Source organism: Prosthecodimorpha hirschii (assembly GCF_001305515.1).
Taxonomy (GTDB): Bacteria; Pseudomonadota; Alphaproteobacteria; order Rhizobiales; family Ancalomicrobiaceae; genus Prosthecodimorpha; species Prosthecodimorpha hirschii.
Genome location: NZ_LJYW01000001.1, coordinates 3,669,635 through 3,782,181, shown reverse-complemented (window position 1 = coordinate 3,782,181; position 112,547 = coordinate 3,669,635). Strand labels below are relative to the sequence as shown.

Annotated in this window: 113 protein-coding genes and 1 riboswitch (2 of these 114 running past the window's edge); of the genes, 67 read left to right on the top strand and 46 right to left on the bottom strand. The window is 69.1% G+C overall.

Features of this window, described 5'->3' with window-relative positions:
• From ABB55_RS16600 to ABB55_RS16590, 3 genes are all read left to right on the top strand, one after another.
• Window positions 1–140: the 3' end of a thiamine pyrophosphate-binding protein gene (locus ABB55_RS16600; RefSeq protein ID WP_083463686.1), read on the top strand. 1,618 nt of this gene lie to the left of the window's left edge; 140 of the gene's 1,758 nt are visible here — the last part of the coding sequence; the start codon falls outside the window, past its left edge; the stop codon is at window positions 138–140.
• Window positions 141–403: 263 nt separating this feature from the next.
• A complete protein-coding gene (gene frc / locus ABB55_RS16595; protein WP_054359797.1) occupies window positions 404–1,681 on the top strand; it encodes a formyl-CoA transferase in 1,278 nt (425 codons plus the stop codon).
• A gap of 312 nt (window positions 1,682–1,993) precedes the next feature.
• A complete protein-coding gene (locus ABB55_RS16590; protein WP_054359796.1) occupies window positions 1,994–2,797 on the top strand; it encodes a DUF2189 domain-containing protein in 804 nt (267 codons plus the stop codon).
• 71 nt (window positions 2,798–2,868) lie between these two features.
• On the opposite strand, the gene ABB55_RS16585 is transcribed toward ABB55_RS16590, so the two are convergent.
• The 6 genes from ABB55_RS16585 to gspD form a co-directional block, all read right to left on the bottom strand.
• Window positions 2,869–3,330 carry a hypothetical protein gene (locus tag ABB55_RS16585; protein WP_054359795.1) on the bottom strand — a complete coding sequence of 154 codons (462 nt, stop codon included), beginning with the start codon at window positions 3,328–3,330 and terminating at the stop codon, window positions 2,869–2,871.
• Complete coding sequence (gene gspM / locus ABB55_RS16580) at window positions 3,327–3,902, bottom strand: type II secretion system protein GspM (RefSeq protein ID WP_054359794.1); 576 nt, start codon at window positions 3,900–3,902, stop codon at window positions 3,327–3,329. Before gspM ends, ABB55_RS16585 begins: the two co-directional genes overlap by 4 nt.
• On the bottom strand, window positions 3,899–4,954 hold the full coding sequence (locus tag ABB55_RS16575; protein ID WP_054359793.1) for a PilN domain-containing protein: 1,056 nt from the start codon (window positions 4,952–4,954) through the stop codon (window positions 3,899–3,901). Before ABB55_RS16575 ends, gspM begins: the two co-directional genes overlap by 4 nt.
• A 94-nt stretch (window positions 4,955–5,048) precedes the next feature.
• Entirely contained in the window at window positions 5,049–5,966 is a 918-nt protein-coding gene (locus ABB55_RS16570; protein ID WP_152982076.1) for a type II secretion system minor pseudopilin, read from the bottom strand.
• Window positions 5,963–6,700: a prepilin peptidase gene (locus ABB55_RS16565; RefSeq protein WP_083463685.1), complete on the bottom strand. Its 738-nt coding sequence runs from the start codon at window positions 6,698–6,700 to the stop codon at window positions 5,963–5,965. The genes ABB55_RS16570 and ABB55_RS16565 overlap by 4 nt, the downstream gene beginning before the upstream one ends.
• A gap of 32 nt (window positions 6,701–6,732) precedes the next feature.
• Complete coding sequence (gene gspD, locus ABB55_RS16560; protein ID WP_054359790.1) at window positions 6,733–8,952, bottom strand: type II secretion system secretin GspD; 2,220 nt, start codon at window positions 8,950–8,952, stop codon at window positions 6,733–6,735.
• Between the two features lie 474 nt (window positions 8,953–9,426).
• Here gspD and ABB55_RS16555 point away from each other — a divergent pair, with 474 nt between their 5' ends.
• From ABB55_RS16555 to ABB55_RS29840, 22 genes are all read left to right on the top strand, one after another.
• Window positions 9,427–11,097, top strand: coding sequence for a GspE/PulE family protein (locus ABB55_RS16555; RefSeq protein ID WP_054359789.1), 1,671 nt, complete (start codon window positions 9,427–9,429; stop codon window positions 11,095–11,097).
• A gap of 17 nt (window positions 11,098–11,114) precedes the next feature.
• Window positions 11,115–12,311 carry a type II secretion system F family protein gene (locus ABB55_RS16550; protein WP_054359788.1) on the top strand — a complete coding sequence of 399 codons (1,197 nt, stop codon included), beginning with the start codon at window positions 11,115–11,117 and terminating at the stop codon, window positions 12,309–12,311.
• A gap of 3 nt (window positions 12,312–12,314) precedes the next feature.
• Window positions 12,315–12,830, top strand: a complete 516-nt coding sequence (gene gspG, locus ABB55_RS16545) for a type II secretion system major pseudopilin GspG (protein ID WP_083463682.1) — start codon at window positions 12,315–12,317, stop codon at window positions 12,828–12,830.
• Entirely contained in the window at window positions 12,799–13,302 is a 504-nt protein-coding gene (locus ABB55_RS16540) for a GspH/FimT family pseudopilin (protein ID WP_152982075.1), read from the top strand. Before gspG ends, ABB55_RS16540 begins: the two co-directional genes overlap by 32 nt.
• Entirely contained in the window at window positions 13,292–13,870 is a 579-nt protein-coding gene (locus tag ABB55_RS16535; RefSeq protein ID WP_054359786.1) for a type II secretion system protein, read from the top strand. The genes ABB55_RS16540 and ABB55_RS16535 overlap by 11 nt, the downstream gene beginning before the upstream one ends.
• 133 nt (window positions 13,871–14,003) lie before the next feature.
• The gene (locus ABB55_RS16530; protein WP_152982074.1) at window positions 14,004–14,729 is read left to right on the top strand and encodes a hypothetical protein; all 726 of its coding nucleotides are present in this window, start codon (window positions 14,004–14,006) and stop codon (window positions 14,727–14,729) included.
• Window positions 14,730–14,843: 114 nt separating this feature from the next.
• Window positions 14,844–15,758, top strand: a complete 915-nt coding sequence (locus ABB55_RS16525; protein ID WP_054359784.1) for a ribokinase — start codon at window positions 14,844–14,846, stop codon at window positions 15,756–15,758.
• Window positions 15,759–15,830: 72 nt separating this feature from the next.
• Window positions 15,831–16,763 carry a 2-dehydro-3-deoxygalactonokinase gene (locus tag ABB55_RS16520; RefSeq protein ID WP_054359783.1) on the top strand — a complete coding sequence of 311 codons (933 nt, stop codon included), beginning with the start codon at window positions 15,831–15,833 and terminating at the stop codon, window positions 16,761–16,763.
• The gene (locus ABB55_RS16515; RefSeq protein ID WP_054359782.1) at window positions 16,760–17,392 is read left to right on the top strand and encodes a 2-dehydro-3-deoxy-6-phosphogalactonate aldolase; all 633 of its coding nucleotides are present in this window, start codon (window positions 16,760–16,762) and stop codon (window positions 17,390–17,392) included. Before ABB55_RS16520 ends, ABB55_RS16515 begins: the two co-directional genes overlap by 4 nt.
• 38 nt (window positions 17,393–17,430) lie before the next feature.
• Window positions 17,431–18,234, top strand: coding sequence for a FadR/GntR family transcriptional regulator (locus tag ABB55_RS16510; protein ID WP_083464138.1), 804 nt, complete (start codon window positions 17,431–17,433; stop codon window positions 18,232–18,234).
• On the top strand, window positions 18,231–18,992 hold the full coding sequence (locus ABB55_RS16505; RefSeq protein ID WP_054359781.1) for an SDR family NAD(P)-dependent oxidoreductase: 762 nt from the start codon (window positions 18,231–18,233) through the stop codon (window positions 18,990–18,992). Before ABB55_RS16510 ends, ABB55_RS16505 begins: the two co-directional genes overlap by 4 nt.
• Before the next feature lie 444 nt (window positions 18,993–19,436).
• Window positions 19,437–20,369 (top strand): OmpA family protein, encoded by a 933-nt coding sequence (locus tag ABB55_RS16500; protein WP_054359780.1) that lies wholly within the window; start codon window positions 19,437–19,439, stop codon window positions 20,367–20,369.
• Between the two features lie 74 nt (window positions 20,370–20,443).
• Window positions 20,444–22,138, top strand: coding sequence for a caspase family protein (locus tag ABB55_RS16495; RefSeq protein ID WP_054359779.1), 1,695 nt, complete (start codon window positions 20,444–20,446; stop codon window positions 22,136–22,138).
• Window positions 22,139–22,405: 267 nt separating this feature from the next.
• Window positions 22,406–22,915: a hypothetical protein gene (locus tag ABB55_RS16490; RefSeq protein WP_054359778.1), complete on the top strand. Its 510-nt coding sequence runs from the start codon at window positions 22,406–22,408 to the stop codon at window positions 22,913–22,915.
• A gap of 263 nt (window positions 22,916–23,178) precedes the next feature.
• The gene (locus ABB55_RS16485) at window positions 23,179–23,448 is read left to right on the top strand and encodes a hypothetical protein (protein ID WP_140941958.1); all 270 of its coding nucleotides are present in this window, start codon (window positions 23,179–23,181) and stop codon (window positions 23,446–23,448) included.
• A gap of 328 nt (window positions 23,449–23,776) precedes the next feature.
• The gene (locus ABB55_RS16480; RefSeq protein ID WP_054362113.1) at window positions 23,777–24,850 is read left to right on the top strand and encodes an ABC transporter ATP-binding protein; all 1,074 of its coding nucleotides are present in this window, start codon (window positions 23,777–23,779) and stop codon (window positions 24,848–24,850) included.
• Between the two features lie 12 nt (window positions 24,851–24,862).
• A complete protein-coding gene (locus ABB55_RS16475; RefSeq protein WP_054359776.1) occupies window positions 24,863–26,149 on the top strand; it encodes an ABC transporter substrate-binding protein in 1,287 nt (428 codons plus the stop codon).
• Between the two features lie 178 nt (window positions 26,150–26,327).
• On the top strand, window positions 26,328–27,221 hold the full coding sequence (locus tag ABB55_RS16470) for a carbohydrate ABC transporter permease (protein ID WP_054359775.1): 894 nt from the start codon (window positions 26,328–26,330) through the stop codon (window positions 27,219–27,221).
• 17 nt (window positions 27,222–27,238) lie between these two features.
• Window positions 27,239–28,054, top strand: a complete 816-nt coding sequence (locus tag ABB55_RS16465; protein WP_054359774.1) for a carbohydrate ABC transporter permease — start codon at window positions 27,239–27,241, stop codon at window positions 28,052–28,054.
• Window positions 28,055–28,152: 98 nt separating this feature from the next.
• Entirely contained in the window at window positions 28,153–29,085 is a 933-nt protein-coding gene (locus ABB55_RS16460) for an IS1595 family transposase (protein ID WP_054359773.1), read from the top strand.
• Window position 29,086: 1 nt separating this feature from the next.
• Window positions 29,087–29,896 carry a hypothetical protein gene (locus tag ABB55_RS29845; RefSeq protein ID WP_152982072.1) on the top strand — a complete coding sequence of 270 codons (810 nt, stop codon included), beginning with the start codon at window positions 29,087–29,089 and terminating at the stop codon, window positions 29,894–29,896.
• A gap of 565 nt (window positions 29,897–30,461) precedes the next feature.
• Entirely contained in the window at window positions 30,462–30,641 is a 180-nt protein-coding gene (locus ABB55_RS29840; RefSeq protein WP_152982071.1) for a hypothetical protein, read from the top strand.
• A 19-nt stretch (window positions 30,642–30,660) separates the two neighbouring features.
• Here ABB55_RS29840 and ABB55_RS16450 read toward each other — a convergent pair whose 3' ends face one another.
• Together ABB55_RS16450 and ABB55_RS16445 are read right to left on the bottom strand one after the other, a co-directional pair.
• Window positions 30,661–30,888 (bottom strand): hypothetical protein, encoded by a 228-nt coding sequence (locus tag ABB55_RS16450; protein WP_054359771.1) that lies wholly within the window; start codon window positions 30,886–30,888, stop codon window positions 30,661–30,663.
• A gap of 92 nt (window positions 30,889–30,980) precedes the next feature.
• Entirely contained in the window at window positions 30,981–31,985 is a 1,005-nt protein-coding gene (locus tag ABB55_RS16445) for an adenosine kinase (protein WP_054359770.1), read from the bottom strand.
• 305 nt (window positions 31,986–32,290) lie between these two features.
• On the opposite strand from ABB55_RS16445, the gene ABB55_RS16440 reads away from it, so the two are divergent.
• Window positions 32,291–33,007: a sulfate transporter family protein gene (locus ABB55_RS16440; protein ID WP_054359769.1), complete on the top strand. Its 717-nt coding sequence runs from the start codon at window positions 32,291–32,293 to the stop codon at window positions 33,005–33,007.
• Between the two features lie 22 nt (window positions 33,008–33,029).
• Here ABB55_RS16440 and nth read toward each other — a convergent pair whose 3' ends face one another.
• The gene (nth, locus tag ABB55_RS16435) at window positions 33,030–33,923 is read right to left on the bottom strand and encodes an endonuclease III (protein WP_244472056.1); all 894 of its coding nucleotides are present in this window, start codon (window positions 33,921–33,923) and stop codon (window positions 33,030–33,032) included.
• 58 nt (window positions 33,924–33,981) lie between these two features.
• Between nth and ABB55_RS16430 the strand changes: the two genes are divergently transcribed.
• Window positions 33,982–34,509, top strand: coding sequence for a DUF2244 domain-containing protein (locus ABB55_RS16430; RefSeq protein WP_054359768.1), 528 nt, complete (start codon window positions 33,982–33,984; stop codon window positions 34,507–34,509).
• A 100-nt stretch (window positions 34,510–34,609) separates the two neighbouring features.
• Window positions 34,610–35,518, top strand: coding sequence for a methylated-DNA--[protein]-cysteine S-methyltransferase (locus ABB55_RS16425; RefSeq protein ID WP_054359767.1), 909 nt, complete (start codon window positions 34,610–34,612; stop codon window positions 35,516–35,518).
• Window positions 35,519–35,634: 116 nt separating this feature from the next.
• Here ABB55_RS16425 and htpG read toward each other — a convergent pair whose 3' ends face one another.
• On the bottom strand, window positions 35,635–37,578 hold the full coding sequence (gene htpG / locus ABB55_RS16420) for a molecular chaperone HtpG (protein WP_054359766.1): 1,944 nt from the start codon (window positions 37,576–37,578) through the stop codon (window positions 35,635–35,637).
• A gap of 486 nt (window positions 37,579–38,064) precedes the next feature.
• On the opposite strand from htpG, the gene ABB55_RS16415 reads away from it, so the two are divergent.
• Complete coding sequence (locus ABB55_RS16415; protein WP_054359765.1) at window positions 38,065–38,262, top strand: hypothetical protein; 198 nt, start codon at window positions 38,065–38,067, stop codon at window positions 38,260–38,262.
• A gap of 90 nt (window positions 38,263–38,352) precedes the next feature.
• Here ABB55_RS16415 and ABB55_RS16410 read toward each other — a convergent pair whose 3' ends face one another.
• From ABB55_RS16410 to ABB55_RS29835, 12 genes are all read right to left on the bottom strand, one after another.
• The gene (locus tag ABB55_RS16410; RefSeq protein WP_054359764.1) at window positions 38,353–39,267 is read right to left on the bottom strand and encodes a flagellin; all 915 of its coding nucleotides are present in this window, start codon (window positions 39,265–39,267) and stop codon (window positions 38,353–38,355) included.
• A gap of 12 nt (window positions 39,268–39,279) precedes the next feature.
• Window positions 39,280–41,013 carry a flagellar hook-associated protein FlgK gene (flgK, locus tag ABB55_RS16405; RefSeq protein ID WP_054359763.1) on the bottom strand — a complete coding sequence of 578 codons (1,734 nt, stop codon included), beginning with the start codon at window positions 41,011–41,013 and terminating at the stop codon, window positions 39,280–39,282.
• 75 nt (window positions 41,014–41,088) lie between these two features.
• Window positions 41,089–41,553, bottom strand: coding sequence for a hypothetical protein (locus ABB55_RS16400; RefSeq protein WP_054359762.1), 465 nt, complete (start codon window positions 41,551–41,553; stop codon window positions 41,089–41,091).
• A gap of 29 nt (window positions 41,554–41,582) precedes the next feature.
• Window positions 41,583–41,870, bottom strand: a complete 288-nt coding sequence (locus tag ABB55_RS16395) for a hypothetical protein (protein WP_054359761.1) — start codon at window positions 41,868–41,870, stop codon at window positions 41,583–41,585.
• 2 nt (window positions 41,871–41,872) lie between these two features.
• Window positions 41,873–43,147, bottom strand: a complete 1,275-nt coding sequence (gene flgE, locus ABB55_RS16390) for a flagellar hook protein FlgE (RefSeq protein WP_054359760.1) — start codon at window positions 43,145–43,147, stop codon at window positions 41,873–41,875.
• Between the two features lie 11 nt (window positions 43,148–43,158).
• On the bottom strand, window positions 43,159–43,467 hold the full coding sequence (locus ABB55_RS16385; RefSeq protein WP_054359759.1) for a flagellar hook capping FlgD N-terminal domain-containing protein: 309 nt from the start codon (window positions 43,465–43,467) through the stop codon (window positions 43,159–43,161).
• Window positions 43,468–43,848: 381 nt separating this feature from the next.
• Window positions 43,849–44,094: a hypothetical protein gene (locus ABB55_RS16380; RefSeq protein ID WP_054359758.1), complete on the bottom strand. Its 246-nt coding sequence runs from the start codon at window positions 44,092–44,094 to the stop codon at window positions 43,849–43,851.
• 160 nt (window positions 44,095–44,254) lie between these two features.
• Window positions 44,255–44,638, bottom strand: coding sequence for a flagellar export chaperone FliS (locus tag ABB55_RS16375; RefSeq protein WP_054359757.1), 384 nt, complete (start codon window positions 44,636–44,638; stop codon window positions 44,255–44,257).
• A 35-nt stretch (window positions 44,639–44,673) separates the two neighbouring features.
• Window positions 44,674–46,380 (bottom strand): flagellar filament capping protein FliD, encoded by a 1,707-nt coding sequence (gene fliD / locus ABB55_RS16370; RefSeq protein WP_054359756.1) that lies wholly within the window; start codon window positions 46,378–46,380, stop codon window positions 44,674–44,676.
• Window positions 46,381–46,446: 66 nt separating this feature from the next.
• Window positions 46,447–47,280 (bottom strand): flagellin, encoded by an 834-nt coding sequence (locus ABB55_RS16365; protein WP_054359755.1) that lies wholly within the window; start codon window positions 47,278–47,280, stop codon window positions 46,447–46,449.
• A 137-nt stretch (window positions 47,281–47,417) separates the two neighbouring features.
• Window positions 47,418–47,987 carry an RNA polymerase sigma factor gene (locus tag ABB55_RS16360; protein ID WP_054359754.1) on the bottom strand — a complete coding sequence of 190 codons (570 nt, stop codon included), beginning with the start codon at window positions 47,985–47,987 and terminating at the stop codon, window positions 47,418–47,420.
• Between the two features lie 103 nt (window positions 47,988–48,090).
• A complete protein-coding gene (locus ABB55_RS29835) occupies window positions 48,091–48,447 on the bottom strand; it encodes a hypothetical protein (protein ID WP_152982070.1) in 357 nt (118 codons plus the stop codon).
• Window positions 48,448–48,829: 382 nt separating this feature from the next.
• Here ABB55_RS29835 and ABB55_RS16355 point away from each other — a divergent pair, with 382 nt between their 5' ends.
• From ABB55_RS16355 to ABB55_RS16325, 8 genes are all read left to right on the top strand, one after another.
• Entirely contained in the window at window positions 48,830–49,981 is a 1,152-nt protein-coding gene (locus ABB55_RS16355; RefSeq protein ID WP_054359753.1) for an iron-containing alcohol dehydrogenase, read from the top strand.
• Window positions 49,978–50,430, top strand: coding sequence for an acyl-CoA thioesterase (locus ABB55_RS16350; RefSeq protein ID WP_054359752.1), 453 nt, complete (start codon window positions 49,978–49,980; stop codon window positions 50,428–50,430). The genes ABB55_RS16355 and ABB55_RS16350 overlap by 4 nt, the downstream gene beginning before the upstream one ends.
• Window positions 50,431–50,799: 369 nt before the next feature.
• Window positions 50,800–50,886: a K(+)-transporting ATPase subunit F gene (gene kdpF / locus ABB55_RS31290; protein ID WP_083463677.1), complete on the top strand. Its 87-nt coding sequence runs from the start codon at window positions 50,800–50,802 to the stop codon at window positions 50,884–50,886.
• 65 nt (window positions 50,887–50,951) lie between these two features.
• Window positions 50,952–52,661, top strand: coding sequence for a potassium-transporting ATPase subunit KdpA (gene kdpA, locus ABB55_RS16345; RefSeq protein WP_054359751.1), 1,710 nt, complete (start codon window positions 50,952–50,954; stop codon window positions 52,659–52,661).
• A gap of 10 nt (window positions 52,662–52,671) precedes the next feature.
• Window positions 52,672–54,723 carry a potassium-transporting ATPase subunit KdpB gene (gene kdpB, locus ABB55_RS16340; RefSeq protein ID WP_054359750.1) on the top strand — a complete coding sequence of 684 codons (2,052 nt, stop codon included), beginning with the start codon at window positions 52,672–52,674 and terminating at the stop codon, window positions 54,721–54,723.
• A gap of 92 nt (window positions 54,724–54,815) precedes the next feature.
• Window positions 54,816–55,382: a potassium-transporting ATPase subunit KdpC gene (kdpC, locus tag ABB55_RS16335; RefSeq protein WP_054362111.1), complete on the top strand. Its 567-nt coding sequence runs from the start codon at window positions 54,816–54,818 to the stop codon at window positions 55,380–55,382.
• Window positions 55,383–55,396: 14 nt separating this feature from the next.
• Window positions 55,397–58,108 carry a sensor histidine kinase gene (locus tag ABB55_RS16330; RefSeq protein WP_054359749.1) on the top strand — a complete coding sequence of 904 codons (2,712 nt, stop codon included), beginning with the start codon at window positions 55,397–55,399 and terminating at the stop codon, window positions 58,106–58,108.
• Window positions 58,105–58,791: a response regulator gene (locus tag ABB55_RS16325; RefSeq protein WP_054359748.1), complete on the top strand. Its 687-nt coding sequence runs from the start codon at window positions 58,105–58,107 to the stop codon at window positions 58,789–58,791. Before ABB55_RS16330 ends, ABB55_RS16325 begins: the two co-directional genes overlap by 4 nt.
• A gap of 54 nt (window positions 58,792–58,845) precedes the next feature.
• Here ABB55_RS16325 and ABB55_RS16320 read toward each other — a convergent pair whose 3' ends face one another.
• Complete coding sequence (locus tag ABB55_RS16320; RefSeq protein ID WP_200912114.1) at window positions 58,846–59,304, bottom strand: Lrp/AsnC family transcriptional regulator; 459 nt, start codon at window positions 59,302–59,304, stop codon at window positions 58,846–58,848.
• A gap of 173 nt (window positions 59,305–59,477) precedes the next feature.
• Between ABB55_RS16320 and ABB55_RS16315 the strand changes: the two genes are divergently transcribed.
• The 10 genes from ABB55_RS16315 to ABB55_RS16270 all read left to right on the top strand — a co-directional run bounded on the left by ABB55_RS16315 (window position 59,478) and on the right by ABB55_RS16270 (window position 68,510).
• A complete protein-coding gene (locus ABB55_RS16315; protein WP_083463676.1) occupies window positions 59,478–60,200 on the top strand; it encodes an aspartate/glutamate racemase family protein in 723 nt (240 codons plus the stop codon).
• A 56-nt stretch (window positions 60,201–60,256) separates the two neighbouring features.
• Window positions 60,257–61,558 carry an NAD(P)/FAD-dependent oxidoreductase gene (locus ABB55_RS16310; protein ID WP_054359747.1) on the top strand — a complete coding sequence of 434 codons (1,302 nt, stop codon included), beginning with the start codon at window positions 60,257–60,259 and terminating at the stop codon, window positions 61,556–61,558.
• 62 nt (window positions 61,559–61,620) lie between these two features.
• On the top strand, window positions 61,621–62,127 hold the full coding sequence (locus ABB55_RS16305) for an L-2-amino-thiazoline-4-carboxylic acid hydrolase (protein WP_244472055.1): 507 nt from the start codon (window positions 61,621–61,623) through the stop codon (window positions 62,125–62,127).
• Window positions 62,128–62,197: 70 nt separating this feature from the next.
• Window positions 62,198–63,316, top strand: coding sequence for an ABC transporter substrate-binding protein (locus ABB55_RS16300; RefSeq protein ID WP_054359745.1), 1,119 nt, complete (start codon window positions 62,198–62,200; stop codon window positions 63,314–63,316).
• Window positions 63,317–63,422: 106 nt separating this feature from the next.
• Window positions 63,423–64,337 (top strand): branched-chain amino acid ABC transporter permease, encoded by a 915-nt coding sequence (locus ABB55_RS16295; protein ID WP_054359744.1) that lies wholly within the window; start codon window positions 63,423–63,425, stop codon window positions 64,335–64,337.
• Window positions 64,330–65,337, top strand: a complete 1,008-nt coding sequence (locus tag ABB55_RS16290) for a branched-chain amino acid ABC transporter permease (protein ID WP_054359743.1) — start codon at window positions 64,330–64,332, stop codon at window positions 65,335–65,337. The genes ABB55_RS16295 and ABB55_RS16290 overlap by 8 nt, the downstream gene beginning before the upstream one ends.
• A complete protein-coding gene (locus tag ABB55_RS16285) occupies window positions 65,334–66,086 on the top strand; it encodes an ABC transporter ATP-binding protein (protein ID WP_054359742.1) in 753 nt (250 codons plus the stop codon). Before ABB55_RS16290 ends, ABB55_RS16285 begins: the two co-directional genes overlap by 4 nt.
• Window positions 66,087–66,088: 2 nt before the next feature.
• On the top strand, window positions 66,089–66,787 hold the full coding sequence (locus ABB55_RS16280; RefSeq protein WP_420848249.1) for an ABC transporter ATP-binding protein: 699 nt from the start codon (window positions 66,089–66,091) through the stop codon (window positions 66,785–66,787).
• A gap of 58 nt (window positions 66,788–66,845) precedes the next feature.
• Entirely contained in the window at window positions 66,846–67,310 is a 465-nt protein-coding gene (locus ABB55_RS16275; protein ID WP_054359740.1) for an L-2-amino-thiazoline-4-carboxylic acid hydrolase, read from the top strand.
• A gap of 24 nt (window positions 67,311–67,334) precedes the next feature.
• A complete protein-coding gene (locus ABB55_RS16270) occupies window positions 67,335–68,510 on the top strand; it encodes a M20 aminoacylase family protein (protein ID WP_054359739.1) in 1,176 nt (391 codons plus the stop codon).
• A gap of 70 nt (window positions 68,511–68,580) precedes the next feature.
• On the opposite strand, the gene ABB55_RS16265 is transcribed toward ABB55_RS16270, so the two are convergent.
• A complete protein-coding gene (locus tag ABB55_RS16265) occupies window positions 68,581–69,144 on the bottom strand; it encodes a DUF4256 domain-containing protein (RefSeq protein ID WP_054359738.1) in 564 nt (187 codons plus the stop codon).
• 184 nt (window positions 69,145–69,328) lie between these two features.
• Window positions 69,329–69,523, top strand: a riboswitch (cobalamin riboswitch).
• A 59-nt stretch (window positions 69,524–69,582) separates the two neighbouring features.
• Here ABB55_RS16265 and ABB55_RS16260 point away from each other — a divergent pair.
• Window positions 69,583–70,260: an energy-coupling factor ABC transporter permease gene (locus tag ABB55_RS16260; protein ID WP_054359737.1), complete on the top strand. Its 678-nt coding sequence runs from the start codon at window positions 69,583–69,585 to the stop codon at window positions 70,258–70,260.
• A 192-nt stretch (window positions 70,261–70,452) separates the two neighbouring features.
• Here ABB55_RS16260 and ABB55_RS16255 read toward each other — a convergent pair whose 3' ends face one another.
• From ABB55_RS16255 to ABB55_RS16205, 11 genes are all read right to left on the bottom strand, one after another.
• On the bottom strand, window positions 70,453–70,959 hold the full coding sequence (locus ABB55_RS16255) for a hypothetical protein (RefSeq protein ID WP_054359736.1): 507 nt from the start codon (window positions 70,957–70,959) through the stop codon (window positions 70,453–70,455).
• A gap of 424 nt (window positions 70,960–71,383) precedes the next feature.
• Window positions 71,384–72,706: an amidase gene (locus ABB55_RS16250; protein WP_200912033.1), complete on the bottom strand. Its 1,323-nt coding sequence runs from the start codon at window positions 72,704–72,706 to the stop codon at window positions 71,384–71,386.
• Between the two features lie 29 nt (window positions 72,707–72,735).
• Complete coding sequence (locus ABB55_RS16245; RefSeq protein WP_054359734.1) at window positions 72,736–72,933, bottom strand: hypothetical protein; 198 nt, start codon at window positions 72,931–72,933, stop codon at window positions 72,736–72,738.
• A gap of 76 nt (window positions 72,934–73,009) precedes the next feature.
• Entirely contained in the window at window positions 73,010–74,437 is a 1,428-nt protein-coding gene (locus tag ABB55_RS16240) for an amidase (protein ID WP_054359733.1), read from the bottom strand.
• The gene (locus tag ABB55_RS16235; RefSeq protein WP_054359732.1) at window positions 74,434–75,855 is read right to left on the bottom strand and encodes an amidase; all 1,422 of its coding nucleotides are present in this window, start codon (window positions 75,853–75,855) and stop codon (window positions 74,434–74,436) included. The genes ABB55_RS16240 and ABB55_RS16235 overlap by 4 nt, the downstream gene beginning before the upstream one ends.
• Complete coding sequence (locus tag ABB55_RS16230) at window positions 75,852–76,946, bottom strand: AbrB family transcriptional regulator (RefSeq protein WP_054359731.1); 1,095 nt, start codon at window positions 76,944–76,946, stop codon at window positions 75,852–75,854. Before ABB55_RS16230 ends, ABB55_RS16235 begins: the two co-directional genes overlap by 4 nt.
• Window positions 76,947–76,958: 12 nt before the next feature.
• Complete coding sequence (locus ABB55_RS16225; protein ID WP_083463674.1) at window positions 76,959–78,023, bottom strand: ABC transporter ATP-binding protein; 1,065 nt, start codon at window positions 78,021–78,023, stop codon at window positions 76,959–76,961.
• Between the two features lie 10 nt (window positions 78,024–78,033).
• Window positions 78,034–79,113 (bottom strand): ABC transporter ATP-binding protein, encoded by a 1,080-nt coding sequence (locus ABB55_RS16220; protein ID WP_054359730.1) that lies wholly within the window; start codon window positions 79,111–79,113, stop codon window positions 78,034–78,036.
• A 10-nt stretch (window positions 79,114–79,123) separates the two neighbouring features.
• The gene (locus ABB55_RS16215; protein ID WP_054362107.1) at window positions 79,124–80,032 is read right to left on the bottom strand and encodes an ABC transporter permease; all 909 of its coding nucleotides are present in this window, start codon (window positions 80,030–80,032) and stop codon (window positions 79,124–79,126) included.
• A 21-nt stretch (window positions 80,033–80,053) separates the two neighbouring features.
• On the bottom strand, window positions 80,054–81,007 hold the full coding sequence (locus tag ABB55_RS16210; protein WP_054359729.1) for an ABC transporter permease: 954 nt from the start codon (window positions 81,005–81,007) through the stop codon (window positions 80,054–80,056).
• A gap of 67 nt (window positions 81,008–81,074) precedes the next feature.
• The gene (locus tag ABB55_RS16205; RefSeq protein WP_054359728.1) at window positions 81,075–82,691 is read right to left on the bottom strand and encodes an ABC transporter substrate-binding protein; all 1,617 of its coding nucleotides are present in this window, start codon (window positions 82,689–82,691) and stop codon (window positions 81,075–81,077) included.
• A 572-nt stretch (window positions 82,692–83,263) separates the two neighbouring features.
• Between ABB55_RS16205 and ABB55_RS16200 the strand changes: the two genes are divergently transcribed.
• The 5 genes from ABB55_RS16200 to ABB55_RS16180 all read left to right on the top strand — a co-directional run bounded on the left by ABB55_RS16200 (window position 83,264) and on the right by ABB55_RS16180 (window position 86,649).
• Window positions 83,264–83,473, top strand: coding sequence for a hypothetical protein (locus ABB55_RS16200; RefSeq protein WP_054359727.1), 210 nt, complete (start codon window positions 83,264–83,266; stop codon window positions 83,471–83,473).
• An 11-nt stretch (window positions 83,474–83,484) separates the two neighbouring features.
• Window positions 83,485–83,715 carry an amidase family protein gene (locus tag ABB55_RS16195; protein WP_054359726.1) on the top strand — a complete coding sequence of 77 codons (231 nt, stop codon included), beginning with the start codon at window positions 83,485–83,487 and terminating at the stop codon, window positions 83,713–83,715.
• A 3-nt stretch (window positions 83,716–83,718) separates the two neighbouring features.
• On the top strand, window positions 83,719–84,891 hold the full coding sequence (locus ABB55_RS16190) for an amidase family protein (RefSeq protein WP_083463673.1): 1,173 nt from the start codon (window positions 83,719–83,721) through the stop codon (window positions 84,889–84,891).
• A gap of 121 nt (window positions 84,892–85,012) precedes the next feature.
• A complete protein-coding gene (locus ABB55_RS16185; protein ID WP_152982069.1) occupies window positions 85,013–85,210 on the top strand; it encodes a hypothetical protein in 198 nt (65 codons plus the stop codon).
• A 5-nt stretch (window positions 85,211–85,215) separates the two neighbouring features.
• Complete coding sequence (locus ABB55_RS16180) at window positions 85,216–86,649, top strand: amidase (protein ID WP_054362106.1); 1,434 nt, start codon at window positions 85,216–85,218, stop codon at window positions 86,647–86,649.
• A 93-nt stretch (window positions 86,650–86,742) separates the two neighbouring features.
• Here the strand turns inward: ABB55_RS16180 and ABB55_RS16175 are convergent, their stop codons facing one another.
• The 5 genes from ABB55_RS16175 to ABB55_RS16155 all read right to left on the bottom strand — a co-directional run bounded on the left by ABB55_RS16175 (window position 86,743) and on the right by ABB55_RS16155 (window position 91,443).
• On the bottom strand, window positions 86,743–87,522 hold the full coding sequence (locus ABB55_RS16175; protein WP_054359723.1) for an SDR family NAD(P)-dependent oxidoreductase: 780 nt from the start codon (window positions 87,520–87,522) through the stop codon (window positions 86,743–86,745).
• A gap of 3 nt (window positions 87,523–87,525) precedes the next feature.
• A complete protein-coding gene (locus ABB55_RS16170) occupies window positions 87,526–88,473 on the bottom strand; it encodes an acetamidase/formamidase family protein (RefSeq protein WP_054359722.1) in 948 nt (315 codons plus the stop codon).
• Between the two features lie 31 nt (window positions 88,474–88,504).
• On the bottom strand, window positions 88,505–89,671 hold the full coding sequence (locus tag ABB55_RS16165) for a DMT family transporter (RefSeq protein ID WP_276326423.1): 1,167 nt from the start codon (window positions 89,669–89,671) through the stop codon (window positions 88,505–88,507).
• Between the two features lie 145 nt (window positions 89,672–89,816).
• The gene (locus tag ABB55_RS16160) at window positions 89,817–91,235 is read right to left on the bottom strand and encodes an Asp-tRNA(Asn)/Glu-tRNA(Gln) amidotransferase GatCAB subunit A (RefSeq protein ID WP_054359720.1); all 1,419 of its coding nucleotides are present in this window, start codon (window positions 91,233–91,235) and stop codon (window positions 89,817–89,819) included.
• Window position 91,236: 1 nt separating this feature from the next.
• A complete protein-coding gene (locus tag ABB55_RS16155; protein ID WP_054359719.1) occupies window positions 91,237–91,443 on the bottom strand; it encodes a hypothetical protein in 207 nt (68 codons plus the stop codon).
• A gap of 565 nt (window positions 91,444–92,008) precedes the next feature.
• Between ABB55_RS16155 and ABB55_RS16150 the strand changes: the two genes are divergently transcribed.
• The 9 genes from ABB55_RS16150 to ABB55_RS16110 all read left to right on the top strand — a co-directional run bounded on the left by ABB55_RS16150 (window position 92,009) and on the right by ABB55_RS16110 (window position 101,882).
• Window positions 92,009–93,610 (top strand): ABC transporter substrate-binding protein, encoded by a 1,602-nt coding sequence (locus ABB55_RS16150; RefSeq protein ID WP_054359718.1) that lies wholly within the window; start codon window positions 92,009–92,011, stop codon window positions 93,608–93,610.
• Window positions 93,611–93,706: 96 nt separating this feature from the next.
• Window positions 93,707–94,663 (top strand): ABC transporter permease, encoded by a 957-nt coding sequence (locus ABB55_RS16145; protein WP_054359717.1) that lies wholly within the window; start codon window positions 93,707–93,709, stop codon window positions 94,661–94,663.
• 13 nt (window positions 94,664–94,676) lie between these two features.
• On the top strand, window positions 94,677–95,579 hold the full coding sequence (locus tag ABB55_RS16140; RefSeq protein WP_054359716.1) for an ABC transporter permease: 903 nt from the start codon (window positions 94,677–94,679) through the stop codon (window positions 95,577–95,579).
• Between the two features lie 14 nt (window positions 95,580–95,593).
• Window positions 95,594–96,760 (top strand): ABC transporter ATP-binding protein, encoded by a 1,167-nt coding sequence (locus ABB55_RS16135; protein ID WP_083464135.1) that lies wholly within the window; start codon window positions 95,594–95,596, stop codon window positions 96,758–96,760.
• Window positions 96,761–96,775: 15 nt separating this feature from the next.
• Entirely contained in the window at window positions 96,776–97,864 is a 1,089-nt protein-coding gene (locus ABB55_RS16130) for an ABC transporter ATP-binding protein (RefSeq protein ID WP_083463671.1), read from the top strand.
• Between the two features lie 17 nt (window positions 97,865–97,881).
• Window positions 97,882–98,589, top strand: coding sequence for an isochorismatase family protein (locus ABB55_RS16125; protein WP_054359715.1), 708 nt, complete (start codon window positions 97,882–97,884; stop codon window positions 98,587–98,589).
• A 194-nt stretch (window positions 98,590–98,783) separates the two neighbouring features.
• On the top strand, window positions 98,784–99,785 hold the full coding sequence (locus ABB55_RS16120; protein ID WP_054359714.1) for an asparaginase: 1,002 nt from the start codon (window positions 98,784–98,786) through the stop codon (window positions 99,783–99,785).
• A gap of 12 nt (window positions 99,786–99,797) precedes the next feature.
• A complete protein-coding gene (locus tag ABB55_RS16115) occupies window positions 99,798–100,715 on the top strand; it encodes a DMT family transporter (RefSeq protein WP_054359713.1) in 918 nt (305 codons plus the stop codon).
• Window positions 100,716–100,730: 15 nt separating this feature from the next.
• Window positions 100,731–101,882 (top strand): AbrB family transcriptional regulator, encoded by a 1,152-nt coding sequence (locus tag ABB55_RS16110; protein ID WP_054359712.1) that lies wholly within the window; start codon window positions 100,731–100,733, stop codon window positions 101,880–101,882.
• Between the two features lie 73 nt (window positions 101,883–101,955).
• Here the strand turns inward: ABB55_RS16110 and ABB55_RS16105 are convergent, their stop codons facing one another.
• Entirely contained in the window at window positions 101,956–102,951 is a 996-nt protein-coding gene (locus tag ABB55_RS16105; RefSeq protein ID WP_160321253.1) for a DMT family transporter, read from the bottom strand.
• 291 nt (window positions 102,952–103,242) lie between these two features.
• Here ABB55_RS16105 and ABB55_RS16100 point away from each other — a divergent pair, with 291 nt between their 5' ends.
• Window positions 103,243–103,992 carry an FCD domain-containing protein gene (locus ABB55_RS16100; RefSeq protein ID WP_083463668.1) on the top strand — a complete coding sequence of 250 codons (750 nt, stop codon included), beginning with the start codon at window positions 103,243–103,245 and terminating at the stop codon, window positions 103,990–103,992.
• 289 nt (window positions 103,993–104,281) lie between these two features.
• On the opposite strand, the gene ABB55_RS16095 is transcribed toward ABB55_RS16100, so the two are convergent.
• Together ABB55_RS16095 and ABB55_RS16090 are read right to left on the bottom strand one after the other, a co-directional pair.
• Window positions 104,282–104,995, bottom strand: coding sequence for an isochorismatase family protein (locus tag ABB55_RS16095; protein ID WP_054359709.1), 714 nt, complete (start codon window positions 104,993–104,995; stop codon window positions 104,282–104,284).
• 38 nt (window positions 104,996–105,033) lie between these two features.
• Entirely contained in the window at window positions 105,034–105,906 is an 873-nt protein-coding gene (locus ABB55_RS16090) for a DMT family transporter (protein WP_054359708.1), read from the bottom strand.
• Between the two features lie 649 nt (window positions 105,907–106,555).
• Between ABB55_RS16090 and ABB55_RS16085 the strand changes: the two genes are divergently transcribed.
• The 4 genes from ABB55_RS16085 to ABB55_RS16070 all read left to right on the top strand — a co-directional run bounded on the left by ABB55_RS16085 (window position 106,556) and on the right by ABB55_RS16070 (window position 110,578).
• On the top strand, window positions 106,556–107,500 hold the full coding sequence (locus ABB55_RS16085; RefSeq protein ID WP_054359707.1) for an ABC transporter permease: 945 nt from the start codon (window positions 106,556–106,558) through the stop codon (window positions 107,498–107,500).
• A 14-nt stretch (window positions 107,501–107,514) separates the two neighbouring features.
• Window positions 107,515–108,411, top strand: coding sequence for an ABC transporter permease (locus ABB55_RS16080; RefSeq protein WP_054359706.1), 897 nt, complete (start codon window positions 107,515–107,517; stop codon window positions 108,409–108,411).
• Between the two features lie 11 nt (window positions 108,412–108,422).
• Window positions 108,423–109,520 carry an ABC transporter ATP-binding protein gene (locus tag ABB55_RS16075; protein ID WP_054359705.1) on the top strand — a complete coding sequence of 366 codons (1,098 nt, stop codon included), beginning with the start codon at window positions 108,423–108,425 and terminating at the stop codon, window positions 109,518–109,520.
• A gap of 89 nt (window positions 109,521–109,609) precedes the next feature.
• Complete coding sequence (locus ABB55_RS16070) at window positions 109,610–110,578, top strand: ABC transporter ATP-binding protein (protein WP_054362104.1); 969 nt, start codon at window positions 109,610–109,612, stop codon at window positions 110,576–110,578.
• 158 nt (window positions 110,579–110,736) lie between these two features.
• Here the strand turns inward: ABB55_RS16070 and ABB55_RS16065 are convergent, their stop codons facing one another.
• From ABB55_RS16065 to ABB55_RS16055, 3 genes are all read right to left on the bottom strand, one after another.
• Complete coding sequence (locus tag ABB55_RS16065; protein WP_054359704.1) at window positions 110,737–112,140, bottom strand: amidase; 1,404 nt, start codon at window positions 112,138–112,140, stop codon at window positions 110,737–110,739.
• Between the two features lie 3 nt (window positions 112,141–112,143).
• Window positions 112,144–112,332, bottom strand: coding sequence for a hypothetical protein (locus tag ABB55_RS16060; protein WP_054359703.1), 189 nt, complete (start codon window positions 112,330–112,332; stop codon window positions 112,144–112,146).
• Window positions 112,333–112,436: 104 nt separating this feature from the next.
• On the bottom strand, window positions 112,437–112,547 hold the 3' end of the coding sequence (locus ABB55_RS16055; protein ID WP_054359702.1) for an Asp-tRNA(Asn)/Glu-tRNA(Gln) amidotransferase GatCAB subunit A. 1,308 nt of this gene lie beyond the right edge of the window; the window shows 111 of its 1,419 coding nt (coding positions 1,309–1,419); its start codon lies off the right edge, out of view — the gene reads right to left on this strand; its stop codon occupies window positions 112,437–112,439.

Below are 112,547 nucleotides of genomic sequence, written 5' to 3'. Positions count from 1 at the left end.
GCGAGGCCTCCGAGATCCAGCCGGCGCTGCGCCGCGCCCGTGAGGCGATCGCCCGCACCGGCCGCTCGGCCGTGGTCAACATCTGGGTCGACCCGAACGAATACGCGCCGGGCACCAAGAACCAGACCATGTACAAGTGAGGCAACGGCCGGGTCGCCCGCAACGGCGCGACCCGGCCGACGTCCCGGTTCCGGCGCCGGCGCGTCCGTCGGCACGGGTTCGGCCGCGCCCGCCAGCCCCGCCCCGGCCGCCCCGGCCGCCCCGGCCGCCTGAGACAATCGGGCGCCCGTCTTCGTCCCTGGCCGTCCCGACATGGGTGGTATACCTTATGTCAGATGAGGCGGCCGCAACGAGGCCGAAGAGCCTCGACCCTACCGACACCGACTCGAACCGGGAGGTTCCCATGGTCAAAGCCCTGGAAGGCGTCAAGATTCTGGATTTCACCCACGTGCAGTCGGGTCCGACCTGCACGCAGCTGCTGGCCTGGTTCGGCGCCGATGTGATCAAGGTCGAACGGCCCGGCTCCGGCGACATCACCCGCGGCCAGCTGATCGACGTGCCCGGTGCGGACAGCCTCTATTTCACGATGCTGAACCACAACAAGCGCTCGATCACGCTCGACACCAAGAACCCGCAGGGCAAGCGCGTCCTGGAGGAGATGGTCAAGACCTGCGACGTGATGGTCGAGAACTTCGCCCCCGGCGTGCTCGACCGCATGGGCTTCACCTGGGAGCGCATCCAGGAGCTCAACCCGCGCATGATCGTGGCCTCGATCAAGGGCTTCGGCCCGGGTCCCTACGAGGATTGCAAGGTCTACGAGAATGTCGCCCAGTGCACCGGCGGCTCGGCCTCGACGACCGGCTTCCGCGACGGCCTGCCGCTGGTCACCGGCGCCCAGATCGGCGACAGCGGCACCGGCCTGCATCTCGCCCTCGGCATCGTGACGGCGCTCTACCAGCGCACCCATACCGGCCGCGGCCAGAAGGTCACCTGCGCGATGCAGGACGGCGTGCTCAACCTGTGCCGCGTCAAGCTGCGCGACCAGCAGCGCCTCGACCACGGCCCGCTCGAGGAATACAGCCAGTTCGGCGAGGGCATCCCGTTCGGCGATGCGGTGCCGCGCGCCGGCAACGACTCCGGCGGCGGCCAGCCGGGCCGCATCCTCAAGTGCAAGGGCTGGGAGACCGACCCGAACGCCTACATCTACTTCATCACCCAGGCCCCGGTCTGGGAGGCGATCTGCGACGTAATCGGCGAACCCGGCTGGAAGACCGACCCGCTCTTCGCCAAGCCGAAGGCCCGCCTGCCGCGGCTCAACCAGATCTTCGAGCGCATCGAGCATTGGACCATGTCCAAGACCAAGTTCGAGGCCATGGAGATCCTGAACCAGTACGACATCCCCTGCGGCCCGATCCTGTCGATGAAGGAACTGGCCGAGGACGAGTCGCTGCGCGCCACCGGCACCATCGTCGAGGTCGATCATCCGGTGCGCGGCAAGTATCTGTCGGTCGGCAACCCGATCAAGCTGTCGGACAGCCCGACCGAGGTCGTGCGCTCGCCGCTGCTCGGCGAGCACACCGAGGAGGTCCTGACGCAGGTGCTGAAGTTCGACCCCAAGGCGATCGACGAGATCAAGGCCTCCGGCGCGCTCGGCGACACCGGCCGCCTCGCCGCCGAATGATGCCCGAGACCTGACGGGACCCCGGTACCGCACCCCCTCCCAGGCCGGTGCCGGATCCCCGACCATCCCTCCCAGCGGAGGCAAACTCGACCGGGGCGAAAGCCCCGGTTCTTTTTTGCGCGCGCCAGGGGCGAAAGCCCCGGTTCCTTTTCGTGCACGCTGGGGCGAAAGCCCCGGTTCCTTTTTGTGCGCGCTCCGGCCGCCGACCGGCGGACCTTGCGTAGTCTTGCCGTCCCGATCGACCCGGACTTGCCGGGCGGTGCGGAAGCGCCGACACTTCGGCCCGAGGCAGCGTCACGGGAGGGGCCCGCCATGTCCGATGTACCCGGCGAAAGCGAGGCCGGACCGATCCGGCGCGACCCGATCGTGCGCACGATCGCATTGTCCGATATTTTCGAGGCCCTCGCGCTCGGCCTGCGCGACTTCCAGGCGGCGCCGCTCTACGGACTGTTCTTCGGGGCGATCTACGCCCTCGGCGGGATCGGCATCGTCACCGCGGCCTTTGCCTTCGGCATCGGCTGGCTGCCCTATCCGGTCGCGGCCGGCTTCGCCCTGATCGGCCCCTTCGTGGCCGTCGGTCTCTACGAGGTCAGCCGGCGGCGCGAGGCGGGAACGCCGCTCTCGTTCGCATCCGTGCTCGGCGTCGTCTACGACCAGCACCGGCGCGAACTCGGCTGGATGGCCTTCGTCACGCTGTTCGTATTCCTGGTCTGGATGTATCAGGTGCGCATGCTGCTGGCCTTGTTCCTGGGCTTCAAGTCCTTCGCATCGCTGCAGGAATTCCTCGACGTGGTGCTGACCACGCCGGAGGGGCTGATGTTCCTGGCGGTCGGCCATGTGGTCGGCGCGGTGCTCTCCGTGGTGCTCTTCTCGCTGACCGTGGTGGCCTTTCCGCTCCTGCTCGACCGGGACCTCGACTTCATCACCGCGATGATCACGAGCGTCCGCACCGTCACCACCAATCCGGTGCCGATGCTGACCTGGGCGGCCGTGGTGGTCGCGCTGCTGGCGCTTTCGATCCTGCCGGGCTTTCTCGGCCTGCTCCTGACCCTGCCGGTGCTCGGGCACACGACCTGGCACCTCTACCGGCGCCTGGTCGCCCCGCCGATCGCCTGATCCGGATCCGGATCCGGCGCGGCCCCGCGCTACGGCGCCTCGCCCAAAGTCCACTGCGCCTCGCCCAGAGTCTACTGCGCCTCGCCCGGCGTCTTCAGGGCCAGTTCCAAGGTCTCGCCATTCTGCTCGAGCGTGATCGAGCGCGCCTGGACCTCGGCGACCGTCCAGCCCTGGATCTCCTCGCCCTGGCGCACGGTCAGCGGCTTGCCGTCGTCGCCGCGGAACACGGCGATGCGGGTCTCGCCGCCGACGATCACGCCGGTCAGCACGGCGGTCGGCGGCGCCACCGGCTCCGGCGCGGGCGGGCCGGGATCGGCCGGCAGCACGGCGACCGGCGGCGGCGCAACGACCGCCGGGGGCGGCGGCGGCGGCGGCCGCCGGCTGGGCACGAAGAGCGGCCGGTCGCGCGTCGCCGACAGCCCGTCGAGGGTCAGCGTCTCGATCGAGACCGCCCAGCCCGGCGCGGTCGGGACCATCGCGGCCAGCAGGGCCATGACCGGCAGCACCGGCAGCGGATGGCGGCCCCGGCTCATGACGGCTTCCGCCAGTAGGCGCTGACGGTCAGCGTGGTGCGCAGAACGCGGCCGGCCTCCGCCGGATCGCCGACCTGTTCGCTGCGCGCCGGCGCCATGGCCAGTTCGTCGACGAAGCCGAACGGCGCGCCGGTCTCGATCTCGAACAGGGCCGCCTGGACGGCCTCCATCCGGCCTTCGAACACGAGTTGCAGCTCGATGCGCCGGTCCGCCGTATCGCCCTCCGATTTCATCAGCAGCTGCGACGAGAAGACCTGCCCGCCCGCGGTCTCGACCAGGCCGCGGATGCGCCGCTGCATGTTGGCGGCCGCGATGGTCTCGCTTTCGCCCGCCAGATAGGGATCGCGCCGGTCGATGTCGCCCGGCCGGGCCTGGCCGAGCCGTTGCGGCGTATGGCGCTTCAGGCTGTCGAGCAGTTCGGCCTTGGCGGAGATCTCGGCCTGCTGCACCTCGTAGACCTGCCAGGCCCAGAGCAGCGCGCCCGCCGTCACCACCACCAGGGCGACGAACAGGCCGCCGGCCAGCAGCCGCTGACGCGATCCCGTCGCACCGGTCGCGGACGCCGCCGTCATTGGATCGCCTCCGCCGAACGGACCGGCTCGATGCGCATTTCGATATAGAAGCGGTCGCCGCTGCCGGAGGGCAGCCGGGTCGACGGCGCATAGAAGGCGACCGAGCGGAAGCTCGGCGAGGCCTCCAGGGCGGGGATCAGGGCCGAGACATCCTCGGCGACGCCGGACATCCGGATCAGGCCCTTCTCGATCCGCAGATCGGTCAGATGCGCCTGGTCCGGCAGCGCCGCGGCGAGCTGGTCGACCAGCAGCACCATGGGCGGCGTCGCCGAGCGCTGGGCGCGCAGGCCCTCGGCCGGGTCGCTCTTCGGACGGGTCCGCTCCATCGCCGTGCGCAGGAAATCGCGCCGCTCGGCGATCGCCCGATCGAGATCCGCGGCGGTCCCTTCGGTCAGCTCCTGCGTCCAGGACGCCGCCACCACGCCGGCGACGGCCGCGATCACCAGGACGGCCAGCGCGGTCCCGGCGATACGGCGCGGCACGACCCGGCCGCCATCCGCATCCGCCGCCACCGTGAGGACGAAACGGCCGGCGTCCCCCGCCGCGCTCAGATCGAGCCGGCGCGGCTTCAGCCGGCGCAGTCCCTCGACGAGACCGGCGACCAGGGAGCGCGGCACCACGCCGAGCCGCACCGACAGGCGGCTCGGATCCTCGGCGAGCGGCTCGGTCTCCACGCCGTAATAGGTGTCGCCCACCCGCCAGGGTGTCACCCGCTCGACATGGTGGCGCACGAAGGCGTCGAGATAGGGCGCGCTCTGCGCGGCCACCGGCTCCAGCGCCCGCCGGAACAGCCACGCCTCGGGAATGTCGACCGCGACCGCGGCGCCTTCCAGCCGGGTCGGCAGATCGGCCGGCTCGAAGGTCAGGCCGTCGGCGCCGACCGTGATGCGGCCGCGGCGGGTGCCGTCCTCGACCGTCCAGACGCCGGAGGCGCCGGCCTCCGCCCGCACCGCGATCGCCCGCCCGGCCGAGCGGCCGCGACCGGCGGCGACCATCAGGTCGGCCAGGCCGTCGACCCACCAACGGGCGAAACGGTCGATCGATTTCAGCATGCCTGTTCCCGACCGTACGACGACAGCCGCTCCCTGCGGAGCATCGCCCGAATGTCTTGACGAAGCCTTCCCGGGGCCGTTCCAACGCGCATGATCACGGTCCCGGATAGGATTGCCAGGAAACCACCTGCACGTCTATTCCGCCCCCCTCCGACCCGACCACCGCCTCGAAGCGCCGCTCGAAGCGCCCCCGCACCACGACCCGGATCGTCGCGCGCACGGCGCGGCCCGGATCGAGGTCGATGAAAGCGCGGCTCGATGTCGGAAAGGCGGCGACGATGTCCTCGCGCCTCTCGAATCCGGCGCCGCGGCGGCCGATGAAGGTGTCGGCGCGGCGCTCCTCGCCGCCCGACAGCGCCCGGACGACCAGGCGCCCGGCGATCGTCGGATCGACGCCGGCCTTGCCCGAGGCGACCGTCACGGCGCCCACGACCGCCTCGCGCATGGCGGCCGGCAGGCCGAGCACCTGGTCCAGTTCGGCGAGATGCACGAAGTTGCGGTTGCCCGGCGGCGGCAGCCCGGCGCGGGCATAGTCCTCCGCCTCGGCCCCGGACGGGCGCTTGGCATCGTCCGGATCGCGCCAATCGATAATGCGGTCGGCATAGAGGCGCGCCTCGGTCGGACTGGCGCCGGCGGCCTGGAACAGGGCGGCGAGCAGTTCCGGCGGGGCGGCATTGAGGTCGATCCGGGCGGTCTCGCCGATATAGGACACCTCGACGACCGCATCCGCGAAAGGAACCGCGAAGGCGCCGGCCCGGCGCACGCCGGGCTCTCCGGACGCGAGGCGCGCGGCGATCAGGTCGACCGCCGCCCGGCCGAGTTCCTCGGCCCGGACCTCGTCGAGATAGACCGTCGCGGCCCGAACACCGGCCGAGGACGAACGCATCGCGGTGACGGCAAGGCTGGAGGCGGCGGCGCCGAAGATCAGCACCATCAGCAGCACCGCGCCGCGACGCGCCGGCGCCGCGCCGATCGCCGCGGCCAACCGTCCGGCCTGAAGCCTGCCCTTCACGGCCAGGTCCCCCAGCCGTCCGGAACCGCCTGGGCCCAGACATGGACGGCAAAACCGGCCGGCGCCAGGAAGGCGCCGAAGGGGACCATGGTCATGCCATGCGGGGATTCGGGCCCGTCCTCGACTCCAGCCCCATCCTCGACCCGGGCCCCATCCTCGACCCGGGCCCCGTCCTTGGCCGGCCCCTGCGCCCGGCGCTCGAGGGCCCGGGCGGCCAGCACGACGCCAAGCGCCGCCATGGCGGCCAACTGCAGCGCCAGCGCCTGGGCAAAAGGATCGAGCCACAGGCCGAGCGCTGCGGCGAGCTTCACGTCGCCGAAGCCGATGCCTTCCTGGCCGCGCAGCCACCGATAGCCGGTGCGCACCGCATAGACCGCCGCCCCGGCGCCGAGGCCCTGGGCCAGCGCCCACGCCACGGCTTCCCAGCCTCCGGCCCCAACCCCGGCCCCAACCCCGGCCCCAACCCCGGCCCCGCCGGCCCACCAGGCCTGGGCGAGCCCGAGCGCCGCGATGCCGAGGCTTGCGGCATCGGGGATCAGATAGCGGTCGAGATCGGACCGCACCACGACGACGACCAGAAGCCAGAACGCGCCCGCGAACAGCGCCGCCATGGGCGGCAGCAGCGCCGCCAGGGCGATGAGCCCCAGCGCCGACACCACGGCGTCGACGGTCCGCAGGCGCAGCGGCGGCTCTGCCGCGCCGACCTCCAGGGCGGTCCCATCGGGCAACGCCATCCTGCCGCCTCCCGTAGGTTCGGCCGCCGCGCTCAGCGCAGCGGTTGGCGCATGGCCGAGAACCGGTCGCGGAACTCCTCGGCGACCGATTGCGCGTCGGCCTGATCGCGGATGATCTGCGGCTTGATGAAGATGATCAGCTCGGTCCGCTCCGCCGTCTTGGTGTTGGACGCCAGGATCTCGTTCAGGAACTTCACCGACACCAGGCCCGGCAGGCCTTCGCGGTTGCTTTCGCGCCGCTCGGTGATCAGGCCGGCGAGCAGTACCGTCTGGCCGCTCGACACCGCGATCTGGCTGCGCACCCGGCGCTGCGCGATGGTCGGCGTCAGCGACTGGCTATCCTTGTTGACGACGTTGGAGATCTCCTGCTCCACGTCGAGCGTCACCACACCGTTGGCGTTCACGCGCGGCATGACCCGGAGGATGATGCCGGTATCGCGGAACTCGACATTGTTGACGATCGGCGCGGCGGGATTGTCGACCGAATTGGCGGTCCGGGTGGTGATCGGCACCTGGTCGCCGACCTGCAGCACCGCCGGCTGGTTGTCGAGCACGACCAGGGACGGCGAGGACAGGATCTTGACGTTGGTCAGCGTCTGCAGCGCATCGAGCACCATGCGCGGCTCGGATTTCGGACCGAGCAGGAGGTTGAAGCCGGGCAGCGTGCGCGCCAGCTTGGCCGTATCGGCCACGCCCACGGAGCCGCGATTGCCGCCGGCGCCGAGATCGGAACTCTTCAGGTAGAATTGGACGCCGTAATTGAGCTGGTCGGTCAGCTTGACCTCGGCGATGGTCGCCTCGATGGCGACCTGCACGGGCGGGCGATCGAGCTCGCGGATGGTGCGCTCGACCAGCTTGTAGTCCGCCGCGGAGGCATAGATCAGCAGCGTGTTGTTGGGGATGTCGGCCGTGACGCGGACGGTCGAACCGGGACCGCCGGACCCGTGGCTGCCGCCACCGCCGCCGCCGCCCGCCGCCCCGTTGCCGGCACCGAGCTCGCTGCCGCCGCCGGCCGTGCCCATGCCGGTCGCAGCCCCGCCGGATGACGCGTTGCCGGACGAATTCGGGAAGGCCGCGAAGGCCGAGCCGACCCGGCTGCCGCCGACCGCGTTGCCGCCGGACGCCCCGCCGCTGCCGGCGCTGCCGGCGCTGCCGGACGACTGCGTCAGCGTGCCGCCGCGACCGCCGCCGACCGGCTCGAGACTGTCCTTGTCGGCGCCGGAACCGCCCTGCCCGGACCCGCGGCCCGAGAAGGCGTCGTTGAGCAGAGCCGCAACATTCTTGGCCTGGCCGTATTTCAGCCGGTAGACCTTCACGCCGGCCGCCGCCTGATCGACCCGGTCGAGCCGCTTGACCCAGCGCTGCACGATATCGACCGCGTCGCGCCGCTTCGAGACGACCAGGATGGCGTTCAGCCGGCTCATCGGCTGCAGCTGGACCTGTCCCTGCCCGACGCCGCCCTCGCCGGCATCCAGGATGCGGTTCAATTCGCCGATCACGGTTTCGGGCGACGAATTGGCCAGCGGGAAGATGCCGACCGACTGGTCGCGCATCCAGTCGGTGTCGACCAGGGTGGCGGCGTCGAGAGCGGCGCGCCGCTCGGCCGCCGTCCCCTGGATCAGCACCAGGTTGGTGGCCGCATCGACCTTCAGCGCGCCCGGCTTGGAGGCGAAGCTCTCCAGCACCCGCGCCAGCGTCTGGGCCGACACGAATTTGGCCGGAATGACCGAGGTGCCGTAGCCTTCGCCCGCGGCCGCATAGTCGAAGCGACCCGATCCGATGGCCTCCGACGAGGGCGTGATCCGGTAGACAGCGCCTTCGCGCGCCACCGCGATATTGACCGCCTTGAGCGCGGTCTCCATGACGCTGACCAGGCGGCCGCGCGGCACGGCGCGCGCCGAGTTCAGGCTGACCGTGCCGGTGGCGCGGCTGTCGACGGTGTAGTTCTCGCCGAGAATGTCGCCGAGGATCGACTTGGCCAGCGCCGCGACCTCGACATTCTCGAAGTTGAGCAGGAAGCCGTCGCCCTCCTGCGTGATCGACCCTTCCGGCACGCCGCCCGAACCGTCCACGCTTCCGGTCCGTTCCGGCCGCCCCTCGCCGCCATAGACCCGGCCGCGGGTATCCTGGTTTCCCGACCGGGTGCCGTACTTGCCGCCGACATCGTTCTTCCGGGCGGTCAGATCCGTGCTGCCGAAACCCGTGAAGGCGTCCTGAAGACTGCCCGAATCGTTCGCGCAGGCCCCGAGCAAAGCCGTCAGCGCCAGGCCCGCGACGGCCAGAAGCCCGCCGAAAGACCTCGATCGCGCGAAACCGCGCCCAGAACGGGGCCTTGTTTCACGCAGGGACCGAACCTCTTCCATCAATCGAGCCGCCAGACTAACCGCGGGATCACCCGCCGACCTGATATTCACTAGCACGATGCCGTGCCCGCGGAGAACTCCGCCGCTTCCCCGATCCGAATCAACGGGCCGGCCGGCGATCGCCCGACGGCCTAGCAGATCGGCCGGACATCGGCGCGCTCAGCCGGATACCGCGCGAAAACGGCAGAACTCCGAGCGGGGCGGAGCTCCGGCGTCAGCGCCCCGACAGGAGCGTCCGCCCAACATGGTACCGTCGAATAGCCTGTGGACATTGCGTCCTTGTTAACCTCTTCGTATCAGCCTACCGACCGATCGCGCACCGCTGCCGGGTCGCTCGGGTCGCACCGTTCGGACGCGGGACCAATGACCTCTCTGGTTTCCCAACTCGTCGAGAAGGGCCTGATCCGCAACGATCAGCTGATCGGCCTTGCCGGTCCTTCGACAGAGATCACCAGTCTGCCTTACAGGAGGCTGATGGAGGCGGCCGGCATCGCGCCCGGCCGCTTCGCCGACCTGGTCGCAGAGCTGCACGGCCTGCCGCGGTCGGATCTCGACACCATGCTGGGCGGCGAAGCGTTGCTCGGCCCCTTCTCGCGCGTCTTCCTGACCGAATCGGGCCTCTATCCCTATCGCCTGCGGTCCGGCGCCCAGCGTCTTGCGGTCATCGACCCGACCCAGCGCGACGTGGTCGCCGCCGTCACCATGACGCTCGGCGGCGCGGTCGCGATCGAGATCGCCGGCCTCGACGAGATCGAGATCGCGCTGGAGCGGGCCGGCGAGGCGCAGGAGGCGACGGTCGCCGGCGAGGACGAACCCGGTCCCCTGACCGGCGCCGAGAATGTCGACGAACTGCGCGATCTCGCCAGCGGCGCCCCGGTGGTCCGGGCCGTGGAGGAGATTTTCGACCGCGCCGTCTCGCTCCGGGCGACCGACATCCACATCGAGCCGACCCGGCGCGACTATCAGGTGCGCGTGCGCGTCGACGGCGTCATGCGGGCGATCGTCGCACCGCGCGTGCCGCACCGCGCCATCGTCTCGCGCATCAAGATCCTGGCCAGTCTCAACATCGCCGAGCACCGCCTGCCCCAGGACGGGCGCACCCGCGCCAAGATCCGCGGCCGCGACTACGACATCCGCGTGGCCGTGATGCCGACCACCACCGGCGAGGCGGTCATCCTGCGCCTGCTCGACCGCTCCGGAAAGCTGGTCGACTTCTCCCAGCTCGGGCTCCGGTCCCGGGACGAGACGGCATTGCGCCGGCAGATCGAGATGCCCTACGGGCTCGTCGTGGTGACCGGCCCGACCGGCAGCGGCAAGACGACGACGCTCGCCGCGGCGCTCTCGATCCTCAACGACCAGACCCGCAAGATCCTGACCGTCGAGGACCCGGTCGAATACGAGATCCCCGGCGTCAGTCAGTCGCAGGTGCGCACCGCCGTCGGCCTGACCTTCGCGTCGGCGCTGCGCGCCTTCCTGCGTCAGGACCCGGACGTGATCATGGTCGGCGAGGTGCGCGACACCGAGACCGCCAAGATCGCCATCCAGGCCTCGCTGACCGGCCACATGGTGATGACCACGCTGCACACCAACACGGCGGCGGCCGCCATCACGCGGCTGATCGACATGGGCGTGGAGCCGTTCCTGATCGCCTCCTCGCTGCGCGCGGTGGTCGGCCAGCGGCTGGTCCGCCTGCTCTGCCCGGATTGCCGCCGGCCCCGGCGGCTGGAGGCGGCCGATTTCGACCTCAACCCGCGCTTCACCGCGATCGGCCTGGACCCCGGAACGGTCGTCCACGAGCCGGTCGGCTGCGAACGCTGCGGCGGCACCGGCTATCGCGGCCGGCGCGCCATCTTCGAGGTGCTCGAGGTCAACGAACCGATCCGCCGCCTGATTCTCGGCGGCGCCGACGATCAGGCGATCGAGACGGCGGCGCGGGCGGCCGGGATGACCACGATGATCGAGGACGGGCGTGCGCGCTGCCTCGACGGGACCACATCGGTGGACGAAGTCTTCCGCGTCGCGGCCCTGCGCTGAGCCGGGAGGAGATGCCCGTGGCCCGCTTTGCCTATACCGCCATGTCGATGGACGGCCGTCCGCTCTCCGGCGAGACCGAGGCCGCCGACGAGAACGGCGTCGCCTCCGAACTGGGCGCCCGCGGACTGATCCTGGTCGAGGCGAAGCGGCTCGGCGAGGCGGGCGCCGCCGGCCTGTTCGCCCGGCGGGCCGATCCGCGCGCGGTGACGGCCTTTCTGGGCGAACTCTCGCTGATGCTGAAGAGCGGGCTCACCATCGACGAGGCCCTGCTGCTCGCCTCCGAGGATCTGAAGGGCGGACTGCGCGACATCGTCCGCACCCTGCGCGCCGATGTCCTGGCCGGCCAGAGCTTCGTCCAGGCGCTGCAGCGCCATCCCGGCACCTTCCCGGCCGAGATCGTCGCCATGGCGCGGGTCGCCGAGGCGACCGGGCATCTCGACCGGGTGCTCGCCGTCGTGGTCGCCCAGCGCCAGCGCGGCCACATCCTGGCCGACAAGGTGACCGGTGCGCTGCGCTATCCGGCCTTCCTGCTTTTGGCGGCGGCCAGCGTTCTCGTCTTCTTCCTGGTTCATGTCGTGCCGCAATTCGCCGGGCTGATCGGCGACAGCGGCCAGACGCCGGGCTCGATGGTCGCCACGGTGCTCGCGCTCTCGGCCTGGATGGCGGAGAATTCCGATCTTCTCGGCGGCGGCGCGATCCTGGTCCTCTCGGGCGGGCTGCTCGCCGCCCGCGTCAAAGCCATCCGCGACGGCTTCGTACGGTCCGCAACGCGACTGCCGCTGATTTCCGGCATCTGGCGGCTGCGCCGGACGGCGCTGTTCACCACCAATCTCGGCACGCTCCTGTCGCAGGGCGTGCCGCTGGTCGAGGCCCTGAAGGTGCTGGAAAGCGTGGTCGGGGTCGACGGCGAAGCCCTGGTGGCGGCGGTCGGCGACGACGTGCGCCGCGGCGGCCGGCTCTCCGAGGCGCTCGGGCGGGTCGATCTGCTGCCGGACGTCGCCGCCCGCATGCTGCGCATCGGCGAGGAGACCGGCGAACTGGCGACAGTGGCGTCGGAAGCCGGAGCGCTCTACGAGAAGAAGCTGACGGAGCGACTCGACCGCGTCGGCGCCCTGGTCGGACCGATTGCCATCATCGTCATCGCGGTGGTGATCGGCGGCCTGATGGTGACGATCATGTCGGCGTTGATGAGCGTGAACCAACTGGTGAGCTGACCCATGGCGACCCGCACATTCCTCTCCCGGCCCTCCGGTCCGGCCGCCCGTCCGGGCGACGGCCGTCCGGTCGCGTCACGGCGCCCCGACGCGAAGCGGCTCGACCGCCTCCGCGCGGGCTTCACGCTGGTCGAGATGCTGGTCGTGCTGGTCATCATCGGGCTTCTGGTCGGCCTGGTCGGGCCGCGCGTCTTCAACCAGCTGTCCGACGCCAAGACCAAGACCGCGCGCATCCAGATCGAGAGCTTCACCAACGCGCTCGATCTCTTCTTCCTGGACATGAGCCGCTATCCGACCACCGCCGAGGGCCTCAACGCGCTGATGGTCCGCCCCAACAATGCCGCGACCTGGAACGGCCCCTATCTGCGCGGCAACGGCGTGCCGCGCGATCCCTGGAACAATGCCTATCTGTATCGTTCGCCGGGCCAGGGTCGCCCCTACGAGATCGTGTCGCTCGGCTCCGACGGCCGCGAGGGAGGCACCGACAGTGCCGCGGATCTCAACAACTGGCAGCGTTGACGCCGACGCCGGGCCGCGCAACGGCCGCCCGGCCGACCGTAGCGCCGGCTTCGTGCTGATGGAGATCATCCCCGCCATGGTGATCCTCGGGCTGGGCATGATCCTGGCGCTGGCCACCCTGGCGCGCGGCACCGGACCGAGCGGGCTGATGGCGATGGCGGTGGAATCGGCCGCGCTGCTGCGCAATGCCCGTACCGACGCGATCGCCTCCGGCCGGGAGACCACCGCCGTGTTCGACACCCGCCGGCGCGATTTCGTCTCCGGGCCGCAGACCCTGCGGCTGCCGCGCGACATCGACCTCGCCGTGCTGGCCGGCGACAGCTGCGCCACGGACGGCAGCCGCATCGCCATCCTGTTCCGCCCCGACGGCACCAGCTGCGGCGGCGTGATCCGCTTCACCAAGGGCGCGCGCAGCTTCCGCGTCCGGGTCAACTGGGCGACCGGCACCGTGGCGATCGTCGATGGCGCCTGAAGCCCGCGCCCCCGTTCCGGTGTCGCGCGAGCCGCAGGCCGGCTTCACGCTGGTCGAGGTGCTGGCCGCCATCGTGGTCGCCGGATTGATGGTCGCGGTTCTGTCGCGCGCCTTCTCGACCGCCTGGTCGGCCGCCCGCGCGCCGGCCGAGATCGCCGGTGCGGCGATCCTGGCGCAGAGCCTGATCGCCGGCGTGCGCGCCGTTCCGGGCGCGGTCCCGGTCCGCGGCACGGCACGCCAGGGCAGCTTCGACTATGCGATCGGCACCGAGATCGTCGATTTCGAGCCGCGCCCCTCGCCCGCCCCGTCGATCCCGCTCGATGCCGGCCCGACGACCCGCACGGCACCGGCCCCCGGCGCTGGTGGCGGCGGCGGCGGCGGCGGCGAGACGAGCGGCACCGGCCCCGCAGCGGGGACCCGGCCGGGCGAGCCCGGCAGCCGCGGTCCGCAGACCGGGCGGGCCGATTCCGGGCCGCCGATCCCGCTGCGCGTCACCGTCGTCGTCAAAGCCCCCTCGGGCCGGAGCGTCCGCCTTGAGACCGTCAAGCTCGTCCCCGGCGCCCGCTAGGAGCCGCCCGCCCCGCCGACAGGGCCGCGTCGGCTTCTCGCCGGTCCCCGCCGCGCGCAACCGCGCCGGCTTCTCGCGGTTCCCTGCCGCGCGCAACCGCGCCGGATTCTCACTCGTCGAAGTGCTGGCGGCCGTGGTCCTCACCGTCGGCCTCATCGTTGCGGCCATGCCGTTTCTGACCGGCGTCCTCGGGCGCTGGATGACCGGACAGCGCTCCCTGGAGGATGCCGATCTCTGGATGCGCGCGAGCCTGCGCCTGTCCGAGGACACCGCCCGCGCCATCCCGCTGGTCACCGGCGATCCGAAATCGCCGACCGTCGCCTATCGCGGCAACGACCGGCAGATCCGGTTCGTCCGCCCGTCGCTGTCGTCCAACGCCGCCAGCCGCTTCGAGACGGTCACTTTCACCCTGGAACGGACCGACGACGGCGAGGCGGTCATCCGCCGCACGTCGCCCTGGACGACCGCCGGATTCGACGCGCCCGGCGGCGGCGGGACCGCGACCACGATCCTCTCCGGTCCCTACCGCTTCCGTTTCGTCCAGGTCTCCGGCTCCGGCGACCGCTCGTCCGACTGGTCGAACGCGCAGGAGATGCCGCGTCTGGTCGAACTGGTCGTCGAGCCGACCGGCCGCCGTCCGGCCCCGGCCGCCCCGCTCGCGCTGCCGATCCTGGCCAACCGGCCGGGTGGCGGACCGGCGGGCGGCGGCGCCGCGGTCGCCGGCCAGGGCAACGCGGCCAACGGGCCATCCGGCGGCGGGACGCCGGGTCCGGGGACCGGCGGCGGCGGCCCCGGCGCCCGCCCGCCCTATGTGCAATCCCCGCCGCCCGGCGGTCCGATGCCCCCGCCGCCGCACTGAAGCCGGGGATCTGAAACCGCCGATACGAATCGGGCCCGCGGCACGGACAACCGGTTTGCCTCGACGCCCAGAATCCTGATCCCATGCGCCCGAACGCGCAGGAGCCTCACCAGAATGCCCAGGATCATCGTATTGGGGTCCATCAACATGGACCTCGTCGTCACCGCCGACCGCTTCCCCGGCCCGGGCGAGACCATCGCGGGCGATGCCTTCCGCACCTTCTCGGGTGGCAAGGGCGCCAACCAGGCGGTCGCGGCGGCGCGCATGGGCGCCAAGGTCGCCTTCGTCGGCGCCGTCGGCGCCGATGCCTTCGGGGCGGACCTGGTCGCCGGCATGGCCGCCGAGGGGATCGACACCGCTGCGGTGGCGACGATCCCCGGGGTGGCGACCGGAACGGCGCTGATCACGGTCGCGCAGGGCGAGAACTGCATCGTGGTCGTGGCCGGCGCCAATGCGGCCGTCGACGGTGCGGCCGCCGCCGGTCTGGTCGGCCCGGGCGACCGGATCGTCGCCCAGCTCGAAGTCCCGGTGGCGGCGATCGCCTCGGCCTTCGCGGCGGCCCGGTCGGCCGGCGCCGAAACCCTGCTCAATGCCGCGCCGGCCCAACCGGAGGTCCGCGATCTCCTGCCCCTGACCGACATCCTGATCGTCAACGAGACCGAACTCGATCTGATCGCCGGCTGGCTCGGCGCGAGCGGCGACGGCGTGGCGGCCCGTGCCCGGGCGCTGATCGCCGCGGGACCGTCGACCGTGGTGGTCACGCTCGGCGCGGCCGGGCTGGTCGCCGTCACGGCCGCGGCGACCGTCGAACTTGGCGGCCACCGGGTCGTGCCGGTCGATACCACGGGCGCGGGCGACTGTTTCGTCGGCACCCTGGCGGCAGGACTCGGCTCCGGCACCGGCCTTGCCGACGCGCTCGAAACCGCCAATGCGGCCGCCGCCCTGTCGGTGCAGAAGCCCGGCGCCGCGCCCTCCATGCCGAGGGCGGAAGACGTGCGGGCCTTCCTGTCCGGACGGTCGGCCAGCTGACGCATCGAGACGACGTGACGGCGGCCCGGCGTCAGGCTATCCTCGGACAAAAAGCAGGGAGCCGCCCGGATCATGACCCGTTCCGCATCCTCCGGTCCCGCCTTCGTGGCGGTCGACTGGGGCACGTCGTCCTTTCGCGCCGCCCTGGTCGGCGGCGACGGCAGCATTCTGGCCGAAGTCGCCGGCCCGGACGGCATCCTGAAGGTCGAGGGCGGCGACTTCGCCGGAACGCTGCGCCGCCAGACCGGCGCCTGGCTCAGCGCGATGCCCGGCCTGCCGGTGCTGCTGTCGGGCATGATCGGCAGCCGCAACGGCTGGGTCGAAGTGCCCTATGCGGCGACCCCGGCCGATCCGATCTCGCTGGCCGCCGGCATCCTGCGCCAGACGCTCGACGGCCACCCGCTCCTGTTCGTGCCCGGCCTGATGCATGTCGACGCCCATGACGTGCCCGACGTGATGCGCGGCGAGGAGGTCCAGGTGCTCGGCGCCGGCCTGGCCCTGCCCGATGCCGAGATGGTGCTGCCCGGGACGCACTCGAAATGGGTCACGGTGCGCGACGGCCGCATCACCGGCTTCCGGACCTTCATGACCGGCGAGCTCTATGCCGCCTTGAAGGGCCATACGATCCTCGGCCGGCTGGCGGAGGGCGACGCCCATCATGCCGACGGCTTCGCGGCCGGCGTCCTGCGCGGCTATGCGACGCCGGCGCTCAGCCATGCGCTCTTCACCGCCCGCACCCTGCCGCTGACCGGACGGCTCGCCCCCGAGGCCGTCGCCTCCTACCTGTCCGGACTGCTGATCGGCGCCGAGTTCTCCGGGGCGCTCGCCCATGCCGAGCCGACGCTGCCGCATGTCGCCATCGGCGATGCCCGGCTGGTCGATCTCTACCGCACGGCCGCCGCCCTGATCGGGCTCGACCTCCATGCCGGGCCGCACCATGCGGCCGTCGACGGGCTCGTCGCGCTGGCCCGTGCCCTCGATCTCCTGCCGGGAGCCGCCGCATGACCTTCGACGAGGCCTTTGCGGCGCTGCCGCTGGTCGCCATCCTGCGCGGCATCCGCCCCGACGAGGCCGAGCCGATCGTCGCCGGCCTGATCGAGGCCGGCTTCCGGCTGATCGAGGTGCCGCTGAATTCGCCCGATCCGTTCGCGACGATCGCCGCCCTGCAGGCCCGGTTCGCCGGGCGCGCCCTGTTCGGCGCCGGCACGGTGCTGAGCGTCGCCGAGGTCGCGGCGGTGGCGGCGACCGGCGCGCGCCTGATCGTCTCGCCCAACACCGACCCGGCCGTGATCGGCGCCAGCAAGGCGGCCGGTCTCGTCTCGCTGCCGGGCGCCGCGACGCCGAGCGAGGCCTTCGCGGCCCTCGCCGCCGGTGCCGACGCGGTCAAGATGTTCCCGGCTGAGGCCCTGCCGCCGGCCGTGGTCAAGGCCTGGCGGGCGGTGCTTCCCCGAAACGCCCGGCTGATTCCGGTCGGCGGCATCGATGTCGCCAGCATGGCGCCCTACCGGGCCGCCGGCGCCGACGGCTTCGGGCTCGGCTCCGCGCTCTACAAGCCCGGCCAGAGCGCCGAGGCGACCGCCCGGCGCGCCGTGGACTTTGTGTCGGCTTGTCGGAGCGGCGAAATTCGGAATTGATGGAACGCGGCCACCACGGCCGAGCGGGGGCGAAGGACATGAACGCGCGACGTCGGACCGTCGATCCAACGGGTCTGGATCTGGCTCCCGTCGGGCCCAACGATCGGCGTCGCCTGCACGGCTCGATCGCCCATGACCTTGCGGTGGCCATCGTCGGCGGACAGTACAAGCCCGGCGACGTGCTGCCGAACGAGGACGTGTTCAGCCAGAAGCTCGCCGTCTCGCGCACCGCCTATCGCGAGGCCGTGCGCATCCTGGCCGCCAAGGGCATGGTCGAGAGCCGGCCCAAGACCGGCACCCGCATCACCGAGCGCGCCCGCTGGAACCTGATCGACCCGGACGTGCTGGCCTGGCATTTCGAAGCCGGACCGAGCGTGACCTTTCTCGACTCGCTCTTCGAGCTGCGCCGCATCGTCGAACCGCAGGCCGCGGCGCTGGCGGCCGAGCGGCGCACGGAGGCCGATCTGCAGGCCATGCTGGTCGCGCTGGAGCGGATGAGCGCCGACAATCTCTCGACCGCGACCAGTCTGGCGGCCGATCTCGAATTTCACCATGCGCTGCTGGCCGCCGCCCGCAACGAGCCCCTGACGGTGCTGTCGAGCGGCATCGGCGCCACCATCCGCTGGACCACCATGGTCAAGCAGCGCGTCGGTGCGATGCCGAGCGATCCGCTCGGCGACCATCGCGAGGTCTACGAAGCGGTTGCGGCGCGCAACGGACCGCGCGCCCGTGCCGCCATGCTGTCGCTGGTCGAACAGGCGCAGGCGGCGACCCACCAGGCGATCCGAAAGGGGCCGGCCCGGACCGATCCCGTAAAAAACGTGGAGGAAACGCGACGATGAGCGGTGCGATCTATCCCGACCTCGAAGGCAAGACGGTACTGGTGACGGGCGGAGGCTCCGGGATCGGTGCCGAAATCGTGCGCCAGTTCGCACGCCAGAAATGCCGCGTGGCCTTCGTCGACATCGCCGAGGGACCGTCCGAGAAGCTGGCCGCGGAGCTGACCGCGGGCGGGGCGACCGTCCTCTACCGGCCGCTCGACCTGCGCGACATCCGGGCCCTGAAGAGCGCCATCCAGGCGATCCGCAACGCCCTCGGGCCGATCGACGTGCTGGTCAACAATGCCGCCCATGACGAGCGGCACCCGACACCGACCGTCACCGAGGAATTCTGGGACGAGCGCATCGCCGTCAACCTGAAGCACCAGTTCTTCGCCGCCCAGGCGGTGCTGCCGGACATGCAGGCGACAGGAGGCGGGGCGATCATCAATTTCGGCTCGGTCAGCTGGATGATCGGTCAGGGCGGCATGGCCGCCTATACGGCCTGCAAGTCGGCCGTGATCGGCCTGACCCGGTCGCTCGCCCGCGACTACGGACAATACAATATCCGCGTCAACGCGATCGCGCCGGGCTGGATCATGACCGAGCGCCAGATCGAAAAGTGGCTGACGCCGGAGGGCGAGGCCGAACTGCTGCAGCGCCAATGCCTGAAGCGGCGCATGATGCCGGCCGACATCGCCAAGTTCACCGTGTTCCTCGCCTCCGACGAGGCCTCGGGCTGCACCAACCAGCACTATGTGGTCGACGGCGGCTGGGTCTGACCGGCTGCCGCCCCCGCCCGCCCGGACCGACGCCCGGACTGACGCCCGGACCGACGGACGGACCCGGCGGTCCCCTCCGTCTCCCGATCGCCACGCCCGGCGGTCGGGTCCGATGCGGCGGGATGGCCATCCGTGATCGGCGCGCGGCGGCCGTCGCCATGCCCAAGGCCCCCGGGGCAGCCGCATTCGTACGCGTTGGCCGCGCGATCACGGGCTTTTCAGGACCGGCGCGCCGGGCCGTCACCTTGGCGTGAGGCGCCGCGCGCCATGATGGCGGCGGAACGGTTCCAATCCATTTGCGGGCTGCGGGAACGCGCGGCCGCTGGACCAGCCCGGCCGGCTCTGCCTTAATCGCCTCGACAAGCAGGGCCGGGCAACACGATCGTCGATCGCCCGGCGCCGAATGGATCCGAGACGAGACCGATTTCCGCGAGGGGGGACCCCATGTTCAAGCGAAGCGCCATCCTCTGCCTGACCCTGGCCGCGCTGACCCTTCCGCAGGTCACCCCGGCGCAGGCCGCCGACTGCCGCGACCTGCTCGGCGAACTCGGCGGCACCCTCCGGTCGCCGACGCCCGAGACCGCCGAGAGCCTCCTGGCGCCGATCTACGACGCCTGCCCGAAGGACGTCTACGACAAGTCGCGCGCCGCCTTTGCCGCCGCGGTGCTGCGCAAGGTCGACGCGATGGGTCCGAAGCCGGCCAATCCGGCGGAGGAACGCCGCCTGCTGCAGCTCGCCGCCGAGAAGGGCCAGTTGTGGGACGCCTTCTGGCGGCTCGCCGACGACCAGCTCGAGGCGCGCGAATTCAAGGCGGCCGCGGTCTCCTATCAGAAGGCGATCGACCTGCTCGAGCCGCTCGCGACGAGCAACGATCAATTGAAGGAGCGCGGCCGGATGCTGGTCAAGCGCGCCAACGAGGCGCGTCTGCTGGCCGCCAACCAGGGCACCGGCACGCTGGTCGTCGCGACCACCAACCATCGCGGCCAGCCGGGCGGCGCCTATTCGGACGCCTTCAACACGCGCGGCATCCAGGCGGTCAAGATCCCGCCGATCACCTTCAAGTTCGACAGTGCCGAATTCACCCAGGTCGGCCAGGACGCCATCCAGGAACTGATCGGCGTCATCAAGAGCGCCCAGCCGCGCACCATCACGGTGGTCGGCCATACCGACCAGAAGGGCACCGACGCCTACAACCTGGACCTCTCCAAGCGGCGGGCCGAGGCGGTCGCCCGCTACGTCCAGTCGCGCATCGGCGATGCCCAATATGCCATCGTCGCCATGGGCAAGCGCAAGCCGCTCGATCTGTCCGACGGCAGCAATTACCGGCAGGACGAGATCGACCAGCTCAACCGCCGCGTCGAGATGTCCTGGGAATGACCGGCGGGCCGGCGCCGAACAGCGCCCCGGCCGTGCCCATCCGAACCTGTAGCCCCAGCGCCGCGAGGCCTCCCGTGTCCAAGACCCTCCTCACCCTCCTCGGATCCTCGGTGCTCGCCGGCCTCGTCGGGCTCGCCGAACCCGCCGCGGCCGCGACCCGGGCGGTCGTGGTCGGCATCGACGGCTATACCAACATCCGCCGCCTGAACGGCGCGGAAAACGACGCCAAGGACATTGCCGCGGTGCTGCGCAAGCACGGCGTTTCCGACCTGCGGGTGATCCTCTCCAACGAGGCGACCCGCGATCAGGTGCTCGGCGCGCTCGACGCCATGGTCGACCGGGCACAGAAGGACGATCTGGTCATCTTCTCGATCGCCGGCCACGGCAATTCCGAGGTCTGGGGGGCCGAGCGGCCGAAGGACGCCAAGCAGGGCGACAAATACGAGGTCTTCCTGCTGCGCGATTTCTTCCAGCCGGATTTCGAGGGCCGTATTCCGGCGAACAAGCGCAAGGAGGCCGGCGAGCGCATCCTCGGCCGCGAGTTCCAGGCGCGCCTCCTGAAGCTGGAGCAGAAGGGCGCGCGCGCCGTGTTCGTGGCCGATACCTGCCATGGCGGCGGCCTGACCCGTCAGGTCGTGGCCGGCGCCCCGGAGCCGACCTACCGCGCCTCGCCGCCCTATCCGAGCCATGCCGCCGGCGAGGACCCGCTGTCCTTCCTCTATCCGGGCCTGCCGCCGGAATTCGACCACCTGAAGATGCTGCCGTCGCTGACCTTCCTGGCCGCCGTCGACCGCAACACCAAGGCCCCTGAAGTGCGCCTGCCGGCCGGCGCCTCGACCTATCGCGGCGCCCTGTCATTCGCCTTCGCCCGCATCCTGGAGGGCGCGGCCGACACCAACCGCGACGGGGACGTGACGCGGGAAGAGATCTTCCAATACATCAAGCCCTTCGTCCGCCAGGCGACCGAATCCAAGCAGACGCCCGAATTGCAGCCGAGCGATCAGGCTCCGGAGGTGCGCGGCAAGACGGTGATCCGGCTCGCCGCCGATCTCGGCGGCGCCGAGGCAACGCGGCCGCAGACCGCCAACCGCGTCGTCCGCATCTTCGTCGACGGCGGTGCGCCGATCGCCCCCTCGCGCGGCCGGACCGGCGATCTCGACATCACGCCGGCGCGCGACAAGTCCGACTCCGACCTCGTCTTCGTGCCCGGCCCCGGCGGCCGCAACGGCCGCGTCGTCACTTCTACCGGCGACGCCCTCTCCTACGATGCGCCGGCGACCGATCTGCCCGCCATCGCCGAGCGCGAGATCGCCCGTCGCGAACTCTTGGAGATCGGTCGCGGCCGGTCGATCGAGATGCGCCTTCTCGACAAGAAGGCCGGCGCGGCCGGCGCCGCCTCGGACCGGACCTACAAGTCCGGTGAGACGGTCGAGGTCGAGGCCACGCTGCCGCCCGGCGGCAGCAAGCACTACCTGCTCTTCAACATCGGCTTCGACGGCACCGTCCAGTTCCTCTACCCGATCGTCGGCAAGGACCGCATCCAGCTGCCGCCGGGTCCGAACACGCTCGCCAACATGGACGTGCAGCGCCCCTACGGCGCCGACATGATGGTGCTGATCACCTCCGACAAGCCGCTGACCGGGCTGATCGGCACGATCAAGGCGCTCGACGGCGAACGGCTGGCGCTCGACGCGGTCTCGGCGATCCGCAAGAGCCTGACCGAGGACATGACCATCTCGACCCAGAGCCTGTTCACGGTCCAGCAATAGGCCTCGCCTGGCGGGCGGCCGGTCGCGCCGGAACCGCCCGGCCGGCCGGGTTGCCTCCCAGCCGATTGGAGGCCGCGGCGGCGCCGGCCCCCTGGCGGCAGGCCCGGAGAAGGCCGATCATGAAGATCAAGGAGGGACTTGCCGCGCCGCCGGACGGATCGTCCGCGGAGACGATGGGTCCCGGACACCACCATTCTGTCTGATGCACCGTTTCCTCTGATCTGCCGGGCCGCCGAGCGGCCCCGGCCAACGAATGGAACCACGGCCATGGCCCCTTGTCCTTCCGATCCGGCCGCCACGCGCTCCGCCGCGGCGCCCCGCTCCGCTCCCGCCCGCGCGCCGGGCGGCGCCACGCTGCTGACCGGCCTGATGCTCGTCTCGAGCGGCATGGCGCCGGCCACCATGGCGCTGACGATCGGGCTCGCCACCACGCCGGCCTCGGCCCAGCTCGCGATCGCCCCGGAGCAGCCGGCCTTCACCCCCTACGACCAGTCGATCATCGCACGCAACAGCCTCCTGCGCGATGCGGTCGCGTCCGATCCGTGGCTCGTGCGCCGCACCCTGGACGGGCTCTACAAGGGCATGCCGGAGAGCCGCACGGCCCTGCCCGCGCCGGCCCCGAGCGCGCGCGACATGAGCCTGGCGCCGCCGCGCCTCGACCCGTCCAGCAATCCGGACCTGGTGCCGCTCGACCGCGCCTCGCCGGAGGCCGCCAACGACCTGTTCCAGCTGCTCAAGAAGGTCGGCGCCGGCAGCCCGACGACCCCGGCGAAGTAGCCCGCCGGCGGCAGCCCGTCGGGATCCTCGATCACGGCCGTCCCGCCCGGGGCGGCCGTTTTCGCGTCGGCGCGGGCAAGCCCGCCTCCGGACTTCGGCCGATCGGGCGGGAGGGCGGGCGGCCGGCCTGCCCGGCGGAGGCTGGAGCCCTCCCAACGGATTGGCAGGCGCGGGCCTATCGGCGGCCGGGGACCCGGCGCAAGGTGGTTTCACCCGAGGCGGCCGAGACCTTCGCCCGCCGGAACCCGATCCAGGAGCCCGCCATGACGTTCCGTGCCCTCGCCGCCCTCGCCCTGCTCGCCACCGTCGCCGGCGCCTCCGCGGCGCGCGCCGAATCCTCGGGCACCCCGAACGACCTGTCCGCCCCGGCGGCCCAGTCCGGCGAGGACCGCCTGCTGATCGTCAACGGCAATACCGGCCGGGTGATCTACGACGACGGCCGCGACGATCTCTTCTGCGTCACCCGCAAGGTCATCGCCGGCTACGACTATTACGGCCGCCCGATCCTGCGCCGCACCATGAAGTGCCGCTGAACCGGCCGCGCCGGCCCGGGGCCGCCACCGCCGGCTGCCATCTCCGGACGAACCGCTCACTCTTTGACCGCCAGGGCCGCGCTCTCCTACCCCGGAGACGCGGCCTTCCTGCGTGGTTATCCAACGAAGCGGATTTCCCTTGCCGGCAACAGGCGCTAGTCTCCGACCCCCGGAGGCCGCCAAGCCGGCATCCGGACTGGGAGAAGAGCCGTCATCGCCCGACGATCGGGTGCGCAGCCGCAGGCGGCGCGCCGGCCGGGTCGTGACGGCCGTCATCGGACTGTCGCAGGCTCGCGCGATGGTCCGCAATGCCGGGGGGCGGGGACGCGTGTCGCGTATCGAAGTTCAGGAACTCACCAAGGTCTACGAGGGACGCAAGGCCGTCGCCGGGATTTCGTTCCGGGTCGAGGCCGGCGAACTCTGCGTTCTGCTTGGGCCGTCCGGCTGCGGCAAGTCGACGACCCTGCGGTTGATCGCAGGCCTTGAGGATCCCGACGGCGGCACGATCCGGATCGCCGACCGCGAGGTCACCCATCTGGCGCCGAAGGACCGGCGCATCTCGATGGTGTTCCAGTCCTACGCGCTATTCCCGCATCTCTCCGTCGCCGACAACATCACCTTCGGCCTCGAGGTGCGCGGCGTGCCCAAGGCGGAACGGCGCGAGCGGCTCGGCAAGGTCGCCGCGCTGGTCGGCCTCACCGACTATCTGAAGCGCAAGCCCGGACAGATGTCGGGCGGCCAGCGCCAGCGCGTCGCGCTCGCCCGGGCGATCATCGCCGAACAGCCGGTCTGCCTGATGGACGAGCCGCTCTCCAATCTCGACGCCAAGCTGCGCGGCGAGATGCGGGTCGAGATCCGCGCCCTGCAGCAGCGCCTCGGCCTGTCGATGATCTACGTGACCCATGACCAGATCGAGGCCATGACGATGGCCGACAAGGTCATCCTGATGAAGGACGGCCATATCGAGCAGGCCGGCACCCCGGCCGAACTCTACGAGCGGCCGGCCACCACCTTCGCGGCCCGGTTCATCGGCGCGCCCTCCATGAATCTGATGCGCTTCGGCGGCCCCGCCGATCCGATCCTCGGCGTGCGCGCCGAGCATATGCGGCTCGGCCCGCCGATCGGCGACGCGCGCGACGCGACCGTCGCCAGCATCGAGTATCTCGGCGCCGACACCATCGTGGGCCTGGCCCGCACGCCCGACGAAACCGTCGCGGTCCGGCTGCCGGGGCGCGCCGGCGTGCGCGTCGGAGAGCGCACCGGCCTCGCCTGGGAGCCGGCTCACGAACACCATTTCGACGGCGCCAGCGGGCGCCGCATCGTCTCGCCGCCGACCGGCACGGCGGCCTCGGTCGGCCTGCCGGCATCGGCCGCCGCAATCCCGGAAACAACCAGCCTCTGAGGAGAGACCGACATGAGGATGTCCCGACGCACCACGCTGGCCGCCACCGCGGCCCTGCTCCTCGGCTTCGCCGGACCGGCGGCCGCCGACACCACGCTGACCTTCTACTACCCGGTCGCCGTCGGCGGCCCGGTGACCAAGATCGTCGACGGCATGGTCGCCGATTTCGAGAAGGACAATCCCGGCATCAAGATCAAGGCGGTCTATTCCGGCTCCTACCAGGACACGATCGCCAAGATCCTGACCGCCGTGAAGGGTGGCGACGCACCGTCGGTGGCGGTCGCGCTGTCGACCGACATGTTCACCCTGATCGACGAGGACGCGATCGTTCCGTTCGACGACCTCGTCGCGAAGGACAAGGCGGCGACCTGGTTCAAGAGCTTCTATCCGGGCTTCATGGCCAACAGCCAGACCGGCGGCAAGACCTGGGGCATCCCGTTCCAGCGCTCGACCATCGTGCTCTACTGGAACAAGGAGGCCTTCAAGGAGGCCGGCCTCGACCCCGAGAAGGCGCCGCAGAGCTGGGACGAGATGCGCGCCATGGCGGCCAAGCTGACCAAGCGCGACGCCGCCGGCGCCGTCACCCAGTGGGGCGTGTCGATCCCCTCCTCCGGCTTCCCCTACTGGCTGTTCCAGGGCCTGACCACGCCGAACGGCGCCATCCTCGCCAACGACGCCGGCACGCAGGTCGCCTACGACAAGCCTGAGGTGGTCGAGGCGCTGCAGTACTGGATGGATCTGGCCCAGAAGGACAAGGTCCATCCGCCGGGCATCGTCGAGTGGGGCACCACGCCGAAGGACTTCTTCGAGAAGAAGGTCGCCATGATGTGGACGACCACCGGCAACCTGACCAACGTCCGCGCCAACGCCAAGTTCGACTTCGGCGTCGCCATGCTGCCGGCCAAGAAGAAGCGCGGCTCGCCGACCGGCGGCGGCAACTTCTACGTCTTCAAGGCGGCCTCGGCCGAACAGCAGAAGGCCGCCGCGCTGTTCGCCGACTGGATGACCAAGCCCGAGCGCGCCGCCCAGTGGTCGATCGCCACCGGCTATGTCGCCGTCTCGCCGGCCGCCTTCGAGACCAAGGCGATGAAGGACTATCTCGCCGGCTTCCCGGCCGCCGGCGTCGCCCGCGACCAGCTCGAACATGCCGTCGCCGAGCTCTCGACCCACGACAACCAGCGTGTCGCCAAGGCGCTCAACGACAATCTCCAGGCCGCGCTGACCGGCACCAAGACCGCCGCTCAGGCCATGAAGGACGCCCAGGCCGAGGCCGACCGCATCCTGAAGGCCTACAAGTGATCGATCCGGCCGTGAGTGCCTGACGGCGATCACGGTCCTACCAGGCGCGATGCCGGGACCTCGGTTCCGGCATCGAACCCGCTCCGGTGCGGGCCGGCGATGCCGGTCTCGGCGCCGTCCGGTCCCGGCCGCAGCCCGGGACGTTCCGCATCCGGCCGCCCACGGAGCCCCGACACCGGTGTCCATCCCGTCCCCGAACCGATCGCTCGCCGCCCGCGCCGAACCCTGGCTGCTACTGCTGCCGTCGATCGCCCTGTTCGCGACCTTCACCCATATCCCGATCGTCCGCACCGCGATCGACAGCTTCCATTCCACGCCGAAGGGCGCCCGGCCGTCGCGCTTCGTCGGCCTCGCCAATTACGAGGACATGGCGGCCGACCCGATCTTCTGGAAGGCGCTGATCAACAACCTCGTCTATGCGATCGGCACGATCCCGCTCTCGATCGGGCTGGCGCTCGCCATGGCGCTGTTCGTCAACGGCCGGATCGCCGGGCGCGGCCTGCTGCGGATGGCCTATTTCACCCCGACCGTGCTGCCGATGATCGCCGTCGCCAATATCTGGCTCTTTTTCTACACGCCGCATTATGGCCTGCTCGACCAGATCGCCGGCCTGTTCGGCTTCGGCGCCACCAACTGGCTCGGCTCGCAGGCGACCGCGCTGCCGGCGATCATGGTGGTGACGGTCTGGAAGGAGGCCGGCTTCTTCATGATCTTCTATCTCGCGGCCCTGCAGACCATCTCGCCGGACCTCAAGGAGGCAGCGGCCATCGAGGGCGCCTCGGACCTGACCGTGTTCCGGCGCATCACCTGGCCGCTCCTGATGCCGGTGACGCTGTTCATCCTGGTCAACGCCGTGATCAACGCCTTCCGGATGGTCGACCACATCTTCATCCTGACCGGCGGCGGGCCGGACAACGCCACCAACGTGCTGCTGTTCCATCTCTATCAGGTCGGCTTCAAGTTCTGGGATCAGGGCTACGCCACCGCGCTGACTATCGTGCTGCTCGCCATCCTGTCGCTGATGGCGCTGGTCCAGTTCGTCGCCGCCGGGCGGCGCGTGCACTATCAATGAGCGGGAGCCGGACCACGATGCACCGTCACGCCGTCCGCGACCGTCTTGCCAGCGCGGGCGCCTGGGCGCTCGGCCTCGCCTGGCTGGCGCCGCTGCTCTATGCCGCCTGGACCGCCTTCCATTCGGCCGAATACGCGACCCGCTTCGACCTCCTGGCGCCGATGACGCTGGAGAATTTCGCCCGCGCCTGGGCGGCCGCGCCGTTCCCGCGCTACTTCCTGAACACCGTGCTGATCGTGGCGCTGATCGTCGGCGCGCAATGCATCCTGTGCACGCTCGCCGCCTATGCCTTCGCGCGCTACCGCTTCCGCGGCCGCGATCTCGTCTTCGGGCTGGTGCTGCTGCAGCTGATGATCACGCCCGACATCCTGGCGGTCGTGAACTACCGGACCATGCGGCTGATCGGGGCGGTCGACACCATCTGGGGTATCGCCCTGCCCTATCTGACCTCCGCCTTCGGCATCTTCCTGTTGCGGCAGACCTTCCTGACCGTGCCGAAGGAACTGGACGAGGCCGCGCGCATCGAGGGCTGCGGATCGCTCGGCGTGCTCTGGCGGGTCTATGTCCCGGCGGCGCGGCCGATCTATCTCGCCTATGGGCTGGTCCAGGTCAGCTACCACTGGAACAACTTCCTCTGGCCGCTGATCATCACCAACTCGGTCGAGACCCGCCCGCTGACCGTCGGCCTGTCGGTCTTCTCCTCGGTCGATCAGGGCATCGACTGGTCGGTGATCACCGCCGCGACGCTGATCACCTCCGGCCCGCTGCTGATCGCCTTCCTGATCTTCCAGCGTCAGTTCGTGCAGTCGTTCATGCGCGCCGGCATCCGGTAGCGGCCCGTCAGATCGAGAAGCCCGTCAGATCGATAGGCGATATTATACTTGACGTACCCAGCGGCCGTGCTACCTTAAGCTCTGCAAGGAGTTGAGCCGTGTCCGTCCTGTCCGCCCCGCACTTCCACAACGAAGAGGCCGCTTACGCCTTCGTCGAAGCGCGCGTGTGGCCAGTAGGCCCGCTGTGCCCTCACTGCGGCGGGTTCGAGCGCATCGGCAAGATGGGCGGCAAGAGCACCCGCCTCGGGACATACAAATGCTACCAGTGCCGGAAGCCCTTCACGGTGAAGGTCGGGACGGTATTCGAGAGCAGCCACGTTCCGCTGCACATCTGGCTCCAGGCCATGTACCTTGTGTGCTCTTCCAAGAAGGGCATCAGCGCCAACCAGCTGCATCGCACGCTCGGCGTGACGCTCAAGACGGCCTGGTTCATGGGCCACCGCATTCGCGAGGCGATGCGCGACGGCACCTTGGCCCCGATGGGTGGCGGGGGTGGTATCGTTGAGGCCGACGAGACGTTCATCGGTCGCGAGCCCGGGAAGAAAAAGGCCCGCGCCTATCACCACAAGATGAAGGTACTGGCTCTCGTGGACCGCGAGACGAAGCAGGCCCGCTCCATGGTGGTGGACGATCTCAAGCCTGCGACCATCGTCCCAATCCTGCGGGAGAACATCGCGGCTGAAGTCCGGCTGGCGACGGACGAGGCCGGGCACTATCTCGTGGCGGGCCGCGAGTTCGCCGACCACGGGGTGGTCCGTCATGGGCAGGATGAGCACGTGTCCAGCGCGGATCGCACGATCCACACGAACACGATTGAGGGCTACTTCTCCGTGTTCAAGCGCGGCATGAAAGGCGCTTATCAGCACTGCAAAAAGAAGCACCTTCATCGCTATCTTGCCGAGTTCGATTTCCGGTACAACAACCGTGTTGCGCTCGGCGTTCATGACGCTGGGCGAGCAGAGAACGCATTGAAAGGCATCGACGGCAAGCGGCTCACATATAGGTCGTCTCACGAAGGGTTAATTGCGTAGGATGAGTGACCGAAGCGAAATCACTCTGACAATTCACGGCCTTGATACTCACAATCAAGACGTGGACGGGGAGGTTTTTGCCAAAAAGTTCTCTGCTTTCCTGAAGGCCCTCGCTGCAGCTGACATCGCAGCCAATGGGAAACGCCGCCACAAATTCATGGTGAGCGCGCTCGCGAAGAACACTGCTACGGCTGCTGTGCGTGAGCGGATCGCGGTTCACGGCCCAGTACCAGGATCCAGCGTTGCATACTGCGCCGATGGGATTACCGCGATCTATGAGGATCGACCGTCCGCGCGCCGCCTACCGAAAGACTTCCTGAAACCGATTGCGGCGCTCAACAGTGGTGTTGGTGAAACATTCGCTTTCGGCGAGCTGAAGTTCGATGCTGGCACAGTCGTTCGTATCGATGATTTTCTGCGCCGGAGAGCAGAGGCAATCCTTGAGGAGGTTGAGAGAGCCGAGTCTAGGCAAGAGAGACTGTTCAAAGGTATGGCTTTCGGCTCCTTCGACGGCGTGTTGAAACTCGTTGACCTAAGGGGTGACACGAAACGTGCGAAACTCACCCTAAGTGCGGGCGGCCGAGAGATCGACTGCAACGTGGATGAAGTCGAAGTAGAGAAGCTTCGCAGCGCGCTTGACCATAGAGCTATGGTGCTTGGTATGGCCCACTACAATGGCGAGTCCGGTCTTCCTGTCAGGCTCGACGTGAGAGACGTTATGCTTGCCAAGCCGGAGCCTGACCTAAGCCGTTGGCGCGGTGCCTTCTCCATTTCGGCGGGCGACGATGACGAGAGTTGGGGCGACCTTTGACGGCGAATTTCCCGCATCTCTATTGGGACACTTGTGTGTTCATTGCTTATCTCAACGACGAGAGGGCAAGCTACGGCGCTACGATCGACCACATCGAACAGTATCTGGAAGAAGCGAAGTTGGGTCAATGCCGGATATACTGCTCCACGATCACTATCGCTGAAATCACAGACGGATATATGACGAAGTCGAGCTTTGGCACGTTTAGTGAATTTCTAAGGGATTATAGTTCGGCAGTTGTGCAGGTTACGCCTGACCCTGTTGTCATGGGCCTAGCGAGTCAAATTCGGAGCGTTCAGTATCAGAGGGGGAATGGTAAGCGGAAACTTGCTACTCCCGATGCTATACACCTTGCCTCGGCAGTTTGCCTCAGGGACATCTACAAAGTGCCGCTCACGGCGTTCCACACTTTCGATAACGGCAAGGGTAAAGGCCCAGATGGGAAATCGGTCCCGCTTCTTGACTATGATCTATGGTGCGAAGGTGTTGAGCACGAACCGACCGCCCAAAAGGTACTCTCGCTCAGTCGAGTCCGCCCGGAGCACCCTACTCCTAGGCTGAAGGTATGACTAAGCCGAAAAGTGATCCGAACCAAGCCGAGCGGTTCACCGCAATAGCGAAGTCTCTCGAATGCGATGAGACGGGCGAGGCGTTCGAACGAGCCTTCGCCAAGGCGGTTCCGCCGAAGCGACCACCGAAGCCTGCGGATGGCGACAAGCCTGAAATCAAGAAGCCCGGCCAGTGAGCCTGGCTCCCTAGTTTGATCAGACCGCAGACAAGTCGCGGATCGAGACCTTGAAGGCCATGCTGTTGAGCGTAGCCGCCAGGGCATCAGCATCCGCGCGGGACGTGCCGTTCGCCAGTTGGATGACCAGCGTCTCGCCTCGATAGGTGGTCAGCGACGACCCAGTCGGCTCAAACGCGATCATGGCCACGTCGTCGGCGACCATCGCGCGGAATTTGCCATAGTTGATGTCGAACTCGTCAGCCATCGGCGCCTCCTTTGAAGGGGCGCTCGATTACCACGCCGAGTCCGTCTTGCCAATGCGTACGTCCAGTATAATATCGCCAATCGAAAAGCCGGTCAGATCGAGAAGCCGTTCTGGCGGGCGAGATCGGCGAGATTGGTCTCCGGGCGGGCGCCGAGATGGCCGATGATCTCGGCGGCGGCGAGGCCGCCGAACTCCGCGCACATCGCCGGCTCGTAACCGCGGGCGAGGCCGAACATGAAGCCGGCGGCGTAGAGATCGCCGGCGCCGGTGGTGTCGAACACGGTCTCGACCGGATGCGCCGGCACCGCGATCGTCGCCGCCGCCGTGACCACCAGCGATCCGGCCTCCGACAGGGTGACGGCCGCCATGCGGGCATCCTGGCGCAGCGCCGCCAGCGCGGTGTCGAAATCGGCCGTCTGGTAGAGTGCGTGCACCTCGGCCGCATTGGCGAAGACGAGATCGACCGTGCCGGAGCGGATCAGCTCCAGGAACTCGGCGCGGAAGCGGTCGACGCAGAAGGAATCCGACAGCGTCAACGCGACCTGGCGGCCGGCCTCATGGGCGATGCGCGCCGCGACCCGGAAGGCCTCCTTGGCGGCCGGCGGATCCCACAGATAGCCCTCCAGATAGGTGATCCCGGCGGCGCGCACGATCTCCGGATCGATGTCGTCCGGGGTCAGATGCGAGCAGGCGCCCAGATAGGTGTTCATGGTCCGCTCGCCGTCCGGCGTGACCAGGATCATCGAGCGCGCGGTCGGGGCGGCGCCGGTCGAGAGCGCCGGCGTGTCGAAATGGACGCCGACCGCCCGGATGTCGTGCCGGAACAGCCCGCCGAGCTCGTCCTCGGCCACCTTGCCGATGAAGGCCGCCCGGCCGCCGAAGGAGGCGACGCCGGTGGCGGTATTGCCGGCGCAGCCGCCGGAAATGACCCGCGCCGGTCCCATATGGTCGTAGAGGCGGACCGCCTCGGCCGCATCGATCAGCCGCATCGAGCCCTTGGCGAGCCCTTCCCGGACCAGGAAGTCGTCATCCGCCTGCGCGATCACGTCCACGATGGCGTTGCCGATGCCGAGAACGTCGAAGCGCGGGTCGGTCATGGAAAGGTCTTTCGGAAGAGGGACTTGTCCGGCACCGGCCGGGGCGGATCGGAAGGCGGGTCGCAGGACCGGGCGACGGTCCGGCCGGCCTCAGCAAAGGGTGCCCTCCTCTAACGGAAAAGCCCCGATGCGGCAACCGCGCCACGGCCCGGCTTGGCCGCCCCGCCCGCGGGTAGGGTCCTGGGCACCGGGCGGCGACCGGGCGGAGCCCGGCTACAGGGCGGAGCCCGACTGGCGGGCTTGCCGCCCGCGGGCCGCGGTCCTATGTCGGTCGGGCTGCCAACCGGTCCGGAGATCCGCCCCCGATGCCCATCGTCGCCGCTCTGCGGGCCTTCTCGGACGTGTTCACGCCGCCCTTCCGCTCGGTGCTGATCCGCTCGCTCGCCATCTCGGTCCTGGTCCTGGCCGTGATCTGGGCGGCTGGCACGCGCGCCGTTGCGGCGCTGGCGGCCTGGTTCGCCGCGACCCATCCGCTCGACTATCCCTGGTATGTCGATGCCTTCACGACGGTATCGGGCTTCGTCTCCGGCGTGCTGATCTTCATCGGCCTCGCCTATCTGGTCGCGCCGGTCTCGGCGATCGTGGCCGGCTTCTTCCTCGACGACGTGGCCGCGACGGTCGAGCGCACGCATTATCCGGCCGATCCGCCCGGCCTGCCGGTCCCGCTCTGGGAATCGATCGGGGCGACCCTGAAGTTCACCGCGCTGGTCGTCGTCGTGAACCTGATCGCCTTCCTGCTCCTGCTGGTGCCGGGGATCAACCTGATCGCCTTCTTCGTCGGCAACGGCTACCTGCTCGGCCGGGAATATTTCCAGCTCGCCGCCGGCCGCCTGATGCCGCCCTCCGCCGCCGAGCAGCTGCGCGCCCGCCATGCCGGCAGCGTCTTCCTGGGCGGGCTGGCCATGGCCGGCCTGCTCGCCGTGCCGGTGCTCAACCTCGTGACGCCGCTCTTCGGCATCGCCCTGATGGTGCATCTGGTCAAGCGCCTGACCGGCACCAGGACCCTCATGCCGCCGCGCTGACCGACCGCAGCCGACCGGGCGCTCAGGCCTCCGGCGCCGGCTCCGAACCGCGCGGATAGCCGGCCCGGGCGATTGCGAGCGGCAGCGGCACGGCGTTGGTCTTCTCGTCGCTCCGGCACAGATCGGCGATCACGCATTGCGCGCAATCCGGCTTGCGGGCCTTGCAGACATAGCGCCCGTGCAGGATCAGCCAGTGATGCGCGTGGCGCAGGAATTCGTCCGGGATCACCTTCAGGAGCGCGGCTTCGACCTCGTCGGGGGTCTTGCCGGGCGCCAGGCGGAGCCGGTTGCCGAGCCGCAGGATATGGGTGTCGACCGCCAGCGTCGGCTGCCCGAAGGCGCCGTTCAGCACCACGTTGGCGGTCTTGCGGCCGACGCCCGGCAGGCTGACCAGGGCGTCGCGGTCGGCCGGCACCTCGCCGCCGAAGCGGTCGATCAGGGCCTGCGACAGGAGGATGGTGTTCTTCGCCTTGTTGCGGAAGAGGCCGATCGTCTTGATCAGGTCGCGCACGCGGTCCTCGCCGAGCGCGACCATCTTGGCCGGCGTGTCGGCGAGACGGAACAGCTCGCGCGTGGCCTTGTTGACCCCGACATCGGTCGCCTGGGCGGACAGCACCACGGCGACCAGCAGCGTGAACGGGTTGACGTGGTCGAGCTCGCCCTTCGGCTCCGGCGCCACGGCGCGGAAGCGCTCGAAGATGGTGCGGATCTCGTCGGCCGAATAGGCCGCGAGGGGCTTTGCGGCCCGGGCCTTGCCGGCGGCCGGCGGCCGTTTCGGCGTCGGCTTTGCGGGGCCGGCGCGTTTCGCGGAGGCCCCCGGCGGTGCGATCGCCGCATCCGGGTGAGCGACCTCGGCGGTCGCCTTCCTGGCAGGACGCGTGCCACCCGGCTTTGCCGCAGGGCTACGGCTTTTCACGGATTTTTCCTGGGGCTTCTGCTGATCGGCGGCCATTTCGGATCTATACTCTTAGGCCATGACGGACAGCAACGCAGCCCCTGCCGAAGCGCCCTTCTTTTCCGCAGTGCTTCTGCCGCACCGCTCGCTCGGTCCGCGCGGCTTTCTGATCCTGATGGGTGCGGTGGCGCTCGTGTCCTGCGCGGTCGGCCTCCTGTTCTATCGGATCGGCGCCTGGCCGGTGAGCGGCTTCCTCGGGCTCGACGCCGGCCTCGTCTGGTTCGCGTTCCGCTTGAACTACCGCGCGGCGCGGGCGCGCGAGGAGGTCTCGGTCTCGCCGCACGAGATCGTGGTGCGCCGGATCGCCGCGCATGGCCCGGTCTCCGAATACCGTTTCAATCCGCTCTGGGTGCGGCTCGATGTCGAGGAGGTCGAGGACGAGGGCGTCACCCGTATCGCCTTGCGCTCGCACGGCCGCAGCCTGGCAATCGGCGGCTTCCTCAATCCGGACGACCGCACCTCCTTCGCCGAGGCCTTCCGGCGGGCGCTCGCGGCGGCAAGATCGGGCCGCCCGGCCGACCTTCTCGCGGCGCGGGCCGCGGAATGACGGTTCACCGCGAAGCGGGCGTCCGAAATCGGGTGTCGGGACGGGACCGGCCGGGCTAGGGTCGCGGTCACCCGTCCCCGAAAGCCATTGCGATCCGCCCATGACCTTCGATCTCTTCGCCCGTCTCGAGCCTCAACCCGCCGGTCCCGCCGGCGCCGATCTCGATGCCGATCCGGCCGGCGACTACCGGCTGGTCAAGGCCGCCATCGAACTGATGACCGAGCGCTGGCGCGAGCAGCCGAGCGTCGAGGCGATCGCCGCCAAGCTGCGCCTGACGCCGGTCCAGCTGCAGCGGCTGCTGGTCCGCTGGGCCGGCCTGACCCCGAAGGCCTTCCTGCAGGCGATCACGCTCGATGCAGCGCGCGCCCTTCTGAAGGACGCCGCCAGCGTGCTCGACACCACCTACGAGGTCGGCCTGTCGGGGCCTGCGCGGCTGCACGATCTGTTCGTCACCCACGAGGCGATGACGCCGGGCGACTACCGGGCGCGCGGCCGCGGCCTGACCATGCGCTGGGGCCTGCATCCCTCGCCCTTCGGCACGGCGCTGGCGGTGGCGACCGATCGCGGCCTGGCCGGGCTCGGCTTCGCCGAACCGGGCGGCGAAGCCGAAGCGCTCGCCGACATGACCCGGCGCTGGCCGCAGGCCGACTATGTCGAGGATGCCGCCGCCACCTCCCCTTACGTGGCGCGCGTGTTCGATCCGGCCGAATGGCGCGCCGACCGGCCGCTCAAGGTGGTGATGATCGGCACGGATTTCGAAATCCGCGTCTGGCGCACGCTGCTGCGCATCCCGATGGGCCGCGCCACCACCTATTCGGACATCGCCGCCCATGTCGGCAACCCGAAGGCCAACCGCGCCGTCGGCACCGCCGTCGGCCGCAACCCCTTGAGCTTCGTCGTGCCCTGCCACCGCGTGCTCGGCCGCTCCGGCGACCTGTGCGGCTACCACTGGGGCCTGACCCGCAAGCGCGCCATCCTCGGCTGGGAGGCCGGACAGGTCGCCGGATAGGCCCCGCGCCGGCGGCCCGATCGCCGGCTCGGCGTCGCACGCAGCGTTTTCGCTTGGCGGGGCGCGGCCCGATCAGGACCGGCCGCCCCGCCTGACGGTTGCGCCCGCAGGCGTCCTCAGACCATCAGCTTCTGCATCACCTGCACCAGACGGCGGCCGAAATCGGCCGGATCGTCCGGGGCCTCGCCGTCCAGGATGCGGGCCTGGCCGAACAGCAGGAAGCCGGCATCCTCGACCAGCGTCCGGTCCGCATCGGCCAGATGACGCGCCATCGCGGCGACCAGCGGATGCTGCGGATTGAGTTCCAGGATCGGCTTGGTGAAGTCGCTGCGGCCCTGGCTGCGCGACATCAGCTTCTCGAATTCCTTGTCGGGCCCGAAATCGGGCGCGACCAGGCAGGCCGGGCTTTCGGCGAGACGGGTGGAGGCGCGCACGTCGGCGACCCGGTCGCCGAGCGTCTCCTTGACGAAGGCGACGACGGCCGCGACCTCCGCGGCGCCCGCCGCCGCCGCATCCGGCTTCGGCGCCCCTTCGGCGAGCGGGATGGCGTCGAGATCGGCCGCACCCTGCGTCACCGACTGGAACGGCTTGCCGTCATAGCCGAGCGCGGTGCGCACCCAGAAGGCATCGACCGGGTCGGTCAGCAGCAGCACCTCGACATCGCGAGCCCGGAAGCCCTCCAGATGCGGGCTGGCGGCGGCCCGCTCGGGGCTGTCGGCAAGCACATAGTGGATGCGCGTCTGGTTCTCCCTCAGGTCCGCCACATAGTCGGCGAGCGAACGCCAGCCGTCGCCCGACTTGGTCGACTTGAAGCGGATGATCTTGAAGAGTTCGTCGCGACGGTCGGGATCCTCGTAGAGGCCTTCCTTGATGACCGGACCGAACGCCTCCCAGATGCGCAGATAGGCCTCGGTGTCCGACGTGGCGAGCTTGCCGAGTTCGCTCAGGATGCGGCCGGTCACGCCCTTGCGGATGGTCTCCAGGAGCGGGTTCGACTGCAGCAGCTCGCGCGACAGGTTGAGCGGCAGGTCCTCGCTGTCGATGACGCCGCGCACGAAGCGCGCCCAGGCCGGCAGGATCTCGACCTCGTCGGAGATGAAGATGCGCCGGACATAGAGCTTGACCCGGCCCTTGCGCGCCGGATCGAACAGGTCGAACGGCTTCATCGACGGCACGAACAGCAGCACCGAGTATTCGGTCCGGCCTTCGGCGCGGTAGTGGATGGTCAGCGCCGGCTCGTCCCACTGGCCGGAGACGTTGCCGTAGAACTCGGCATATTCCTCCTTGGTCACCTCCGACTTTGCCTTCGCCCACAAGGCGGAGCCGTCGGTCAGCTCCCGGGAGGCCGCCTCGCCGGCCTTGGCGAAGCGGATCGGTACGGGCACATGCGCCGAATAGGTCTTCACGACCCGCTCGACGGTCGCCTCGTCGGCATAGTCCTTGGCGTCCTCGGTCAGTTCCAGCACGATCCGGGTGCCGCGCACGGGCGCATCGGCAAGCTCGGCCGGGGCGACGTCGAAGGTGCCCTGCCCGTCCGAGGTCCAGCGCCAGGCCTCGTCGGATCCGGCCCGCCGGCTGGTCACGACGACGCGGGCCGCGACCATGAAGGCCGAGTAGAAGCCGACGCCGAACTGGCCGATCAGACGCGAGCCGTCCTTTGACCCGCCGTCCTTTGAAGCGCCGTCCTGGCCGGCCGCGCCGTCCTTGGCGGCATTGGCCTGTTCCAGGAAGGCGCGCGTGCCGGAGCGCGCGATGGTGCCGAGATTGTCGACCAGCTCCTGGCGGGTCATGCCGACGCCGTTATCGGAGACGGTCAGCCGCCGGCCGTCCGGATCGGCCTCGATGACGATTTCCAGCGGCGCGCCGTCCGCGTTCAGCGCCGGATCGGACACCGCCAGCCAGCGCAGCTTCTCGCAGGCATCGGCGGCATTGGAGATCAGCTCGCGCAGGAAGATATCGCGGTTCGAATAGACCGAGTGGACCATCAGGTGGAGAAGGCGCGCCACCTCGGCCTGGAAGGCATGGGATTCGGCAGGTTGCTCGATCGTATCGGTGCTCATGGCGTCTCGGCGATCCGTGGCCTGGGGCAAGGGCCGGGCGGAGCGGGAGCTCCGGCGGCGGGCTTGCGTCGACGATGGGAACGGGACCGGCCGCACGATGCCGCATCGGCTCGTCCGGGCCGGCCCTCGCGAAGGGAATGCGGCCCGGACGCGGGGCCGAAGCCCCGGTGCCGCGCCGGAGCCGCTGATATCGTCCGATGGCGGGCCGAATTCAAGCGGGTTCGCATGCGCCGCGCCTCAGGCGACGGCGGCCGGTTCGGGGCGCCCGCCTGTCGGCAGCCGCCGCCACGCCGCGCGCAGCCAGCATCCCGGCGCGGCCCGGACCCCGTCCCGGGACCTCGGCGAGGTTGCGATTTCTTCAATCAGGCGTCGCAAGACGAAATTATCGAAAAAGATTCGCGCCCGCAATATTAACGAAACTCGTCTTGTTAGGGTTTCATTAACCATACCGCGCAAGCATTCGCCCATGCAGTCGGAGAGATCGACATGGCCGTCGAATCGCATCGCGCCCGACCGGTTCTCGATAACGCGCGGGACATCCAATACGCCCTCGAGCAGTTGAGCCGCGTCACCGACGATCGGACCCACATGTGCCGAAGTCTGGTCGAGCATTTCGCCGTCGATCTGGATCTGCTTGCCTTCGCCATGCGCCGCACGGCGGCGGCCAAGAACGCCCCGGCCTGACACCGGCCCACCTGACACCCGCCCACAGGACACCCGCCCGGGACGACGACATTCGGTCGGTCCTGCCACGCCGGGCGGGACCCGCCACGATCACTTCAGGAAATCGCTGAGCCGCAGGCTCTGGATCTTGCCGATCGCCGCATAGGCGGCCTCCAGCTGGGTCTGGTAGCTGGAGAGGCGCGCCGCCACGGCGGCGACATCGATATCCGTCTTGCCCGACAGCTCCGTCTCCGCATAGGTCCGGTCGTCCTGGCGCGCCGTGATGGCGCTTTCGAGCGCCGCTGAGGACAGACCGAGCCGGGCCTGGGCGGTGGAGAGGCCGCTCACCGCCGTGTCGACCAGGCTGCGCGCCTCGGTCAGGGTCGCGTCGTCGTAGCCGCCGCCGCTCAGGTCGGCACCCGCGATCAAGCTGAGCGCGCGCAGCGCCGTCTCAAACCCGGCATCGTCGGCCGTCACGCCGTAACGGATCACCTCCTCGGCCGAGACGCGCACCGACGCGGTCTCGTCGGTGCCGGCATAGTAGCTGGTATCGGCGCTGGTCGGCGTGGACTGGGGTGCGATCGCGTCCTGGACGACCGGCGCCAGATCGGTGGCCGATCCGGCAAACAGATAGCGGCCCTGATACTTCGTATTCATCAGGGCGGTCATCTGGTCGAGGATCGAGGCGGCCGTCTCCTGCAGGGTCGAACCGTCGCTGAGCGAGGCATCGATCGACGTCAGCGCAGAGGTGAACTGGTTGAGCAGGTCGGCCATCGATCCGACCGCGCTGGCCGCCGCCTCGACCTGGCTGCGCGCGGCGGTGGCGGCCTTCTCGTAGATGGTCGTGCGGTCGATATAGGTCTCCAGCGCGATGATCCGCCCGGCCCCGGCGCCATAGCCGCCGTAATCCGTGGCGACCTTGCCGGACGCCTGCTGGAGCGTGGCATCGGCCTGCTCGGCCTGGACGCGCATGGCGGCCTGGACGAGATCGGACGTGCCGGAGAAGGTTGCGACGCGCATGGCCATGGCGGTTCACGATCAGGTGGCGCTCGAAACCATGTCGAGCAGGGTCGAGAACATCTCGTTGGCGACCTCCATGACGCTGGCCGCGGCGGAATAGAGATTCTGGTATTGGGACAGCCGGGCCGTCTCCTCGTCGACATTGACCCCGGTCGAGGAACTCATGGACGCCGACAGGTTGCTTTCGACGGTCTCGGCCGTGGTCAGGGCCGTGTCGGCGCGGGCCGCAACGGCGGCGGCGTCCGAGACGATCGCCGCGGCATAGCCGGCGAGGTCGGTGCTGCGGGCGGACAGCCGGCCGGCCGCCGAAAAGTCCCGCGAGGCCCCCAAGGCCTCGGTCAGAGCCTGCGCGACGGTCTGCGACCCCGACGCCAGCGCGGTCGCCCCGGCCGTGGTCGCGCTGTCGTCGACGCTGCCGAGCGCGAGCCCGCCGGCATCCTCCAGGAGCGCGGCGCGGACGGCGATATCGGCGGCCCCGGTGCCGGTCAGGAGGTCGTTGAAACCGAAGGTCGCCGCGACGGAGGCCGCATCGCTGCCGACGACGGCGTCGCCGCCGAGCGCCACGCCGGTATCCGAGGCGGTGGTCGCGATGGCGAGATGGCCGTCGGCATCGATCGAGGCCGAGAGGCCGCCGATGCCGTTCAGGGCATCGACCAGATCGCCGACGGTCGCATAGGCGGCGAGGTCGAGGTCGCTCGTGCCGACCACCGCGCCGTCCGCATCGAGCACCGCGAGATGCAAGGTTCCCGACCCGCCGAGCGCATCGGTCGCCGCGACCGTCGCCGTGCCGGTCAGGCTTGCCGGCGCCGGCACGGCCGTCCCGGTCGCCGTGACCGCATTGAGCGTATCGATCAGGGCGACCGCGAGGGCATCGAGCGCATCCTGCGTCGCCGGCAGGGTCTCGTCGCGCATGGTGACGAGGGCCGCGAGGGTCCCCGATCCCGGATCGATCGGGCGGCCGTCGACCGTGATCGCGTCCGTTACCGTGTCGGCGGTCATCGCCGCGGCGGCCGAAAAGCTCAGTTCGTGGACACCGGCGCCGACCAGGGTCTGACCGCCGGTGGTGGCGACCGTCATGGCACCGGTATCGGCGACCGTGAAGGTCACGCCGAGCGCGCCGGCGACCGTGGCGAGCGCGGCATTGCGCTTGTCCTCGAGATCGGCGGAGGATTCGCCGCGGGCCCGCGCCGCGACGATGGCGACGTTGAGGTCGTCGATCGTGTGCAGCGCATCGTTGGTTTCCGACACGGTCGCGGCGATGTCGGCATCCGCATCACCGCGGAGGCTCTGGACGGAGGCGGACAGCGAGCGCAGCTGGGTCGCCATGGCATCGGCCGCCAGCACGAATTCGGCCGCCGCCGTGGCATCGGACGGGTCGGTGGCGAGCGCGGAGGCCGCGCTTTCCAGGCTCGTCACCGCGGCGGCGATCGAGGATCCGGCATCGTCGTCGGACGACAGGCTGCCCATCAGGCTCTGCAGGCGGTCGGCATAGTCGGCCGTCGTCTCGGTCGCGCCGAGCTCGCTTGTCGCCGTCATCAGCGCGCGCAGCAGAATCCGGTCGACCTTGGAGGACACCCCGGTGACCGAGACGCCGACGGCGACGCCCTCGGCGACCAGCGAGGACTGCGTCGCCGTCTTGACCGAATAGCCCTCGGTGTCGGCATTGGCGATATTGGCGGCGGTGACGTTGATCTTGACCTGGGCCGCCGTCAGCCCCGAATAGGCGATCCTGCTCGCGACCGAGATGACCATGCTGCTGCCCTCCGGGGCTTTGCCGTCGGATCGGAACCGGCCGCGCCGGCGGTTGGCCGGCGTTTGACCGCCGGGCTAGATGGTGAAGCCGCGCCCGACCGCGGAGCCGGTGCGGAGCGCGGTCGAGCGCGCGTCCTTGCCGTAGACCCGGTCGCGGGCGACGTGATCGCGCAGGGCGGCCATCACGGCATCGACCCGGTGCCGCGTCGCCCGGATGGCGCCATCCAGGCGCGCCATGTTCTCGGCCACGACCGCTTCGAGCCGTTGCGCGCGTTCCATCAGCAGGGCCCGTTCGGGGCTGTGCCGCTCGGCCCGCAGCTGGCCGGTCCCGGACATGTGGCGCATGGCCCGGCCGAGATCGGCGGTCAGCGTCAGCTTGAGCGGGATTTCGGCGGCGGCGGCGACCGGCAGGCCGCCGGCCAGCGCCTGGTTCTCGGCGCTGATCACCTCGATCAGCCGGTCGACCGCCTCGATCATGCGCGCGGTCGAGAGGACGGGCGGCAGCGTATCGTCGCCGGTGGACGGAGAATGGTCGGACATGGCGGATGTCTCGTCGTTCGAGCGGGGGTTCAGCGGCGGCCGGCCGCCAGCGCGCGGGCGGTGCGCAGATAGGCGAGCGAGGCCTGGTTCGAAGCGCTGGCGCCCTCGATCCGGCGGCCGATCCACCGGCGCAGCGGCTCCAGGGCGGCGAGCGCCTCGCTGAGTTCGGCCAGCGCCACCAGGGCGGCGCGCCGGTCGTCCGGACCCAGCCGGCGCGGGTCCGCCTTGCGCACGAACCGTTCGCCGACCATTCCGGCCAGGCGCTCGATCCTGTCGATCAGCAGGTCGGCCCGCACGTCGTCCGGCTGCGGCAGCATGGTCAGCTCACCACCTGCAGCAGGGTCTGGAACATGTCGTTCGCCGTCGACATCACCTTGGAGGCGGCCGAATAGGCCTGCTGGGCGGCGATCATGTTGGAGAACTGCTCGTTGGTGTCGGTGGTCGATGCCTCCAGCGTCGAACCCTGGACCGTGCCGGCCCCGTCCGCGCCGGCCAGATGCAGGGTCGAGGCGCCGGACTCGTCGGTGACCCGATAGACCGCGCCGCTCATGGCCTCCAGCCCGTTGGCATTGGTGAAGGTCGCGACCGGGATCTTGAAGATCGACCGGGTCTGGCCGTTGGAATAGGTCGCGTTGACGGTGCCGTCGTCGGCGACCGCGATGCTCGAGAGGGTGCCGTAGGGCTTGCCGTCCTGCGAGATGGTCGGCGAGACGGTCAGCGTGGAGGCGGACGAGGTGTACTGGCTGAGGCCGTTGGCCGAGCCGGCCGTTCCCAGATCGAGCGTGATCGAGCTATCGGCGGCGCCCGAGGTCCAGCCGGAGACGGTCAGCGTCGGTGGCGACGGGCTGGTCGAGGCCAGCGTGCCGTCGCCGTTGAACGTCACCGTGATGGCGCTCGACGAGACCGTGCCGATCGCGGTCGCGCTGTCGCTGCCCGAGGCGGTCGGATCGGAGAAGGCCAGCGACCAGGTGTTCTCGCCGGTCTTGGTCCAGGTCATCGTCGACTGGGCCGGGGTGCCGAGCGAGTCGTAGAGGTCCATCGTCGACGTGAAGGTGTCGCCGGTCTCGGCATTGGCCGGGAGGTTGGCGACCACCGAGGCTTCCGTGGTCGCCGAAGCCGAGGAGGCGATGCTGTCGATGTCGATCGGGGTCAGATTCTCGGTATTGGTGCCGCCGGTCACCGTGCCGTCGGCATCGGTCGGCCAGCCGAGCAGCGTATAGCCGTTGTTGGTCAGTTCGCCGTCGGTATTGACCGTGAAGGCGCCGTTGCGGGTGTAGTAGAGCGTGTCGGTGCCGTCGCCGGCCGAGACGACGAAGAAGCCCTGGCCGTCGATGGCCAGATCGGTGCTGTTCGAGGTCGATTCCAAGAGGCCCGAACTGGTCACGTTCGAGCGGGTCGCCGCCTGGACCCCGCCGGCCGAATAGCTGCCCGTGACCGTCGATCCGGACGACGTGACCAGGGATTCGAAGAACGAAGCGCTGGTCTTGTAGCCGTAGGTCTCGGCATTGGCGATGTTGTCGGAGGTGACCGCGAGCGCCTGGGATTGGGCGCGCAGCGCCGAGACGGCCGAATTGATCGCACCGGAGAGGCTCATGGCGGGCTCCCTCAGGCGGCCGAAGCGGTCGCGGACGACAGGCTTTCGGCAATCGACGAGACGCTCTCCTGCAGGCTGAGCAGGCTCGAATTCATCTCGGTCTGCTGGGCGTAGCTGGCGAAGGACATCATCTGCGACATCAGTTCCGAGGCGTCGGTCGGATCAGTCGGGTCCTGGTTCTGCAGTTCGGTCGCCAGCAGGCTGAGGAAATCGGCGGTCGTCGTCGACGTGGACGCGCTCGAAGTCGACGAAGTCGAGGACGTCGAGGCGGAGGAGGAGGACGTCGAAAGCAGCGACGACAGCGAGCTGATCGAGCTCATGGAACAACTCCATGCAGGAACATCGGGACAGGCCCCTCGCGGCGGCCGCGGTCGGCGGACGGGACGAGGCCTTGTCTTGATGAAACGGACCGGCTCGGGAAATCAGGCGCTGAAATTCAGCGATGAACTTCATTCCGAAGAATCGATGCTGTCGGCAGTCGTGTAATCGTTAACGAATGATTGTCATGCACGGTCGCCGCAGGACGAATCATCGCCAGCCTTCGGCGCTCGTGGTCGAAGCGTTCGGGGGTTTCACCAGACGGATGGTTATCGGCCGTCGCGATCGAAGCGCGCGGCGCACCGGGCCGGCGGTCGGCACCGACGGGACGTCACCGGACGGAATAGCGCGGGACGGAATCGCGCGGGACGGAACAGCCGTCCCTACCGGGCGGCGTGGCGACGCGGCAGGGCGAAGGCCTTCGCGAAGATGCGGTCGGTGAGACCCGCCGGGGCCGGTGGAACCGGCTCGGCAAAGGCCGCGCGCAGGCGCCGCGCCGCGTCGAGGCAGGCGCTCGCGGCCGGAGAGGTCAGCACCAGTTCGAGCGCCTCCGTCCGCTCGTCGAGCGGCCAGGCGGCGAGATCGTCGCCGCGGAGATCCAAAAGCTCTTCGAACCGGCGAACGTCCATGGCGCCCTGCCTCTTGCGGCCCCCTCGCTCCGGGCATCGGGCCCCTGGCGCCCGCACATCTTTCCCGGAAACGAATATGAACAAGTGTAACACACCGTTTCGGAATGTCTCCCGTCTTTGCGGAAGGCAACGCATTGTTTCCGCATCAACAACCGCCGGGTCAGCCGCCGCGCATCTCCAGCGCCACCTGGACCCAGGCCTCGCGCAGGGACCTGAGGCCATCCATCAGCCGGCGATACCGGGCGACGCGATCCGGCCGGGTATAGGAAATGTGCAGTTGCAGGATATAGCTGTTGTAGACCTTGTGCAGTCGCTCCGCGATGTCGCCGCCGCGCTCGAAGTCGAGCGCGCAGTCGAGCCCGCGCAGAATGGTGGTGACCCGCTGGATCCGCGCGAAGCAGGTCTCGTGCTTGCCTTCCTCCATGGCGCGTACGGCCTGGGTCATGGCCACGATCAATTCGTCATAGACGCGCACGAGCGCCACGGTGGGCGCGACGGCGGCATTGGCCTGGCGATAGGCGGCATTCGCCACTCTCGGATACATGGCGGGGAACCTCGTCGGGGGATGGTGGGGCGGCGTTACGAATCGGTCGACTGCGCCAGCAGCGCCTTGAGATAGGAGAGGGTCGATTCGGCGACCGAGATGGAGGCCTGGATGCGGGCGTAGCGGGCGGTGATGATCGTCCGGTAGGCGTCGGCCCGGCTCTGGATGTCGTCGATCTGGCTCTGGTAGTCGGATTCCTTGGTCGAGAGATTGTCGATCAGGCCGGCCAGGGTGCCGTCGCTCGAATCCGACGCCCCGTCGGCCGCCGTGTAGATGCGCTCGGCGAGACCGCGCGACGTGGTGATGTCGATCGAGGCGGATTCGGTGCCGGTGAAGACCAGGACCAACCCCTCGTAGATCGTTCCGGTCGCCCCGACGATGCGCGAGCCGGTGACCGTGAACAGGCTGTCGTCGCCTCCGACCGAAGCCCCGGTCAGCGTGCCGTCCGCGTCGACCGTGATGTCGATCGTGAAGCTGTCCGGCGCCTCGGTGCCGCGGCGCAGCAGCTGGAGATCGGAGGACGAGGCGTCGAACTGATAGGAGAACAGAGCCTCCAGGGCGTCGAGATCGTCGAGCAGGGCCGATTCGAGCGTATCGGTGTCGAGCACCAGCTTGTTGTCGTCGTCGAAGGTGATGCCGATCGTCGTCAGCGCAGTGTCGTCGAAGCTGAAGGTCAGCGCCGAGGCGAGCGCAGTGTTGATGCTGCGCAGGGTGCTGTCGCCGAACAGGACCGCGTCGGATGAGGCGGTGCCGTCCGAAGACGTGGTCTGCTGGGCGAGCGCGAAGTCGCGATAGGCGTTGTAGGCATCGACGAAGGCGCTGACCGCGTCCTCGACGGCCGAAAGATCGGTGGCGATCTCCAGCGAGACCGCATTGGAGCTGCTCTCGTCGGTCGATGTGACGGCATAGAGATGCAGGGTGACGCCGTCGAGCGCGTCGTCGATGTCGTTGGTCGAGCGGGTCATCTCGACGCCGTCGATCGAAAAGACGGCATTCTGCGCGGCCTGCAGCTCGTCGGCGAAGTTTCCGTCGGCATCGATCACGCCGAGGCTTTCCAGCACGCCACCGCCATCGGTCGCCTCGATCGTCTGCCCCGTCTCGGTCGATGACAGGACCAGCCGATAGGCCGTGTCGGAGACCTTCATCACCGTCGCCTTGACGCCGGTAGCGTCGGTGACGGCGTTGACCGCCTCGGCGATCGCCGCCAGGTCCATGTCGGCGGTGACGTCGATCGTCGCCGAGCCGGTGCCGGCGGTGCCGAGCGTGATCGTGCCGGCCAGCGCAAGGGCCTCGGAACTGGAGGTCTGATCGGCGCTGGAGACGCGGTGCGCCTTGGCGATCTGCGTCACCTTGAGCTCGTAGGTTCCGACATCCGCATCGGTATCCGCCGTCACCGAGACGACCGACGCTGCCGTCACATCGCCCACGGCGGTCAGATAGGCGGTGCGGTTGCGGAAGACGTCGTCGTCGGCCGCAAGGGTGCCGCTCGGCGCGCGCAGGGCCTCGGCGGCCGTCGCGAGGGCGGCCAGCAGGCTCTGCGCTTCCTCGTAGGCGGCCCGCTTGGTCTCCGCCGCGGTCAGCTTGGTCTCGATCGAGTCGGCTCTCGCCAGCTTGGCATTGACCGCCTCCTCGATCAGTCCGTCCCAGTCGATATCGCTCGGATCGGTCGAGGCGTAGCTGGATTTGGTGCTGGACGTCGTGCTGGTCGTGGTCGTCGTCGACGTGCTCGATACCGTGGTCATGACGCGTTCTCACTGCCCCTCGGGTCGGAGCGGCACGCCGGCGGCGGACCGGCGCGCCGCGGACCGTCACTGCAGCAGCTTGAGCAGGTTCTGGGTCAGCTGGTTGGCCGACGAGGCGGCCGAGACCGCGGCCTGGACCATCACCTGGGCGGAGGCGAGCTTGGCCTCTTCGGACGCGATGTCGACATCCGAGATCGCGGAATCGGCGGCCGACAGGTTCTCGACGCTGGAGGCGATCGAGGCCGACGTGAACTCGAAGCGGCTTTCCTGCGCGCCGATCTTGGCCCGGGCGGCCGAGACCGTGTCGATGGCGTCGGTGATCGTGTCGAGCGCCGTGGCGGCGCCGGCCTGGGTGCTGACATCGAGCGCGGCGACGCCGAGATCGGTCGAGGTCAGGCTGTCGATCGTGATGGTGATCGTATCGGTGGTGTCCGAGCCGACGATCACGTCGGTGCCGGTGTCGAACTCGTTGTCGGTGTCGCCGTCGTCGAGCAGGGAGACGCCGTTGTAGCGGGTGCCCGACGCGATGGTGTCGATTTCGTCGATCAGCTGCGAGAATTCCTCGTTGATGTAGCTGCGCTCGGTGTCGCCGACGGTGCCCGAGGCGGCCTCGGTGGCCAGCGCCTTGAGGCGCTGCAGGATGTCGGAGATGTTCGAGGCGCCGCCGTCGGCCGTCTGCAGGATCGAGACGCCGTGCGAGGCATTGGTGGCGGCCTGCTGCAGGGTGGTCACGTCGGAGGAGATGCGCGTCGCGATGGCGAGGCCGGCCGCGTCGTCCGAGGCCTGGGTGATGCGCGAGCCCGAAGCCAGCTTGGACAGCGACTTGCTCTGTTCGGTGGCATTGATGTTCAGGTAGCGGACGGCGGAATTGGCGGCGGTGTTGGTGGCGATGACGGGCATGTCGTGCTCCTGCCGGGAAGAGAACGGCCGAACACCTCTCGGGCGGGGCCGGCGCGGATCACGTCCGCGTACAGTCCTTGAACGGGCCGCCCCGCATCCGGCAGGCGCTGTTTTTGAATGGCCGCGCGGATTTATGGTTAATCAACAGTAAAGGACAGCCGGATATCGGCTTCCGCACCTTTGAGAGCCTTGCGCAACTGCTGCCGGCCGCGCTTCAGAAGCGATTCGACCGCCATGACGGTGGTCTCCATCACCTCGGCAATGTCGGCATTGCTCATATTCTCGTGGTAGGAGAGCACGATCGCGATGCGCTGCTGGTCGGGCAGCCGCGCCAGCGCGCCGTCGAGCAGGGTCGAGACCTGGGCGCGCTGCAAGTCGCCGAGCGTATCCGTCTGCTCGTCGACCGGTTCGGGAGCTTCGCCGATGTCCGCCATGCGCGGGCTGCGGCGCAGGTCGATGCACCGGTTGGCGACCACGCGGTGGAGCCAGGTCGAGAATTTCGCGCGCCCCTCCTCCCAGCGGGCGCCGTGGGTCCAGACCTTCAGGAAGCAATCCTGCACGACATCGTCGGCGTCGGCCGCATTCTGCAGGATGCGCAGGGCGAGCGCATAGGCGCGGTCGATGTGCCGCTCGACCAGAAGGCGGAACGCGGCCTGATCCTCCGCGGCGATCCGACGGAGCAGCGCCTCGTCGTCGTCCTCGACCACGCCGCCTCGGCGCGGCGCCGGAACCGGGCGGGCGCCCGGATCTCCGTCGTCCCCACCCGCCCTGTTCCGCGTCTGCCGGCCCCCCGGAGCGACTGCCGCCATTTCACCCTCCGCCGCCGTCATGCGCCGCTCCCGGAAGCAGCCACGCGGTCTCATCTGTTGAACGGCGGAAACCGACAAACCAGGCGCGAGGATCAAAGTATTTTTGCAATATAAAGACCCGGCAATATTTGCCTATATTCATGTCTCGCTTCCATTTCGCGAGGCACAATTTGCCGAATATAACATATTGAGTAAATCCTGTGCTCTCGTAAATTGATTTCGGAGTTTCAATTGATCGATCGGAAAATCCTGCGCACCCGAATGTCCCGCAATATGGGTTTTCATGCCCAATGTGAGCGCTTGCGGTCCGAAGGGTCTTGAGCGCACCCGCAGGTGCCTGTCTCTCAACCAGGATCATCCGATACTCCGGCCCCGAAACGGCATGGCGACTTTGGCGCCTGGCGCACCACGCCGCCACGAGACTGGGCTGCGTTCCCGCCGGGCTCGGCAGTCCTTGCCGGGCGGCGTTACGGTGCGGCCGGCGATTCGACGGCCCCCCGAGGAGGCCCGCATCGGCCCTTGCCGCGCAATCCCCAAACGATCCGAAGCGGTTGACCGGACGCAGGAATTTTGTATCCGCACGTTTCTCCCGGGCCTGGACCCGAAAGCCGTCCCTCCACCTCTCCGGATTTTCCGCCGCATGGCCCATTGACGCGCCGGCCGTGGGCGGTATCGCCTTGTCGCCGACCGGGACGGCCGGTCCGATCCGGCCGTTCGCCCCACCCGCGAGGATATCGACGATGATCCCGTTCGCCTTCCAGACCACCCGCCATGTCGTCGTCGAACCCGGCGCGTCCGGCCGGATCGGCACCCTGGTGGCGGAACTCGGTGCGCGCCATGTCTTCCTGGTGACCGATCGCGGCATCGAGGCGGCGGGGCTGCTGGAGCCGGCCCTGAAGGGCTGCCGCGAGGCCGGCATCGCGGTGACGGTCCATACCGACGTGGTCGCCGATCCGCCGGAGGCGCTGGTGCTGAAGGCCGTCGAGGCGGCGCGCGCGGCCGGGGCCGATGCGGTCGTGTCGGTCGGCGGCGGCAGCTCGATGGATGTCGCCAAGCTGGTCGCGCTCCTGGTGCCCGGGCGGCAGGCGTTGGCGGACATCTACGGCGTCGGTCTCGCGCGCGGGCCGCGCCTGCCCCTGGTGCTGGCGCCGACCACGGCCGGGACCGGATCGGAGGTCACGCCGATCTCGATCGTGACCACCGGGGCGGGCGAGAAGAAGGGCGTCGTCGCGCCCGTGCTGATCCCGGACGTGGCCGTCCTCGATGCCGACCTGACGCTCGGCCTGCCGGCGCCGGTCACCGCGGCGACCGGCATCGACGCGATGGTGCATGCCATCGAGGCCTTCACCAGCAAGCGGCTGAAGAACCCGGTCTCCGACTGCCTGGCCCGCGAGGCGCTGCGGCTCTTGTCCGGCAACATCGCCGAGGCCTGCCGCAACGGGTCCAATCGGGACGCCCGGCAGGCCATGCTGCTCGGCTCGATGCTGGCCGGGATGGCCTTCGCCAATGCGCCGGTCGCCGCCGTCCACGCCCTCGCCTATCCGGTCGGCGCCCGGTTCCACGTGCCGCACGGGCTTTCCAACGCGCTCGTCCTGCCGGCCGTGCTGCGCTTCAACATGACCGCCGCCGAGGTGCTCTATGCGGAACTGGCCGGGATCGTGGTGCCGGAGGCCGGCGGCTCCGAGGCCGCGCGGGCCGCGGCCCTGGTCGACCGGCTCGGCCGCCTCGGCGGCGAACTCGGCCTGCCGGTGCGCCTGGCGGAGGTCGGCATCACGGCGGCCGACGTGCCGGCGCTCGCCGAGGATGCGATGAAGCAGACCCGGCTTCTGATCAACAATCCGCGCGAGGTCACGCTCGCCGACGCCACGCGCCTCTACGGAGAGTCGCTGTGACCGGCGCCGCGCCCTTGCGCCGCGCGGATTTCCGCCATTTCCGGACCCTCTCGACGCGCTGGATGGACAACGACGTCTATGGCCACGTCAACAACGTGGTCTACTACTCGTTCTTCGACACGGTCGTGAACGGGCACCTGATCGAGGCCGGCCTGCTCGACCCGAAGACGAGCCCGATCATCGGCCTGGTGGTCGAGACGCAGTGCCGCTATCGCGCCTCGCTGGCCTTCCCGGAGCCGGTCGTCGCCGGCCTCAGGGTCGCCCATCTCGGCCGCTCGTCGGTGCGCTACGAAATCGGCCTGTTCCGTGCGGATGCGGACGACAGCGCCGCCGAGGGCCATTTCGTCCACGTCTATGTCGACCGCGCCACGCAGAAGCCGGTGCCGATCCCCGATCCGGTGCGCGCGGCGCTTGCCGCCCTCCTCGCGGACGCCACGCCGGCCGCCTGACCGGGTGGCGAGTTAACCGGACACACTGCCGGATGGCCCCGAGGACCGGCCGCGCCAGAAGCCTTCCGGCCGGGCCTTGACCCGCGCGGACCCTGCCGCATCGCCGTCCATCGCAGCCGACATCCCGCCCCGCCCGGCCTTCCGGGCGGCCGCGGCCGCTTGCGCCCTGCCGCGATCGACGGCCTTACGCTCTCCTTATGCGGGAGCCCCGCATTCCCGATCGAAACCTTACGCCGGACGGCGGCACGGTACGGGCCTCGATTGGAGGAACCCGCCATGTTGGATTTCGTCTTCCTGGGCGTCGGTCTCGGCAGCTTCCTGCTGCTGGCCGCCTATGCGCATGCCTGCGACAGGCTGTGAGGCGCAGCCATGACTGAACCCGGTCTCGCCCTCGTCGTCGCCGTCCTGCTCGGCGGCTATCTGGTCTTCGCCCTCATCCATCCCGAACGGTTCTGATCGCGGAACCGCCTTGCCGGCGGCTGCGCTCGACGGCGAGCGCGGGCTGCCGAGGAGTCTCCCCCATGTCCGCCAATGGCTGGCTGCAGATCGCAGTCACACTCATTCTCGTCGCCACGGCGGCGGTGCCGCTCGGGCTCTACATGGCCCGCGTGCTCGCCGGCGAGCGCCATCCGCTGTCCCGGCTGCTGGGCCCCGTCGAGGCCGCCTTCTACCGGCTGGCCGGCATCGATCCGGCGCGCGAGCAGCGGTGGCTCGGCTATGCCCTCGCCATGCTGGCCTTCAGCGCCGCCGGTTTCGCCGCGCTCTATGCGCTGATGCGCTTCCAGGCCGTGCTGCCGCTGAACCCGCAGGGCTTCGCGGCCGTGCCGCCGGATCTCGCCTTCAATACCGCGGTCAGCTTCGTCACCAACACCAACTGGCAGGCCTATGGCGGCGAGAGCACCATGGGCCACCTGGTCCAGATGGCCGGGCTGACGGTGCAGAACTTCGTCTCCGCTGCCACCGGCATCGCCCTGGCGGCAGCCGTGACGCGGGCCTTCGCCCGCTCCGGCGCGCAGACGCTGGGCAATTTCTGGGTCGACCTGACCCGGACGGTGCTCTACGTGCTGCTGCCGCTGTCGATCCTGCTCGCGCTCGCCTTCGTGCTCGCCGGCATCCCGCAGACCCTGTCGGGCGCCGTCGAGGCGACCACGCTCGAAGGCGCGAAGCAGACCCTCGCGCTCGGTCCGATCGCCGGCCAGGAGGCGATCAAGCAGCTCGGCACCAATGGCGGCGGCTTCCTGAACGCCAATTCGGCCCATCCGTTCGAGAACCCGTCGGCACTCGCCAACGTCCTGTCGATCGCCGCGATGCTGCTCGTTTCGGCGGCGACCGTGGTGATGTTCGGGCGGATGATCGCCGCGCCGCGCCAGGCACGGGCGCTGATCGCCGCCATGGCGATCCTGCTCGTCGCCGGCGTCGCCATCGTCTATGCGGCGGAAAGCGCCGGCAATCCGCTCCTGACCGCGCTCGGCGTCGACCCGCTCCAGGGCAACATGGAGGGCAAGGAGGTCCGCTTCGGTCAGGCGCTGACGGCGCTGTTCGTGGCGGCCACGACCGGGCTTTCCTGCGGCGCCGTCAACGCCATGCACGCCTCGCTGACGCCGGTCGGCGGGCTGGTGCCGCTGTTCCTGATCCAGCTCGGCGAGGTGCTGCCGGGCGGCGTCGGCTCCGGGCTCTACGGCATGCTGGTCTTCGCCGTCCTGGCGGTCTTCGTCGCCGGCCTGATGGTCGGGCGCACGCCGGAATATCTCGGCAAGCGCATCGAGGCGCGCGAGATCAAGCTCGCCATGCTGGCGGTGCTGATCCTGCCGCTCGCCATCCTCGGCTTCTCGGCCGCGGCCGCGCTGCTGCCGGACGCGCTGGCGAGCCTCGCCAATGCCGGGCCGCACGGCCTGACCGAGATCCTCTACGCCTACTCGTCGGCGGCCGGCAACAACGGCTCGGCCTTCGCCGGGCTCAACGCCAACACCGCCTGGTTCAATACCACGCTCGGCATCGCCATGCTGGCCGGCCGCTTCGCCTACGTCATCCCGGTCCTGGCCATGGCCGGATCGCTCGTCGGCAAGACCCGCGCGCCGGCCACCGCCGGGACCTTCCCGACCGACGGCCCGCTCTTCGTCGGCCTGCTGATCGGCGTGATCCTGATCCTCGGCGGCCTCCAGTTCTTCCCCGCTCTCGCCCTCGGTCCGATCGTCGAGCACTTCCTGATGCTCGCCGGCAAGACCTTCTGACGGTGTTCCCATGTCCAAGCATGTCACGGCCGAACCCGGCCTGTTCGACGCCAAGATCCTCGCTGAGGCGAGCCTCGAAGCGCTCCGGAAGCTCGATCCGCGCAAGCTCGCGCGCAATCCGGTGATGTTCGTCACCGCCGTCGTGGCCCTCGTCGTCACCCTGGTGGCGGCACGCGAGGCAGCGACCGGGTCGGGGCATCTCCTGTTCACGATCCAGATCGCGCTCTGGCTCTGGTTCACGGTGCTGTTCGCGAATTTCGCCGAGGCGGTCGCCGAGGGCCGCGGCAAGGCGCAGGCGGATTCGCTGCGCGCCATGCGCCGCGAGACCGTCGCCAAGCGGCTGCTCTTTCCCGACACGCCCGACCGCGTCTACGAGGGCGTCGGCTCCGACGACCTGGAGGTCGACGACATCGTGCTGGTCGAGACCGGCGACGTGATCCCGGCCGACGGCGAGATCGTCGAGGGCGTCGCTTCGGTCAACGAAAGCGCGATCACGGGCGAAAGCGCCCCGGTGATCCGCGAGGCCGGCGGCGACCGCTCCGCCGTCACCGGCGGCACGACCGTGCTCAGCGACTGGATCAAGGTCCGCGTCACCGCCGCGCCCGGTTCGACCTTCCTCGACCGCATGATCGCGCTCGTCGAAGGCGCCAGCCGCCAGAAGACGCCGAACGAACTGGCCCTGTCGATCCTGCTGTCCGGCCTGACGCTCGTGTTCCTGATCGCGGTCGTCAGCCTGTGGGGCCTCGCCGCCTATTCGGGCACGATCCTGTCGGTGACCGTGCTGGCCGCCCTTCTGGTGACGCTGATCCCGACCACCATCGGCGGCCTCCTGTCGGCGATCGGCATCGCCGGCATGGACCGTCTGATCCGGTTCAACGTCGTGGCGACCTCGGGCCGGGCCGTGGAGGCGGCCGGCGATGTCGGCACGCTGCTCCTCGACAAGACCGGCACCATCACCTACGGCAACCGCATGGCGACCGAGTTCGTCGCGGTATCGGGCGCCACCGTGCGCTCCGTCGCCGAGGCCGCCTTCCTGGCCTCGCTCGCCGACGAGACCCCGGAAGGCCGCTCGATCGTGGCGCTGGCCAAGGCCGACCACGGCCTGAAGGAACCGGCCGGCGGGCGCGGCAGCTTCGTGGCCTTCACGGCGCAGACCCGCATCTCGGGCGTCGACCTGGACGGCCGGCTGATCCGCAAGGGGGCGGTCGACGCCATCCTGCGCGCCATCGACCTGCCGCTCGAGCGCACGCCGCCGCAGTTCCGCCAGGCCGTCGACCGCATCGCGCGGTCGGGCGGCACGCCGCTCGGCGTGATGGAGAACGGCCGCCTGATCGGCGTCATCCACCTGAAGGACGTGATCAAGCCGGACATCAAGGAGCGCTTCGCGGCCCTGCGGGCGATGGGCATCCGCACCGTCATGGTGACCGGCGACAATCCGGTCACGGCCGCCGCGATCGCCTCGGAGGCCGGCGTCGACGACTTCATCGCCGAGGCGACCCCGCAGGACAAGCTCGCCTATATCCGCGCCGAGCAGGAGCGCGGCCGGCTGATCGCCATGTGCGGCGACGGCACCAACGACGCACCGGCGCTCGCCCAGGCCGATGTCGGCGTCGCCATGCAGACCGGCACGCAGGCCGCCCGCGAGGCCGGCAACATGGTCGATCTCGACAGCAATCCGACCAAGCTCATCGAGATCGTCGAGATCGGCAAGCAGCTGCTGATGACCCGCGGCTCGCTCACCACCTTCTCGATCGCCAACGACGTGGCCAAGTATTTCGCCATCATCCCGGCCCTGTTCGTCGCCTCCTACCCGGAGCTCGGCGCCCTCAACGTGATGCACCTGGCCACCCCGGAAAGCGCGATCCTGTCGGCGATCATCTTCAACGCGCTGATCATCGTCGCGCTGATCCCGCTCGCCCTGAAGGGCGTGCCCTACCGCGCGGTCGGCGCGGCGGCGCTGCTCCGGCGCAACCTCGTCGTCTACGGCCTCGGCGGCCTCGTCCTGCCCTTCGTCGGCATCAAGGCCGTCGATCTCGTCGTCACCGCCCTGTCGCTGTCGTAAGGAGTCCTCTCATGTCCCACCAACGCCTCGACCGGATCCTCGCCGCCCGCACGCCGGCCACCGCCACCGCCACCGCGCCGGGAGCCTCGTCCCTGATGGCCCAGATCCGTCCCGCCGTCGTGATGACGCTGCTGTTCACCGCGCTGACCGGGCTCGCCTATCCGCTCGCCGTCACCGGCCTCGCCCAGATCGTCGCGCCCGACCGGGCCAACGGCAGCCTGGAGCGGCAGGACGGGACCGTGATCGGCTCGCGTCTGATCGGCCAGGCCTTCGCCTCCGAACGCTACTTCCACGGCCGCCCGTCGGCCGCCGGCACCGACGGCTACGACGCCGCCGCCTCGTCGGGCTCCAATCTCGGCCCGACCTCGGCGAAGCTGATCGACCGCGTCCGCGGCGATGTCGATGCGCTGAAGGCGGCCGGGACCGCGACCCCGGTGCCGGCCGACGGCGTGACCGCCTCGGCGAGCGGCCTCGACCCGCATGTCAGCCCGGAATTCGCCCATGCCCAGGTCGACCGGGTCGCGGCGGCGCGCAAGCTCGAACCGGCACGGCTGCGCGCGCTGGTCGACAGCCTGGTCGAGGGCCGGGAGGCGGGTCTGTTCGGCGAGCGCCGGGTCAACGTCCTGATGCTCAACCGCGCGCTCGACCGGTTGTCCTGACGGAAGCGGCGCGCATGGGCGAGGCGAACCCGGATCGGCGGCCATCCCCGGATGCCCTGCTGGCGCTTGCCGACAGCGAGCGCCGCGGCCGGCTGAAAGTCTGGCTCGGCGCCGCGCCCGGCGTCGGCAAGACCTACGCGATGCTGTCGGCCGCCCGGCAGGCGCGCCAGGCCGGGACCGACGTGGTGGTCGGCCTCGCCGAGACCCACGGACGGGCCGACACCGAGGCGTTGACCGTGGGGCTCGAGACCTTGCCGCGCCGGCCCTTCTCCCATCGCGGCCATCTGCTGGCGGAATTCGACATCGACGCGGCCCTGGCGCGACACCCCGCAGTGCTCGTCGTCGACGAACTCGCCCACAGCAACGCCCCCGGCAGCCGGCATCCCAAGCGCTACCAGGATATCGACGAGCTGCTGCGCGCCGGGATCGACGTCTGGACCGCCCTCAACATCCAGCATCTGGAAAGCCTGTCCGACGTGGTCACCCGGATCACCGGCGTGACCGTGCGCGAGACCGTGCCCGACACGGTGCTCGATCGGGCCGACGAGGTCGTGCTGGTCGACATCACGCCGTCCGAGCTGATCCAGCGGCTGAAGGACGGCAAGGTCTATCGGGCCGACAATGCCCGCCGCGCCATCGATCACTATTTCACGCCCGGCAACCTGACGGCCCTGCGCGAACTGGCCTTGCGGCGCACGGCCGCGCGGGTCGACGACCAGATGGTCGACTATCTGCGCCAGAACGCCATCGAGGGTCCCTGGCCGACCGCCGAGCGCATTCTCGTCTGCGTCGGCGGCGATGCCCGCTCGATGACCGCGATCCGGGCGGCCAGCCGCTTCGCCAGCGGGCTCAACGCCGACTGGCTCGCCGTCCATGTCGAACGCCCCGAAGCGGCCCCGGAGGCCGGCGCCTCGGAACGGATCGAGGAGACGTTGCGGCTCGCCGAGCGGCTGGGCGCGACGGTCCTGCGCCCGTCCGGTCGCGATATCGTCACCGAGATCCTGCGCGTCGCGCGGGCCGAGAATGCGACGCAGATCTTTCTCGGCCGGTCGCGCGGCGGGGTCTGGCGCCGGCTGCGCGGACGGTCCCTGACCGCGGCGGTGCTGGAGCGGGCCGGCGCTCTGTCGGTGCATGTGGTCGGCGAGGACGACGGCGAGGGTCCGGCGCCGGCCGGGATGCCGCGCCTCCGGCTGCCGGCGCTCTCGCTGTCGGGCGCCGGAGCGGCCGTCCTGGCGGTGGCGGCGGCGCTCGGCATCGGCTCCGGCTTGGTGCGCTACGTCGAATTGCCCAATCTCTCGATGATCTTCCTCGCCGCCGTGGTGCTGTGCGCGCTGCGCTTCGGGACCTGGAGCGCAGTGCTGGCCTCGGCTCTGTCCTTCGCCGCCTACAATTTCTTCTTCATCGAGCCGGTCTACACCTTCACGGTCGCCAAGCCGCACGAACTGCTGGCGCTGGTCGTGTTCCTGCTGGTCGCGATCGCCATCGGCGGCCTGGCCGGACGGCTGCGGGATCAGTCCGAACTGGTCCGGTCGCGGGCCGGCGCGATCCGCTCGCAATACGAGTTCGCCCGCAAGCTGTCCGGCACCGCCAAGCTCGACGACCTGCTCTGGGCGGTGGCGTCGCAGATCGCCGCCGCGGTCGGCGGCCGCTGCCTCGTCCTGCTCGCCGAGGGACAGGAACTGGTGCTGCGCGGCGCCGCGCCGCCCGACGACGAGATGGGGCCGGCCGAATGGACCGCCGCCTACTGGGCCATGACCCATCACGAGCCGGCCGGCTGGCGCACCGGCACGCTGCCCAATGCCCGGCTGCAGTTCCGCCCGCTGCGCACCGCGCGCGGCACCACCGGCACGATCGGCTTCGAACCCGCCGACCCGGCCCGCGCCCTGACCGGCGAGCGCGAGCGCATGGTCGATGCGCTGATCGACCAGGCCTCGGTCGCGGTCGAGCGGATCCGGCTGGTCGACGACATGAGTCGCGCCGCCGCCTCGGCGGAAAGCGAGAAGCTGCGATCGGCCCTGCTGACCTCGCTCAGTCACGATCTGAAGACGCCGCTCGCCGCCATCCTCGGCGCGATCACGTCGGTGCGCGCGCTCGGCGCCCGGATGGACGACGCGGCGCGCAGCGATCTCCTGCTGACCATCGAGGAGGAGACCCGGCGGCTTGCCCGCTTCGTCTCCAACCTGCTCGACATGACCAAGTTGGAGGCCGGCGGGCTCGACATCACGCCCGACGAGGTCGATCTCGCCGAGGTCCTGCCCGGCCTGATCGCCCGCGCGGCACTGCTGCTGCCCGGCCTGACGGTCAAGACCCGACCCTGGCCGCCTTCGGCGACGGTGCGCGGCAATCCGATTCTGGTCGATCAGGTGCTCTTCAACATCCTGGAGAATGCCGACAAATATGCCGGCCCGAATGCGGTCGCCTCGGTCGGGCTCGAGGTCGCCGACGGGCGCGTCCGCCTGGTCGTCGAAGACCAGGGGCCGGGCATTCCGGCGGACCAGCTCGACCGGGTCTTCGCCAAGTTCCACCGGGTCGCGACCGGCGACGGCCGCGCCGCCGGAACCGGGCTCGGCCTCGCCATCGCCAAGGGGATCGTCGAGGCCATGGGCGGAACCATCCGGGCCGAGAGCCCGATCGCCGGCACCCGCGGCACCCGCATCCTGATCACCTGGCCCCTGGCCGCGCCGAACACGCGAGCCGGCGGGCCGCCCGAAGGCATCCCGTCATGAGGTCCGACCCGCGCATCCTCGTCGTCGACGACGAACCCCAGATCCAGCGCTTCCTGAAGCCGGCGCTCGAAGCCTCCGGCTTCGAGGTCGTCCAGGCGCTCGACGGCCGCAGCGCCGTCAAGGCCGTCGCCACGGCGGCGCCGGACGCCGTGGTGCTCGATCTCGGCCTGCCCGATTGCGACGGCAAGGACGTGATCCGTCAGGTCCGCGCCTTCTCGCAGGTCCCGATCGTGGTCCTTTCGGCGCGCGACCGCGAGGTCGAGAAGGTCACCGCGCTCGACCTCGGCGCCGACGACTACGTCTCCAAGCCGTTCGGGATTTCCGAATTGCTCGCACGCCTGCGCACCGCGCTCCGCCACGCCGCCCGCCAGGACGGCCAGAGCGAGGTGATCTCGGTCGGCGATCTGGTCGTCGACACCCGCGCCCACCGCGTCACCCGGGCCGGCGAGACCCTGCGCCTGACCCCGAAGGAATACGACCTGCTGCACATCCTCGCCCGCCATGCCGGCCGCGTCCTGACCCATCGGCAGCTGCTCACCGCCGTCTGGGGGCCTGCCCACGAGAACGACACCCAGTATCTGCGCGTCCTGGTCGGCCAGTTGCGCCAGAAGCTCGAAGCCGATCCGGCCCGGCCGACGCTGATCGCGACCGAACCCGGCATCGGCTACCGGTTCGACGATTGATGGACTGTCCTGCCGGACGGCGACGGGCTGCCGGCAAAAGCCGCGAAGCCGCCGTCATGTGTATTTCAACGGGATGGACGTCGTGAACTTCAGCTCCTCCATCGAGATCGACGAGGTGATGTCGGTGAAGTCGAGCCGACTGATCATCTTCTTGTAGACGGCATCGTAGACGTCGACATTCGGCACCACGAGGCGCAGCAGATAGTCCATGTCGCCGGTCAGCCGATAGGCTTCGACGATTTCCGGGATCTCGGCGATCACCTTGCGGAAGGAATCCAGCCATTCCATCGAATGGCGCGAGGTGCGGATGGCGACGAAGACCGTCATCGGCACGTTGCTCTTGCGCCGGTCGATCAGCGCCACCCGCCGCGTGATGAAGCCGGCATCCTCCAGCGCCTTGATGCGGCGCCAGCAGGCCGAGACCGACAGGCCGACCGTGTCGGCGAGATCGGCCACCGCCACGGTGGCGTCCTCCTGCAGCTCCTCCAGGATTCGACGGTCGCGAATATCCAGCATCGCGCTCTCCATTTGCACGCCTTCACTAAAGCGACGCAAATCGATTTCGCAAGAGGCTCTTCTCACGCAATCTGTTCTCGGGTTTGCCGCGACTTTGTGCAGCCGGCGCAGGGACGCCGGCCGGGTCGGGGCCTTAGCCTAGGGACACGGTTCCACGACGGAGAATTCCAGTGTCTCGAATCATCGGCCTGATCGGCGGCATGAGCTGGGAAAGCACGGCCACATACTATCGGGAAATCAACGAGTTGGTCCGCGCCCGCCGCGGCGGCCTGGCGTCCGCCGACCTGCTGCTGCGTTCGGTCGACTTCGAGGCGATCGTCGCCCTGCAGAAGGCCGGCCGCTGGGATCTGGCCGAGGCCGCGCTCGCCGAGGCGGCGTCCGGCCTGGTCCGCGCCGGCGCCGGCTGCATCCTGATCTGCACCAACACCATGCATCTGGTCGCCGACGGCGTCGCCCGCGCGGCCTCCGTGCCGCTGATCCACATCGTCGACGTGGTCGGACAGGAACTCGTCGCCGCCGGCAAGAAGCGGCCGCTGCTGCTCGCCACCCGCTACACGATGGAACAGGCCTTCTACCGCGACCGGCTGCGCGCACGGTTCGGCCTGGAGGCCATCGTGCCGGAGGCGCAGGACCGCGGCGCCGTTCACGACATCATCTTCGACGAACTCTGCTGCGGGGTCGTCCGGTCGGAATCGCGGCAGCGCTATGTCGACGTGATCGAGGCCGCCGCTGCCGAGGGCGCCGACAGCGTGATCCTCGGCTGCACCGAAATCGGGCTGTTGATCCATCAAACGGATTCGAATCTGCCCGTATTTGATTCGACAAAATTGCATGCCCGCGCAGCAGTCGACTTTTCTGACGGTTCGCTGCAAGTGGATGCCGTCGCCGCCTGAACCCGCGATCTGTCGCCATCCGTCGGCCGGAGTCCGATCCCAGGAGCCCTCGACCCATGAGCCTGCCGCCGCCCCTGCCGCCCTCCCTGTGGGCCTCGGTGACGCCGCCGCGGCCGCCTTCCGCGGCGCTGGCCGGCGAGGTTCGGGCCGATGTGGCGATCGTCGGGGCCGGCTTCACGGGGCTCTCGGCGGCGCTGGCGCTGGCCGAACGGGGCCGCAAGGTGGTGGTCCTGGAGGCCGCCGTGGTCGGCTGGGGCGCCTCCGGCCGCAACAACGGCCAGGTCATCCCGACCATGACCGGCGCCGAGCCGGACGCCATGGCGCGGCTCTTCGGCGAGACCGGGGAGCGTTTCGCCCAGCTCGTCTCGGATAGCGCGGCCGGCCTGTTCGATCTGGTCCGGCGCCAGAGGATCGACTGCGAGGCCGTGCAGAACGGCTGGTTCCAGCCGGCCCATTCGCCCGGCCGCGTCCGGCTGTCCGCCGCCCGGGTCGAGGCCTGGAGCCGCCGCGGCGCGCCGGTCAGCCTGCTCGATGCCGAGGAGACCGCCCGCCTGGTCGGCTCGCGCGACTGGTACGGCGGCATGCTCAACCGCTCGGGCGGTCACATCAATCCGCTCGCCTTCGCCCGCGGCCTCGCCGCCGCCGCCGAGGCGGCCGGCGCCGTCATCCATGAGGCGAGCCCGGTCGACAGCCTGGAGCGGACGCCGGCCGGCTGGGTCCTGGCGACCGGCGCCGGACGGGTCGTCGCCGATCAGGTCCTCCTCGCCTCGAACGGCTATACGGACGGCTTCCGCCCGGCCCTCTCCCCGTCGCTCGCGCGTTCGCTGGTGCCGGTGCTGTCCTGGCAGATGGCGACCGAGCCGCAGTCGGACGCGGTCCGCGCCAGCGTGCTGCCCGGCCGCCAGGCCCTGTCCGACACCCACGGCGATCTGCGCTTCTTCCGCTGGGACGCGCGCGGTCGGCTGGTCACCGGCGGCGCCCTGATCGTGCCGCTGAACGGCGCCGACCGGCTCCGCCGCCTGGTCGGCGACCGCTTCGCCCGCATGTTCCCGCAGATGGGCGTGCCGCGTTTCGAATTCGTCTGGAACGGCCGCATCGGCATGACCGACGACCGCATGCCGCGGTTCCACAATCCCGCCGAGGGCCTGTGGACCTGGGTCGCCTGCAACGGTCGCGGCGTCGCCCTGTCGACGGCGCTCGGCCGCGTCTTCGCCGATGCGCTCGGCGGCGTACCGCCGGCCGAACTGCCCGTTCCGATCACGCCGGTCCGCCCTTACCCGTTCCATGCGGTTGCCCGGATCGTCGCCCCGGCCATGCTGGCATGGTACCGCTTCAAGGATGCGCGCGAGCCCGCGTGACGGGCCGCGTCCGCCCCCCTCACCCCGATCCGGTCGAACGAGACCGAGCACAGGAGCCAAGCATGTCAGAGACGGGTCCGAGCGGCCGCATGGTGCCGATCGAGTGGTTGCAGGGCGCCTTCGCCATGCGGGCGGCCGCCTATGCCAACATGTTCGACGTGTTGCGCGAGGCCTTCGGCACCGACCGGGCCGTGGAGATCGTCTCGGAGGCCACCCGCCGGATGGGCGTGACGATGGGGGCGAAATTCGCCGACCTCGGACCCGCCGACCTGACCGGCCTCAAGGACCGCTTTCTCGGCGGCATCCCGGCCGGCGAGGTGATCTTCCAGCCGGAGGTCCTGCGCTGCGACGACGAGCGTCTGGAGATCCAGTTCCACCGCTGCCCGCTGAAGGAAGCCTGGGTCGCCATGGGACGGTCCGGCGAGGAGCTGGAACTTCTGTGCAAGGCCGGCGGCGCCATCGACGGCGGGCTGTTCAAGGCCGCCGGTTTCGTCTTCAAAGGAGAAACCTGGAAACCCGGCCAGGAAGGCTGCTGCAAGCTCGTCGTCGAACCCGGCACGGCCGCCTGACCGATCCCGTCGATCCGCCACGAGACACCACCCCCATCGGCCCCCCGGGCCTGAACGGAGACTGGAGCCCATGACGCTGACCCGCAGACACCTCGTCGCCCTAGCCCTCGCCGCGCCCGCCGCCTTCGCCCTGCCGGCCGCCGCCGCCGAAACCGTGAAGCTCGGCTACCAGCTGCCGCTGACCGGCAACACCGCGCAATACGGCCAGGACTTCAAGACCGCCGCCGAGATCGCGCTCGCCCGCTTCAACGCCTCCGGCCGCATCCCCGCCAAGGTCGAGATCGTGTTCGAGGACAGCCGCTCGGACGCCAAGGAAGGCGTGACCATCGCGCGCAAGTTCGTCGACGACGAGAAGATCGTCGGCGTGCTCGGCGACTTCACCTCCGGCGTCTCGATGGCCGCCGCGCAGGTCTACAAGGAGGCCGGCATGCCGCAGCTCTCCCAGACCGCGTCCCATCCCGACTACACCAAGATCTCGGAATGGCAGTTCCGCAACATCACCACCCAGGCCGGCGAAGGCCCCTACAACGCCGACTGGATGGTCGCCAAGGGCTACAAGAAGGTCGCGGTGATCGCCGAGCAGACCGACTGGGGTCAGAGCGTCACCAAGTATTTCGCCGATGAGATCGCCGCCAAGGGCGGCAAGGTGGTCCTGACCGAGTATTTCAACCGCGGTCTGCCCGACTTCCGCTCGCTGCTGACCAAGATCCAGCGCGAGAAGCCGGACGCCATCTATACCGGCTTCTTCTACGAGGACGCGGCCAACTTCCTCAAGCAGATGAAGCAGCTCGGCATCGCGATCCCGGTCTATTCGACCTCGGCCGCCCATAACCAGAAGGTGATCGAGCTCGCCGGCGCCGACGCCGAGGGCCTGTCGCTGACCACCAACTTCCTGCCCAACAGCCCGAAGCCCGAGGTCAAGGAATTCGTGGCCGAATGGGTCAAGGTGCGCGGCGCCGAGCCCGGCCAGTTCCCGGCCCAGGCCTTCGATGCCGTCAACATCATGCTCGAGGCGGTGGTCAAGACCTATCCGAAGTCGACCCGCGCCGCGATCCGCGACGCGCTGGCCGCCACCAAGGACTTCCCCGGCGTGACCGGCTCGACCACCTTCGGTGCCGACCGCGAGCCGGTCAAGCAGCTCTCCAAGGTGCGCATCGTCGGCGGCGTCTTCACGCCCGTCGCCGATTGATCCGGCGTGCCGGCGGTCGCCCTCAAGGGCGCCGCCGGCCGACGCTGAAGCCGCAGCCGGGCAGCCCGATCGCCCGGTCCGAACGACGCGCCGCCAGGGGGCCGCCGTGATCGATCCCTATTACCTGCAGCAATTGGCCATCGGCCTGTCGCAGGGCGTCATCTACGCCCTGATGGCGATCGGCTTCACGCTGATCTTCGGCGTGCTCAACGTCGTCAACTTCGCCCATGGCGAGGTCTACACGGTCGGCGCCTTCGCGGGCCTGCTTCTGATCACCGCCTTCGCGCCGCCCTTCCTGGTCGTGCTGTTCGCCGTGCTGGCCTTCGGCGCCGCGCTCGGCTTCGGCCTCGAACGCATCGCCTTCAAGCCGTTCCGGCGCTTCTCCGACGAGGCCTCGCTGAAATCGCGGGCGATGCGCGAATCGACGCTGATGTCGTCGCTCGCCGTCTCGATCGTGGTGCGCGAGGGCCTGGAGATCGGCTTCGGTTCGCAGATGCAGACCCTGCCGTTCGACTATCTGATCAACAAGCCGATCGAGCTCGGCCCGGTCACCATCGTCACCGGCGACGTGATCATCTTCGCGGTCGCTGCGGTCATGCTCGGTGGGCTGCAATATCTGCTCAAGCGCACCCGCATCGGCCTGTCGATCCGCGCCGTCTCGGCCAATCCGCTCGGCGCCAAATATGTCGGCATCGACACCGACCGCACCATCATCACCACCTTCGCGCTCGGCTCGATGATGGGTGCGGGCGCCGGCATCCTGGTCGGCCTCTATTACGGCGCGATCTTCCCTGCGATGGGCTTCGTGCCGGGCATCAAGGCCTTCGTGGCGATGGTCATGGGCGGGCTGTCGTCGATCCCCGGCGCGGTCGTCTGCGCGCTGCTGCTCGGTCTCTCCGAAGGCCTCGCCACCACCTTCATCTCCTCCAACTGGGCCGACATGGTCGCCTACGGCTTCCTGATCGTCACCCTGATCTTCTTTCCGCAAGGTCTCTTCGGAGCGGGGAGGGAACGTGTCTGAGTTCGTCAGGGGACGGCTGGTCCCGCTCCTCGTGCTCCTCGTCGTCTTCGCGCTTGTGCCCTACGGCCTCGCCAAGTTCGGCAAGGGCTACTTCTTCCAGGTCGCCCAGCTGGTGCTGATCTATGCGCTGCTGGCCGTGTCGCTGCATCTGGTCACCGGCGCCGCCGGCCTGCTGCATCTCGGCCACGCCGCCTTCTACGGGGTCGGCGCCTATGTAGCGGCCCTGCTCGGCACCGAGATGAAGCTCGGCTTCCTGTGGGGCCTGCCGGCCGCTGGCCTTGCCGCCGCCGCGCTCGCCTTCGTGGTCGCGCTGCCGACCATGCGGCTGGTCTCGATCTATTTCGCGGTGGCGACGCTGGCCATCGGGCAGATGATCCACACCGTGCTGCTGAACTGGGTGGCGGTGACCAAGGGGCCGAACGGCGTCATGCTGTTCTCGGGCATCACCCTGTTCGGCACGCCGGTGAAGTCGCCGATCGCGATCTATTTCCTGGTCGCCGGGCTGGTCGCGTTGTCGATCTGGGTCCTGCACCGGCTCAGCCACTCCTACTACGGCAACGCGCTGCGCTCGCTGCGCGAGGACGACCAGTGCGCCGACGCCATGGGGGTCGACACGGTGCGGCTGAAGATCGAGGTCTTCACCGTCTCGGCCTTCTTTGCCGGCATCGCGGGGGCGCTGTGGGCCTATACGACCGGCTATGTCTCGCCCGGCGATTTCGGCTTCAACACCTCGATCCTGGTCCTCGCCATGATCGTGGTCGGCGGGCTCGGCTCGCTGCCCGGCGCGATCATCGGCGCGGCGCTGCTGATCCTGCTGCCGGAGGTCCTGCGCGGCGTCGGCGACCTGCGCAACGTCATGGTCGGCATCGTGATGTTCGTGTCGATCCTGTTCCTGCCGCGCGGCCTGCTCGGCGAGGTCTCGGCCCTGTCGCTGGTCCGCCGCGGCTTCGGGCTGAAATGGGGCGCGGCCCCGTCCGATCGGGAGGTCGGTTGGCGATGAGCCTGCTCGAGATCGAAAACGTCACCCGGCGCTTCGGCGGCCTGGTCGCCGTGGACGGCGTCACCACCCGGGTCGAGGCGGGCGAACTGGTCGGCCTGATCGGCCCGAACGGTGCCGGCAAGACCACCCTGTTCAACCTCATTTCCGGCTTCACGCCGCTTTCCGCCGGCGCCGTCCGGTTCAAGGGCGAGCCGATCCAGGGCCTGAAGCCGCATCGCATCGCCGCTCGCGGCATGTCGCGGACCTTCCAGAACCTGCGCGTCTTTCCGAACATGTCGGTCTTCGACAATGTCTCGGTCGGCGCCGTCGGGGCGATGGGCCAGTCGGCCTTCGCGGCGGTGTTCGGGCGGCGGGCGCGCGCCGATGCGATTTCGGCCCGGACCTGGGAGGCGCTGGAGCGGGTCGGCCTCGGCGGCGTGGCCGAGGATCTGGCCGCCAATCTCTCCTACGGCAAGCGCAAGTATCTGGAGATCGCGCGCGCCCTGGCGATGAAGCCGGAGCTTCTGATCCTCGACGAGCCGGCCGCCGGCCTGAACGATTCCGAGACCGCCGACCTCGCCCGCTTCATCCGCTCGCTCAACGGCGAGGGGCTGTCGATCATGCTGGTCGAGCACGACATGAACCTGGTCATGGGCATCTGCTCGCGCGTGGTCGTGCTCGCCTCCGGCCGCAAGATCGCCGATGCGGAGCCGGCCGCGGTGCGCGCCGATCCGGCCGTGCTGGAAGCCTATCTGGGGGTCGACGAATGAGTCTGCTCGAGATCCGCGGCCTGACCGTCGCCATGGGGTTGCAGGAGATCCTGCACGGGGTCGACCTCGCCGTGCCGGAACGCGGCATCGTCGCCGTGCTCGGCTCGAACGGCGTCGGCAAGACCACCCTGATGCGGGCGATCTCGGGCATCTACAGCCCGAAGGCCGGCAGCATCCTGTTCCGCGGCGAGGACATCGCCCGGATGAAGAGCCACGAGATCGTCGCCCGCGGGCTTCTGCAGGCGCCGGAAGGCCGGCAGATCTTCGCCTCCATGACGGTCCTGGAAAATCTCGTCATCGGCGGCGGCCGGCACGGCCTCGCCGAACTCGACCGGGTCATGGCGCTGTTCCCCGTGCTCGGCCAGCGGCGCGGCCAGATGGCCGGCTCGCTGTCGGGCGGCGAGCAGCAGATGCTGTGCATCGCGCGCGCCCTGATGGCGCGGCCGTCGATCCTGCTCCTCGACGAGCCCTCGCTCGGGCTCGCCCCGAAGGTGGTCAAGAGCATCTTCGACCTCCTGGCGCAGATCCGGTCCGAGGGGCTGTCGATCCTGATCGTCGAGCAGAACGCCAAGGCGGCCCTGCGCATCGCCGACCGCGCCGCCGTGATGGAGGGCGGCCGGATCGTCATCGAGGGGCCGTCGGCGGACCTCGCCGGCGACCCGCGCATCGTCGAGGCCTATCTGGGCGGCCATGTCCACTGACGCGGTCGGCCACGGCCCGCTGCAGGCCGCCCCCGCATCCGAACCAGGAGGAGCCAGCATGCTTCCGATCATCGAACGGCGCCGCATTGAGGCGGAGATCCTGAAGCACGTCTACGACGTGCTGACCGAGAGCCACGGGGCCGAGGCCGCCCGCGAGACCGTCGGGGCGGCGGTGTCGCGCTCGGCGATCGCGCAGGGCGCCAAGTTCCGCGCCGAACTCGGCCGCGACCCGGACTTCGCCGATTTCGCCGCCATCCTGCCGAACTGGACCGCCAACGACGCCCTGACCATCGAGGTGAAGTCCGCGACGGCCGAGACGTTGGAATTCGACGTGGTGCGCTGCCGCTATGCGGAGATGTACCGGGAGATGGGCCTCGGCGAGGTCGGCCATCTCCTGTCCTGCAACCGCGACGGCGAATTCTGCACCGGCTACAATCCGAACATGGAACTGACCCGCACCGGAACCCTGATGCAGGGTGCCAAGCGCTGCGACTTCCGCTATCGCATGAAGCCGGCCGGCTGAGCCGTCCGAACCGAAGGTCCCGCCATGAACGCCATTCCGTCCATCACCTTTTCCAACGAAGAGATCGAGGATGCCGTCACCTGGCGGCGGGCCCTGCATCGGATCCCCGAGATCGCCTACGAGGAGCACGACACCTCGGCCTTCGTGGCGGCCCGGCTGAAGGAATTCGGCCTCGAGGTCCGCACCGGCCTCGGCGGCACCGGCGTGGTCGGCACGCTGCGGCGCGGTACCTCTTCGCGCGTCATCGGCCTGCGCGCCGACATGGACGCGCTCGCCATCGAGGAGGCGAGCGGCGTCGCCTACGCATCGACCCGGCCCGGGCGCATGCATGCCTGCGGGCATGACGGCCACATGGCCATGCTGCTCGCTGCCGCCCGCCGCCTCGCCCGCAGCGAGGCGCTCGACGGCACGGTGCATTTCATCTTCCAGCCGGCCGAGGAGAACGAGGGCGGCGCGGCGCGCATGATCGCCGACGGCCTGTTCCACGAGTTCCCGGTCGATTCCGTGTTCGGCATGCACAACTGGCCGGGCCTGCCGCTCGGCCGCGCCGGCCTGACCACGGGCGCCATGATGGCCGCCTTCGGCATCTTCGACATCACCGTGACCGGCCGAGGCGCCCATGGCGGCATGCCGCACCAGGGCATCGACCCGATCGCCTGCCTGTTCCAGATCGGCAGCGCGCTGCAGACCATCGCGTCGCGCAACGTCTCGCCGATGGCCTCCTCGGTCGTCTCGGTGACCACCGTCCATGGCGGCGACGCCTGGAACGTGATCCCGGATTCCTGCCGGATGACCGGCACCGTGCGCTGGTTCGACCCGGCTGTCGGCGACCTGATCGAAACCCGGCTGCGGGCGATCGCCGAGGGTGTCGCCGCCGCGATGGGCTGCACGGTGACGATCGACTACCAGCGCCGCTATCCGCCGACCATCAACGATGCCGACGAGGCGCGCTTCGTCCAGGGCGTGCTGCGCGACATGCCGGGCCTCGTGCTGGAGGAGACGGTCGAGCCGAGCATGGGGGCGGAGGATTTCGCCTTCATGCTGAACGAGCGGCCGGGCGCCTATCTGTGGGTCGGCCAGGGCACCCCGAACCACACGGCCGGCCTGCATTCCCCGCGCTACGATTTCAACGACGACGCCCTGCCGCTCGGCGCCGCCGTCTGGGTGGCGCTCGCCGAACGCAAGCTCGCCCCGGCCTGACACGATCCCGCCGGGGCGGGTCGGGCGGACAGCCTGAAGCTCGCCCGTCCCCCGGTGTCGCCGGCGCTCGTCAGAGCGTGAGCCGGCCGCGGAACCCTCTGGCGGCGTAATAGGATTCGGCGCCGTTGTGGTAGACGAAGACCTGATCGTAACGGCGGTCGCAGAACAAGGCGCCGCCGAGCTTCCGGATGCTGTCCGGGGTAGCGATCCAGCTCGACGTCTTGCGGTCGAACGGGCCGAAGGCCTGCAGGTCGCGATACTGCCGTTCCGTGAGAATTTCGATGCCCATCGCGGCGGCCATGTCGAGGGCGCTGCCGGCCGGCTTGTTCTCCTTGCGTGCATCGAGCGCGGCGCGGTCGTAACAGAGACTGCGCCGGCCGGTCGGGCTTTCGGGTGCGCAATCGCAGAAGACGATCGTCCCGGCGGCGCCGTCGAGCCCGGCGGCACCGTCGAGCCCGACGACATCCGGCTCGCCGCCGGTCCGCTCCATGGCGAAGAGCGACTTCAGGCCGGCAGGAGCGGCGCGCAGCTTCTGTTCGACGACAGGCCACACGACGGCCGGATGGCGCTGCATGTTCGCCGCAAAACGCTGCCGCAACGTCTCGATCAGGGCTTCGCCTTGCTCGACATCCATGGTCCCGTCTCCGCGATTCGCCGCATCCGAATTCAAGGCCATCCGGCCCGACCCCGCCACCCTGAACACGCCGCCCGCGCGCGGCCGAACCGGCCTCCGGCACTTTCCACCGGGCCGGCGAGGCCAGCGTTTGCGGATGGTCCGACCCGGCCGATCGGCATCTTGCCGCCCCGGTCCGACGCGTGAATACTGTCCGGGCTGAGGTGAGGGCGGATTTTCTCCGCCCGAGAGGGAATGCGGTCAGGAGCGATCCGAAGCCGCAGCCGCCCCCGCGACCGTAAGCGGCGGTCTGCCACGAATCCCACTGGCCCGCGGGCTGGGAAGGGGTGGCGGGACGAGTGCCGCGAGCCGGGAAACCTGCCTCGGTCGGTGCAACCCTGCCTTCGCACCGGTCCATCCATATCGACCGTGCGGCGGGCACGGCCCAGGGGAAAACCCATGCATATCGAACCCGGCGTCGTCGACGGCGCCAAGCTCGTTCTCAGCTATGCCACGGCCGTGGCGTCCTTCGGCCTTGCCGCCAAGATGGCGGCCGACGATGCGCGCTCGACCGGCCTTCTGCCGCTCGCTCTGCGCTCGGTCGTGACGACCGGCCTCGTCTTCTCGTTCTTCGAGGTTCTGCCGCACCACCCGGTCGGCGTCTCCGAGGTCCATCTGATCCTCGGCTCGACGCTTCTCCTGCTGTTCGGGGCCGGAGCCGCAGCGATCGGCCTGGCGGCCGGGCTCCTGATCCAGGGCCTTCTGTTCGCGCCGACGGATCTGCCGCAATACGGCATGAACGTCACGACGCTGCTGGTGCCGCTCTATGCCGTCAACCTGATGGCACGGCGGATCATTGCGCCGGCAACACCCTATGTCGACCTGAAATATGGGCAGGCGCTGGCGCTCTCGACGCTGTTCCAGGGCGGCATCGTGTGCTGGGTCGCCTTCTGGGCCTTCTACGGCCACGGCTTCACGGCGGAGACGATCTCCGAGGTGGGCAGTTTCGGGCTGGCCTATATGAGCGTGATCATCATCGAGCCGCTCGCCGACCTCGGCACGCTGGCCGTCGCCAAGGCCCTTCACCGCTATTCGACCGGCCCGCTGTTCAATTTCCGCCTGCATCAGCCGGCCTGATCTTCGACCGTGCCGGCGGCGGGAGCCGGCGGCACCCGCCTTGCGATGGCGTCCTCCTTGCGGCGGCGCCCGCCCTGCGATGGCGCCGCCGGGTCCGTCATCCGATCTGAAGGGATCGGATGACGGCGCGGGCAGTCCCGGATCGCGCACGCCGTTCCCTATCGGAGCGGTGCGCCGTGATCGGACTGCACTTTAGCGCAGCGTGCAGCCGAGCACTGCGGTGCCGCCGGTCTTCACGGTCACGTCGGTTGCGGCCGTGATGGTCGGAAAGTTCGGCGGAAAGGCGAGATTGTCGCCGCCGGACTGCGCCTTGCTGTCGAAGCCCAGTTCGAAGACCAGATCGGCGCCGATCACCTCAAGCGCCGCGGACCCCACGTCGAGCGCGGTCTCGACCGGTCCGACCGCGACGGTCATAATCTGGCCGACCGTATAGGCGCCGCCCGTGGCGGCCTCGAACTCGACGCGGAAGCGCTTGCGGCCCTTCTTCACTTCCCAGCGCGCCTGCATGCTGATGTCGGGCGCGCCGGTCGCGCGGCAGGTGTAGCGCACGTCGCCGCTGCTGCTGCCACCCCCGCTGCCACCACTGCCGCTGCCGCTGCCGCCCTTCTTGGCGAGCGCCTCGGACGGCGCCGCGGCCATCGCCGAAAGTGCCACCGCTGCAGCCAGCGCCATTGCCGCCAGACCCGTCTTCGAATGCATCGCGTTGCCCTCCTTTTCGCATCGTCTGCCCCCGCGCCGAACCGGCCGGGTGCCTTCCGCGACGACAGGAGGATGGTCGAGCGGAACTGTTATTTTCCTTACATCACCGGTCACTCGGCAGTTACGAACGCGCTTCACGGGCAATTCATCAATCATTTTAATCGAATACTGGAGCGCCGGAAACGTGATATGGATTCATGGCTTAATGCAGTCACGTAGATCGACGATCACGACCACGGCCGGCATTCGGTCTTCTTCGGACAGACCGATCACGATCGAATCACAAGAACGTTATTTTCAGGCCGGCCACTGCCGAAACGATACCGGACCTCAGCATCGATCCCGGGGCGCGGCGCACCACGCGCGCACCGGCGGTCCTGCCCGGAGGATGGCCCGGACAGACCACGGCCCGGCCGGGATGCGCTCAGGCGGCCTTCGGATCGAGCACCGGCGCGACCGCCTTGGCGATCGCCAGAAGCCGCGCATCGCCGAGGCGGGGACCGGCGAGCGTCACACCGACCGGCAGTCCGTTCGGACCGAGATGCCCCGGAATGTTGACGGTCGGCACGTGAAGCAGCGTCCACATCGAGTTGAAGGCGGGATCGCCGGTCGTCTCGGACGGCTTGAACGGCGCCTCGCCGCAGGCCGAAGGCGTCAGGATCACGTCCAGGTCCGCGCCGAACAGCTTGTCGAAGACCGGCCGGCACGCCGCCGCAAGATCCAAAGCCCAGAGCAGCTTCTCGGGCGTGATGCCGTCGAAATTCTCGACCTTCTTGCGGAAGTCCTCATGCAGCAGGTCGTAGTTCTGGACATAGTCGGCCAGGAACTGCACCCGGCCTTCGCCATTCATGACGATATGCTGCGCCGTGTTCAGGTCGGCGAAGGGTTCCGGCAGATCGAGATCGGTGACGATCGCCCCGGCCTCCGTCAGGAGCCGGACCGCCCGCTCCATGGCGCCGATCGTCCCCTCCTCGGCCTTGGGCCAATTGTGCGTCTTGGCGAAGCCGACCTTCAGTCCCTTGACGGCGACGGCCGGCATGGCGTCGATGCCGATCATCCGGGCGGCCTCGGCGACCATGACCAGGTCGTCGACGGATCGGCCGTACCAGCCGAGCGTGTCGAGCGTCGGCGAGAGATGGCGCGCGCCCGACCACGAAAAGGTGTTGTGGGTCGGCTTGATGCCGTAGGCACCGTTGAAGCTGGCCGGCCGGATATGCGATCCGCCCGTCTGGGTGCCGAAGGCGATCGGCACCTGGCCGTCGCCGACCGCCGCCCCCGACCCGGACGACGAACCGCCGGGCGTGCGGGCAAAATCGTGCGGGTTGCGGGTCAGCGCCTTGCGGCCGCCGGCGGCGAATTCGACCGTGTCGCACTTGCCCATCACGAAGGCCCCGGCCGCCTTCATGATGCGGACGACCTGCGCGTCGTGAGACGGCTGGTTGTCGGGATAGATCGGGGAATTGTTGGTCGTCGGCATTTCGGCCGTGTCGATCATGTCCTTGACGCCGAAGGGGATGCCGTGGAGGCGGCTCTTCGGGCCGGCATGGATCAGCACCTTGTCGAGTTCCTTGGCCTTGCGGATGGCGCGCTCGGGATCGAGCCAGATCCAGGCCTTCACGTCGGCATTGCGGGCGGCGATGCGGTCGAGGCAGGAGCGGGTCAGTTCCTCGGCACTGAGAGCGCGCGCCTGGATCAGCGTCGAGGCTTCCGCCGCCGACATCTGCCAGGGCTGCGTCGGAGATTTCACCGGAGCATTCATGGTCGGATCCTCATCTTTCAGGCCAAGGGAACGCGGAAGGTGCTGGCCGGCTCGTCGCCCTTGGACGGCATGCGCGGGATCGCCCGGCCGGCGGCCGACACGCGATCGGCCAGTTCGCGCATCCGCGCGAGATGGTCGGGGGTCAGGTTGGCGAGCCCGTAGCGGGCCGCGAAGGCGTTGATCTCGTCCTGGGTCCAGGCGGGAAAGTCGGACATGGCGGTCTCCTCGATGGGATCGACGATGCGGACGGTTCGGGGCGGCGGTTCGGGGCGGACGGTTTCGGGGCGGGCGTCAGAGCGCGGGACGCAGGCCGCGCGTTCCGGCAGCCTTCTCGAGAGCACGGGCGACCCGGTAGGTGGTCGCCTCGTCGAAGTAGCGGCCGACGATCTGCGCCGAGGTCGGCATGCCGTCGCGGTCGAAGCCGGTCGGAATCGAGATGGCCGGATGGCCGGTGACGTTGAAGATCGAGGTCGCCGAGCCGAAGGTGAATTTGACCAGCCGCTCCTGGTCCTCGAAGGTCGGTGCGGTGATGAAGGTGCAGGGCGCCAGCACCGCGTCGACCGTCCGAATGACCGCATCGGTGGTGACCGCCAGCTGGCGCCGGTAGCGGGTCGCCGCGACATAGTCGACGGCCCGGACCGTGAAGCCGGAGGTCATCTTGTCCTTGAGCGCCTTGCCCATCAGGTGGCTGCGCTCCATGAAATCCTGCTCGTGGATCGACAGGCTCTCGGCCCAGTTGATGGTGCCGGTCACCGACCGGTACTTGGACAGCGGCGCCGGCAGGGCGATCTCGACCACGGTGGCGCCGAGTTCGGACAGCAGGACCTCGGTTTCGGCGAGCTTCGTCACGATGTCCGGATCCATCGACGGCGCGTCGGCGCCGAGGTCGCGCACCACCCCGATGGTCAGGCCCTTCAGACCCATGTCGAAGCCGGCCATCAGGTCGTAGGACGGCACGTCGGCGGATTGCGGGTCGCGCGGGTCGTAGCCGGCCATCACCTGCGCGACCGTGGCATTGTCCTCCGCCGTCCAGGTCAGCGGCCCGACCACGTCGAGCGACCAGCAGTTCGGCAGGCAGCCCGCACGGCTCATCAGCCCGTAGGTCGCCTTCATGCCGTAGACGCCGGTTGCCGCCGCCGGCAGCCGGACCGAGCCGCCGGTGTCGGAGCCGAGCGCGAACATGGCCGTGCCGGCCGCCACCGCGACGCCGGCGCCGGTCGACGAACCGCCGGTGTGGCGGGCCGGATTCCACGGATTGCGGGCCAGCGGGAACGGCAGATCATGATAGATCTCACCGGTGCCGGTGCCATATTCCCAGGTGTTCAGCTTGCCGAGCAGGATCGCGCCCGCCGCCTCCAGCTTCTCGATCGCGGTCGAGGTCTCGTCGGCGACATAGTCGAGCATCAGCCGCGAGCCGCCGGTCGTCTTGACGCCCTTCACGTGGTAATTGTCCTTGACCGCGAAGGGGATGCCGTGCAGCGGCCCCTTCCAGCGGCCGGCCAGGACCTCGGCTTCGGCAATCCTGGCGGCGGCGCGAGCGCGATCGGCGAGCACGGTGATGTAGCTGTGCACCACGTCGTCGATCGCATCGATCCGGGCCAGATAGGCCTCGACCAGTTCGACGGGCGACAGCTTGCGTGCCGCGATCAGGCGCGACGCCTCCGAGACGGTCAGATAGACGAGCGGATCGGCGGATGTGACGGGCGTGACGGCGGTCATGGTTCGGGTCTCCTGTCGCGCCAGGGCGTGGCGGCCTCATAGGCGGCCGCGACCCTGAGCAAGGTGGGGTCGGCACGATGCGGGGCCGCGATCTGCCAGTGCAGCGGCAGTCCGGCGGCGTTGAAGCCGGTGCATTGAACGAGGCTCGGATGGCCGGAAATGTTGAACGGGACCAGCGCCGTATCGGTGGTGAAGGCGGTCATCCCGGGCTCGACGCCGAGCCGCGGCGCGGCATGGGCCGCCCCGAAGGTCACGACCGCGTCGAAGCGCGCCATCATGGCCGTCATGGCGGCGGCCAGCACCCGCCGCCGCCGCTGCGCGGCGATGTAGTCGACCGCGCGCACTTGCGCGCCGAACATCAGCTTGTCGCGCAGGGCGAAGCCCATCCGATCGGGCATCTCGCGCAGTTCGCGCTCGTGGATGGTCGCCGATTCGACCGGGCCGATGATCCGGGTGCAGGCGTAGAAATCCGCGACCGGGGCCGGAAAATCGGTCTCGATCAGGACGGCGCCCAGATCCGCCAGCACCGCCAGCCCGGCCTCGAAGGCGGCGACGAGATCGGCATCCGGCGGCGCCATGCCCGGGCCGAACGAGCGGATGACGCCGATGCGCAAACCGGCCACGCCCTGCTTCAGGCCGACGCGGAAATCCGGCACCGGACCCGTCAGGCTGGTCGGATCGCCCGGATCGTGGCCGGCGACGGCGTTCATGACCAGAGCGGAATCCTCGACCGTCCAGGTCAGCGGCCCGGGAATGTCCATCGAATAGCAGTTGGCGAGGATGCCGGACTTGGACAGCAGGCCATGGGTGCCCTTCACGCCGACCACCCCGGTCGCCGCCGCGGGAAGTCGCACCGATCCGGTCGTGTCGGAGCCGAGCGCCACCGTGACGGTCCCGGCGGCCACCGCCGTGCCGGCCCCGCTCGACGAGCCGCCCGGAAAATGGTCGAGATGCCAGGGATTGCGGGCCGACGGATAGGGCAGATCGAAATACTCGCCGCCATTGCCGGTGCCGAACTCCCAGGTGGCCAGCTTGCCCATCAGCACGGCACCGGCTGCCTTCATGCGGGCGACCAGGGCAGCGTCGCGATCCGGTCGCGGCCAACCTTCCGAAAGCCGCGAGCCGGCCGTGGTCGGCAGGCCGGCGGCGTCGTAGTTGTCCTTGACCGCGAAGGGGATGCCGTGCATCGGCCCTTTCCAGCGGCCGGCCGCGATCTCGGCCTCGGCGCGCCGGGCGGCGGCCAGTGCGGCCTCCGCGTCGAGGGTGATGTAGCTCGCGATGCGGGGCTCGACAGCCTCGATGCGGGCGAGCAGCGCCTTGACCAGGTCGACTGGCGAGATGGCCTTGGCGGCGATCAGCCGGGATGCCTCGGCCGCGGTCAGATGGTGCAGCGCCTTGGCGACGACGGGGGCGTTCATTCGGCTGGGCTCCTCTCGGCGGCGGATGCGGACAGGGACCGGGACGGCGGGCCGAAATAGCCGATCCGCTTCAGTCCGGCATGGACGAGCGGCACCGTCGCCAGCACCAGGAAGATGCGCAGGACGTGGAAGGCGGTGACGGTCGGCACGTCGAAATGCAGCACCTTGGCGGTGATCGCCATTTCGGTGACGCTGCCGGGCGAGGTCGACAGGATCGCGGTCGGCCAGGGCATGCCGGAGACCAGCGCGATGGCGTAGCCGACCGCCGAACAGCCGGCCGTCAGCAGAAGCACGTTGAGGATCGCCGACGGAATGAAGCGGCGCAGCGCACGGACGGAGTCGCGGCGGAACTGGGCGCCCAGATAGCAGCCCATCACCACCTGACAGGCATTCGACATCCAGGTCGGCACCGCCGAGAGGTTGGCCTCGGACAGGCCCAGCACCACGCCGGTGCCCATCGGCATCAGCAGGAAGGCGGTGGCCAGGCCGTACCGGCGCGCGATCAGGGCGAGGCCGAGGGCGATCGCCAGCGACAGCGCGAGACCGGCGGGATCGAAGGCGATGCGCGAATGCAGCGTGACCACATCGCCGGTCGCGCCCGACAGGGTGATGGCGGTCGGGATGATGATGACCAGAAGCACGATGCGCAGGAGCTGGTTCATCGCGATCTCGGGCACGCGGGCCCCGTTGCGCTCGCCCATCATGCTCATTTCGACCGGGCCGCCGGGCACGGAGCAGAAGAAGGCCGTGGTGGCGTCGATCCCGGCCGTCAGCATAAGGACGCGCGACAGCAGGGCGGCGATCGCCACCGTCGCCACGGCGGCGGCGAGCATTTCCGGCAGCAAGGCCGCAGCGGCGCGGGCCGCTTCCGGCGTGAAGGTCAGCCCGAGCGCGGTCATGATGATCAGGACGGCGCCGTCGCGAACCGTGCGGTGGGTCGACACGGCAAGGCCCGACAGACCGAGGGCCGCGACCACCGTCAGGGAGCCGATCATCCAGGGCAGCGGGATCTTCAGCTGGGCCGCGACCGCCCCGCCGCAACCGGCGGCCAGATGCGTCAGCAGGATGCGGAGGACGAGGGCTGGGGTCATGGCGGGGTCTGATCAACCGATGGCGAGGGGAGCGGAAGCCGCGTAGGCCGGATCGTCGCCGTGGCGCAGGCAGCGCACGATCCGTCCGGGACCGACCGTCTCGGCGGCCGGTTCGACGGCGAGGCAGTGCTCGCGCACGGATCGGCAGCGCGGCGCGAAGGCGCAGCCGGGCGGCAGGTCCGCAAGATCGGGCGGCGCGCCCGGGATGGCATCGAGCACCTTGCCGCGCATGCCGGCATGCACGGTCGAGCGCATCAGCCCCTCCGTATAGGGGTGACGCGGCGCGTCCATGATTTCGGCGACCGCGCCGAGCTCGACCAGGCGGCCGGCATACATCACGCCGATGCGGTCGGCGATTTCGGCTGCGACGCCGAGATCGTGGGTGACGAAGACCGTCGCCATGCCGAGCTCCTTCTGCAGTTCGCGCAGCAGCAGAAGCACCTGGATCTGGACGGTGGCGTCGAGCGCGGTGGTCGGCTCGTCGGCGAGCAACAGTTTCGGCGACAGCGACAGCGCGAGCGCGATCATGGCACGCTGGCGCAGGCCGCCGGACAATTCGTGCGGATAGTTGTCGAGCCGGCGCCGCGCCGACGGGATCTGGACCAGTTCGAGCAGCTGCAGCGCCCGCGCCCGCGCATCCGCCCAGGACATGCCCTTCTGCTCGACCAGGGCCTCGCCGATCTGCTGGCCGATCGTGAAGACCGGGTCGAGCGCGGTCATCGGCTCCTGAAAGATCATGGCGGCGAGCGACCCGCGCAGCCGCTTCAGGTCGTTTCTGGGCAGACCGAGCACGTCGATGCCGTCGATCGTGACGGTGCCGCCGAGCCGGGCGGTCGGCGGCAGGAGCCGGATCAGCGTGCGCATGGTCACGCTCTTGCCGGAGCCGGACTCGCCGAGCAGGCATAGAACCTCGCCCTTCAGCACGTCGAAGCTGACCCCGTTGATGACCTTCACGTCGGCATCGCGCGAGACGAAGCGCACGGTCAGGTCCCGGACCGAGACGAAGGGCGCCGTTGCCGCCGCGGCGGCGGGACCGGCATCGGCCGCAGGATCGGGCCTGGGATGGGGTACGGCCATGGGGTCCTCCTCAGACCGGCACTGCCGTGCCGCTATGACCGGATGCGGCCGCGACGGCATGGCAGGCGACCTTGTGGGCCGGGAAAGCGGGAAGCGCCGCCAGCGGCGGCTCGATCTCGGCACAGACGGCCTCGGCGAGCGGGCAGCGGGTGCGGAAGCGGCAGCCGGAGGGCGGATTGACCGGATTGGGCGGGTCGCCCGAGAGCGGGGGAACCGAGACGCGACGGCGCGGGTCCATCGACGGCCGCGACGACAGCAGCGCGCGGGTATAGGGATGCTGCGGCGCCTCGTAGAGCCGCTCGACCGGACCGATCTCGGCGACGCGGCCGAGATACATGACCATCACGCGGTCCGACACGTACTGGACCACGTTGAGGTCGTGGGAGATGAACAGATAGGTCAGCGACAGGCGGTCCTTGAGCGAGACCAGCAGGTTCAGGACCTGGGCCTCGACCGACTTGTCGAGCGCGGACACCGACTCGTCCAGAATGACCAGCCGGGGGTGCATCGCGAGCGCGCGGGCGATGTTGACGCGCTGGCGCTGGCCGCCCGACAGTTCGTGCGGATAGCGTTCGGCGAACAGCCTCGGATTGAGGCCGACCATGCCGAGCAGGTCGCGCGCCCGCTCCCGCGCCTCGCTCTTCGGCAGGCCATGCGATTTCGGTCCGAAGGCGATGGAATCGGCGATCGGCAGGCGCGGGTTGAGCGAGGCGTAGCTGTCCTGGAAGACCATCTGCATGTTGCGCTGCAGTTCGTCGACCGGAATGCCGCGCACCACGCCGACCGGATCGCCGTCGAAGACGATCGTGCCGGCATCCGGCTGGATCAGGTGCATCAGCAGGCGCGCCGTGGTCGACTTGCCGCAGCCGGATTCCCCGACGATGCCGAGCGTCTCGCCCTTGGCGACCTCGAAGGAGACGCCGTCGACCGCCTTCACGACGGCGCGGGACGGACTGAACAGGCTGCCCTTGATCGGGAAATGCTTCTTCAGGTCTTCGACCAGCAGCATCGGCTGCATCGGGCCGCCGCGGTCGCGGGGGTCGGCGGACACCGGCAGGCGGGGGTTTTCGGGGACGACGGCGAGTGTCATGGCGCGGCCCTCACCGGACATCCATGGCGGCGCGCAGTCCGTCGCTCATGAGGTTGAAGCACATCGAGGTCACGAAGATCATCACGCCGGGCAGGATGGCGTTGACCGGCGCCACATAGATCGACTGGCGCAGGGTGTTGAGCATCAGGCCCCAGTCGGCATTGGGCGGCGAGACGCCAAGACCGAGGAAGGAGAGGCCGGAGGCGAGCACGATGGCGACGCTGATCAGGCTCGAGGCATAGATCAGGATCGGCCCGAGCACGTTGGGCAGGATATGCTCGATCAGGATGCGCCAAGTCCGGGCGCCGGTGGCGCGGGCGGCCTCGACGAAATCCTCGTTGCGCACCTGGGTGGCGACGGTCTCCGAAACACGGGCGACCGGGGCGATGAAGACCAGCGACATGGCCACCAGCCCGTTGACCAGGCCGGCGCCGAGCGCGCCCGAGATGGCCACCGCCAGCAACACCGACGGGAAGGCGTAGAACACGTCCATCACGCGCATGATCAGCATGTTGGACCGCCCGCCCAGATAGCCGGCCAGGACGCCGAGCGTGCCGCCGATCACGGTCGCGACGAAGACCGGCATGAAGCCGGTGAAGAGCGAGATGCGGCCGCCATAGACCAGGCGGGTGAACATGTCGCGGCCGAGTTCGTCGGTGCCGAGAATGTGGTTCGGCGACCCCGGCGGCAGCAGGCGCCGGATCATGCTGGTCTTGTACGGGTCGGCCCAGGTGACGTAGGGCGCGAAGATCGCCGCCGCCAGGATGACGAACAGGATCGCGGCGCACACGATGGTGACGCGGTCGCGGGCGAGGCGCCGGCGGACGCCGGCCCAGTAGCTGCGCGAGACGCCGGCACGGGCCGGTCGGCCTGCATTGAGGACCTCGCTGACGGTCCGGATGGCGGCGGGTTCGGCCATGGCCATGGGGCGTCCTCCGGCTCAGGCGCGCTTGATGCGCGGGTCGAGGAAGGTCTGGAGGACATCCACGACCAGGTTGATGAAGACGAAGAAGATCGACAGGACGAGGATCGTCCCCTGCAGGATCGGCAGGTCGCGGGTGAAGATCGCGGTGTTGAGCAGGAAGCCGGTGCCGGGCCAGGAGAAGACGGTTTCGACCAGGATCGAACCGCCGAGCAGTTGGGCGAACTGCAGGCCGGCGACGGCCAGGATGGTCGGCCCGGCATTCTTGGCGACGTGATAGAGCACGCGGCCCTCGCCGATGCCCTTGGCCTGTAGCGTGCCGACGAAATCGCGCCGGCGGATGTCGGCGACGGTCGCGCGGACCGAGCGGGCGATGATGCCGGCCGGGATCACCGCCAGCGTGATGGCCGGCAGAACCAGGTGGCGCAGATGCGCCCAGTCGAAGGCGTAGCTCGACTGGCCGCCCGGCCCCATGCCCATGGCCGGCAGGGCACCGAGATTGACCGCGAAGATGACGACCAGCACCATTCCGAGCCAATAGTGCGGCACGCTGACCCCGGTCACCGCAACGGAGGTCACCGCCCGGTCGATCCAGCCGCCGACCGTGTAGCCGGCGACCGCCCCCATCAGTATGCCGAACGGGAAGCCGATCAGGACGGCGGCAAGCGCCAGATAGGCCGTATTGCACGCCGCCGGCAGGACTTCGGAAACGACCGGCCGGCGCGACTGGATGGACAGCCCGAAGTCGCCGGTCGCGACATTCTTCAGCCAGAGCAGGTATTGCACCGGCAGCGGCTTGTCGAAGCCATAGGCGATCTTGATCTGCTCGCGCATGTCCGGACCGGCATTGTCGGGCAGAACCGCACTCAGCGGATCGCCCGGCGCGAGGTGGATCAGCGAGAAGCAGATGATCGTCACGCCGAGCGTGATCGGCAGCGCATAGGCGATGCGGCGAAGAATGTAGCTGAGCATCCGGTGCTCCCCCCTGTCCGGCAGCGGAGGTCCGGCCGGCGCGGGCGAGGCGCCGGCCGGGCGACGATCACTTGTCGACCCAGACCGGCGTCAGGTCCTGGTACCAGCTCTGCGCCTGGACGAAGCCCTTCACCTTGGGACCGAGGCCGCGCGGGTTGAGATCGTGCACGACCCAGATCCAGACCGCCTTGTCGACCAGCTTGCCGTGGATCTCGGCCAGCACCTCGTCCTGCGCCTTGGGATCGAAGGTCGTCTTGGCCTTCTCGCCGAGCGCGTCGATCTCCGGGTCCGTGAAGGCGCCCCAGTTGTAGCCGGCCGGCGGCTTCAGCCGGCTCATCGAGATGCCGAGGATGCCGATGTCCGGGTCCCAATAGGCCCAGCTGTTGTTGATGCCGTTGAGACCCTTGGTCTCGGGCGACAGCGCGCCGGCGCGACGCTTGCCGCGCAGGGCCTCCCATTCCATCACCTCGAACTCGACCTGGAAGCCGACCGCGTTCAGGTTTTCCTGGATGAACTCGTTCATCGGCAGCGGCTGCATCTGGCCGGAGCCCGAGGTCGAGATGCCGAACTTGACCTTGGCCGGATGCTTTTCGTCGAAGCCGGCCTCCTTCATCAGCTTCTTGGCCGCGTCCGGATCGTATTTGATCTCGAAGGTCGGCTTGCCGTACCAGGGATGGCCCTTGTTGACCTGCCCGGAAGCCGGCGTCGCCAGGCCGCCGAGGAACTTGGCGAGGCCTTCGCGGTCGATCGCCAGATTGGCCGCCTTGCGCACCCGCACGTCCTTGAACGGGCTGTCGTCCGCGTAGGACAGCTGGTAGGGCCAGATATGCGGATAGACATTGGTGATGATCTGCATGCCGGACTGCTTCAGGCGCGGCACCGCGTCCGGCGGCGGGGCTTCGATGAAGTCGACCTGATCGGACAGCAGCGCGGCCGTGCGGGTCGAGCTGTCCGGCATGCACATCAGAACCAGGCGATCCGACTTCGGCACCCGCTTGGGGTCCCAATAGTTCGCATTCCGAAGCAGCTCCGCACGCTCGCGCGGGACCAGCTTGTCGAGAATCCAGGGTCCGGTGCCGGACGGCCGCTTGGCGAATTCGGCCCAGTTCCGGCCGACCTCCTCCCAGCGCTTCGGGCTCGAATAGACGATGCCGGAAATCTGGTACGGGAACACCGCGTCCGGCGTCTTGGTCGTGATCTCGACCGTCATCGCATCGATCTTGCGGTAGCTATCGATCCCGCCGAAATATTGCGAGGCCTGGGCTGCCTGCGACGGGTCGTATTGGGCACTGTCCTTCTTCAGCAGTTTGTCCAGGTTCCACACCACCGCATCGGCATCGAAGCCGGAACCGTCGTGGAACTTGACGCCCTCGCGCAGCTTGAAGGTCCAGATCTTCTTGGTGGCGTCGTCGACCTTCCATTCGGTCGCGAGGCCCGGCTTCAGGACGGCGGGCTTCTCGTAGGACGACAGATCCCACAGGATCAGGGCGTCGTAGAGCGAGAGCCCCATGAACCGGACGCCTTCGCCGCCCTGGTTCGCCTGGCCGGTGGTCAGCGGCACGTCCGCGGCGGTCATTCCGACCCGCAGAACCTTTTCGGCGGCCACAGCCGGCTGAGACGCATAGGCGATGGGGGTGGCAAGGCCGGCAAGAAGGAAAGCCTTGACGAGTGTGCGGCGACGCATCGGATGGGCTCCGTGGCTGATGGCCTTCGTGGAGGGCGGACCGTCTCCGGGTCCCGGCGCGACAGGGGAAGCGCATCCTGCGACGTGCCGCCGAGCGGTCGGCCGCAGCACCCCCGGACACAAACGATAGACGTGCCATAAAATGGATACAATAATTGCCACTGTCGAAAGATCGTGCACCACCGTCTTTTTAAATCGTATTATTTTTCAATATCTTATAGGATTGGCTCCGAAATATGTCGATCAATTGCGCAGTGCACCATGGCCGGAATGCGTACAGTATGGGCGAATTGCGCGGCACGGTATCGCGCCGCAACCGATCATGGATTGCGGGCAATCTGACAAGACCCTAGGGATAGCCGCCCGTCTTCCGCCCGGTCAATCCATTGTAATATAGCCATATTTTTCCATTCCTGCAGACACAGGTTCAGCCGGCGAATCCCGCATCCTCTCGCGCAGATCAGGCTTGCGCCGGGCATGGCATGCCGATTGCAGAAATTTCGCCGCCGATTGTATTCAATCTCGGCCGCGCCGGCGCCCAACCGGGCGGTTCCGTTGCAGAGGAAAGCGACATGTCGCGTCCGATCGAGAAGCCTGCCGCCAAGGCCACGACCGAGGAGATCGCGCTCCTGGTCAAACTGGCTCGTCTGGATCCCGCGCCGGCCCAGTTCGACGAAATCGTCGAAGCCTATGGCTTCATCCAGGAGATGACCGCGCGCCTGCACACCCATTTCGACTTCTCGGCCGAACCGGCCCACGTCTTCACACCGGTCAAGTTCTGAGGCTGCGCGCCATGTCCGACATCCATCTCCTCACCATGGCCGAGATCGTCGGCCTCTACCGCAAGCGCAAGCTCTCGCCGGTCGAGTTGACCAGGACCTATCTCGACCGGATCGAACGGCTCGACGAGCACCTGGTCAGCTTCGTGCTGCCGACGCCCGAGCGCGCGCTCGCCGATGCGCGCCGTGCCGAGGACGAGTTCATGCGCGGTATCGACCGTGGCCCGATGCAGGGCGTGCCCTAATGCCTGAAGGACATCATCGAGACGGCCGGCATCCGTACCACCGGCCAGTCGCGCTCGCTCGCCACCCATGTCCCGGCCGAGGACGCCACCGTGGAGGCTCGGCTCCGCGCCGGCGGCGGCGTGCTGCTCGGCAAGAACACGACGTGGGAATTCGCCCATGGCGGCCCGTCCTGGGATGCCTTCGCCCCACCGGCACGCAACCCCTGGAACACCGACCATCATCCCGCCGGCTCCTCGTCCGGCTCGGCGGCCGCGGTTGCGGCCGGCCTGGCGGCGACCACGATCGGCTCGGATACCGGCGGTTCGATCCGGTTGCCGGCGGCCGTCTGCGGCCTGTCGGGCCTCAAGGCGACCTACGGCCGGGTCAGCCGCAAGGGCGTGCTGCCGAACTGCTTCAGCCACGATCATGTCGGCCCGCTCGCCTGGACGACGGAGGACGTGGCCTTGACCATGCAGGTGATCGCCGGCCACGACCCGGGCGATCCGGGCAGCGCCGACGTGCCGGTGCCCGACTATCGGGCGGCGCTGAACGGGTCCTGCGCGGGGCTGACGCTCGGGGTGCCATGGCGCTGGCTCGACGAGGCGAAGTCTTCCGATTCGGTGCGGGCGGCCTTTGCGGCGGCGCTCGAGGCGCTCAAGGGGCTCGGCGCGACCGTCGTCGACATCGAGCTGCCGTCGATCGAACTCTACTCGGACTCCAAGAAGACCATCGCCATGTCGGAGCTGTTCTCGATCCACGAGAAGACGCTCAGGACCGCGCCCGAACTGTTCGGCGACAGCCTGCGCTACCGCATCCAATGCGGCGCGCTGATCCGGTCCGAGGACTATGTCCAGGCCATGCGCATGCGCAGCGCCCTGACCGCCAACATGCAGGCCATGTTCGCCAGGGTCGACGCCATCGTGCTGCCGACCGCGGAGCCTGCCGGCAAGCTCGAGCCGACCCCGCACAGCTGGCTGTTCAAGCATGCCTCGCTGACCACGCCGTTCAACTCGACCGGCCATCCGGCCCTGTCGGTGTGCATGGGCTTCGCCGCCAACGGCCTGCCGCTGTCGCTGCAGATCGCCGGCCGGGCCTTCGACGAGGCGACCGTGATGCGGATCGGCGACGCCTACGAGAAGGCGACGCCGTGGCGCGACCGCCGCCCCGCCATCGCCAAAGCGCTCGAAGCCGCCTGATCATCACCGCGAGATCCCCGGCTGCGGGACACCGCGCGAGCGTCCGACGGCCGATTTCCGCCGGCGGCTCGACCCGCCCCGGCACCCGCTCCGCGCCATCGCTCCCAGGAGGAACTGCCCCGTGAAACGCGATCTCATCGAACTGGCGGAAGCGACCGCCGACATCTGGTCCGCGGTCCGTCCGCCCAATGCCGCGGCGATCGAAATGACCCGCGGTCTCGGGCCGGTGATCACCGGCTTCGAGGCGTTGCGCGGTCAGTTGGCCTTCGAGGACGAGCCGTCGTCCTTCGAGGCCGCCCTCCTGGCGACCAAGGAGTGATGGCCATGAACGCCCCTCTCAAGACGTCCACCGCCCTGACCGACGTGACCCTGGTCGAGGCCGCCGACATGGTGGCGCGCGGCGAGACCACCTCGGTGGCCCTGACCGCCGCCGCCATCGAGGCCTTCAAGAGCAAGGATGCCAAGGTCAATGCGCTGATCTGGATGGACGAGCAGAACGCCCTGGAAACCGCCGAGGCGCTCGACCGGATGCGCAAGGCCGGCCGGATCACCGGACCGCTGCACGGCGTGCCGCTCGCCCACAAGGATATGTACTATCAGGCCGGCAAGCCCTGCACCTGCGGCTCGGCGATCCGCAAGGACTTCCGGCCGGCCTATACGGCGACCGTGATCGACCGGCTGCACGGGGCGGGCTCGATCACGCTCGGCGGGCTGAACATGGCCGAGTTCGCCCAGAATCCCTCCGGTCACAACCGGCATTTCGGTCATTGCCACAATCCCTGGAGCCTCGACTACTGCACCGGCGGATCGTCATCGGGGTCCGGTGCGGCCGTCGCCGCCCGCTTCATCTATGGCGCCCTCGGCTCCGACACCGGCGGTTCGATCCGCCTGCCGGCCTCGATCTGCGGCGTTACCGGCATCAAGGGCACCCAGACCCGCGTCTCGCGCTACGGCGTGATGCCGCTGTCCTTCTCGGCCGACAATGTCGGCCCGCTCGCCCGCACCGCGCGCGACTGCGCCCGCATCCTGTCGGTCATCGCCGGCGCCGATCCGATGGACCCGACCGCCGCCACCGAACCGGTGCCGGACTACGAGAGCCTGCTCGACGGCGACGTGCGCGGCCTCAGGATCGGCGTTCCGACCAACTACTTCTTCGACAATGTGGATCCCGAGGTCGGCGCGGCCTTCGAGGCGGCCATGGCGGTCCTGCAGGCGCGCGGCGCCGAGATCGTCCCGGTCACCATCCCGCATATGGACGCCGTGGTGGCCTATGGCTCGATCGTCTCGCGCTGCGAAGGCGCGACCATCCATGCGCAATGGATGCGCGAGCGTCCGGACGACTATGCGGTGCATCTGAACGCCCGCCTCTATGGCAGCTATTCCATTCCGGCCGTCTACTATGTCGAGGCGCTCGCCCGCCGCGGTGCGATCCTCAAGGCGGTCGCCTCGGATGTGTTCGGCGCCTGCGATGTCTTTGCGACGCCGACGCTGCGCTACAAGGTTCCGACCCTGCTCGAGACCGATATCGATGCGGGAACGGAGGGCGCGATCGAGAAGTTCAACGCCATCTCGATCAACACGCGCCCGATCAACTATCTCGGCCTGCCCTCGGTCAGCGTGCCCTGCGGCTTCGATTCCAACGGCGTGCCGATCGGCTTCCAGATCCAGGGCCGTCCCTTCGCCGAGGGCCGCGTGCTCAAGGTCGCCGAGGCCTATCAGCGCGACACCGATTGGCACGCCCGGAAGCCGGCGGTCTGACCGGGGCCGTCGCGCCTGACGATGCCCGCCACCGGACACCCGGCGGCGGGCTCTTGTCGATCCGGACCGGTGCCGCGGCGCGACGGGGCTCCGTCAACGGATCGACGGCCGCCTTTGTCCGCCGTCGACATGGATGTCGGTGCCGTTGACCCAGCGGGCCCGGGGCGACACCATGAAGGCGATCACCTCGGCCACTTCCGTGTCGCTGCCGAGCCGGCCCCACGGGAAGTCCTCGCTCTCGAACTTGGCAAAATCGTCGGGCCGTTCGGAGCGGATCCGCTCCCAGGTGCCGCCGGCAAACAGGATCGAGCCGGGCGAGACCGCGTTGACGCGGATGCGCCGGGCCCCGAGCTCCCAGGAGAGATTGCGCGCGGCGTGGATCAGCCCCGCCTTGGCGGCGGCATATTGGGCCGCGCGCATCGAGGGCGCACGGCCCGAGATCGAGGCGACGAATATCACCGAGCCGTCGCCGCTCGCCTCCAGATGGGGCACGGCGGCGCGCGTCGCCGCGATGGCATGGCCGACATTGAAGCGGAAGGTCGCCTCGAAATCCTCATCCGTGCCGGCGACCAGCTCGCGTTCGCCGAAGGAGCCGCCCGCATTGGCGATCAGCAGGTCGAGCCGCCCGAAGCGTTCGACCGTCGCTGTCACCGCGCGCGCCGCCTCGGCCGGGACGGTCAGGTCCGCGGCGATGGCGAGCGCCGGCACGCCGAGGGCCTCGATCTCCGCCGCCGTGGCGGCGAGCCGCTCCGGGCCGCGCGCGGCGATCGCCACGGCAACCCCCTCGCGGGCCAGGGCGAGAGCCGTCGCCCGTCCGATGCCGCGACTGCCGCCGGTGACGAGGGCGACCTTGCCGTTCAATCCGAGATCCATCGGTCAGCCCGCCTTGGCTTCGAGCAGCGCCTTGGCGATCATGCAATGGATGCCCTTCGAGACGTTCACGGTCTGGGTGACGCGCAGATCGGCGGCGAGCGAGCAGAGCGTGTAGGCGTCCTCCCGCGAAAGGCCTGCCGTCTCGCCCATCAGCACGATCATGTCGCGCAACGCCCGGACGACGCACTGGTCGAGGTCGGGATCCATGCCCATGGTCAGAAGATGGGTCGGCGTCTCCGCACGCGGATAGGTGAAGCGCAGATCCTTGCGCAGCGTGAAGCGGAAGGTGCCCTGCAGCGCGGTCTCGATCGCGGTGACGTTGACCTCGCCGTCGCCCTGCGCGCCATGCCCGTCACCGCAGGAGAACAGCCCGCCGGGCGCGAAGACCGGCAGATAGAGCGTGGCGCCCTTGACCAGTTCCTTGTTGTCGAGATTGCCGCCATGGGCGCGCGGGATGATCGACGTGATGCGCCCCCAGGCCGCCGGCGGCGCCACGCCCATCACCCCGAAGAAGGGCGCGAGCGGCAGGTCGAGCCCCCAGGGCAGCTTGCCGACCATCGCGGTCCGATCGAGCGGAATGTTCAGGAGCCGGGGCTCGTGGAAATCGTCGATCAGCGTTCCGGCGAGCGGACGGATGAAATTGTATCCCCAGTCCTGGCGCAGATCGATGTCGAGAATGTCGACCTGCAGCACGTCGCCGGGTTCGGCCCCGGCGACAGCCACCGGCCCGGTCAGGATATGGCCCGGCAATTGCCGTTCGGAGCGGGCATGAACGTCGTGAATCTCCGGCGGGATGTGGAAGTCGCCCTTGGGCAGAACCTCCGGAGGGCCGGACAGGCAGTCGATCGTGACGGTGTCGCCGGATTCGACGGCGAGCACGGGCTTCAGCCGGGCATCGAAGAAACCCCAGTGGCAGGTTTCGACCGAGGCCTTCAGATGGTGATGGGACATGCTGGCATCTCCGGAGCGGGGCGTCAGGGCGTCAGGGCGTTTCAGCGCCGGGCGGTCGGGGCGCGACGGCGGCCATGCCGCGCCCCTCCGTGCCGGCATTGCGGCGGACAGTGTAGACGGTGGCGGCGACGACGATCGAGGCGCCGATGAAGGTCGGCAGCGACGGCAGCTCGGCGAAGACGGCGAAGCCGATCCCGGTCGCGATCAGCAGCCGGACGAAGTCGAGCGGTGCCAGGGCGGCGGCCTCGCCGACCTGATAGGCGCGGGTGATCAGATACTGGCCGGCCGTGCCGACGACGCCGATCAATCCGATCAGCAGCCACTCCCGCGGCGTCGGGTTCTCCCACCACAGAACCGTCGGCACGATCAGCGCGAGACAGAGGACGATGGCCTGGTAGAGCAGGATCGTGGCGGTCTTCTCCGACTGCGCCAGCATGCGCACCGTGACGGTGATGCCGGAGCCGAACAGGGCGCCGATCACCGCAAACAGGCCGTAGGGGTTGGACAGGCCGTCGCCGGTCGGGCGCAGCATGATCAGGACGCCGACGAAGCCGATCAGCGTGGCGGCCCAGCGCCGCCAGCCGACCGCCTCCTTCAGGATCACCACGGCGAGGATGGTGACGAACAGGACCTGGCTGAAGCCCAGCGCGGTGGCGTCGGCGAGCGGCACATGGATGATCGCCGTGAAGCCGAACAGCATCGACATCAGCGAGAACAGGCCACGGGTGATCTGGAGCGACAGGCGGCTGGTGCTGAGCGCATGGCGGATGTCGTGCAGGAACAGCGGCATCAGCAGCACCGTCATGATCACCTGGCGCAGCAGCAGCACTTGCGGCAAGGGCACCCGCGTGCCGATCGCCTTGATCGCCGCGGTCATCACTGAGAAGACCACGAAGGCGGCGATCATCAGGATGGAGCCGCGCAGATTGTCGGGCGCCCGATCCCACCAGGCCCGCCATCGGGCGATCCCGCCCGGCCGCGGCCGCAGGCGGTGGACCCTGGCCGCGATCGACAGCGGTCGCGCTGGCCGCGGTGCAGCGGCAGGGTCTTCCGCTGCCGCAGGCTCTGCCAGCGGCGGTGGTTCGGTCGACGGCAGGCGGCCCGGATCCGCGGCCCGGCAATCGCGATGCGGCGCCGCTTCGCTTTCGCCGCCCGGGATCCCGCTCGGGGCCGGCTCTATCAGATCGTCGTCATGCATCCGGCCGGCGACGCCCGCACGTTCCATCACGGCCGCTCCGCCGGCTGGCGGGAGCGCCCGGCCGCACCGGAACGATGCGGGTCCTGCGCGCCCGCGCCAGGGTCGGGCATCGGCCTCGGACGGCATCCGGCCGATGCGCGACCGGTCATGCGGCCTTCGCGAGATCGAGCGCCGGCCGCAGCGCGGTCAGCCCCGTCGCCGCCTCGAAGGCCTGCCCCATGCGCAGGACGGTCGCGTCTTCGAAGGGTCGTCCGACGATCTGCATGGACAGCGGCAGCCCAGACTTGGAGAAACCGGTCGGGATCGACATCGCCGGATTGCCGGTCAGGTTATACGGGATGGTCTGGATCGGCCAGTTCGGCGGATTGCCCTGGGGCATCTCGTCGAAGCGCGGCGCCGGCGCCAGGGCCGAGGCGGTGATGATGGCATCGTAGCGGCCGAGAATGTCCCGGTTGAGGAGCAGCGACAGCTTGCGCCGGACGCGGAAGGCCTGGGTCAGGTCGGACGCGGAGATCAACGCGCCGAGCACCATGCGCAGATGGGTCAGCCGGCCATAGTCGAGCGGCCGCGTCTGCAGGTTCTTCTCGTGCACCGCATAGGCTTCCGAAAACAGGATCAGGCGTCCGGCCGCATTGAACAGGTCGTAGTCCGGCAGCGCGATCTCCTCGACGGTGGCGCCGAGCTTTTCGAAGGTCGCCGCCGCCTGCTCGATCGCCGCGGCGGTTTCGGGCGACAGCCCGACCGCATCCTTGTAATGGCAGCGCGGCAGGGCGATGCGCATGCCCTCGACGCCCTTGCCGAGATCGGCGACGAAATTCGGCACCGGCAGATCGGCGGAGGCCGGATCCTCGGGATCGTGGCCGGCGATCGCCTGCATGGTCAACGCACAATCCTCGACCGACCAGGTCAGAGGACCGGCATGGTCGAGCGTGAAGGAAAGCGGGAAGATGCCGCGCCGGGAGACCAGCCCGTAGGTCGGCTTCAATCCGACGGTGCCGCAATAGGCGGCCGGGCCGCGGATCGAACCGCCGGTATCGGAGCCCATCGCCATCCGGCAGAAGCCGGCGGCGACCGCGGCTCCCGACCCGGACGACGAACCGCCGGTGATGTGATCCGGGTTCCAGGGATTGCGTGCCGGCGGGAAGGGCAGATCGAAGCTCGGGCCACCGAAGGCGAATTCATGAGTGGCGAGCTTGCCGAGGAGAACGCCGCCGGCCGCCTTGAGCTTGGTCTCGACCACGCAATCCTCAGCGGGGACGTTGTCGACCAGAAGCTTGGAATGGCAGGTCGAGCGGATCCCTGCCGTCATGTAGATGTCCTTGAGCCCATAGGGGATGCCCTGCAGGGGCCCCTTGTCGACCCCTTGCGCGAAATCGGCATCGGCGGCCGCGGCATCGGCCATCGCCCGCTCCCCGGTCACCGTGATGAAGCTCGCCAGGACATCGTCCAGCGCCGCGATGCGGGCGAGACTGGCCTCGGTCAGCGCGGAGGAGGTCAGCGAACCGGCGCGGATCATCCGCCCGGCCTCGGCGATCGACAGGTCGTGCAGCGGCTTGCTCGTCATGTCACGCGCCCCGGACGATGTTGGCGAAGGTATAGATGTTGGCCGGCTCGTCGGCCGGCGTGATCTCGACCGTGCGCAGCAGCGCGGCGAGGCGCTTCACGTCCTGGTACCCGGCCAGGATGGCCTCGCGGCGGTCATGCTGGATCGCGATGCCGGCCTTGGCGGCCAGGACATCAAGTTCGACGGCAAGCGTTGCGGCATCGGTCATGCGATGGCCTCCGGGGCAAGGGGACAGGCATCGGACGAAATCGCGTCCGAACGGCCGGCACAGCCATTTTTGTATCCAATGATGCGAGTGCGAACAATCAACCGCGGCGCAAATATTTTGGGCGCGAGCGCGCCGCAATACCGGCCCCGGCGCTCGCGCATAGCGGTGCAAGCTACTGATTTTATAAGTATATTTTAATCGATGCCGAAGCCATGTGCGGAATCCTGGACGGGATGCACAAAGTTCCGTCATGCGATCGTCAGAAACTGTCCTCAATCGATAAATTGTATCCTAAACGCCGACACGGCCGGCGCACGCGCCGGTTTCCGAGCCCACCGCGGCCGGGGCAGATGCTCGACCTTCGCTGACGAAATGCCGCGGAAAGGCGGAAAAAGCGCAGTGTTTGCAGCGTCACCCGCGGGTTCCGGCCGGCCGTCAGGCGATCGGCGCCGCAGGATTGCGCACAATCTGCCGGAAGGCTGGCACGACCGTTGCTGTTTGCTGTGCAGCATGGCGTCGACCGCAAGAGGTGGTCGACCGCCCTCTCGTGATTGGAGGCTTCGACATGAAGACGAGCTTCAAATGGCTTGCCGCCGCCGGACTGGTCATGGGTCTCGCCGCCACCGCGGCGGTCCCGTCGGCCCATGCCGAAAGCGTGCTGCGCGTGGCCATGACGGCCGGCGACATTCCCGACGTGACCGGGCAGCCGGACCAAGGTTTCGAGGGCTATCGCTTCGTCGGCTATTCGATCTACGACGCGCTGATCAATTGGGATCTGACCAAGTCCGACCGGGAAGCCACGTTGAAGCCCGGCCTCGCCACCAAATGGTCGATCGATCCCGCCGACACCAAGCGCTGGATCTTCGAACTGCGCAAGGGCATCACGTTTCACGACGGCTGTCCATTCAATGCCGATACGGTCGTCTGGAACGTCAAGCGCCTGACCGACAATACGGTGCCGCAGTTCGTCGCCAAGCAGTTCGCGGCGATGCGCACCCGCACGGTCAACATCGCCGGCGTCGAAAAGATCGACGACGGCAAGGTCGCCATCATCATGAAGGAGCCCGACTCGCTCTTCTACATCCAGATGAGCTTCTGGATGATGGTATCCAATTGCCAGTTCGAAAAGGCCGGCAACGACAACGGCAAATATGCCCTGATGCCGTCCGGCACCGGCCCCTACAAGTTCGACAAGTTCGTGCCCCGCGAGCGCCTGGAACTGGTGCGCAATGCCGACTACTGGGACACGCCGCGCATCCCGAAACATGATCGGCTGGTGCTGATCCCCATGCCGGAGGCGACCACCCGGGCCGCGGCGCTGCTCGCCGGTCAGGTCGACTTGGTCGAGGCGCCGTCGCCCGACACCGTGCCGCGCCTGAAGCAGTCCGGCATGATGGTGCTGACCAACGCCTATCCGCACAATTGGGCCTATCAGCTCAACTTCGTCGAAGGTCCGTTCAAGGACAAGCGCGTCCGTCAGGCGGCCAACTACGCGCTGAACCGCGCGGACATGAAGGAGATGCTCGGCGGCTTCATGATCGAAGGCTACGCCACCGTGCCGCCGAACTCGGCCTGGTACGGCAAGCCGGTCAAATACGAGTACGATCCCAAGAAGGCGACCGCCCTGCTCAAGCAGGCCGGCTGCTATCCGTGCGACGTCACCTTCGCGATTTCGACCTCCGGCTCCGGCCAGATGCAGCCCCTGCCGATGAACGAGCTGGTCAAGGCACAGCTCGAGGAGGCCGGCTTCAAGGTCAAGCTGGAAGTGATGGACTGGAATGCGCTCCTCGACGTGACGTTCAAGGGACGCGAGAAGTTTCCGCAATATCATGCCGTCAATGTCAGCCGCGCCACCCAGGACCCCTTCTCGGGCATCTTCCGCTTCGCCATGAAGTCGCAAAATGCACCCGCCGGCGGAAACTGGGGCTGGTACTACAATGCCGAGGTCGAAGACCTCATCAAGAAGATCTATACGACCTTCGACGAGACGCAGCGCGACAAGATGATCGTCAAGGTCCACGAGATCATGAACGACGACGCCGCGATGATCTGGGTCGCCCATGACGTGAACCCGCGCGCCCTGTCGCCGAAGCTGAAGGGGTTCGTCCAGGCGCAGAGCTGGTTCCAGGACCTGACCCCGATCGTCGTCGAGGACAAGACGAACTGATGCCACCGCGGGTCCGGTGCGCCGGGCCCGCGCTGATGCCGAGGCCCGGATCGTCGGGCCCGCCTCTCCCGCATCCCTGGCCCGGGAGTACCGCCCATGTGGCTCTACGTCGCCCGCCGCATTCTCTACGCCGTCCCGATCGCCCTCGGCGTCACCGCCTTCTGCTTCGCGCTGGTCTATCTGGCGCCCGGCAATCCGCTGCAGCTGCTCCTGCCGCCGGATGCCTCCGCGGAGGTAATCGAGCTGATCAAGAAGACCTACGGCTTCGACAAGCCGATCCCGGTGCAATACGCGATCTGGCTCGGTCGCGCCCTGACCGGTGATCTGGGCGTCTCGATTGCGACCAACCGGCCGGTCACCGGCGAAGTGCTCGGCGCCCTGTCCAATACCGTCATCCTGTCCGTCGCCGCGGTGATCCTGGCCTTCTCGCTCGCCTTCACGCTCGGCCTGCTCGCCGCCTGGTTCAACGGCCGCTGGGTCGACCGCCTGGTCACGGGCTTCTCGATCGTCGGCGTCAGCGTGCCGAACTACTGGCTCGGCATGGTGCTGATCATCGTCTTCGCGGTGAACATGAACTGGCTGCCGGCGACCGGCATGGGATCGAAGGGCTCGGAAAGCTTCCGGCTGACCGACTGGGAGCAGTTGCGTCACGCCATCCTGCCGGTCGTGACCATGTCGATGATCCCGCTCGGGATCATCATGCGGACGACGCGCTCGGCCGTGTCCGAAGTGCTCAACCACGACTTCGTCCAGACCCTGCGCGCCAAGGGCCTGGGCGAATTCGCGGTGCTGCGCCATGCGGTGCGCAACGCCCTGCCGGCGGTCCTGGCCGTGATGGGCCTCCAGTTCGGCTACCTGATGGGCGGATCGATCCTGATCGAGACGATCTTCACCTGGCCCGGCACCGGGTTCCTGCTCAACAAGGCGATCCTGACCCGCGACATCCCGGTCCTGCAGGGCACCATCCTGGTGCTCGCCCTCATCTTCGTCGCCACCAATCTGGCCGTCGATCTGATCCAGACCGCCGTCGATCCGCGCATCAAACGGGCATGAGGAGGACGTCGCCATGACCGACATCACCTTTGGCGCAGCCAATCCGGCCAAGGTCGACACCGCTCCGCCCGTCAAGGTGCGCGGCTACTGGCAGTCCGTCGCCTACCGGCTGCGCTACGACTACGTCACGCTGGTCTTCGGCTTCATCATCCTGGCCATCGTCCTCGCGGCGCTGCTGTCGCCCTGGATCGCGCCGATGGACCCGCAGAAGACCTCGATGGTCTATCGGCTGAAGCCGATCGGCTTCAAGCAGTTCACGCTCGGCACCGACGAACTCGGCCGCGACATCCTCTCCCGCCTGCTCTGGGGCGGACGCACCTCGCTCCTGATGGGCGTCGTGCCGGTCGGCCTGGCGGTCCTGATCGGCGGCACGCTCGGCGTCATCGCCGGCTTCATCGGCGGCAAGATCAACATGCTGATCATGCGCACGATGGACATCTTCTACGCCTTCCCGTCGATCCTGCTGGCGGTGGCAATCTCCGGCGCCATGGGCGGCGGCATGGCCAACGGCATGCTGGCCCTGACGCTGGTCTTCATTCCGCCGCTCTGCCGCATCGCCGAAACCGCGACGACCCAGGTCCGCGGTCTCGATTTCGTCGAAGCCGCCCGTGCCTCGGGCGCCGGCACGGCGTCGATCATCGTTCACCACATCCTCGGCAACGTGCTGGCGCCGGTCTTCGTCTATGCCTCCGGGCTGGTCTCGGTCTCGATCCTGATCGCCTCGGGCCTGTCCTTCCTCGGCCTCGGCGTCGAGCCGCCGACGCCCGACTGGGGACTGATGCTCTCGACGCTGCGCCAGGCCATCTACGTCAACCCCTGGGTCTGCGCGCTGCCGGGCGCGGCGATCTTCATCACCTCGCTCTCCTTCAACATGGTCTCGGACGGATTGCGCCAGGCCATGGACGTGAAGATGTGACCCCGGAGGCGATCATGACGACCATCACGCGAGACCCTCCGAAGCTGGATGTCGTGCCCGAGGGCGATCCGCGCGACCGCGGCGGCCCGGCCCAGCCGCTGCTGATCGCTCAAGATTTGAAGAAATGGTTCCCGGTCCGCGGCGGCCTGCTCAACCGCGCCATCGGCCATGTCCGCGCCGTGGACGGCGTCACCTTCCAGGTGCTGAAGGGCGAGACGCTCGGCATCGTCGGGGAATCGGGCTGCGGCAAGTCCACCCTGGCCCGCCTCCTGATGCAGCTGATCCCGCACGATTCCGGCGTGCTGACCTTCGACGGCGACCCCATCGGCGAGATGCGCGGCATCTCCATGAAGGAGTTCCGCAAGGCCGTGCAGATGGTCTTCCAGGACAGCTATTCCTCGCTCAATCCGCGCCTGCCGGTCGAGGACTCGATCGCCTACGGTCCCAAGGTCCACGGCATGGCCGCCGCCGCGGCGAAGTCGCTGGCGCGGGAACTGCTCGAGAAGGTCGGCCTGCGCTCCAATTTGTTCGGCCAGCGCTATCCGCACGAACTGTCCGGCGGACAGAAGCAGCGCGTCAACATCGCCCGCGCCCTCGCGCTGTCGCCCCGGCTGTTGATCCTCGACGAGGCGGTTTCGGCGCTCGACAAGTCGGTGGAGGCGCAGGTGCTCAACCTGCTCCGCTATCTGAAGCGCCATTTCAACCTGACCTATGTCTTCATCTCGCACGATCTGAACGTCGTGCAGTATATCTCCGACCGGGTGCTGGTGATGTATCTCGGGCAGGTGGTCGAGATCGGGTCGGTCGACGGGATCTATACGTCGCCCAAGCATCCCTATACCCGCGCGCTGCTGACCTCGCGGCTGTCCATGGATCCGGACGAGCGGGTCGAGGATCCGCCGATCACCGGGGATCCGCCCAACCCGATCAATCCGCCGTCCGGCTGCCGCTTCCGCACGCGCTGCCCGTTCGCGGAAGCGGTCTGCGCCAGCGCCATGCCGACCCTGCCGAAATGGCTGGATGCGGACAGCCATGTCGCCGCCTGCCACATGCACGATGCCGCCGGCGGCCACAGCCGATCCGGCAATCCGCCCGGCGTGCTCGATCCCCTGCATGCTCTCGCGCCGGCCGGCCGCGGCCCGGCGCCGGTCGTCCCCCTGCGCCCCGCCGTCGTGGCCTGAACAGGAGCCGAAACCATGAGCTTCTTCTTCCGTTCCGCGCCGACGACGACCGCATCGGCATCGGCATCGGCATCGGCATCGCCATCGGCGCCGGTCGCCGACGGTGTCCGGCCGCTGGTCGAGGTCGAAGACCTCCAGGTCCGCTTCGTCTCCCGCGAGGCGACCGTCCACGCGGTCAACGGCGTCAGCTTCTCGCTGATGCCCGGCGAGGTTCTCTGCATCATCGGGGAATCCGGCTCCGGCAAGTCCGTGACCATGCGGGCCCTGATGCGCCTGCTGCCGGCCCACAAGACCCGGATGTCGGGGCGCATGCGCGTCGGCGACAAGGACGTCCTGGCGCTGTCCCCGTCGGAATTGACCGCCATGCGCGGCGCGCTCGTCTCGATGATCTTCCAGGAGCCGATGACCGCGCTCGATCCCGTCTACACGATCGGCGAACAGATCGCCGAAACCGTGATGCGCCACACCGGCTGCAGCCGGGCCGCAGCGCTGCGGCGCGGACTGGAGCTCCTGGAATTCGTCAAGGTCCCGTCGGCCGAACGACGGCTGAAGGCCTATCCGCACGAGCTTTCGGGAGGCCTGCGCCAGCGCGCCATGATCGCCATGGCGTTGTCCTGCAATCCGAGCCTGCTCCTGGCCGACGAGCCGACCACCGCGCTCGACGCCACGGTCCAGATCCAGGTGCTGATCCTGATGCGCAAGCTGCAGAAGGAACTCGGCATGAGCGTCATCTTCGTCACCCACGATCTCGGCGTCGCCGCCCAGATCGCCGACAAGGTGGCCGTCATGTATGCCGGCCGGATCGTCGAAATGGGCTCGGTCAAGGAGGTGCTGTCCAACCCGCAGCATCCCTACACCCGCGGCATGCTCGCCTCGACCGTGCACGGTCAGGATCGCGACCGCGACATCGAGGCGATTCCCGGCAGCCCGCCGGACATGCGCCGGCTGGCGCCCGGCTGCAGCTTCGCGCCGCGCTGCGCGCACGCCACGGAGGAATGCCTGGCCTCCGCCCCGCCGGAAATCCGGATGGGTCCGGCGCGGGCCGTGCGCTGCTTCCGCGCCGGGCAGTTCGGCGCGCCATCCGCATCACTCGCCATCGCCTGATCCGAGGAGGATACGCCATGCACACGGTTTCCATCCCGCAATCGGTCGTCGACCGGGTCGTCGCCCGGCGCGGTGCGGCCCATCCCTTCGCCGACCTGGACCCGGCCCGGACCGCCCTGGTGGTGGTCGATCTCCAGAACGGCTTCATGATGGATGGCGTCGGCCATGCCGTCTGTCCGACGGCGCGCGAGATCGTGCCCAACGTCAACCGGCTCGCCGCGGCCGTGCGGGGGACCGGCGGCAAGGTCTTCTGGATCCGCAACACCCACTATGACGAGTGCTTCACCTCCTGGTCGATCCTCCACGACTACACCGTGCCGGACAAGCGCGCGCACCGCATCCGCTCGATGTCCGAGGACACGCTCGGCAACGAACTCTGGGCCGATCTCGACGTGAAGCCCGAGGACGACATCGTGCGCAAGACGCGCTTCTCGGCCTTCATTCAGGGCTCGTCCGATCTGGAACTGCGCCTGCGCCGGCTGGGGATCGACACGCTGCTGATCACCGGCACCGTCACCAATGTCTGCTGCGAGACGACCGCGCGCGACGCCATGATGCTGAACTTCAAGACGATCATGATCACCGACGGCAATGCCGCGGCCAACGACGAAGAGCACAACGCCGCCCTGATCGCCTTCTACCTGACCTTCGGCGACATCCTGTCCACGGACGAGACCATCGCCTGCCTGGAGCGCAATGCCGGACTGAAGCTCGCCGCCGAGTGATCCGCGGCGGCGCGACCGCCGCCGGGCCGGCCGCCCCCCTCGGTCGGCACACCTGACCGCCCGCTGCCCGCGAGGGGCGGCGGGCGGCCTTTCCCCCTCCCGATTTCCCGGCCCGCGCGCTCCCCGTCATCCGCGGGCCCGCAACGGCCGTCCGCGCCCGTCGGCCCGACGGCATGCCCCTCAAAGGACAGACCATGCAGAAGCCCAAAGTCGCCGTCATCGGAACCGGCGGGACCATCTGTTCGATCGGTGTCGGGCCGTTCGACATCCTCGACTACGGCGCCAACGAATGCATGCTGCATGCCGACGAGGTGGTGGCGAAGTTCCCGGAGGTGCACGCGCATGCCGAGGTGATCCCGGTCCGCTACAAGGCCGTGCCGAGCCCCAACATCCACTTCGCGGTCTGGAAGGACCTCGTCCTGATGATGGACGACCTGGTCGCCAAGACCCCCGACCTCGCCGGCATCGTCATCCTGCACGGCACGGCAAGCCTCGAGGAAACCGCCTATTTCCTGTCGCTGACCGCCAAGGTCGCGGTGCCCATCGTGGTGGTCGGTTCGCAGCGTCCGGCCTCCGCGCTGTCGACCGATGCCGGCATGAATCTCGCGAATGCGATCCGGACCGCCGCCGCGCCGGCCTCGCGCGGGCTCGGGGTTCTGGTCCTGCTCAACGACGAGATCCACGCCGCGCGCGAGGTGACCAAGACCTCGACCTTCCGCCTGCAGACCTTCCGGTCGCCGGATTTCGGCGTGCTCGGCCATGCAGACGGCGATACGATCGTGTTCTACCGCAAGCCGATCCGGCGGGCGGCGCCGGAGACCGAGTTCGACATCCGCGCCCTGGACGCCCTGCCGCGGGTCGACATCGTCTATGCCTATACGGGCTCGGACGGGACCGCCGCGCGGGCCTTCGTCGAGGCGGGCGCGAAGGGCGTGGTGTCGGCCGGCTTCGCGCCGGGCTTCGCCGGCCAGGGCGACGCCGACGTGCTCAAGGCGGCAGTGGCCGAAAAGGGCGTGGTGGTCGTGCAGTCGACCCGGGCCGGCTCCGGCCGCACCTTCCGCGGCAAGCGCCTGCGCGAGATGGGGTTCCTGATCGCCGACAATCTCAACCCGCAGAAGGCCCGCCTGCTGCTCTCGCTGGCGCTGACCCGGACCTCCGACCCGGCCGAGATCGAGCGCATGTTCCTGACCTATTGAAAGGGTATCGCCATGACGGCGACCACGATCGATGCGCCGCGGATCGACCGGGTCGCGCGCGACCCGCGCCGGGGCATCCTGCTGATGGCGCTCGGCATCGCGCTCTTCTCGCTGCTCAACGCTGCGGTGAAATGGCAGTCGGAGACCTTTCCGATCAACCAGATCATCTTCTTCCGCAACGCCTTCGCCCTGATCCCGGTGCTCGTCATGGCAAGGCGGATGGGCGGCCTGCCGGCGCTGCGGACGGCACGGCCGCGCGAGCAGATCCTGCTGGCACTGGTGTGGACCGGCGTCCTGGTCCTGATGTTCGGCGCCTACCACATCATGCCGCTCGCCGACGCCACCGCGATCTCCTTCCTGCAGCCGATCGTGGTCACTCTCCTGTCCGCACCGCTCGCCGGCGACAGGGTCGGCTGGCGCGATTGGGGCGCCGTTCTGGTCGGCATCGCCGGGGTGCTGCTGATGGTCGATCCGACCGGCCGGGGATCCGTCTTCGGCGCCGCGCTGGCCTTTTCCGGCATGGTCCTGTCGGCCTTCTCGATGATCATGCAGCGCCGGCTTTCCAGGACCGAGACCTCGATTTCGGTCGTCGTCTGGACGCTCGGCATCTCGGCCGCCACCATGGTGCCGACTCTGCCCTTCTCCTGGGTGATGCCGAGCGGTGCGCAACTGGCCGGCCTGATCGCCATGGGGCTGGCCTCGGGCGCCTTCCAGTATCTGACCGTGCGCTCGCTCTACCATGCCAGCGCGGCGGCGGTTTCGGCGGTCAGCTACACCAAGATGATCTGGGCGATCGTGATCGGCTTCGTCGCCTTCGGCGACGTGCCGACCCCGGCCGTCCTGCTCGGCACCCTGGTCATCCTGGCGTCGACCGTCCTTGCCTATGGCTCGGGGCGCAGGGATGCTGCGGCCCCGGAGGAGACGCGCTGACCGGAGACATTTCGCTTGCAAGACCGCATCGCTTCCCTGCGCGCCCTCGTGGCCGCCTTCGCGCCCGCCCGCTTCCCGTACCTGCGCTTCCTCGTTGCGCTCGGCATCGGCTGGTGCGGCGGCTCTGTCTTCGCCTGGCTTCGGCTCCCGCTGCCTTGGATGCTGGGACCGATGTCGATGCTGACGATCGCCTCGCTGCTGCGCCTGCCGGTCGCCGCCCCCGCGGTGATCCGGCCGCCGATGACCGCCGTGATCGGCATCATGCTCGGCGCATCCTTCAAGCCCGACATGCTCGATCACATCGGTACGTGGTTCGCCACCATGCTGGGTCTCGCCCTGTTCGTGGCCGTCGCGGCACTCGCCTGCATCGTCTACCTGCACAAGGTCGCCGGGTTCGATCGCGAGACGGCCTATTTCTCGGGCATGCCCGGCGGGCTGGTGGAGATGATCGAACTCGGCGAGCAGCGCGGGGCGGATCACAACACGATCGCGCTCGCCCATTCGGCCCGCATCCTGATGATCGTGTTCACCCTGCCGTTCCTGGTTCAGTGGCTGGAAGGGGTCTCGATCGGCAACCGCAGCCAGCTCGGTGCGGGGTTGGCGGCGGCACCCTGGTCGGGCCTGGAACTGATGATCCTGTGCGGCTTCGCCGGCGCCTGGGCCGGCCGCCGGCTCGGGCTGCCCGGCCCCTACCTGCTCGGCCCGATGCTGACCTCCGCGGCGATCCATGTCGCCGGCATCACCGACTTCGCGCCGCCGCGGGAGATCGTCAACACCGCCCAGATGGTGCTCGGCACGGTGCTCGGTTGCCGCTTCGCCGGCACGCCGCCGGCCGCGATCCTGCGCGTGCTGCGGATCGCGCTCGGCTCGACCGCGATCCTGCTCGCCGTGACCGTCGCCTTCGCCTGGGGGCTCGGCCGGCTGACCGGCCACGGCATGGTGCCGATCATGCTCGCCTACTCGCCGGGCGGCCTCGCCGAGATGAGCCTCGTCGCCCTGGCGCTGCACACCGACGTGGCCTTCGTCGCGGCGCACCACATCGTGCGCATCGTGCTGGTCATGGTCAGTGCCGGACCGATCCTCCGGCTGCTCGACCGGATCGATCCGAAGCCGGCCCCGTCCGCGCAGGCGGCCGCCCCGAAGCCCCTCGATCAGGCCGCGGAATGACGGGATTGCGGTCTCCGGGCCGCAGGGCGCCGGGCCGCTGGCACCCTGACCGCTAAACCCCGGGCCGCCGACCTCACTCGGCCGGGGCGCCGGCGGGTCCGGCGACCGGCGCCCGCCGGACGGCTCGAGACCGCTCGTAGACGATCGAATAGACCGACGCTCCGACGATGATCGCCGCGCCGAACAGGGTCGCCGGACTCGGTCCCTCGGCGAACAGCCAGAGGCCGAGACCGCTCGCATAGACGAGCCGGAGATAGTCGGCCGAGGCGACGGCGGCAGCCTCGCCGACGCGGAAGCCCGCGAAGTTCAGGCTCTGGCCGGCCCCGGAGAGCAGGCCGACCGCGACCATCAGGAGCCATTCGGAACCGGTCGGCGGGACCCAGTTCAGCACCGCCGGGACGAGGAAGACCAGTCCGACCCCGATCGACTGATAGGCCATCACGGTGGTCAGCTGTTCCTTCTGGGCGAGCCGCCGGATGATGACCATGATCAGGCCGGCCGCGGCGGCGGAAATGAGCGACAGCAAGGCGTAGACGTCGAGACCCTCCGTGGAGGGCCGCATCATGACCAGCACGCCGATGAATCCAAGAACCGTCGCGAACCAGCGCTGCCGGGTGACGGTCTCGCCGAGAATCACGATGGCGAAGACGGTAACGAAGAAGCTCTTGGAGAAGCCGATCGCGACCGCATCGGCCAGCGGCATGTGCACGATGGCGGCAAACCCGGCGCCCATCGCGATCACCGAAAGGGTGACCCGCAGCGCATGCAGGCCCGGATAGGGCGTGCGGAAAGCTCGGATCGGCGAGCGCAGGACGGTCGGCGCGACGAACAGGGAGAGCACCGCCTGGCGGACGAACAGGATCTCGAGAATGGGTATTCGGGTGCCCAGCACCTTGATCAGCGCCGACATCACGGTGAAGAATATGCCGGAGAGCAGGATCCAGACGATTCCGCGCACATTGGCGGGGATGTCGTCCCAGCGTCCGCGCAGGAGGCTCGATCGCTCGGCGGCCTGTCGGCGCCCACGGCTCCAGAGTCCGGAGACGGCGCCCTGTCGGTGGTCTGGCATGAGCATCCCTGGCGAGGCCGCTGCGTAACTTTACGGATTGGATACCAGCAGGTGGCTGAGGCAGTATTGAATACAGAGGTCAGTAGCCTCGCCGGCACCGCCGCGCAAGTCCGATAGGCCGAAAATGCTGCAATTTCGTGAGATTCCGGCGCGCTGATCCGACCGTTTCGGGATTGCGTACGATTGGGCGATTGGACACTGGACAGGGCGCGCCGGCTCGGCTAGATGGCGGGCCCGGATCCTGCGGCCGACATGCGGCAAGACGCGGCGGCCGGGCCCTAATCGAGTGGAATGCACGGCCCGCAAGGCGGGTTCGGGGAGGAGGACAGGTACCCTATGGCAACGCGCAGCCAGGCCGTCACCCGCACTCTTCGCAATGGGATCCTGAACGGGGAATATGCCGGCGGGATGCGGATGAACGAGATCGACCTCGCCACATCCCTCGGCGTTTCGCGCACCCCGATCCGCGGCGCCCTGTCCACGCTCGCCGCCGAGGGGCTGCTCGACTACACCCCGAACAGCGGCTACGCCGTCCGCAGCTATTCCTCCAAGGACATCGCAGCGACCTACGAGGTGCGCATCGCGCTCGAAGCCCTCGCGGCGCGCCTCGCCGCCGAACGGGGATTCTCGGACGAGGAACGCGGCCAGATGCACCGGGTGCTGAGCGAATCGGCCCAACTGGTCGACGAGCACCAGTGGACCGAGGAGACCCGCGTCCGCTGGACCGATCTCAACGAACAGTTCCACCAGATCATCCACCAGGCTGCCGACAATCCCTATCTGGTCGCCCTGATCCGGAAATCCCGCGACGTTCCGATCATCGCGCATATCCGCTTCCAGTGGTTTGACGCCGAATTCCTGACCCAGGCGCATTGGGATCACGTCGAAATCGCCGACGCCATCTTCAACCGGCAGCCCGCGCGCGCCGAGGCGCTGGAACGCGAGCACATCTACCGCGCCGGCCGCAGGCTGGTGCAGCAGTGGAAGAAGGTCGAGGCCAAGAAGTCGGAAAAGGCCTCGCGGGTCCGCCCCGCCGCCTGATCGGCCCCCGCATCCCTCGATCCGGTCGCCCGGCCGGGCTTTCGGCGCCTGTCGGCGCGCGGGCGGCCTTCGAAAGGCGTGCCGGGTAGGGCGTGCCGGTGCCGGTCGACCGGACCGCCAGCAGGGCGGCCCGGCCTCGCCGATCTGGATCCAATTCGGGTACCGAGCGTGCCGGCCCCGGCCCGCCTCTGCCGGCAGGGGTCGAAACGGGCCCCGGCCGTTCGCCCCGGCGCCGCTGTCGCCCCGGTGCCGTTGCAGGCCGGGCGTCGTTGCCGCCTGGGCCGGCAGACTACTCGGCCGCGTCCGCCAGCGCCGCCGCTCCGCCGGCCTCGATCATCGCCACCACCTCTTCGGTCGAACGGACATCGGCGAACAGGGCCAGCATGTTGCCGAGGGTCGCGTTGTGCTCCTCGTCGGTCCGGCAGGCATTGGCGTCCGACAGGAAGACGACCTTGTAGTTCATCATCATCGCGTCGCGGGCGGTGGATTCACAGCAGACATTGGTCGCCGTGCCGACGATCAGCAGGGTGTCGATGCCGGCGGCCTGGAGCCTCTCGTGGAGGTCCGACGAGCCCGGCACGAAGGCGCCGAAGCGCTCCTTCTCGATCGCCCAGTCCTGCGGCTGCACGGTCAGGTCCGGATAGATGGCGTGGCCGAAGCTGCCGCGCGTGAAGGCCTCGATCATCCGGCCGCGCAGACCGGGCTCCATGAAATGGTCGAACCAGGTCCCCCAGCTCGCGCGCGTCGCGTCGGTCACGGTGTTCTGGATATAGACGACCTGCCCGCCGGCCGCGCGCAGCGCGTCCCCGATGGCATTGACGTTCGGCACGATCTCGCGGGCATTGGCGATCTCGGACGGCTGGCCCGGCGCCATGAAGCCGTTCTGCAGGTCGACCACGATCATGGCCGTCCGGACCGGATCGATCCGGTCGAAGACATGCAGGCGGCCGCGCCGCTGCATCACGCGATCGATGACAAAGGGGGGAATGGCGATCTTGTGCATGGGTCTGCTCCGGTTTGGGTTTCGGTCGAAGGCCCCGGTCAGGACTCCTCCCTGCGGAGAACCAGGACGGCGGCGGCGATCACGACGGCGGCGCCGAGCAGGACGGCCGGGGACGGCGTGACGGCGAACCAGGCCACATCGATCGCCAGCGCCCAGACGATGCCGGTGTAGCGGGTCGGCGCGATGGCGGCGACGCTGGCGTGGTGCAGGGCGAGCGTGGTCAGATATTGCAGGATCCCGCAGGCGATGCCGGTGGCGACCAGGGCGGCGACCTGCCAGGGCGTCGGCGTCACCCAGCCGACCGCGAGCAGCGGCAGCGCGGCGGCGCCCGAGATCGCCATGGTCCAGAACAGGATCGCGATCGACGGGTCGGTGGCCGTCATCCGGCGCAGCTGCAGCATCGAGATGGCGCTGGCGAGCGTCCCGGCGACCGCGCAGAGGGCGCCGACGTTGAGGCTCTCGCCGCTCGGGCCGACCATCAGCAGCACGCCCGCGAGCCCCATCAAAACCGCCGTCCATTGCGCCGCCGACACCCGCTCGCCGAGGAACGGCGCCGACAGCGCGACCACGATCAGCGGCTGGGCGAAGGAGATCGCCGTCGCATCGGTGATCGGCATCAGCTTGTAGGCGAAGAAATAGCCGTAGAGGGTCAGGAAGAAGAGCAGCGCCTGGACCACCTGCGGCCCGAACCGGGACGGCTTCAGCACGCGCAGTCCGCCCATCGTGCCGGCCATCATGACGATCGGAATCAGGGCCGCGAAATTGCGGAACACGATGATCTGGGTGATCGAGACCTGGGCCGAGAGTTCCTTGATGGCGGCATTGACGATCGAGAACAGACCGATCCCGACCAGCATCAGCATCACGCCCGTGCGCTCGTTGCGCGGGGAAGGAACGGCGAGATCGGTCATCCGGAACAGCCTTCGGGCCGAAGCCGGCCCGCCGTGAAGCGGCCAGCCGTGAAGCGCCGCGAAACGACGGCACCGGCGAGGGTAGCACCGTCTTGACTGGATACAATAATGCGATCTGCGAGAAGTTTGTGCATCAACGGCGACCGGCGGGCTCCGTCGTGCCGGCCGGGCGGACGGAACGGAACCCCGGCCTTCAGGGCCAGCCATTCGCCATTTCCCCCCGATTGCGGCCGGGATTCCGACCGATTGCCTTACGGAAGAAGCCGGGCCGAGGCCGATCTCCGCAGGCGCCGGGCGACGGCGATCGCCAGGGCCGTGGCCGGCCCGCCGCCCAGGGTGCCGCCATCGTGATCAGGCGATGATCGTCCCATGATCATTATGGATACAATATCCTCGGATGCGGGGTCCTATGGGCGAAGCCGCGGGTCCATCGGCCCCATTCGGAGGACATGCGATTCGCGCGGAGTCCTGCCCCACACGGCGGGGGATCGACGGACACGGGGCTCGGGCGTGATTGCATCCCATCGTCTGGCATGACGATTGCTGGATCCGATCCTGGCCGATACGCCGAACGCGGCCGATGCCGGTCGATCTTCCGCGGCAGAGCCCGGCCCGGTCCTGCCGGCCCGCCTTCGCAAGGACAGTGCCGATGCTCGTCTATGCCCTGGTCCGCATTCTCTACACGATCCCGATTCTGCTGGGTGTCTCGCTGATCGCCTTCGGGCTGATCCATCTGGTGCCCGGCAACCCGCTCGATCTGCTTCTCCCGCCGGAAGCGCCGAAGGAACTGGTCGATCAGATCAAGGCCAAATACGGCTTCGACCAGCCGCTCTACATTCAATATTTCACATGGCTCGGCCGCGTGGCCGTCGGCGATCTCGGCAATTCGGTGTTCACCGGCGAACCGGTGCGCGAACAGCTGATCAGCGCCTTGTCGAACACGCTGGTGCTGGCCATCCCGGCCGCCGTTCTGGGCTTCGCGCTCGGCATCTTCCTGGGCGCCGTGGCGGGCTTCAACCGCGACACCTGGATCGACAAGCTGGCTTCGGCGATCGCCATCACGGGCGTGAGCATGCCGCACTACTGGGGCGCGATCGTCTCCGTCATCCTGTTTTCGGTCATCCTCAACTGGCTGCCGGCGACCGGCATGGGGCCGTCCGGCGGCCTGCCGCAGAGCTGGGAGGACGTGACCCACATGATCCTGCCGGTCGCGACCCTGTCGCTGATCCCGATGGGGGTGATCAGCCGGCTGGTTCGGGCGACCGTGCTGGAGATCAACGGGCAGGAATTCACCGCGGCCCTGCGCGGCAAGGGCCTGCGCCGCAAGCGGATCATCTATCACGTCCTGAAGAATGCGGCCCCGCCCGCCATGGCGCTGATGGGCCTTCAGTTCGGCTACCTGCTCGGCGGCTCGATCCTGGTCGAGACCGTCTACAACTGGCCGGGATCGGGGCAGTTGATGAACCTCGCCATCTTCCGGCGCGACATCCCGGTCCTGCAGGCGACCGTGGTGGTCCTGTCCTTCTTCTTCGTCCTCATCAACCTGTCGGTCGACGTGCTCCAGGCGGCCATCGACCCGCGCATCCGCCGCTGAACCGGGAGGCCCCGATGTCGATCACAGCCGCCGCTCCGGCGATATCGATCCCCGCCCCGGTCGCCGGCAAGGGCTACTGGCGCCTGGTCGGCGAACGCCTGGCCCGCGACAAGGTCACGCTGGTCGTCGCCGCGATCCTGCTGGCGGTGATCCTCGTCGCCATCTTCGCCCCGCTGATCACCGCCCACGACCCCTATGTCGGCCGCGTCGCCAACCGCCTCAAGCCCATCGGCACGCCCAACCACTGGCTCGGCACCGACGAGGTCGGCCGCGATCTCTGGACCCGGCTCGCCTATGGATCGCGGCTGACGCTGCTGACCGGCGTCACGCCGGTCATCGTCGCGACGCTGATCGGCGCGACGCTCGGCATCGTCGCCGGCATCGGCGGCCGGGTGGTCAACACGCTGGTGATGCGGACGATGGACGTGTTCTACGCCTTCCCGTCCGTGCTGCTCGCCATCGCCATCTGCGGCGTGCTCGGGTCGGGCGTGCGCAACATGATCCTGTCGCTGACCATCGTGTTCATTCCGCCGGTCGTGCGGGTCAGCGAGAGCGTCACCACCCAGGTCCGCAGCCTGGATTTCGTCGAAGCGGCGCGGGCGACCGGCGCCAGCCTCGCCATGGTGATCCGCCACCAGGTCATCGCCAACGTGCTCTCGCCGATCCTGGTCTATGCGACCAGCCTGGTTTCGCTGTCGATCATCCTGGCGGCCGGGCTGTCCTTCCTGGGCCTCGGCGTCGCGCCGCCCAATGCCGAATGGGGCTCGATGCTCAATGCCCTGCGCCAGTCGATCTACGTCAATCCGGTCAATGCCGCGCTGCCCGGCCTGGTCATCCTGATCACCTCGATGGCGTTCAACCTGATGAGCGACGGGCTCCGGTCCGCCATGGATGTCCGGCTGCCGCGCTGAGGAGGCGAAGCATGAAACCGTCTGCCGATCTGCCCTCGACGAAAAGCCCGGCGGCCGAACCGCGCGACCGCGGCGGGCCGGCCCAGCCGCTGCTGATCGTCGAGGGGCTGCGCAAGCATTTCCCGCTGAAGGGCCTGCCCTTCACCCGCCGCCCGGTGGTGCAGGCCGTCGACGGCGTCTCCTTCGCGGTGAAGAAGGGCGAGACGCTCGGCATCGTCGGGGAGTCCGGGTGCGGCAAGTCGACCACGGCACGCCTGCTGATGCACCTGATCGAGCCCGATGCCGGGACGATCGTCTTCGACGGCGATCCGGTCGGCGGCCTGCGCGGCATCTCGGTGCGCGATCTGCGCCGGCAGATGCAGATGGTGTTCCAGGACAGCTATTCGTCGCTCAATCCGCGCGCGCAGATCGCCGACATCATCGCCTTCGGCCAGATCGCCCACGGCCGCGACGCGACCGAGGCGCGCGAGCGGGCCCACGACCTGCTCGCCCGCGTCGGTCTCGCCCCGCATCTCTTCGCCCGGCGCTATCCGCACGAACTGTCCGGCGGCCAGCGCCAGCGCGTCAACATCGCCCGCGCGCTCGCCATGGACCCGCGCCTCGTCCTGCTCGACGAAGCGGTGTCGGCGCTCGACAAGTCCGTCGAGGCCCAGGTGCTCAACCTGCTGCAGGACCTGAAGCAGGACCTGAACCTCACCTACATCTTCATCAGCCACGATCTCAACGTCGTGCGCTACATGTCCGACCGCGTCGTCGTGATGTATCTCGGCCGGATCGTGGAGATCGGCGAGGTCGAGGCACTCTACCGCCAGCCCCGCCATCCCTATACGCGTGCGCTGCTCTCGGCCGTGCCGACGCTCGACCCACGCCGGCGCACGGAGGCGCCGCCGCTGACCGGCGATCCGCCCAACCCGATCAACCCGCCCTCCGGCTGCCGCTTCCGGACCCGCTGTCCCTTCGCCGAAGGCGTCTGTGCCGACCGGACGCCGATCCTGGCGGCCATCGGCGAGGGCGTCGACCATGCCGTCGCCTGCCACATGGACACGGCCGGGTCCGGCCACAGCAAGGCGCCAGCGGCGCCCGTTTCCAGCCTGGAGGCCGCCGAATGAACGTTCACGCCCATTTCGTCGCCCAGCTCCACGGTGCCCGGCCGATTGCCGATCCGGCCGCCTCCGACGCCCTGGTCGATGTCGAGGACATGACCGTGACCTTCCGGTCGCGCGAACGGGTCGTGCACGCGGTCAACGGCGTCTCCTTCTCGCTGCGCCGCGGCGAGGTGCTCGGCATCCTGGGCGAATCCGGCTCCGGCAAGTCGGTCACGCTGCGCGCGCTGATGCGGCTGCTGCCCGACCACGCCCAGGTCGGCGGCAAGGTCGTGGTGGCCGGCCATGACGTGGCGCGGCTCGACGAGAGCCGGCTCGAAGACGTGCGCGGCCGCGCGATCTCGATGATCTTCCAGGAACCGATGACGGCGCTCGATCCGGTCTTCACCATCGGCGAGCAGATCGCCGAGACGGTCCGCCGGCACGAGGGCTGCGACCGGCGCACGGCCGAGGCCCGGGCCCTGGACCTGCTCGACATGGTGCAGATTCCGAGCGCCAGGCGCCGCCTCAAGGCCTATCCGCATGAAATGTCCGGCGGCATGCGCCAGCGCGCCATGATCGCGCTCGCGCTCTCGTGCCGGCCGAGCGTGCTGCTGGCCGACGAGCCGACGACGGCGCTCGACGTGACGGTCCAGATCCAGGTGCTGCTCCTGCTGCGCAAGCTGCAGAAGGAACTCGGCATGGCGGTGATCTTCGTCACCCACGATGTCGGCGCGGCGATCGAGGTCTCCGACCGGCTCGCCGTCATGTATGCCGGCCGCTTCGTGGAGACCGGCACCGCCATCGACATGATCGAGACGCCGCGCCACCCCTACACCAACGGGCTGCTCGACTCGATGCTGTCCGGCGACAAGCGCGGCCAGCGGCTCGAGACCATCCCGGGCGCGCCGCCGAGTCTCGGCCAGGCGCCGGCCGGCTGCTCCTTCGCGCCGCGCTGCCGTTTCGCCGCGACCTCCTGCACGCTCGCCCTGCCGGAACCGACCGCCTTCTCGCCGACCCATACGGCGCGCTGCTTCCGCATGGACACCAAGGCCGAGCGCTTCGCCATGCTGGCCGATGCCTGACGACGCGGCCTCCGACCGAGCCGCGCCCGCGGCCGGTGGGTCCACCGCAGTGCATGTCCCGCCCGACGTGATACGGCCCGCAACCGGCTACCCGGTGCGGGCCGTCGCATTTCGGCGGTCGCGGCAGGGTCCGGCCGGGGATGCCGGCCGGAAGCCCGTCACGCCGCAAGCGCCATGGCCGGCCGGCGGCTCTTCCAGGGCGTGGCCTTCTCGTAGGCGTCACCGAGGCCGAACAGGACCGGCTCGGCGAAGGCCTTGCCGACAAGCTGCATCGACAGCGGCAGGCCGGTCGACGAGAAGCCCATCGCGACACACAGCGCGGGCAGGCCGGTGACGTTGAACGGCATGGTGAGCGAAGGCGTGCGGAAGAACAGGTATTTCGGCACGGCGTCGATCGGCTGGGCCGGGAAGGGCGAACCGACGGTCATCAGAACGTCGACGGTCTTCATGACCTCGGCCACCTTGGCGGCGAGTTCGCGCCGCTTGTAGCCCGCCGCCACATAGTCGGCCGCGGTGAAGAAGGCCCCCATGGTGATGCGATCGCGACCGAATTCGCCATAGAGCTCGGGGCTCGCCTGCAGGGTCTTCTCATGGATCGCGAAGGCCTCGGACGCCATGATGGTGACGCCCACGGCGGCGAAGTCGGCGAGCGGCGGCAGGGTCACGTCGACGACCTCGCAGCCGAGCCCGCCGAGGACCCTGATCGCCTCCTCGAGCGCGGCCAGCACTTCGGGCGTCGCCGGATTGTCGGTCTCGTGGAAATGCCGGATGACGCCGATGCGCAGCCCCTGCACCGGCTTGCCGATCTCCGCCGCATAGTCGGGGATCGGCACCCGCGCGCTGGCCGGATCGCCCGGATCGTGGCCGGCCAGCGCCTGCATCATCAGCGCACAGTCTTCCGAGGTCCAGCACATCGGCCCGGCATGGTCGAGCGACTGCGACAGCGGCAGGATGCCCTTGCGCGACAGGAGCCCGTAGGTCGGCTTGATGCCGGCGAGGCCGCACAAGGCCGAGGGACCGCGGATCGAGCCACCGGTATCGGTCCCCATGGCACCCAGAACCAGCCCGGCCGCCACGGCGGCGCCCGAACCCGAGGACGATCCGCCGGTGGTGTGGTCCGGATTCCAGGGATTGCGCGCCGGCGGGGTCAGGATGTCGAACGACGGGCCACCGATCGCGAATTCGAAGGTGCCGAGCTTGCCGGTGATGACCGAGCCGGCCTGACGCAGCTTGGTCACCGTGGTGGCGTCCTCATCCGGGACGCGGGTCGCAAGCAGGCGGGAATGGCCGGTCGTGCGGGTGCCGGCGGTGTCGTAGATGTCCTTGAGACCGATCGGGATGCCGTGCAGCGGCCCCTTCCAGCCGCCGGCGGCGATCTCCGCCTCGGCCGTGCGGGCGGCCGCGAGGGCGATGTCCTCGGTCAGTTCGACATAGGCGCAAAGCACGTTGTCGAGGCGTTTGGTCTTGGCGATGCAGGCCTGGGCCAGTTCGACCGGCGACAGCTTGCGCGCCTTGATCAGCTTGGCGGCCTCGGCGATGGTCAGGAAGGTCGGGTCGCTCATGGCTCAAAAGGCTCCGGGGCTGAAGATCGAGGCCGGCTCGGCGTCGTAGCCGCGCGGATTTCTCAGGCGCGCGCGGATCTCCCGGACGAGCGGATAGAGCGCGTAGAATTCCTCGAACCGCTCGGGGGAGAGCGTGAGGCCGCGATCGGCGACGATCGCCGCGAAGGCTTCCTTGGTGATGGGGTCCGGCATGGCGGAACTCCTGCGGGTTGGACGGTGGGCGGGCGATGGGACGTTCGGCGGCCGGGCGGCGATTGCTGGGTCGCGGGCGGCCGACCGCCGGGCGCGGGATGCGGCTATTGGGCAGCGGCGGCAAAGGGTTCGGCGATGACCGGCCGGCGGTCGCGCCAGGCGGTGGCCTTCTCGTAGGCATGGCCGACCTTGAGCACGAGGTCGTCCTGGAAGGG

Bases quoted from the DNA above. Each gene is read 5' to 3' on its own strand.
- ABB55_RS16325 (WP_054359748.1), top strand. From the start codon at position 58,105: ATGAGGTCCGACCCGCGCATCCTCGTCGTCGACGACGAACCCCAGATC.
- ABB55_RS16565 (WP_083463685.1), bottom strand. From the start codon at position 6,700: ATGGCGTTGCCCGATGGGACCGCCCTGGAGGTCGGCGCGGCAGAGCCG.
- ABB55_RS16115 (WP_054359713.1), top strand. From the start codon at position 99,798: ATGACGGCGACCACGATCGATGCGCCGCGGATCGACCGGGTCGCGCGC.
- ABB55_RS16310 (WP_054359747.1), top strand. From the start codon at position 60,257: ATGAGCCTGCCGCCGCCCCTGCCGCCCTCCCTGTGGGCCTCGGTGACG.
- ABB55_RS16305 (WP_244472055.1), top strand. From the start codon at position 61,621: ATGTCAGAGACGGGTCCGAGCGGCCGCATGGTGCCGATCGAGTGGTTG.
- ABB55_RS16485 (WP_140941958.1), top strand. From the start codon at position 23,179: ATGACGTTCCGTGCCCTCGCCGCCCTCGCCCTGCTCGCCACCGTCGCC.
- ABB55_RS16170 (WP_054359722.1), bottom strand. From the start codon at position 88,473: ATGTCCCATCACCATCTGAAGGCCTCGGTCGAAACCTGCCACTGGGGT.
- ABB55_RS16205 (WP_054359728.1), bottom strand. From the start codon at position 82,691: ATGCGTCGCCGCACACTCGTCAAGGCTTTCCTTCTTGCCGGCCTTGCC.
- gspM (WP_054359794.1), bottom strand. From the start codon at position 3,902: ATGACGGCGGCGTCCGCGACCGGTGCGACGGGATCGCGTCAGCGGCTG.
- ABB55_RS16175 (WP_054359723.1), bottom strand. From the start codon at position 87,522: ATGGATCTCGGATTGAACGGCAAGGTCGCCCTCGTCACCGGCGGCAGT.
- ABB55_RS16465 (WP_054359774.1), top strand. From the start codon at position 27,239: ATGCACCGTCACGCCGTCCGCGACCGTCTTGCCAGCGCGGGCGCCTGG.
- ABB55_RS16575 (WP_054359793.1), bottom strand. From the start codon at position 4,954: ATGCTGAAATCGATCGACCGTTTCGCCCGTTGGTGGGTCGACGGCCTG.
- ABB55_RS16500 (WP_054359780.1), top strand. From the start codon at position 19,437: ATGTTCAAGCGAAGCGCCATCCTCTGCCTGACCCTGGCCGCGCTGACC.
- ABB55_RS16260 (WP_054359737.1), top strand. From the start codon at position 69,583: ATGCATATCGAACCCGGCGTCGTCGACGGCGCCAAGCTCGTTCTCAGC.
- ABB55_RS16235 (WP_054359732.1), bottom strand. From the start codon at position 75,855: ATGAACGCCCCCGTCGTCGCCAAGGCGCTGCACCATCTGACCGCGGCC.
- kdpA (WP_054359751.1), top strand. From the start codon at position 50,952: ATGTCCGCCAATGGCTGGCTGCAGATCGCAGTCACACTCATTCTCGTC.
- ABB55_RS16095 (WP_054359709.1), bottom strand. From the start codon at position 104,995: ATGCACAAGATCGCCATTCCCCCCTTTGTCATCGATCGCGTGATGCAG.
- ABB55_RS16100 (WP_083463668.1), top strand. From the start codon at position 103,243: ATGCACGGCCCGCAAGGCGGGTTCGGGGAGGAGGACAGGTACCCTATG.
- ABB55_RS16245 (WP_054359734.1), bottom strand. From the start codon at position 72,933: ATGTCCGACTTTCCCGCCTGGACCCAGGACGAGATCAACGCCTTCGCG.
- ABB55_RS16300 (WP_054359745.1), top strand. From the start codon at position 62,198: ATGACGCTGACCCGCAGACACCTCGTCGCCCTAGCCCTCGCCGCGCCC.
- ABB55_RS16385 (WP_054359759.1), bottom strand. From the start codon at position 43,467: ATGAGCTCGATCAGCTCGCTGTCGTCGCTGCTTTCGACGTCCTCCTCC.
- ABB55_RS16200 (WP_054359727.1), top strand. From the start codon at position 83,264: ATGTCGCGTCCGATCGAGAAGCCTGCCGCCAAGGCCACGACCGAGGAG.
- ABB55_RS16475 (WP_054359776.1), top strand. From the start codon at position 24,863: ATGAGGATGTCCCGACGCACCACGCTGGCCGCCACCGCGGCCCTGCTC.
- ABB55_RS16195 (WP_054359726.1), top strand. From the start codon at position 83,485: ATGTCCGACATCCATCTCCTCACCATGGCCGAGATCGTCGGCCTCTAC.
- ABB55_RS16135 (WP_083464135.1), top strand. From the start codon at position 95,594: ATGACGACCATCACGCGAGACCCTCCGAAGCTGGATGTCGTGCCCGAG.
- ABB55_RS16125 (WP_054359715.1), top strand. From the start codon at position 97,882: ATGCACACGGTTTCCATCCCGCAATCGGTCGTCGACCGGGTCGTCGCC.
- ABB55_RS16330 (WP_054359749.1), top strand. From the start codon at position 55,397: ATGGGCGAGGCGAACCCGGATCGGCGGCCATCCCCGGATGCCCTGCTG.
- kdpF (WP_083463677.1), top strand. From the start codon at position 50,800: ATGACTGAACCCGGTCTCGCCCTCGTCGTCGCCGTCCTGCTCGGCGGC.
- ABB55_RS16120 (WP_054359714.1), top strand. From the start codon at position 98,784: ATGCAGAAGCCCAAAGTCGCCGTCATCGGAACCGGCGGGACCATCTGT.
- gspG (WP_083463682.1), top strand. From the start codon at position 12,315: ATGGCGACCCGCACATTCCTCTCCCGGCCCTCCGGTCCGGCCGCCCGT.
- ABB55_RS16535 (WP_054359786.1), top strand. From the start codon at position 13,292: ATGGCGCCTGAAGCCCGCGCCCCCGTTCCGGTGTCGCGCGAGCCGCAG.
- ABB55_RS16275 (WP_054359740.1), top strand. From the start codon at position 66,846: ATGCTTCCGATCATCGAACGGCGCCGCATTGAGGCGGAGATCCTGAAG.
- ABB55_RS16505 (WP_054359781.1), top strand. From the start codon at position 18,231: ATGAGCGGTGCGATCTATCCCGACCTCGAAGGCAAGACGGTACTGGTG.
- ABB55_RS16585 (WP_054359795.1), bottom strand. From the start codon at position 3,330: ATGAGCCGGGGCCGCCATCCGCTGCCGGTGCTGCCGGTCATGGCCCTG.
- fliD (WP_054359756.1), bottom strand. From the start codon at position 46,380: ATGACCACGGTATCGAGCACGTCGACGACGACCACGACCAGCACGACG.
- ABB55_RS16375 (WP_054359757.1), bottom strand. From the start codon at position 44,638: ATGTATCCGAGAGTGGCGAATGCCGCCTATCGCCAGGCCAATGCCGCC.
- ABB55_RS16425 (WP_054359767.1), top strand. From the start codon at position 34,610: ATGACCTTCGATCTCTTCGCCCGTCTCGAGCCTCAACCCGCCGGTCCC.
- ABB55_RS16445 (WP_054359770.1), bottom strand. From the start codon at position 31,985: ATGACCGACCCGCGCTTCGACGTTCTCGGCATCGGCAACGCCATCGTG.
- ABB55_RS16225 (WP_083463674.1), bottom strand. From the start codon at position 78,023: ATGGCCGTACCCCATCCCAGGCCCGATCCTGCGGCCGATGCCGGTCCC.
- ABB55_RS16255 (WP_054359736.1), bottom strand. From the start codon at position 70,959: ATGCATTCGAAGACGGGTCTGGCGGCAATGGCGCTGGCTGCAGCGGTG.
- ABB55_RS16515 (WP_054359782.1), top strand. From the start codon at position 16,760: ATGACCTTCGACGAGGCCTTTGCGGCGCTGCCGCTGGTCGCCATCCTG.
- ABB55_RS16165 (WP_276326423.1), bottom strand. From the start codon at position 89,671: ATGCATGACGACGATCTGATAGAGCCGGCCCCGAGCGGGATCCCGGGC.
- htpG (WP_054359766.1), bottom strand. From the start codon at position 37,578: ATGAGCACCGATACGATCGAGCAACCTGCCGAATCCCATGCCTTCCAG.
- frc (WP_054359797.1), top strand. From the start codon at position 404: ATGGTCAAAGCCCTGGAAGGCGTCAAGATTCTGGATTTCACCCACGTG.
- ABB55_RS16140 (WP_054359716.1), top strand. From the start codon at position 94,677: ATGACCGACATCACCTTTGGCGCAGCCAATCCGGCCAAGGTCGACACC.
- ABB55_RS16400 (WP_054359762.1), bottom strand. From the start codon at position 41,553: ATGTCCGACCATTCTCCGTCCACCGGCGACGATACGCTGCCGCCCGTC.
- ABB55_RS16415 (WP_054359765.1), top strand. From the start codon at position 38,065: ATGGCCGTCGAATCGCATCGCGCCCGACCGGTTCTCGATAACGCGCGG.
- ABB55_RS16230 (WP_054359731.1), bottom strand. From the start codon at position 76,946: ATGACCCCAGCCCTCGTCCTCCGCATCCTGCTGACGCATCTGGCCGCC.
- ABB55_RS16215 (WP_054362107.1), bottom strand. From the start codon at position 80,032: ATGGCCGAACCCGCCGCCATCCGGACCGTCAGCGAGGTCCTCAATGCA.
- ABB55_RS16590 (WP_054359796.1), top strand. From the start codon at position 1,994: ATGTCCGATGTACCCGGCGAAAGCGAGGCCGGACCGATCCGGCGCGAC.
- ABB55_RS16520 (WP_054359783.1), top strand. From the start codon at position 15,831: ATGACCCGTTCCGCATCCTCCGGTCCCGCCTTCGTGGCGGTCGACTGG.
- ABB55_RS16270 (WP_054359739.1), top strand. From the start codon at position 67,335: ATGAACGCCATTCCGTCCATCACCTTTTCCAACGAAGAGATCGAGGAT.
- flgK (WP_054359763.1), bottom strand. From the start codon at position 41,013: ATGGTCATCTCGGTCGCGAGCAGGATCGCCTATTCGGGGCTGACGGCG.
- flgE (WP_054359760.1), bottom strand. From the start codon at position 43,147: ATGAGCCTCTCCGGTGCGATCAATTCGGCCGTCTCGGCGCTGCGCGCC.
- ABB55_RS16145 (WP_054359717.1), top strand. From the start codon at position 93,707: ATGTGGCTCTACGTCGCCCGCCGCATTCTCTACGCCGTCCCGATCGCC.
- ABB55_RS16070 (WP_054362104.1), top strand. From the start codon at position 109,610: ATGACCGTGACCTTCCGGTCGCGCGAACGGGTCGTGCACGCGGTCAAC.
- ABB55_RS16065 (WP_054359704.1), bottom strand. From the start codon at position 112,140: ATGAGCGACCCGACCTTCCTGACCATCGCCGAGGCCGCCAAGCTGATC.
- ABB55_RS16150 (WP_054359718.1), top strand. From the start codon at position 92,009: ATGAAGACGAGCTTCAAATGGCTTGCCGCCGCCGGACTGGTCATGGGT.
- ABB55_RS16080 (WP_054359706.1), top strand. From the start codon at position 107,515: ATGTCGATCACAGCCGCCGCTCCGGCGATATCGATCCCCGCCCCGGTC.
- ABB55_RS16155 (WP_054359719.1), bottom strand. From the start codon at position 91,443: ATGACCGATGCCGCAACGCTTGCCGTCGAACTTGATGTCCTGGCCGCC.
- ABB55_RS16365 (WP_054359755.1), bottom strand. From the start codon at position 47,280: ATGCCCGTCATCGCCACCAACACCGCCGCCAATTCCGCCGTCCGCTAC.
- ABB55_RS16490 (WP_054359778.1), top strand. From the start codon at position 22,406: ATGGCCCCTTGTCCTTCCGATCCGGCCGCCACGCGCTCCGCCGCGGCG.
- ABB55_RS16075 (WP_054359705.1), top strand. From the start codon at position 108,423: ATGAAACCGTCTGCCGATCTGCCCTCGACGAAAAGCCCGGCGGCCGAA.
- ABB55_RS16090 (WP_054359708.1), bottom strand. From the start codon at position 105,906: ATGACCGATCTCGCCGTTCCTTCCCCGCGCAACGAGCGCACGGGCGTG.
- ABB55_RS16130 (WP_083463671.1), top strand. From the start codon at position 96,776: ATGAGCTTCTTCTTCCGTTCCGCGCCGACGACGACCGCATCGGCATCG.
- ABB55_RS16525 (WP_054359784.1), top strand. From the start codon at position 14,844: ATGCCCAGGATCATCGTATTGGGGTCCATCAACATGGACCTCGTCGTC.
- ABB55_RS16355 (WP_054359753.1), top strand. From the start codon at position 48,830: ATGATCCCGTTCGCCTTCCAGACCACCCGCCATGTCGTCGTCGAACCC.
- ABB55_RS16380 (WP_054359758.1), bottom strand. From the start codon at position 44,094: ATGGACGTTCGCCGGTTCGAAGAGCTTTTGGATCTCCGCGGCGACGAT.
- kdpB (WP_054359750.1), top strand. From the start codon at position 52,672: ATGTCCAAGCATGTCACGGCCGAACCCGGCCTGTTCGACGCCAAGATC.
- ABB55_RS16265 (WP_054359738.1), bottom strand. From the start codon at position 69,144: ATGGATGTCGAGCAAGGCGAAGCCCTGATCGAGACGTTGCGGCAGCGT.
- ABB55_RS16510 (WP_083464138.1), top strand. From the start codon at position 17,431: ATGAACGCGCGACGTCGGACCGTCGATCCAACGGGTCTGGATCTGGCT.
- ABB55_RS29845 (WP_152982072.1), top strand. From the start codon at position 29,087: ATGAGTGACCGAAGCGAAATCACTCTGACAATTCACGGCCTTGATACT.
- ABB55_RS29835 (WP_152982070.1), bottom strand. From the start codon at position 48,447: ATGATCCTGGTTGAGAGACAGGCACCTGCGGGTGCGCTCAAGACCCTT.
- ABB55_RS16410 (WP_054359764.1), bottom strand. From the start codon at position 39,267: ATGGCCATGCGCGTCGCAACCTTCTCCGGCACGTCCGATCTCGTCCAG.
- ABB55_RS16440 (WP_054359769.1), top strand. From the start codon at position 32,291: ATGCCCATCGTCGCCGCTCTGCGGGCCTTCTCGGACGTGTTCACGCCG.
- ABB55_RS16395 (WP_054359761.1), bottom strand. From the start codon at position 41,870: ATGCTGCCGCAGCCGGACGACGTGCGGGCCGACCTGCTGATCGACAGG.
- ABB55_RS29840 (WP_152982071.1), top strand. From the start codon at position 30,462: ATGACTAAGCCGAAAAGTGATCCGAACCAAGCCGAGCGGTTCACCGCA.
- ABB55_RS16060 (WP_054359703.1), bottom strand. From the start codon at position 112,332: ATGCCGGACCCCATCACCAAGGAAGCCTTCGCGGCGATCGTCGCCGAT.
- ABB55_RS16220 (WP_054359730.1), bottom strand. From the start codon at position 79,113: ATGACACTCGCCGTCGTCCCCGAAAACCCCCGCCTGCCGGTGTCCGCC.
- ABB55_RS16555 (WP_054359789.1), top strand. From the start codon at position 9,427: ATGACCTCTCTGGTTTCCCAACTCGTCGAGAAGGGCCTGATCCGCAAC.
- ABB55_RS16285 (WP_054359742.1), top strand. From the start codon at position 65,334: ATGAGCCTGCTCGAGATCGAAAACGTCACCCGGCGCTTCGGCGGCCTG.
- ABB55_RS16210 (WP_054359729.1), bottom strand. From the start codon at position 81,007: ATGCTCAGCTACATTCTTCGCCGCATCGCCTATGCGCTGCCGATCACG.
- ABB55_RS16085 (WP_054359707.1), top strand. From the start codon at position 106,556: ATGCTCGTCTATGCCCTGGTCCGCATTCTCTACACGATCCCGATTCTG.
- ABB55_RS16450 (WP_054359771.1), bottom strand. From the start codon at position 30,888: ATGGCTGACGAGTTCGACATCAACTATGGCAAATTCCGCGCGATGGTC.
- ABB55_RS16180 (WP_054362106.1), top strand. From the start codon at position 85,216: ATGAACGCCCCTCTCAAGACGTCCACCGCCCTGACCGACGTGACCCTG.
- ABB55_RS16160 (WP_054359720.1), bottom strand. From the start codon at position 91,235: ATGACGAGCAAGCCGCTGCACGACCTGTCGATCGCCGAGGCCGGGCGG.
- ABB55_RS16105 (WP_160321253.1), bottom strand. From the start codon at position 102,951: ATGCCAGACCACCGACAGGGCGCCGTCTCCGGACTCTGGAGCCGTGGG.
- ABB55_RS16240 (WP_054359733.1), bottom strand. From the start codon at position 74,437: ATGACCGCCGTCACGCCCGTCACATCCGCCGATCCGCTCGTCTATCTG.
- ABB55_RS16430 (WP_054359768.1), top strand. From the start codon at position 33,982: ATGACGGACAGCAACGCAGCCCCTGCCGAAGCGCCCTTCTTTTCCGCA.